Genomic DNA, 115,343 nt, shown 5'->3' on the forward strand with positions numbered 1-115,343 from the left:
TTCGCAATGCGGCATTAAAAGAGAATTGGATTGCCGGGAGTTCGTGTCTATTATCAACAAAGTCATGTGCTACCTGTGTTTCTCTGCAGAATCGCAGTATTTTCCCAATAAACCCTCTTGGGATGAGGATTTCATTTTCCGTTTCTTCAATTAATTTAAAAAATCTTGGCGTGTCGAAAGTGCTTCTCCCTGACTTTTTCTTGATGATAAAGGCTGAATTAGCAAAATTAAGTTGCTCCTTCAAAAAATTGATGAGTACAAATGGTATAGCGTGACTATTTATACGGATCGAATTGCTCAGGGCGATTTTAAGTTTTCCATCAACAACGGGTACATAGCTTTCTTTACTTCCTCTTGTTTGATTGAACAGCTCCTCTAGGTAATCCAAACTCACTCTTTTAATTTCTTTTAAATATGCAATTTGATCAGGAAATGGATCTATCGTTTTGGGATCGATAAAGGAACTGTTGCCATTCTGTACAGCAGGTGAAAATAAGGGCATTGCAATTAGATTTCCTAAACCTTTGCCAGACAGGTAATCTTGATTTGGAAACAAACGGTCAAAGCTGGAGCTTTTATCAAATGGCGAGAATGCACCGCATCCTTCTAAGATATGTATAAATAACTTACGACTTTTGGCTGCTGGATAAGGGCTTTCAAAGAAAATCCAGACATGTGCGCCATTGCCGGAACGGGACCGTTCAAGATAAGCAGGGATATTTTTAGCGGTACATGATTCGAGAAATTTCAAAGCCTGTTGTTGCCAATCGGATTTATCGAAATCAGCTACTAAAAACCAAGAAGTGTTATCTTGCAACAGTGGGTAAATTCCGATCTGCTGAAGGCCGTTAAGATGTTTCGTAATTTCTATTTCTGACAATGGCAGGTAGCTTTTGTGGGCATAGCTTTGAAAAGTACCGCCATTAGCTTTATGTAGTCGATAATGGTATGGGTCATAGCTATAGGCCGGCATGTACCCGCCTTTACTTCCCTTCTCCCAGCGTAAAGCAAATACGTCTTCGCGACCTCTAAAAAGGTTGAGAAGATAGATTATGTCCTCGTTAGTGAATTCCACTTGTTTTTATTTTGGTATTAAGATAAGTGAATTAGAATATACATCTTAAAAATATTAATAATCTGGAACACTTTCGTTTATTCAAAGTGACTATTGAGATTTGATATCAAGCGTTGTTTTTTGAATAATTGTTACTTATCTTTACCAATCGTGTTACGATAAGACCCATTTTTTAGGTCTTATCGTAACACAAAAGGTAATATGGCAGACAGCGTTTATATATCAGAACATCTTACGAAGCCCCAACTTGGGTTCTTAAAGTTGCTGGATGACTATGAAGTACAGTTGTTCAAATTCTCAGAAATTGAACAGTTGCTAGAACAAAAGTTTGACAACTTAAGTGAAATCTTAGAGAATCTAGTCGACAAGGAACTACTTGTGCGAATGGAAAAAGGTAAATTTTGCAAACAAGGTTTTCGGGACGAATATGTCATCGGTACTTTCGTCGCTGAAAATAGTGCTGTCGCGTATTGGTCTGCATTAAATTTGCACGGATTGACCGAACAATTTTCTAATACCGTTTTTATTCAGACGACTAATCAGAAAAACGACAAGTCAATCTTAGGTACTTCTTATAAATTCGTTAGGATAGCACCTAATAAAAAAACAGGAATAATAGACAATGGTTACGGTAACCTTCATTATCCGATAACCGATGTAGAGAAAACAATAGTCGATTGCTTTGACCTACCTCAACATTCTGGTGGCTATGCGGAACTGATTCGAGCAGTTAGTCAAGCGCAAATGCAACCCACTAAATTAGTCGAGTATTGCAAGGCTGTGAATAATATAGCGGTTACCAAACGAATTGGCTATTTGGTTGAACTTCTACAAATTACAGGCATGGATCCTTTTATAGATTTTGCCAAGATGCAGGTAAAAAATAAATATAATTTGTTTGATCCCCAGGGATTGGAAGAAGGTGAATTTGTCGCAGAATGGCGATTGCGATTGAATATCAGCCGGGAGGAATTGTTAGACATATCCAATAAACAATACTAGATGATACTGAAAAAGGAAATAGCAGAAAAAGCTTTGGAAAATGAAGTGTCCAGAGGTACCATCGAAAAGTTACTGAATCAGAAAGAGCTATTGACTAAGGAGTCAATTTCATAAAGGCATTATGGCAGAATCTCAAAATATTGAATACAAGCAGAGCTGGAGGGATGAATATCTCAAATGGATATGTGGCTTCGCAAATGCAAATGGTGGTACTATTTTCATTGGTAAGGATGATGGCGGCAAGACTGTTGGTGTAGCTGATGCTAAGAAATTGTTGGAGGATATTCCGAACAAGGTGCGTGATGTATTGGGTATTTTGGTTGATGTAAATCTGCATGAGACTGTTGAAGGGGATTTCTTAGAGATTATTGTGGAGCCTTATCCTAATGCTGTAAATTATAAAGGTCAATATCACTATCGAAGCGGTAGCACAAAACAGGAAATGAAAGGTGCTACGTTGGATAAGTTTTTATTACAAAAGAAAGGTGTTCGTTGGGATGGAGCTGCTGTTCCTCGAGTATCCGTTGATGATCTAAAGAAAGAAACGTTTGTTTTTTTTCGTCAACGTGGTTTTAAGAATAAGCGTTTGTCTGAAGACAGTTTGATTGACCGTGACGAGCATTTACTTGAAAACTTGAAGTTGATTGAGAATGGTTATTTGAAACGAGCTGCTATTTTGTTGTTTCATCCTGATCCGGAAAAGTATATGACGGGAGCTTATGTGAAGATTGGTTATTTTGAAGGGGAAACGGATTTGATATTTCAGGATGAGGTTCATGGGAACTTATTTGAACAGGTTGAAAGGACCATCGATCTTTTATTTACGAAGTATATCAAAGCGCTAATTAGCTATGATGGGATCCATCGTAATGAAACTTATGAATATCCTAAAGAAGCTGTACGTGAGGCTTTATTAAACGCCATCGCTCATAAAGATTATTCGGGATTAACTCCTATTCAGATTCGTGTATACCCTGATAAGCTTATGATCTGGAATGAGGGACATCTTCCGGAAAATTGGACCGTGAGTAACTTATTAAAGAGTCATTCTTCGAGGCCCTATAATCCTGATATAGCAAATGCATTTTTTCGTAGTGGCTATGTGGAATCCTGGGGCCGTGGCATTAGTAAGATGACAGAGCAGTGTTTGGCTGAAGGATTGCCTGAGCCAAGTTACTTGGTTGAGGGATCAGATTTCTGGGTTGTATTTAAGAAGGATATTTATAATACGGAGTATCTTGAATCGCTTGGTTTGAATAGCCGACAGGTGAAGGCTGTTTTATTTACAAAGAACAAAGGAAAGATTACGAATAGTGATTATCAGAAATTGGCAGGTGTTTCTAGAGAAACATCTACTCGAGATATCAAGGAGTTGATTGATAAAAAATTATTTAAATCTAGTGGAATTAAAGGTGCAGGAGCTTATTATACCTTAAATTGAATTGCGTCATGAATTGCGTCAATTGCGTCAAACTGGGGCTTTTGAGAATAGTAAAGTAAAAGCAATATAGAGAAAATTTTCACTAGTTTGTACCAGCATTACTGTTGAACCCATGGTTTGCCGATAAAACAATAGTGTAATGATTGCACCTAAAACCTCAGAAAATGTTAGATGTCCGCTACGGCTACGCTTCGCAGTTTAAACAAGAACGCGGAATCAAATCCGGATCTAAAAGATTGGAGAAAAAGACTAAAAGCTTACTATCAAAGAGTTAATCTTTCTTCCTAACATCAAATACTATCTTCGCTCGTTCAGGATCTTCATGTGGATTGGAAATCTCGATCTTGCCCATATCTGCCAATTCTTTCAATCGATAAAAGAGAAAAAGATCGCCTACGGAACTATCATAGAATTCATCCCATATATCACAAAGTGTATAGCCAACAATCAATGCCGACCTTTGAGGTGTCTCGTTGCACCTTTTCAAAAGATATGCATCAAAAAATGTCTCATCGCCAGCTAAATGTTTCCCTGAATCATCAAATAGATTAACTACTGCATCATTCGAACGAATATGCGACCAAAGTGATGAATAGGATTGAATATCATCTTCACTTAACTTTTCAAAGTGTTTAGCAGCCTCCACAATATTGTCTTCTCGCATCACCTGTAAGGAACGGAGATTTAGCTTTTCTCCTTTCTCGTTCCTAAAATTCATATGATGGAAATTGAGTTTATGAATAGGTGTCGAAGATTCTTTCAAGTGGGAGAGTAAACGTGCTATAATGATCTTTTCGTTGGCATCGTCACCAAGCCATAAGTAAATATGGCGATACCGATCGGAAGAAGAGATTACCTTTTTCAAAAGCGCTAGATTGTCATCTACAAAATTATTGCTCCCCTCAGACTGGATAGAACCAAAAACGTTAGTCCACCATGCCTTCCTGCTCTCAATAGCTTCCGCATCGCCCAAATCACATAGAGGTCCGAGACTAAGTGCTTCGGTAAAACCTAAAATTTCACCTTTCTCTACATCGATTAATTTGCTCTGAATGAGTGTAGCATTTCCGGAGAAACCAAAAGTGATGTGCAGATCCTTTTTAGACATGAATACCTACTTATCCTTCAACAACCTCTCCAAATACTCCACCTTAGATTTTTCGGCTTCCAAAAGGCGCTCGTAAAGCTTTTTGTTTTCCTCGTAAGCTTCGATCAGTTTGTCAGCAGGGTTAAAGGTAAATGTTGGACTGGTGCTATATGCGCCAGCACCACTATTATCATGGAAATTATTGAAATAGTTGAACACAGCCTCTTCACTAAAATTCTCAATAGCTTGTGGAGTAACCCCTAATGCTTCAGCAACTTGAATCAATAGATTTGCTTCAATCTCGGCATTGCGCTCCATATTTGATACAGCTTGTTGGCTTATACCCAATTCGAATGCTAAAGCTTCCTGCTTCATACCACGCAGTTCACGAATGCGGCTGATTTTTCTTCCTATATGGTTTGTCGTGTTGGTTGTACTCATAAATCCAAAGTTAACAAATTATTCATCGTTCAAGATACGAAATATCTTCATATGGTACAAAACAAGGATAGCGTTGTACGATACAAGGGCTATTGGTTTTATACAAGCTGTTTTGGTTCGGTACGTGGATGATGCTGTGTTCATTTGTGTAAACCCAAATAAATTGATGAAGAAGAAAAAGAATCCCAAGGTTGTAACCGTGGACATGTATCACAAGTATGCTGAAATCGATGAAATGTATTCCAGTAAAGTCAGAGAGATAAAATTGGATATTCCATCAAATCTCAGAATGTTGTGTGCCATACTGGATGTCAAGGTCGAGAAACTGTTAACCGATTTTATGTGGATGTTAAGTTATTCCCATCATAATTCAGCTACACCTAAACAACGAAAAGCAGCAAATAAGTTCTTTATCAACTGCAAGTATGGCCAGCCTCTGTATGCTAAAAATCAGGTCAAGCAGATGTTTGATGAATTAAAGGCTGAACGAGAAATTTATGAAACCATAGACGGGATGGATCACGAGGATAAGAAGCTATTTTGGAAAAATAATCATATGTATAAGCAGCACTGGTTTAAACGCTGGTTTGAAAAGAATAGACACACGGGTGATATTTCTGTACTTCAAGAATACTAACTAAAAAATCATGAATGATTTTAACGCCTTAATTATACAAACCCGTTGTAAGGTTATACTTGCACATGGCGAACAACCATCTTTCTCTATCAACGAAAGCGGAGAAAAGGCGAATTGGGTAAATACAGCTATCCTCAACGATCAATTAGTCGTATACACAAAGCCTGAATATTACGGTTACCTGCTGCTACATGATTATTATCCGCAGATAACAATTACCTATAAAACATTGACAGGATTGCAGATGCTGGATAGGTGTTTTGTAGAGTCTGATGGAACGCTCAAATTACAGAAGTTAGGCATGATCGTCAGAGAAGGGTGCATAAATATATCTGTAGATGCTTTTTTAATCGACTGTACCGTGATAAAAAATGGGTATGCAAAAATCTCCGGCGAAACAATCATCTCGTATGTTTTGGTGCATCAAATAAGTGTCTATGATGGATCAGAACTGGAAGCTTCGGGAGGAAATGTGCATGCCCACGACGCGGCCAACGTATCGATATGGTTTGAAGATGAGCTTGAATTTGGACTGTACGGACAAAGCAGTATGGAGTACAGGGGTAATCCGAGAATGAAAATATTGCAGTTAGATGAAGGCTGTGCATTAAGACAAATCAATGTCGGTGATAAAATAAAAATTAAAAATTGTCGGTTATGAATAATGCTTATATAAAAATCCGGAAGATGAGTGGGACATTCGATGGTATCTAATTGAAGGAGGAATACTTGAATCCATTCAATATGGCACTTATGAATCTTTCAAGAAAAAGCTATGGGACATCCTTGTTATTCTCACATCTCAAAACAATACAGAAGAAACAAAAAAAGAATATATAATTGATCGTTTAGATAACATCGTCTTAATGGTTAAGGGATGTCATTATTTTTTGCATCATAAAAAGCGATTAAAGTATGAAGAGGATTGGATAGATATCCAATAGCTACCAAATCCTTATCGCTGTTTAGAAAAATATCGACCTCGCGAAGACGAAAAGCTCAATCATCATGTAGCGCATTTCGATTATAATTTCACTCAGCTAACACGAGAAGAGATTCAAAATTTTGTGATCGCATTTGAGAATTTTTTCTCCGAAATGGATCTGTCTTCTTGGCTGAACTTATTAGATGATTGGAAAAGATGTATAAATGAGAAGGAATCCATCTTCGAAAGTTGTGGCGAATACGCATCTTTAAAAACTTACGAACAACTCTTAAAACTACGTGAAGCTTGTTATGTCGCTTACCACTGGGCAGCGATTAGTTATCCACCACCAAACAAACACTTAATAGTTGATTATTTAGGATCGGATTATATAAATGGCTATCAAAGTGCAAACCCTTTCGAAATGACTGGTGAGGTTTTCTATGAACAAAGTTACAGTAACATTAGACAAAGTATTTTGTATTTATATCCCACATGTTCTTGTGAAAGAGGTGCCATAGTATTGACTTCTCGTGACCTGCGATATGTTTTAAGGTGGTTGCTCCAAGCCGGATGGATGTTTTTACAAACAGATTATTTTCCTGAAAACTGGCTTGACCCTGACAAAATAGTCGTTCCTTAACAAAACCCACTATTTAATTTATTTTTAAAAACAGGATTAGAAAACAGCATAATTTGTATCTTATAAAATAAGAAAATAATTTTCTGTTTCAGTAGTTCCATCATTTTCTTCATGTTCCAAGCGGTTGCAGCTAGTAATGCATTGATTTGTGGTCCCGTTTCTCCCATGAAGTAATTTTTTGCCAGCCTAAAATCGGTTTTTAAATGTCCGATGATAGGTTCTATTGCCGCTCTGGTTCTAAATTTTTTTGCGCTTTGTCTGCTTTTGATAAGCAGTGTCTTTTTTTCTTGGAGTGCTTGGGATGGAGATTTTCACGCCCTTTATTTCTGATTTTCCTCTGCCACCTCTATCGTAAAGGAGTTCTTTTGGGAGCTTTTGACCACCGGTTTCCATCTGTTCCAAAAGTGGTTCTATGGTGTGACCATCGTAAGGAGTTTGCAAAAATGCTTTAATCCCGAGAATGATTTTCTTGCCTTTGTTGGCGGTGGTTATCAAACCTACCTTATTCCCAAATTCATACTGGCTATGCGCTTTTCCTTTGGCAATACATCGGGTAAAAGGCTTGTGAATGCTGTAAATTTTATCGGCATCGTTTCTTTTTTGTGTGACAACCTTGGTGTACAATGTCATTAAATCTTTATAAAATTCTTGCTGTTCTGCATTAAAATTCCGTTGCAATTCACGAATCAGTCTCATGGCGATGGTTTTGAGCTGTCTTTGAGATTTCCTTGCCGCTTTTGCCCGCTTGGGATGTTTTCCGTTGTAGGTGTTGCGCACCATTTGTTTGCTGACTTTTGTGTAGCGTTGTCTTTGTTTTATGCCTTCATTTCCGGCTATTTTGTTGCAATAATCGATCACTTTTTTGCACAATTTTGCATCGGTAGGAAAAGAGGTATTATTCTCCTGAACGGTAGTATCGGACAAAACAAAATTTGAGGTGTTCGTCTTGGCATCGTGCATTCTTACGCTGTAGGCAAAGATTTTTTCGATACCTTTTTCGCCAATTCTTTTTCGGAAATGAACAAAATTACTCGGGTCACAAGGAAATTCGTGTTCAAAGAAAACCCTGCCACAAAAATGCTGCATATAAGGATTCATGATCCAGGCTTTTTCCAACGTCTCATCGCCCAAATTATACAAATGTTTCAGTAGCAAACAACCCACCATAAACCGAATCGGATGGCTCGGATTGCCCACTTTGGAATACAAGGGCGAAAATTCTTTCTCAAAATAATTCCAATCTATTTTTTCTGAAAGTAGAACAAGTTCATGCTCGTGGTCAATAAAATCCACCAACATTGGGCGGAATAATTCTGGCTTCTTTTCTGGATTTTTCCCCAACATATTTGCAAGGTTTTAAAGCTCGAAGATACAAATTCTTGCAATAAAAAACAAGCTATTTTAAACCCAAAATACTAATAATCAGTAAATTATAGGTGGTTTAAGGAGAGACAAAATAGACTTTTTGCGCTGTCCTATTCCAGAAGCCGATATAGCAACTTGGAAGCCGAAGAGCTTAAGCAAGAAAGGAAAAAGAAACATTCCAAAGACTTTGTCGAAATTATTTTATGGCGTTGATGTACGTGACGAAATATACAGGGTTGAATGTAGGATGATGACTTATCTAGAGGATAAATATTCCGAAAAATATACAGATTTGAACAAAGAGCAAATTATCACAAGAGAACGGCTACTGAAAGTTTTGGATGTGCTAACCCTCATCGTTTTGGATCTGCGAAAACGTAGAACCAAGAAGGAAGGTATATGCAATCCGCCAATATTCGATCATGACAAGTAGACAGAATTACTAAAAGTTGAAAATGAAACCGAACCTTTATAAGTTATGGGAATTACAAATAAAAATGATCAGACTGATTTAAATAGCATCATTCTGATTCTAGCGAGCAAATACAATATCGATCGGATATTCCTGAACACTTACTATGCGGTTGATGTTCCTTTCTACGAGTTGGTTATTCTATTATCTAACAAGGAGCATAAATCTGTCGGCGAACTAGATCCACAGATTAGAATGTCCTTAAAGGATTTCCCGAAGTTTCATCATGTCACTTTGATAGCGTTTCAGGTAAAAAGTAAGCTTATTGATGGGAACTTATATTTACATATGACCTGTCACCCAGACAAACTTATTTATCAAAATCCATCGTCAAGATTCGAGCTATACCCTGAAGGGCATTCCATCGAAAATACTCTGGAGTCGGTAAACGAATTATTTGCGCGTGAAAATCATAAAATTAATGAGTTTAAAGAAGGATACTATTATTTCAAGGAACGAGATTCGCTGTCGCATGCAGGATTTATGCTGCATCAGGTATTTGAGTTGCGGTATAGATGCATGGAGATTATGGTCATGGGAAAGGAGCGCGCAACGCACTCCATCAGGTCTCACCATCGTTATCTTGTTAGAATAGCACCGTCACTAGCCACTATATTTAAAGAAGGCAAGCCAGAAGATGAAATTATGCTTCAATTTTTAGAGGGGGTATATCGGGCGGCACGCTATGAAGATGATTTTGACGTGGATCTTGATATTCTACTGAAGCTGGAAGAACGGATGGAAAACTTCATGCAGATCACAGACACGATGTTTGAGGATTCCGTGACGAATTTTAAAAACTACTCTTTTGAGGTCGATAATCCGAAAGAGAAATTAGAAGATCGTGTTGAAAGTCAAGAAAAGTCGCTACGAAGCATTTCTAATAACGATACTATGATGCCAGAATATGATGTCTACAAAAGCGCTGCTGATAAGAAGTTGGAATTGATTATTACTTGTTTGAAGAATACAATTGACATACAAGGCATTTATCTAGTTGGTCAGCGAACTAGATCATTTGTCATCAATGGCATTAATAAACCTTCAAATACTGACATTTATGATTACTACTTCGATTTGTTAATTGTTAGCGAAAACGATATTCGTGAAACAATAGGTAATATTCAAGCATCGATAAATAAAGAATTGGAAGTTTCCGTTTTATTCCTTTCTTTCACTCGAGATCAAATACAGAAACAGTTGGACAAAAATAGTCCATTCTTTCATCGGTCTTTGCAATATGTGGATCCGCTTTATGGTATGGAGATCAATTTATTGAAGTGGGAATTTCATGAACACAATGGAAAGCGTACTCAAGACGAAATGAAAGAGGCGAAGACAAAATGGTACCAAAGAGAAAATAACGCAAGTGGTTTCTACAATGGAGGTAAAGCGATAGATCAATCCGAAGAGGTTGAAATTAAAGTGCTTCTTTATAATCAAGCTATTGAACAAGCATGTCTGGGGCTACTAGAATATTTTTATGACTATACGCCATACCAATACAATCTAAAACATTTGTTCAGTTTGTGTGCTAGTTTATGGCAATTTCCAAACGATATCTTTCCTCGTAATACCGAAGAAGAAAAATCGCTATTCGATGAATTTGCGCAAACTGTAAAAGATACGCGATATCAGGGTTGGTCCATGGTCGGTAGGGATGAAGCTTATCGTTACGACGAACGATGTGAGCGGTTTCTTAAAGAATGTATAAAGCTTGTTCGAAGTCTTTTGTTTCTCGCTTTCTTTCTGTTTTTTAACATTATATCCTTGTAAACCCGCTGTTAAACAGTTAAATTGCTTGAAATTTATTGTCAATTAGAATATAAACATAAATAATATGAACAGAAAAGCGGCATTTCTTTTAGGAATTTTGGCCTCTTGTGCATTACCGCAAGTAACCTTTGCTAAACATTCAATCGGAGAATCCATCCATTATCAACAAGACGTAGAAGGCAAAGAGCTGATTGGTCGATGGGACATCGAAGTTGATATTAATGGTACCCCTGCACCATCTTGGTTGGAGGTAAAATTGTCGGGCTATAGAACTTTAGTCGGTCATTATGTGAGTACTTCCGGAAGTGCTCGGCCAGTTTCGCAGGTGTTTTATGAGAAAGGAAAGTTTAGATTTGCTATCCCACCTCAATGGGAAGGCGGAAAGATGAATCTAAGTGTTGAAGGCGAGGTTGTAAACGGTGTATTGCAAGGGACAATAACAGAGCCTGATGGGAAAACATATCGCTTTAAAGGTGTTCGTGCTCCGGAGCTGAAGCGAACAGCTGCAGTAAAATGGGGGAAGCCCAATCAGCTGTTCAACGGCAAGGATCTGTCAGGATGGAAAGCTACCGGTAAAACGAATCAGTGGGTGGTGAAAAACGGAATTTTGACTAGCCCGCAATCTGGTTCTAATTTGGTCTCTGAGCAAAAATTTGAAGATTTTAAATTACATGTTGAATTTAAAATTCCAGCAGGAAGTAATAGTGGTGTCTATTTAAGAGGCCGTTATGAGGTTCAGATAGAAGATAGTCCAAAAGACGCACATCCTAATGCCGTACTTTTTGCGGGCGTCTATGGTTTCCTTGCAGCAAATGAGATGGTGAACAAAGGGGCCGGAGAATGGCAGACCTATGATATTACATTGGTAGGGCGTCTAGTGACGGTTGTGGCAAACGGAAAGACTGTTATCAGTAACCAAGAAATCCCTGGTATAACGGGCGGTGCTTTGGATAGTAAAGAGGCAGAGCCGGGACCAATTTATTTCCAAGGGGATCATGGTCCCGTGGAATTCCGAAAAGTGATTATTACTCCAGCTATTAAATAGCATAACATGATACAAAGGCTATCTGAAAAGGTAGCCTTTTTAAATCCCTATGACAACGACTACAATATCTTCATTCTGGTAGGAGGTGTAATAGCGCTCAATGGAGCCATGAGCCTTGTACTCTTGCAACTCTTCAAAAACCATTTTTTTTAACATTCCTTTTCCCTTGCCATGAATAAATTTTATTTCGTTCATTTCCCAATAAATAGCTGCGTCTAGATTAGATCGCATAAAATCCATGGATTCTTGTAAGAGCTCCTCTGGCGAATAATCTTCCCAATCTTCAAGGAAAGTATCGGTGTGTAAGTCTACGATAGCTGGTGGTTTGCGCATTTCTCAATATTTTACAATGCTGCAAAAGTATAATAAAACGGCGACTTAATAGGTTAAGTCACCAACAAAATCAATCGCTTGGGCAAATTTTTCATACCATTTTTTGATAATAGCTGCAATTTCATACTCTTCCTCATCGGCATGGTTGAGCATGAGTAACTCGATCGATTGGAGTAGCTGTTTGAGATCTAGAAAATAACCGTCGAAATCCCGGAACGCAGACACAGTATCCCGAATTAGCAGCATGGAATCATGTCGAAGTGTAATCATATCATGACGTGAAGATATTCGGTCCAGCAACCATTCCTTTTGGAAATTGGAGTCAATATGTCTGTTGCAAGCCTGATTAAAAAGCAATTCAAATTCAACAATTTGATGTTTCAGGTCATATATAGCTTTTTGGAGCTCTTCAAAAGTACTGATGATCTTTTCTTGGGTCTCCATGTTTTTTGATATAATTGCCATGATATTTTACTTAAAAATGTATGCGCTTGGTTTTTAGTTATTTAAATAAAAGCATGTAAGGTATATACAAATAGTTCAGCCGAATGTTTTACATTTCTAAAATTCGGTTATGATTTTTGTATATAAAAGAAGAGACTGAGCTTAAAACGGAACTGAGTTTTTTTGGTTTTTGGTCCCGTTTTCAAATCGTAGATTTTTTTTGAAACCTAATTTATTTAATACTATTTAATTTTAAGTATATTTAATATGCTGTATTGCAGCCAATGCAGTGTAAATGTATTAACTATGTTAGCATCTAGTTTTGTTGATTTCTTTAAGAAGAGGATGTCCTATGTCCTTTTTTTAGCATTGCTATTGGTATGCAGCTTGCCCATGTGTCATGGCCAATATAAGCTGAAAGATTCTACAAAATTTATAAACGATCAGTTGCCCAGGTATCTCGGAAGAATGGGGAAGATTAAGTCTATAAATTATCCCCTAGGTGGTCGTGAAGCAATCTTGCGAATATTACTGAAAGACTATTACGTGTATAGATTGGTGTCAGGAGAGGATAGTATGGATAGGGAACGTTATCCTGCTTTATGGAATTCTCTTTCGATACAAACATTTAAAACGCTAAATACGCGTGATATGTTTAGTTACTGTATGCTTGCACCTGAGTTTGAGATGCAAAATTGTGGTTCCTTGGGGCGCTTGAAAGGTCAATACATATTTGGAGTCTATTATCGAGGGGACATACCGCTGGAATATTGGAGCAATAGACAGTTGGTTGCTTTGCATGGAAGTAGAGATTCTGTTGTACGATATATGGACCAGATGTGGCCTACACTCGATTTCATTGGTGAGAATACCAAAGATTTAGCGGTTGAATTGATGATGTGGGAGTTGATACCAAAGGTGTTGGATAAGTTGGTTCTGGCGCCAACGGACAATGATCTGTATGCTCTATTGGTACAAATAATGATGCGTCTGAAATTCAAACCTTTTGAAGATTCTGCTATTTATGAGCAATTGTATGGTCCGACATCTTATATAGGAAGTCGAATTGAAAGCAATGCAGAAAATCGGAATGACATCATGAAACTCGCGCGGGAATGTTTTGAAACGCTAAATACATCGCCTGGCTTCCAATTGCCAACTTATATTAAACGGGAGCGTTTCTTAGACCCTCCTTCTTCAAGGGAGCTGTCAGGTGGCATGAGTACCTCAAAAGGACCAGATTGGAAGTGGAAAAAAGTAGAGTTACATCATTATAAGCTAAAGTTGTAGATCTTTGTCTAGAAGCAAAATTTACCATGAAGGTAAAGTATCTTTTTAACTGTAGTCTTTTCTAAAGCTTATACTAGTTTGACCATAAGTAGGGGAGTAGGTTATTTCCTTTTTTTTTACGTTATTCGCGTAAACGAAAATAGCTTAAGATATAATATAATGAAGGAAAAGGCAATTGGAAATTACCAACTAGAAATCTGTTCAAATTCCGTAGCATCTGCAATTGAAGCCGAACAAGGAGGTGCGAGCAGGGTAGAGTTTTGTCAAAATTTGGAAAACGGAGGGACTACACCTTCGTTTGGTCAGTTGCAATTAGTGCGGAAACTGGTAAATATTGGTATTCATGTGCTTATCAGGCCACGTGGAGGTGATTTTCTTTATACAGAGACCGAGATCTTAGAAATGATAGCAGATATTCAGTTGTGCAAGGAATTGGGGATAGATGGTGTTGTAATAGGTATGCTGAACGCAGATGGTACGGTGGATAAAGTGAATACTTTGCGATTGGTGGAAGCAGCGCGTCCGATGCATGTTACCTTTCATCGTGCTTTTGATCGCGTGGAAGATCCTTTTCAGGCATTGGAAGATGTCATTGAACTGGGGATAGATCGTATTTTGACATCTGGTCTGCAAAATTCTGCTTTAGCTGGAGCTCCATTACTCAAACAGTTGGTTCAACAAGCAATGGCCGTGTTGTAATTATGCCTGGTGCAGGTGTCGATGCAGCTAATATAGTTCATATTTTAGAGCAAACTGGTGCAGTTGCAATACATAGCTCAGCGAAAGAATTGCATGTGTCGAAGATGAGGTTTAACCAGAGTCAGGTCAATGGAATGGATGAGGCCACAGTGGATTAGCTCAAAAGAAAAAGTCCACCAAATGGTGGACCTATTAAAAAGCCTTTAAAGTAGTACTTTAAAGGCTATTAAATTCTTCTTACTACTTAGCTTCTGAAGCTAATTGATTTAAGATAGCATCGTTTTTAACGATTTGGTTGCTAGCTTTCATTTTTGATCTAGAACCTAACTCTACGTTAGTTCCTAATTTCAAAAACTGAACTTCAACACGTGAAACAGTTTTATTTCTTCTATCTTTTCTTTTTAAACGTGTAACTCCCATTTTGATAATATTTTTATTGTTTAAAATAAAACGAGGTCGGAAGCGGATTCGAACCGCTGTAGGAGGTTTTGCAGACCTCAGCCTAGCCACTCGGCCATCCGACCCTATTTTTTTTCCTTTTGAAGGTCTGCAAAAATAAAACTTATAATTGGAATTAAAAAATCTTTATGATAAAACTTTTATGTTTTTAAGCATTGGTCTGAAAACCAAGCTGGTATTTTGCTGTGTGATCCTTTGAGCGATAGTCAGCAGCAACATACCGGAGGGTTTTCAGCTTGGGATAACCAAGACGTTTTTGATAAAGCACTTTCCTCGGTAAAATCAAACACCGAATCCCTTGCAGCTCGCCATCAGATTGAAATAATACGCCAATCACTGTATCTTTTAAAGGACAATGCTAAATCGTGAAAAGATACTTTTTTGTGATGTTTTACTTTGTAAATTAAAGGCTTATGGATTTTGGAATAGATATTGCAAATGGGAATGTAATAAATCTCATACAGGAAATTATGAGATTAAGTGATAAAAGAAGAAAGTAAATTAAATTAGGAAACATGAAAAAACTATTATTATCTGCAGCAATTTTATTTGGTTCATTAGGAGCCTTTGCACAAGGTGGATTGGGATATGGACTACGTGCGGGGGTAAATATTCCTAAATATTCATTTGAAAATGGAAGTTCTGAATCTAACACGGGTTTTTTTGTAACGGGTTATTTAGATGCACCTATTTCTCCAAACTTTTCCATCCAACCGGGGTTGTCTTTGCAAAATAAAGGTGGTAAATATACAGCAACTTCTGATAACGCTACAGGTGAGTTAAAACAAAGTATAATGTCTTTGGATATCCCTGTAAATGCGGTTGCTAAATTTCCTACGGGAGGATCTGGTAATTTCTTTATTGGAGCTGGCCCTTACGTGGGATTTGCACTTAGTGGTAAAAATAAATTTGAGGCAAGTTCAAATAATGCTAGTGTAAAAAGAGAATGGGATGTAAAATTTGGTAGTGGAGATGGTGATGAATTAAAACGTACCGATTTCGGTATAAACTTCTTGGCAGGCTATCAATTATCAAACGGTTTTCAGATTAATGCTGGTTACGGACTTGGTTTAACTAATTTATCTCCAGTATCTAACCTTTCAACGAAAAACCGTGTTTGGTCTGTGGGTATCGGTTTCGGACTATAAGAAATATAAGTACTTAAACTTATTATGAGGAAAGAGTCCCTGCATTTGTGGGGACTTTTTTATTGGATTAAACTTAAGTCAACCGAAATTGTTATTTTTATTCAAAAGATTGCTGCATGAAAAGATTTCTTCCTTTACCCTTTTATGTTAAACTTGTCAGTGTATTGATCAGTATACTTTTATTGGGATATTTGGCAAAGATCGGAGATACCATACTTATTCCCATGATTTTGGGCTTGTTGTTTTCGCTGCTGCTGATTCCGTTAAGTAATTTTTTGGAGCGAAAGCTGCGGTTCCCAAGGACATTGGCTGGCATATTGAGCGTTATTTTATTTTTCGGTGTGTTAGGTTACGGACTTTTTCTATTAGCTTCTCAGCTTACACTCCTTAAAGAAGATTTCCCGGCTTTTAAGCAACAGATTATGGATGGTGTGGGCAATTTACAGACTTGGGTGAGCCAGCAGTTTGGAATACAGCATAAAGATCAGATTGATTTTATTAATAAAACAGCATCAAAATCCGTTGATTCGGGAACTTTATTTTTAGGTACTGCATTGGTTTCCCTGTCGTCGATGTTTATTCTGTTTGTCTTTACCTTTCTTTACACATTCTTCTTACTGATATATAGGGGACATATTGTCAAGTTTCTTTTATTTGTCAACCGTATAGAGGACCGACCTATTGTCCTGGACGTCGTTCAACAGGTTCAGTATGTCGTCAAAAAATATCTTATTGGCCTACTGATCCAAATGAGCTTGGTTTCCCTTTTGGTCTTTATTGTCCTTTCTTTAATTGGGGTAAAATACAGTCTGCTTTTGGCATTGATTACTGGCGTATTCAATGTGTTGCCTTATGTTGGTATTTTCTCCTCAATGCTCATCATTGCCATTCTGACGTTTGCAACATCTTCTTTTACCCATGTCGTCCTGGTCATCATCGCCCTCATTATTATACATATGATCGACAGCAACTTTATTGTCCCTAAGATTGTGGGTTCTAAGGTGAAAGTTAATTCGCTGTTTGCTATGCTCTCCATTATTATTGGCGAAATGGTATGGGGTATTTCCGGTATGTTTTTGGCGATTCCTATTTTGGCGATTGTCAAAATTATAATGGACCGCATTAAGGAGTTAAAACCTTGGGGATTTCTTTTAGGGGAAGAAGATAGTAAGGATGACGTTTACAATGATATGTACGCGACCTTGCACCATGAACTTCCCCCTTCGACTGAAATTGATAAAGAAGCCGAATAGTTTTTTTATTACTTTTGCCCGCTATCTCAAGCATAGCGAATAAAAGTAATTATATGAAGAGAATATTATTAACCACATTTGCCATTGTGGGAATGACAACCGGGCTTCAGGCTCAAATGTCTTTCGGCCTTCGTACGGCAGCCAATTTTGCAAAGGAAGTGAGATATTCAAGCTATGGAAGCTCGGCCTATCCTGCCATTACAAGATTACATGTAGAAGCATATGTAGAGCTTGCATTGCGTAATAATTTTGCTTTGCAACCTGGTGTGGCTCTTCAACAGACAGGATCCAAAATGAGTACAGGTTCGCAAAATGGTGAAATTTTGATGGATGGCTGGCGTAAGGTACAATATCTTGAAGTCCCTTTAAACTTAATGTATTACTTTCCTCAAAATAATTTTGGACAATTTTTTCTAGCTGGGGGACCATATACAAGTGTTGCAATCTCTGGGAAAGAGAAATTTTCTAGGACTGTAGAAGAAATTCAGTTTGGGACTAGAAAAATAGCAATGAGATGAAGAAATATGATGCTGGATTAAATTTTTTAGCGGGATTTAAATTAACAAATGGCTTTTCGGTGCATGGCGGATATGGGTTAGGTCTTTTAGATATCAAGCTAGATGATAAGATTAGTACCTATAATCGTGTATTTTCAATCGGACTTGGTTATCAGCTATAATTTTAATTGGTCGAAAAATGTCTTTCACCTCATGTTTTGGATTTATTAGTTTCATGAGGAATATTTGCGCAAACAAAACCTTCATGATTCCGCGGACAGCAACAGCAATGGAAGCCGACTGAAGGTTTCTTTCTGGCTAATAATATCAGACACATTCACAAAAAAAGGGCTTTTCTTGCGAAAGGCCCCTTCTTTTTTTCAGTGATTGAAATCTATCACACTTTGATTTCTACTTCAACACCTGAAGGTAATTCAAGTTTCATCAATGCGTCAACAGTTTTAGCGTTTGAAGAATAGATATCCAACAATCTTTTGTAAGCACATAATTGGAATTGCTCACGTGCTTTTTTGTTAACGTGTGGTGAACGTAATACCGTGTAGATTTTTTTCTCAGTAGGCAATGGAATAGGACCACTAACAACTGCACCTGTAGGTTTTACTGTTTTTACGATTTTTTCAGCTGATTTGTCAACCAAATTGTAATCGTAAGATTTCAATTTAATTCTGATTCTTTGGCTCATAGTATATGATATTATTTAAAAATGACCGCTGATTAGAGCTATTAACAACCAGCGGTCGGTTTATTTTTGAGTTCTATATTATTCTACAGAACCTTTGATTTTACCTTTTGATTTTGCAATCACCTCATCAGCAACGTTACGAGGAGCTTCTTCGAAGTGATCAAATTCCATCGTAGATGTTGCACGACCTGAAGTGATTGTACGTAATTGCGTTACGTAACCGAACATCTCAGAAAGTGGAACCAATGCTTTGATTACCTGTACACCGTTACGTGAATCCAAACCTTGCATTTGACCACGACGACGGTTTAAGTCACCCATTACATCACCCATGTTTTCTTCTGGTGTTAAAACCTCTATTTTCATAATTGGTTCCATTAACACTGGAGAACATTTAGGCAAGCCTTCACGGTATGCTTGACGAGCAGCTAATTCGAAAGACAATGAATCTGAATCGACAGCGTGGAATGAACCATCAATCAAACGAACTTTCATTCCTGATAATGGGAATCCTGCTAATACACCATTTTTCATTGAAGTTTCAAATCCTTTTTGAACTGAAGGGATAAATTCTTTAGGGATTTTACCACCAACGATTTCATTAACGAATTGAAGCGGTGATTTTGTTAAATCGAAATCTTCGTCCGCTGGAGAAATAACAACTTTGATATCCGCGAATTTACCACGACCACCGGATTGTTTTTTGAATACCTCACGGTGCTCAGTAGTACCGTTGATAGACTCTTTGTATGATACTTGAGGAGCACCTTGGTTAACCTCTACTTTAAATTCACGTTTCAAACGGTCGATCAAGATCTCTAAGTGAAGCTCACCCATACCAGAGATAACTGTTTGACCAGTTTCTTCGTCAGTTTTTACAACGAATGTAGGATCCTCTTCAGCCAATTTACCAAGACCAATACCTAATCTATCAACGTCAGCTTGAGTTTTAGGCTCGATCGCCAAACCAATTACTGGTTCAGGGAAAGTCATAGATTCAAGAACGATAGGTGCTTTTTCGTCACAAAGAGTGTCTCCAGTTTTGATGTCTTTGAAACCTACAACAGCACCGATATCACCAGCCTCGATGAAAGGGATCGGGTTTTGTTTGTTTGCGTGCATTTGGAAGATACGAGAGATACGCTCTTTGTTTCCTGAACGTGTGTTCAATACATAAGAACCTGCATCTAACTTACCAGAGTAAGCACGGATAAAACATAAACGACCTACGAATGGGTCAGTCGCAATTTTGAAACCTAAAGCTGCGAAAGGTTCGTTTACAGATGGTTTACGGAAAATCTCTTCACCTGTATCCGGGTTAGTACCTTTTACAGCTTCTACATCAAGCGGTGAAGGCAATAATTCCATGACCAAATCCAACATAGTTTGAACACCTTTGTTTTTGAAAGATGAACCACAAACCATAGGAACGATAGAGTTATCCAATACAGCTGCGCGTAATGCATTTAAGATCTCGCGCTCAGTCAATGAATCTGGATCTTCGAAGAATTTCTCCATCAAAGTCTCATCATAACCAGCTACTGCTTCCAATAATTTCTCACGGTATTCAGCAACTTCGTCCAACATATCATCAGGAATAGGAACTTCAGTGAAAGTCATTCCTTTGTCGTGTTCGTTCCAAACGATACCACGGTTGTTGATCAAGTCAACTACACCTTTAAAACTATCTTCAGCACCGATAGGCAATTGCAAAGCAACTGCATCAGAACCTAACATATCTTTAACTTGTTTTACAACTTTCAAGAAGTCAGCTCCTGAACGGTCCATTTTGTTAACGAAACCGATACGAGGTACTTTATACCCATCAGCTAAACGCCAGTTTGTTTCAGATTGAGGCTCAACACCATCAACAGCTGAAAACAAGAATACTAATCCGTCTAGTACACGTAATGAACGGTTTACCTCAACCGTGAAATCCACGTGTCCAGGAGTATCGATTACGTTTACTTGGTATTTGTTGTTACGGTAGTTCCAGAATACTGTTGTAGCAGCAGAAGTAATCGTGATACCACGCTCAGCTTCTTGCTCCATCCAGTCCATTGTAGAAGCACCTTCGTGAACTTCACCAATTTTGTGGTTTACACCTGAGTAGTAAAGGATACGCTCAGTTGTTGTAGTTTTACCAGCATCAATGTGGGCAGCGATACCGATATTTCTAGTGAATTTTAAATCTCTTGCCATAATATTTTTAAGCAGCGGACCTTAATGGTCTTATGTGTTTAAATGTAATGTTAAATAAGTACACCGACCTTGATAAAAGATTGTTTTTATCGGAGGTCGGTGTAATCATATTTTTTTGAATGTCTTCAAAATTAGAATCTGAAGTGTGAGAACGCTTTGTTAGCTTCCGCCATTTTGTGCGTATCTTCTTTCTTCTTAACAGCAGCACCTTCACCTTTAGAAGCTGAAATGATTTCTCCTGCTAATTTTCGAACATTGTTTTTTCACCACGTTTACGAGCGTATGAAATTAACCATTTCATACCCAAAGCGATTTTACGATCTGGACGAACTTCCATAGGAACTTGGAAGTTAGCACCACCAACACGGCGTGATTTAACTTCAACAGCAGGCATAACGTTGTTCAAAGCTTTTTTCCAAGCTTCTAAACCGCTTTCTTGTGTTTTTTGTTCTACTAATTCTACTGCATCGTAAAAAATAGAATAAGCGATAGATTTTTTACCATCCACCATCATATTGGTTTACGAAACGTGTTACCTGAACGTCATTAAACTTTGGATCAGGTAAAATGATTCTCTTTTTCGGTTTTGACTTTCTCATTTTTCTTTCCTCCGTTTAATTATTTCTTTTTACCTTTTGCTGGAGCTGCAGCTGCTTGTCCTGGTTTAGGACGCTTAGTTCCGTATTTAGAACGACGTTGGTTACGACCTGCTACACCTGAAGTATCTAATGCACCACGGATGATGTGGTAACGTACACCTGGTAAATCCTTAACACGACCACCACGAATCAATACGATCGAGTGCTCTTGTAAGTTGTGACCTTCTCCAGGGATGTAAGCGTTGACCTCTTTTCCGTTTGTTAAACGTACACGAGCTACTTTACGCATTGCTGAGTTTGGTTTTTTTAGGGGTAGTAGTATATACACGTGTACATACACCTCTTCGCTGTGGACATGAGTCCAACGCTGGTGACTTACTCTTATCAACCAGAGCTACTCTACCTTTTCTAACTAATTGTTGAATAGTAGGCATTTACCTGTTTTTGTTTATAAATTTTGTACCTTAAATATTTTAAGTTCGCAAAGATACTGATTCTCTTTTGAATATGAAATAGTTAGTGTATAAAATTTAGATTATTTTTTGAATTGGCGCTGCTCTTTTCTGGAATATACCCATGCCCTTCTTTATTACCTCTTCATGCTTCTTTATTATCTCACTATCCTAATGACCTGGTCGCCCTCTCCGGGATGTTTAGCCTGTAGTCCAACATCTTCATCATTTGTACGCTTCCACTATCAAACTAATTTGTCAGCCACTTATGCTGTCATATGTTGCCAAAATCGAAGAGATAACTCCTTATGCTTGGTTGTACAAAAATATAGACGATTTTAGGGGGGGCGAATAGCCACTCAATGGGGTGAATAGGTTTTTTCTTATATCTGCCGTAAGCTGTTCTTTCTCTGTGGAATATTCTTTAAAAACAGCCTTTTTTCAAAATTTCTCTTCTACTGGTTTCTGAGTATATTGCCTGCTTTGCCTGTTTTTGCGTTCTGTTGGCAAAGCGTTTGATAAAAACGTATAAATATTTAGTAGAAACAAATTAATGTATTCAAGTTATGAAAATCAAAATGAAATTAATGTATGCAGTGGTATTGGCCTTGGTCACTTTCGCTTTTGTTGGATGTTCAAAGGACAAAGATGAACCTATCCAAACAGGTGGTAGCATCGATGCAGCTGTAGGTACGTATAAAGGTAAATTGGATCTATCAAACACAACTGGTCCTATGTTTGATAAAATCGTGACGGTTACAAAAGTATCTGACAACACACTCAAAGTTGAGATCGGGGACAAAAGCATTAAAAATACCAACGAAAGAATTTAAGTTATTATAATAGAATGTATCGATTCAAACAGCAGGTGTTTCTCCCGAAGGAACATTCTTGTTTGATGTAAAAATAAGACCCTTCTTTGCCAGGGAGAGAAAACAAGTGCAACAGAAGTCTTTTATACTTTCGAAGGAAACGAAACAATAACTTTTTGTTTCTTATTCCAATGAAAAAGCGGTATTGACTAAATTCAATACCGCTTTTTCATGTCTTAAATCCGATTGGGTACGTTTAATAAGCTCGTTGGACCAGTTATGGTGGTTTTATATTAAGACAATAACGTAAAATCAATCTGCCGTTTATCCAGATCTACTTTCTTTACCCGGATTTGCACCTCATCACCCAACTGAATTTCTTTTTCTTCCGTTGACCAATAATGGCATAGTTCTTTTCATCAAGTACGTAAAAGTCATCGGTGATATCCCGCAGCCTGACCATACCCTCACATTTATTCTCTTCAATCTCCACATACATACCCCATTCTGTAACACCTGAGACAATACCTGTATATTCAGTGCCAATCTGATCCTGCAAGTATTCGGCCTGTTTGTATTTGATCGATGCACGTTCGGCTTCAGCTGCTTTTTTTCTCCATTTGGGAGAATGCTCGGCCATCTTCTCATAATGTTCCGCATTGATTTTGGTACCTCCCTCCAGATAGAATTGCAAAAGACGGTGTACCATCACATCGGGATAACGACGGATAGGGGAGGTGAAATGGGTATAATAATCGAATGCCAATCCATAGTGGCTTGTCTTCTTTGTCGTATAGATCGCCTTGGCCATCGAACGTACAGCAAGCGAAGTCAGCATATTTTGCTCTTTGCTGCCTTCTATTTTGGTCATCAAAGCATTTAAAGATTTTGCTGTTTCCTTATCGGTTTTGATGGTTAATTTATGGCCAAAACGCGCTGCAAATTGAGAGAACGTCGTCAGCGTCTCCGGATTAGGTACATCGTGAAACCGGTATACAAACGTTAGCTTGTTTTTTCCGCGCCCTTGTTTACCGATAAACTCGGCAACTTTACGATTCGCCAATAGCATAAAATCTTCAATCAGCTTGTGTGCATCCTTACGGACCTTGGTATATACCCCGGTAGGTTTGCCATTTTCATCCAAGGTGAATTTTACTTCTTCACTTTCAAAGGCTATTGCACCATTTTTAAACTTACGTTCCCGAAGAATATAGGCCAGTTCATTTAATTTCAGAATCTCTTCACTGAAATCGCCCGATTTCGTTTCAATCACCTCCTGTGCTTCTTCATAACTGAAACGGCGGTCCGAATGAATGATGGTGCGGCCGAACCATTGATGGTGTACATTGGCTTTTTCGTCTAATTCGAAAACAGCCGAAAAGCATAACTTATCTTCATGTGGGCGTAAGGAACAAACGCCATTAGAAAGACGCTCCGGAAGCATCGGGATAACACGGTCCACCAAATAGACCGATGTACCACGGTTAAATGCTTCTTTGTCCAATTCTGTATCGGGTATCACAAAATGCGAAACATCCGCAATGTGAACACCGATTTCATAGTTGCCATTCTCTAATTTTTGAAAAGAGATGGCATCATCGAAATCTTTTGCATCCGCGGGATCAATGGTAAAGGTTGTAATGTTTCTAAAATCACGCCGCTTGGCAATTTCCTCCTTGCTTATTTCTTCTGGAATTTTATTCGCTTCATCCTCTACTTTTTTAGGGAACTCCAATGGGAAACCATAGTCGGCCAAAATAGCGTTCATCTCGGTGTTATTTTCCCCTTTGGTGCCCAAGACATGTTTAACCGTTCCAACAGGATTCTTGCTCCCGCTTGGCCAGTCGATAATCGACACGACCACTTTTTCTTTGTCCTTGGCTCCATTCAGATTGTCCAAAGGAATAAAAATGTCGTGTAGCATCTTGCGGTCATCCGCAATAAAAAAAGCAAAATTGTTGGAGATGCTGATTGTTCCCGTGAAATCAGTCTTGGCCCTTTGCAGAATTTCAACGACTTCACCCTCTTTTTTGCGGCCACCTTTTCTTTTTTCGAAGGTATGGACCTTGACAATATCGCCATGGAGTGCCTGTCTAAGTTTCCGTGGAGCGATATAAATATCATTTTCAAATTCGTCATCCGGAATTACATAGGCAGAACCATCGGCGGTCATATCTACTTTCCCTGTGACATACACTTTGAGTTGCTTCAAATTAAATTTGCCTCGATCCACCTCAATAAAAAGCCCATTCCTTACATTGTCATGTAAAATATCGGCGATAGCGACTTTCGAGTCGTTATCGTTGAGGTTCAATTTTGACGAAACTTGTTTATAGTTGAGGGGCTTATTACCCGATTTTTCGAAAATATCGATAATCAGTTGTGTTAACACCTCTTTATATGGATTTTCTTTTCTTGTTTTCATTCACTTATTATTTATTATTATTCATTTACATTGGTCTTTTACAGCCCAATGGATCCTTTGACTGGCTACGATAATGGATTTCAAAAAAACAGCCTTTACCACAGATTACGAGCGCTGTACATCAAGATCGATGCCAATACAATATACGAAAAAAACTGCATTTGACAGGACAATAAGGAGCTAAACGGAGCACCTTCCGATAGCCAATGTAAAGACAGTTCAGCAGAAAAATAGTTTTGGATTGGTACAGCCTGATTTACTTTTTGCAATGATTACACACTCCAAGTGCATTTACTGCGATCGCTTCAAGACTAAAACCTGCTGGGATCGACACCTTTGGTAAGGTCATATCTTCCAGACAGTATACAGAATTGCATACCCGGCAAATAAAATGCACGTGTTGATCATGATGATCATGTTCTGAACAGTTTGTCGAACACATGGCATAAGTCGCTGTACCATGTAGATCAAAGATTTTATGGATAATCCCTTTCTCTTCAAAACTGGCCAATACCCGGTATAATGTGACACGGTCAATATCCTTGCCCAGTAATTTCTCTAGCTCTGGCTGCGAAATTGCCGAGTCTTTCCTCGAAATAATTTCAAGTACCTTCAACCGGGGTTGGGTAACTTTTAAACTATTTCGTTTGAGAATTTCTGGATATACAGTGTTGGAATCTTCCATGGATTTCTTCGTTAAGCCTTAGATCAAATACAAACTAAGAGAAATTTAAACTTATTTGCAAGTTTAAAAACTATCCGACGGATTTATTCATCGTATTTTTTCCCTTTAAATAGATCTGTAAGAAACAGAAACTGAATGTTTCATTTCTCAGAGATCATTTTTACAGTACAAAAATACGGAATCTCTTAAAAATAAGAAAACCGATAAGTTTAAGATTAGTGTCATCTTACCTATCGGTTTTCGTTATTATATGAAATATAGGAATCTTATTTGCCTGCAGCTTTCGCGTGATCAGCTAAGAATGTCGCTAGACCGCTATCTGTCAATGGGTGTTTTAATAAAGCTACAATCGCTGATAATGGACCTGTCATGACATCAGCACCGATTTTAGCACAGCCTAAAATGTGTGCGCTGTGACGTACAGAAGCTGCTAAAATTTGTGTAGGGTAGTTGTAGTTATCATAGATTAAACGAATATCTTCGATCAACGCTAATCCATCTGTAGAGATATCATCCAAACGACCGATAAAAGGAGATACATAAGTTGCCCCAGCTTTAGCAGCCAATAGTGCTTGACCAGCTGTAAATACCAATGTACAATTTGTTTTAATACCTTTTTTGCTGAAATATTTAATTGCTTTTACGCCATCTTTGATCATAGGGACTTTTACAACAATCTTGCTGTCAAGAGCTGCTAAAGCTTCTCCTTCTTTGATCATTTCTTCATAAGTTGTAGAAATAACTTCAGCACTGACATCGCCATCAACGATTGCACAGATCGCTTTATAATGGTTGATTACGTTTTCATCACCGCTAATACCCTCTTTAGCCATTAAACTTGGATTGGTTGTTACCCCGTCTAATACGCCTAAGTCTTGGGCTTCTTTGATTTGCTCTAGGTTCGCTGTGTCAATAAAAAATTTCATTGTATATGTTATTGAATGATAATTGTTTGATTATTCTAATGTTCAAAATAATGACGCAAAGTTATTGATTATATTCCAGTATTGAAGCATTGATTTTCACCTATTGTATCTTTATTTTAGCAAAAAGGAATCTCTTCTCCTAATTTTTTGTTATACTTTTAATATACTATTATCTTTACGTATGCAGGTTTTTCGTTCTCTCCATTATAGAAATTTCCGTTTACATGTTATAGGACAAGCAATTTCCCTTATGGGGACCTGGATGCAGCGAATAGCCATCAGTTGGTTGGTCTATGAATTGACAGGATCAGTGTTTTGGCTTGGTTTTGTTCAGTTTATCTCCCTATTGCCCTCTTTGGTCCTGTCTCCATTTATCGGCAGTTTTGTCGATAAGCACAAAAAGTATAAATTGGTTCTGATGACCCAAATTGGTTTGATGATACAGGCTGGAATCTTGACCTTGGTCGTTTATCTGAAATGGGAGAGTGTCTTATGGCTTTCCATCTTGGGTCTTATACAAGGGGTTATTAATTCCTTCGATGTTTTGGGTCGTCAATCGCTGATGATGTATCTGGTTGGTGACCGTAAAGATCTGCCGAATGCCATTGCCCTGAATTCAACAATTTTCAATGGTGCCCGAATGTTGGGACCTGCAATAGGAGGTATTTTACTGAGTACATACGGTGAACTCGTCTGTTTTGCCCTAAATTTTATCAGTTTTGTTCCGGTCATTATTACATTGTTGATGATGCAGGTCGATGAAACCCATGTTCAACTGAGCAAGGGAAGCAATTGGGAAGGCTTGGTCGAAGGCTTTCGTTACCTCAAACGCTCACCGCATATTGCTTCACTGATTATTATCATGACATTCTCCAGCTTGATCGTTATTCCGTATACCTCGTTGCTACCTGCCATAGCGAAAGAAATGTTTCATGGCGATGAGCGTACGTTTTCCTGGTTTGAAAGTGCCGCCGGCTTGGGTGCAATGATTGGTGCATTTAATATGGCCCGTTTAAAATCGGGCACCAATTTGCGCTATCAGGTGATGGGTGCTGCTGCACTTATGGGAATTGCGTTATTGTTTTTGGCGCATTCAAGTATGCTGCAGATGGCACTCGTCTATGTGATGTTGGTGTCCTTTGCCATGATGATGCAAAACTCAAGTATCAATACCTATATTCAGACGCATGCCATACCAATCTATCGCGCCCGGGCAATCTCGTATTACGTTATGGCTTTTCAGGGAATATTTCCCATTGGGACGTTGATGATCGGTTCCTTAGCGAGTTACAGTGGGCTTCGAATGACATTATACGTCATGGGTGGATTGGGGATATTGATCGCAATCGTATACTATGGCTATCTCCGGCTCCATATCCACAAACGCCTATTTAAGTTTTAATTTCCGGTTTCTTAATTTTAAGCTGCGTTTGGCATAATCAATGACAGCGCCATAGTCTGCAAAAATATCTCCACCCAATACGCCGATCACGGGTTCCAGATCCATCTGCTGATAGGCATAGTTGATCGAGCTTAAATCCAATACCGCCGTATTTAAGTTTTTTATCCGCCATTCACCTATGGTCAGACTCGGAATTTTCATGTTGAAACTCTCCATCGAATTGGTGCCAAGTCCTGTTGATAATGTTTCTGAAGGCTCAAGCTGTAATTGGTCTTCCAAAAGATGGACTAACTGTGTTTTGTCAAATACAGTTTTAGAGGCACCTGTATCAATCACCATCTTGAATGAACGGCTATATAATTCCACATCGACTAAAATATGTGTGCCCTGGCCCTGCAGATCCAGTAATTGAAATGGTACTGTTGTCATATAACCAAACATACCCAAAAAATCCCTTAAAAAAGAAATTTAAGGCCTCTAGCGTATGTTTAAAATGCCCTGAAAACGTTTATGCGTTAAGCCGATCATAAAAAAAGCTGTTATTTGAAGAATAACAGCCTTTCACCTTTTTATAGTTTATGCGCTACAGCGCTTTTATTTCTTTTAATACATCATTCATTGTACGCACTGCTTCTGCACTTTTACTGAATTTTTCTTTGTCCTCTTCATCCAGCTGAAGGGGGACAATCCGATCCCATCCTTTTTTATTAATGATAACCGGTACGCCAAGATTAATATCTTCTTGGCCAAATTCACCTTCGAGGTAAACGGATGCAGTAAATAACTTGTTTTGATCACGCACGATACTTTCGACCACTGCGGCTGTTGCGGCTCCTGGAGCATACCAGGCTGAGGTCCCGATTAGACTGGTTAGGGTTGCGCCACCAACCATCGTTTTGTGTACAATTTCGTCCTGCTCTTCCGGGGTAAGGAAATCAGTGACTGGAATACTGTTCCACGTGGAGTGCTTGATAAGTGGAATCATCGTTGTATCTCCGTGGCCGCCAATGACAATGGCATTGAGATCGGCCGCAGAAGCATTCAGTTTTTCGCTCAGTTGATATTTGAATCGGGCTGAATCCAATGTGCCCCCCATTCCAATGATTCTATTTTTTGGTAATCCACTTGATTTAAGTGCCAGGTAAGTCATGGTGTCCATGGGATTGGAAACGATGACAATGATAATATCCGGAGAATATTTTACCAGGTTCTCCACCACAGACTTGACAATATTCGCATTTGTGCCAATTAGTTCTTCGCGCGTCATTCCGGGTTTACGTGGAATTCCCGACGTAATGACGGCAACGGTAGAACCTGCAGTGGACAGATAGTCATTGGTTACTCCCTTGATTTTTGATTCAAAACCCAACAAGGCGGCAGTTTGTGCCATATCTTGCGCTTTACCTTCCGCAAATCCTTCTTTAATATCCAATAATACAATCTCTTCGGCGACATTTCGACGGATTAAATTGTCCGCTGTAGTTGCTCCTACAGCACCGGCACCAACAATAGTTACTTTCATATGTAAATTATTTGTTTATTCATGAGCTAATTTCCGCTTAAGAATTCATGCTGCCTTCGGCGGTTTTCTATGCCGTATAAAATATCCAGTCTCTCTTCACGAATGCGCGTATTCTTTACATGGATATTTCATGTGCATTGATGTGGATTAATAAATAATTCTTGAATTTAATCAATTATTGTTAGTAAATCAATGTATTTCGTGGGAATAACTTGTTTTTTGACATAATCGATAAGAAGGCAAATGCCATTGAACGAATAATGCATAATGATAGTGTCCAAAGGGTATGATTCTGATGGAATACGGTTCTTCGTCAATTTTGGTGAATTATGCTGATTTTGCAAGTATCATTTTCCTCAATAGCTGAAATCCTGCCCTTCCGTACATTTTTCTTTTTATATTTTTTATTCGATTCACTTGTCCCTCAACCTGGCCGTTACTTACTGTTCTTACTACTGCATTATTCACTGCTTCATAGTCCCTTAAAAGGTTTTTAGCGAAATTTTTAAGCCCGCACTCTGATGTTGATGCCTCCTGAATCCATTTTTGTAACATTCCTTCTTTCTTGATAAGAAACAATTGTTTAAAGTCCTTTATCAACTGCTCCAGTTGTTTTATTTGAGGAAGCTTTTCAAATAATAATTCTAAAAATTCTTTATCATCTTCCTTAAGGTGTTTTGACTCCCTATAGAGCATTAAGGATAATTTGGTTGGCGACCAAGTTTTTGCTACCACCACCTGCGCCTTATATTTCATTCTACTAAGCCCCGGCATATTATAAACTTCATTCATCTTGTGGCAAAACTGGGTATACTTACCATTGAATCCCATCTGAACAATAGTGTTATGTAGTTCTCTATATGTTTTTCCGTGGTTCTCTTCGCTCAAAAGATAATTAATGAAGGATTCCAGGTTGGTGGAGTTTCTGGACTGTCTTTTCTCAAGTTTTTCCACGGATACATACCTTGCGACTGTTTTTCGATCCAGGTTTGTAATTCTGGCAATTTGTCTCAGCGTAATACCATTGGCATATAGCTCTTTAACCTTGTCGAATAGATATTGTTTATGTGCACCAATGTTTGCTGTAGAAATCGTTGCTAGAACTTCTAAATTTGCTTCAACAGGCCCGGTAACTTCCGTTAATGTAGGTTCTTTTCTTTTGGGATCATTATAAAGCTTAAATATTTCCTTCAATTCTTTTGCTTTTGATTGTAAGACTTTTTTAGCTGCTTCCCCTAAGTTCATAATTAGGTGAAAGCGGTCGGCTACCTGAATGGCATCAGGGGCCCCTGTTTTTATACCCAAAGCATATGGGCCATAGCGATCTCTGGATACTACTTTTATTTCTGGATGATTCTTCAGCCACTCTGCCAGCGTATCCGATTCACGATCCGGAAGTAAATCTATCACTTCTTTCCGTTCTAAATCCACAATAACGGTTCCGTAGGTACTTCCTTTTTTGAATGCCCAATCATCTACGCCAATTACCCCAGATGTCAAAGCCTTAGGTTGTATATCTACTCCCTGAATCACTCTTAACATAGTGGAGGAGCTAACCGGCAGTCCAACATAGCGACTAATTGCTGAACCTCTATTTCCTCCCAATTCAAGCCCCATTTTAAAAAGAAGTTCATTTGAACGAATCATTCTTCTATAATATGGCCTGATTTCACAATCGAAGCGTTCAGTAAAAACCTTTCGATGACAGACTGAATTATCACAAAAATACTTCCTAGCCCTGAGCTTGATTTTTACTAAATATCCGGAAACAGGAAGGTCTAAAAGAGTTCGGAAATATCTACTATGAACCCTATCACTCGTAATGCCACAAATAGGGCATGTTGAGTGTTTTTGATAAGCGTACGTACTAATATAAAGCTCTCCTAGAGAGGTGTACGTTGTTTCAGCTTTTAACTGTAAATTGGGAGGAAGTACAAATTCTGGAATCATAACTAAAAGTATAATATTAAATTACACATAATAATTTATATATTTGTTGTTTAGAAAAAATAAATTACAGTGGGAAAATCAGTCTTACAAATTCAGCGATCAGACGCAACAGAGATAAAGAAATTATTAAATACAAATGATGCTTATACCGTTGGTATAAGGCTATACATGGTATATCTTGTTGCATTAGGCTATTCGAGCAGACGGTTGTCTGAACTACATAATATCAGCTTCAAGCAGATAACAAATTGGGTTCATAGATTTGAAAAAGAAGGTATTGAAGGATTAAAAGATAAGAAAGGGCGCGGTAGACGGAGCAATTTATCAAACGAACAACTCGAAAGAATCAAAAACTTGGTCATAAACGAAAAACCCTCGGATCATGGATATCAATCAGTAAAGTGGACAGGCCCTCTTTTGGCTCAATGGATTGATAAAGAATATGGCTTAGCATATCAAAAGGCACAAGTCTATAACTTGCTCGAAAAGGTTGGAATTGTGTTTGAAAAGAAAAAAGGTTTAGTTTATAAAGTGTAATTATTTAACGTACTTTCACCAAAATTGACGAAGAACCTGGAATACCCCCCAAGAAAACAGGCCTGAAATTCGTTCAAGCCTGTTTTTTTTATCGTGTAAATCAAATTTTAAATCCTAGAATGGATAACCGATGGCTAAATTAAACATCAAATTATCCTTTCTCCATCTTGAACTTCCAAAGTCGATATCCTTAAATACCCAACGTTCTCCTTTGGGAAGATACGGGATGCGGAAAGGTATTGACATATCCGTACGTATGATCAGAAAAGTAAAGTCGAAGCGTAATCCAGCGCCACCGCCAACAGCTAATTCATTCAAAAAGTTCTTGCTGAATTTACCGCCGGGCTTGTTGACGTCATCCCGTTGCAACCACACATTCCCCGCATCAATGAACGCTGCCCAATGAACAAAGCCCGCTAATTTGGCTCTATATTCGGTATTCAGCTCTAATTTGATGTCACCGGTTTGGTCTGCATAGAAAAGCCCATTGCTTAATTTTTCAGGGGCAACTGTTCCGGGACCAATTGCACGAGCACCAAAAGCACGGATACTGTTAGGTCCACCCACATAATATTGTTTTAAATAGGGGAGTGACCGCGAGTTGCCATACGAATAACTTAAGCCCAGACTGACCCGCGAGGCAAGCTGCGAATTCTCCGACAATTTGAGATAATGTCTTCCATCGCCACTGATCTTGATGTATTGGGAAAAATACGCATCGAACAATTTGAAGGTTTTCCCTTTATTGAAATCTGCTCCCTTTATTAATCCGAGTATATTCCCCGAGAGGTCCAAGTTGCCTTTGAAATAAAAGGTATTTTTCAAATGCTGCTTCATCGTATTTTGAAACGTAAAGTTGTAATTTGGGCCAATCGTAAATTGTGGATCTATTGCATGCCTTAACGCCGGAATGGTATCCATTTGTTTTTGATAGTTTTCTGAGATCCCTTTAGGCTGGACATAGGTAATCTCCATTAAAGCAAGATCGTGCTGCTTCTCCTCAGACTCCTGCCAGATATAACCGTAATCCAATGCGATGGAATTTAAGGTATATGCTTTGCGGCGATTTAAAAATTCATACCGTCCTTTGACGTAAGTCTTCGGGATAAAACGCCGTGTCGGTGAAATCCGTCCAAAAGGGGACAATATCCGTGGAAAAGTCAGTGTAGCCTCCATCCCGTAACGGTAATAACTCGAATTGAGGTCAGCCGACCCACCGGTCTGGGTTTCATAACCACCGAATACATTAAAACTCAACTGCTCCGCGCCTTTAAATGCGTTGCGTAAAGTCCAGTTGACATTGACCTCGGTACCATTGTATACTGAGGCCATTTTTCCTAAAAGTTCCACACGGAGTGATTTCTTGGGCAATGGAGTTAAGTAGTAGTAGACGTCCAGTGCGTTGGGGACTTCTTTGCTGTCGACAAAGTTATTTTTGACAAACTTCCAGCTATTGAGATTCACCAGGTGGCTGATGGTTTGATTGTGGGCATTACGGTTATAGACGTCGCCTGGATGGAAGAAGATATGATTCGCGATCACAGGCTTTCTATACAGATGCTGGCGGTCTATAAAATAGTAACTGCTATCATATAGTTCCGCATTGCGGGTGGATCGCTGATAACCGGAGCTTGTTTCCGTGTAGTTCGGGAAAATGTAGATTTTATTGATCTTGGACGGTACCCTTGCCTGTGCCGGTGTCTCCTTTTTCACCGTAACATACATATCGACTTTGTTGTTCCGATGCGAACTGTCTACCTGAACTAGGATGTAATCGGGACTGAAATAATAATACCCTCTATTTTTGAGGTCATTGTCGATGCGGTCGCGCTCATTGAGGATAACATCTAAACTGTAATTCTTACCCACTTGCAAGAGGCTTTTATCCGAGCTCGAACGGATATCTTTACCCAACTGTGTTGTGCTGTCGATGTCGAATTGAACAGATCTGATTCGGTAGATCAGATTAGGCTTGGCTGTATAATTAATGGTTGCTTTTTTGTCTTCAACTAAGGTGTCCGATTTCACTTCCGCATTGAAGAATCCAAAATTCTCCAGACGATTGCGCAATAGGTTTTCATTATATTCGCGATTGACGTCGCTCAATAGTACTGGTTCTTCACCGATCTTCTTGAGGAATTTTTTAATGATGTTATTCCCCGCAGAGTCCCCGGCCATATTGTTGAAATAGAGCTTGAATGGCACGCCGGCCAAACGTTTGTTGGGCTTTGGCATCAGTGCAGCTTCTAAATGAGTCGCAATCTTTTCCTTATTTTCTTTGGATATCGTGTCCGAATCGACTATTACATTGCCCTTGACATATAAGCTTTCCCCTTCTTTTAGATTCTTGGTGGAAGAGCAGGATGCTATGAATGCAGCGCATGAAACTATTCCCACAATATACTTCAGTTTAGTTTGCATGTAATTCCTTTCCTCATCTCATTTTTTATAGCTGTCGTTCTGATGGTATCTATAGTTGATTTTGGACTATCGCTTTCGGCGTACGTTTCGTTGAGTCCAGCTGTTGCTTACGTCTCTCTTTTTCTCTTTCCTCCATACGCTTTCTGTATTCAGGACTATGGGTCATCAAACTATCTCGGATAACGGTGCGTACACTGTCGCGATAGACTGAATCGGTTTCCATACGTTCTACATCGAAACGTTTTCTGAAACCCTTGCTATTGGTGTCGTAATACTCTTTGAGTTTTTTCGAACTCATCCAGATCTCCTTAAATCGGTTGTAATCCATATTGATGATAAATCGATACCCGTTTCTACATATTGACCTTGGAGTGTAACCTGATATTGATTTTTACGATATACCCGCGCAAAATAGCGGCCATCTTGCGAAAGTTGGTAATCCAATTGGATATCTCCAGCAATGTTGTTGGCTGTTTCTCCCGGACGTGTATTTCCTTCAACTTCAAAATTAGAGCCAACGGTAATTTTTAAACGGTCATTTAAAAGCATTTTAGACACGCCGAATTCAGATCTGTTCGGGTCTGGCCAGCTCCAGTAGCGTAATCTTCTTCCGAAGTTAGGTTGAAGTCCAGCTCTACTCCGGTGATAAGCTCGGAGGCAAGGCGGTTCAATTGACCGCTCAGGAACGAACTGATGCTATTTCTGACAATGGCTTCCGTACCGCCGCCACCGGATAAACTCTCAAATGGATTGGTCGACATAAAGCGCCCCAAAACAATCAGTGGAAAAGACCTGTTTGTTCAGCTCAGACGGATTTTCACGTAAGGTGGTCAAAGCATTATTAACCTTGCTAATCACATCTTGCGAAACAACCGAGTTGTTTTCGTCCAAGTCGATATCAAAATTTAGTTGCGGTTGGAACAGTTTGTCTGTAATCTTCAGTAAGACATTGAAAGGAATCCGCTGCTTGTACAAATTAGCGTTTTCCGACCCCAGCTGCGTCGCTACAAGTTCGAGGGTTGGTGCTTTGGTTGTGTATGCTGCCGTGATATTTAGCTGCGCATCCAAGGGATCTCCATTCCAAGTGATGGTACTTCCTTTTCGGAATGTAAAATCCTTTTTCACGGGGCCAAAACTGAAGGAATAACTTCCTTTGTCTACTGTAAATGTACCTGACAAGGTAATTTTGCTACTTGCATCAATACCGGCGTTCAGTTCCGCTTCACCCTGGATATTCAGTGCATCCTGTGAACCAGCATCCAAGAGGATCTTAAATTTGGCGTCCTTATCGGTTTGAAGATTTAGATCTACGTCGATTCCCGTCAATCGGGTAACAGTCATAGAATCTAATTTTGCAAATACATTGGCTCTTGTTGTATCACTCTTATCAACAAATTCGACAACACCTTTACGATCGGCCATCCCAGGATCCTCGTTTGGCATAACAAAGGTAAAGTCCGTATCATCTAACACCTTGATTGTCCCATCAACGATAGGCTTATCCAGATTCCCCCGAATGCGCAGGTTCGACATAAGGTACATTTTACCATAAAACATGTCGTTGTCGCTTTGTGTTGAATTGAGTACCTCAAAATTGTCGGTATTGACATTGAGATTGAAATCAAAATCAGTATATGTTTTGGTTTCTATGGATCCCGTTACCTTGGCAATATTTCCTTTTTTGTCTTCCAATGCAAATTTTGGGAAAGTAATGCCTCTTTCATCCAAATGAATGGTTTCATCTTTCGCTTTGAATAGTGCATTCAACATAGCAATATTGAACTGAGCATCTTTAAACTTAACATCGCCGTTAATGCGGGGTTTGGATGGCGATCCTGTTATTTTTAACTGGCCTTCCAAGTTTCCCTTCGAGTCTTTTAGATAGCCCAGACTAAATGCCTGAACCGTCTGCATAGAAAGCGGTGCAATATCTAAAGTGAAATCCAGGCTTGCCTCTCCCTGGGGAGGACTGATAAAATCACCACTTAATACGACATTATTGCCATTTTCACTGATACTGATATTCGCATTATAGGTGTTTTCTTTTTGATTATTCACTTTTATATTGACATTACCAACGGTATCTTTTCCAATATAAAATTTATCGATCACAAGATCAGAAACAAATACAGGGCTGCTTTCTAGGCGTGATATCGTTGCCTGGCCATTAATGCCGCCGCCAAGATCGACTGTTTCACTTTCAAGCATTTTACTTAATGTCTCAATGCGGAAATTCTTAAATGCAATGTTAAGCGGCGAATTGAGCACACTATCCTGCGATGATATGCTCAGCTCCTGTCCTTTATTACTTAAGATAAAATCATTGGCCTGAATACCTGTGCTTCCAAATTTGAGTACATTGTTTGGATTTATCGTCCACTTGTCGTAGTTCAGCATAAGGCCGTCCTGAAGTAGGCTAAAAACGAATGCGCCATTATCAACGCGCATATTGGCACCCAAATGATACTGCTCTTTCTCTTTCTTGTCTTTTATCCAGAGACCGAAATCCAAATTGTTTTGGATGACTTTACCACTGAATACGGTATTCACCAGTTCAATATTGCTTACCTTGATTTTATTGATCAATGCCGAGTAATACAGTGTACTGTCGAGGGTATTGATATCCAAAGTAACGTTATTGATTTCAGTGCCATTATAGATTATTTTCGGTGCATCCAACTTGGCGAGAATCGTTTTTTGATTGGACTGTTAAACATACCATCCAATGTGATATCCGACATCTCTGTCAGTTCTGGCAAGAAATCTTTGATAAACTTAGTTCGCGTCAATTGGGCCGAAAACTCGATGTTCTGTGGTTCGTATTTGGGCACTTTAACAGCTTTGCCTGGTTGGTAATATACCTGTAAGATGTCTTGAACGGCATTCTGCAATTCTAGAATTTTGTATTTTCCGACCAAATGGGCGTTTAAAAAGTCCGATTTTAAAAGTAGCAAGTTGCGGCTAGTATCCGCTTTTGCAATTAGTGATATACTGTCTAGCGAGTAATAAGCATCATTGTAAACAATGGATGAATTGGTAATGTGTGCTTCTCCGTTCAAAAAATTTGGATCGGCTGAACTGAAATTTCCAACGAGTTTACCATGGTATTTGAACTCGTCATCCATCAATTTTAACTTTTTAAGATTGATAGTGTCTACCATAAGCTCAAAATCCACCTGTGGATACTTGGATTTCATATTGGCTGTCGCATTTAACTTCAATTGGATATTTGGATCAGGGCTGACGACAGCGGCTTTTATGTCCCCTTTGTCTGCTGTAAGATTCATATCGATATTCTGGTAGCGATAGCCCATGGCATCCATCCGATTTACTTTGCCATCAAAGTTGGCGACAAGCTTCTTGGGATCTGTTCCATGACCCTTAATTTTCCCTTCAAAGGAAAGTATGCCTAACGTACTGTCCATTTTCATGATCTTACCAATGTCAAAATCACGAATACTGACGAAAGCATCATAGGTTGTATCGCGGCCTATCATGCCTACTTTACCATTAAATTTGGCCGTCCCTTTCTCTGTTACCAACGAAAGATTGGTGTTAAACGCATTCATTCCGCCTTTAAAAGTTCCGGTAAGTCCGATTGTATTGGGTAATTCTATTCCGCTCGGCAACATTTTCTTTGAAACCAGCTTTTCGATATCCGAACGTCCTGTAGTCAATTTTTTTAAATTAAGATCCATGGACATTTTATCGACATTGGGTAGCCCCTTTAAATGTAGACTTGCAATGACACGTGTGTTGGACAGGGTTTGAAAATCAATTGCCGGAATATTGAGGTCATTTAACTTCCCGACAACGCGACCATCAATATTAAATTTTTTGTCCATCAACGGTTTCATCACCTGCATGGTGTCCAAAAAAGGAGCGAAATAGTAGATATCGCGCATATCGACACGGCTCTTTTTGATGGTTGCATTGACGTAGATCAGTTCTGGTTTTTTAGCGATAACATCCAAAGAAGGATAAGTTATTTTTAAGTAATCACGCAGCAGAGTGCGTGGCGTCTCTGCATATAGATTTTTGATCTCCGCACCGGTATTTGTATACTTAAAATCCCCCTTCAATTGCTTGATCACAAACCCCGATTGATCGGAGGCTACAAGTTCTTTGAGTGATCCACTGATGGAATCGGCACTGTAGTAAAGATCATTTAAACTGGTTTTCATCCCAGGGATCTTAATGTTGAAGTAATCAAAGCCTTTCATACGAGCCTGATTATCGTCTCTATAAGCTAAGCTTGTTTTATTGATCTGGATTTCTTTGGCAGAAACAACCCAGTTTATTTTGGTTGTATCCGCGGTGTTTTTCGCTGCTGCGTTTACTTTTTTCTGGATCTTTCCAAAGAGCACAGTATTGTCTGAACCGTCAAGATTGATCGTCTGAATATCGACAAGTTCTTTGTTAAGGTCGATCTTGTTAATGTCCGCATGGAGGTTCTTAATATAAAATTTGGTGTTCAACAGGCTAGACTGATCCTCGTAGCGTACTAAGATATTCGTCAGGTATGCGATCTGTATACCGACATCGGGAAGCAAGGCGGTTGTTTGTGCGGTTTTATCCGTAATGCCAAAGTCTTCGACCGAGGGAGCTGTACCGTCCTTAATCGGCCGCCATTGTTTCACTGTGGCGCTCAGACCATCTATTTTCACTTTTGGAAGATTGAAGGCCATGTTTTTTGTGAGGTCGAACTTTTTGATATTGGTATTTAGGCTGTTCAGGTAAACATCGGCACTTGTTCCAATGACGTCATCGGCATAAACAATATGAAATTTGTCAAATTTGACTTTATCGAGGTTAAATAGGAGGGCTGAACTGCTGTCTGCAGTTGCTGTGCTTTCTTTTTGGGAAGCGAAAGCTTTAACAATATAATCAAAGTTGAACGAACTGTCCGGCAATGTACGTCGAATTTTTGCAGTGATTCCTTCTGCTTCGAGACGCTGTATTTCAACTGTGTTTTTCAACAGCTTGAGCATATTGATATCAACAGCAATGCTTTTTCCTGCTACTAAGGTATCTTTACTTTGGTCGGCTAAATAGATATCCTCCAATACCAGTTTTTTAGGAAAATCAATATTAATGTAGCCAATTTTAACAGGGGTACCAATTTTGCCTTCTACATATTGCGTTACTTTTCCGGCAATATAATTCTGAACGGCAGGTATTCTGATTAAAAATACAATAAGAATAGCCAGCGCAATGATGACTCCAATAATCCACAATATTGTTTTAAAAGCAATTCGGGTAAATCTGTTCAACGTATTATTTGATTAAGTATCTATTAATAAAAATTAAAACGGAAAAAAGTTTGCTAAGTTTACAGATATTAACATATATCGCCACTATTTCAGCAAACTAAGATAAATTTGCCTGTAAATGCAAGTTTAATTTCTGTGTTATACCTGCTAGCAGATATTAGACAGTTTCTAATTTCCCTTATATAAAGTCATTATATCTTCGGGGCTGTTCTAAAAACACATCAAATAATTGACCAAACCATTCTAGCCGTACAAAGTTTTTTGTTTTTTAATTTTATGTTAATAAAAGCATTAAATACCTATTAATTTGTCAAAAAAATAGGTAATTAATACATGTAGTATTCTGTCGAATAGTTGTTTTGGGGAAGATAAGGCAATTATTCCATCAATTTTTTATACTTGCCCCAGTTTTCAAATACCACCCATAGCCATATAATGAAAAGTACGGCCCAAATAATTAATCCCAGTTGGCTGTAAAAAATCATATTGTGGGTAAAAATGCCAATGAGTATTGGAAAGATGACTAATGCACCTAAAGTTCTTGTCTTTGGAAAAATAAACAGTAAACCACTCAGGAGTTCGATAATTCCGACTAGTGGCATTAACCATTTTATCGTAGCAAAAGCCTCAAATACCTTTTTCATGTCCATATCCATAGGTGGCGTAGGCATATAATGAAAAAGCTTATCTAGCCCCGCATTGATGAAAAGCAAGGCAAATAAAATGCAAAGTATATTTTTAAAAATCTTCATAACGGTCAATTTTAGTTCATTATTTTACTGTTATCGTTGTTGGCGGATCAGTATTGTTATCCTCGTCATTTTTTTCTTCCTTGTTTGTATTTCGTTCTACAGTGATGGTACATTCTGTAAGCAATGCTGCGACAGCACCAATTGCTGCAAAAACAGGTGCTAAGATCAAGCCTATTGCGCCGATAGTCACCGGAAAACTCATGATTTCTTTACCATGTTTGTCCGCAATGCTGATTTTGCTCACATTGCCCTCGGCAATGATTTCCTTGATTTTCTGTAAAAGGTTTTCACCGTTAATCTGAAATGTTTCTTTGAATCCCATAATGCTATAATTTAAGTTCGCTCTTATAAAGTTATTCATTTTTTTACAGGAATCCGTATAAAGTTAATTGCATTGTTTGTTGCTGAGCAATTATAAAGTGCACTGTTTAAACGGGAGAACTTCATGTTGCATTTTTACTTTACAAGTTTATATCGTGCATCCTTAACATATATATTACCTGTGAATGGCCAACCGAAATTCTCTTGAACCGCCTGTTTAGCATTTTGCAGAAACCGGATTTTCGGTGTGTAAAACCTAGGAACCGACTTCATCATTTACACGATTATTTAACGTAAATGATACGGATATAGGACGGAGCTTATTCGGTTGCGACCGAATAAGCTCCGAAGAAGTACCGAACAAGCACCGAAGAAGCACCGAAGGATCTTCGAATTTGATTATCTTGAAACATAAAAAAAGTCCCGCGCAGCGCACGGGACTTTTTACAAAATTTATTAGCTCTATTGCATAGGTCTTAGCCCAATGCTATTAAGCTTTCTTCAAGAATTTTAATCTTTGCTTCGGCATCTGCCTTTTTACTTTTTTCGTTTTCAACAATTTCAGGTTTAGCATTTTGCACAAACCGCTCATTGGAAAGCTTTTTGTCTACAGATACAAGGAAACCTTTTAGGTATTCCAATTCTTTGGCAATACGTTCACGTTCAGCATCCGCATCAATATTGTTCTCCAAAGTAACATAACATTCGTCTTTGCCAGCAAGGAAACTTGCGGCTCCGGCTACTTTCTCAGAAACAAAAGTTACGCCTTCCAAGTTTGCAATTTTGGTAATGATGTCAATATATTGTGCTAAATTGATATCTGATTGTTGATTGATAGCCAATGGCAATGCTACTTTAGGGGAGATACCTTTAGAATTGCGGATATTGCGAACTTCCGAAATAATTTGCTGAGCGACAGCGAAATCTTTGATAAGCTGCTCATCAAAATCAGTTGCTGTCGGATAAGCGGCGACGATAATGCAATCTTTCTCGTCTTTCACACCGAACAGTTCGTCGTGCCACAATTCTTCTGTCAAGAAAGGCATGAAAGGGTGTACTAAAGTGAGTATACGTTGGAAAAAAGATTTTACTGTCTCTAAGGTTTCACTAGAAATAGGGGAGCCATAAGCCGGTTTCACTAATTCAAGGTACCAAGCACAGAAGTCATCCCATACCAATTTGTAGGTTGTCATCAATGCATCTGATAAACGATAGTGTTTGAAGTTTTCTTCGATATCGACCAAGGCTTGATTTAACCTTGCCTCAAACCAAGATGCTGAAATCTTATCTGAATCTGAAGCCGGAGTAGCAGTAATTTCCCAACCTTTAACCAAGCGGAAGGCATTCCAGATTTTATTGGCAAAATTACGGCCCTGTACACAAAGTTCTACATCAAAAGGAAGGTCGTTACCTGCTGGAGCAGTCAATAACATGCCCATCCGCGTTGCATCTGCACCATATTCGTTCATCAAATCTATCGGATCGGGAGAGTTGCCCAGTGATTTAGACATTTTGCGGCCCAGTTTGTCCCGTACAATACCTGTGAAATAAACATTTTCAAAAGGCAATTGTCCACGGAATTCATAGCCCGAAACGATCATACGTGCTACCCAAAAGAAGATAATATCCGGAGCAGTGACTAAATCTTGCGTAGGGTAATAGTAATTAATTTCTGCATTTTCTGGTTCGTTGATGCCATTGAAAACTGAAATTGGCCATAGCCAAGCTGAAAACCAAGTATCAAGCACATCCTCATCTTGACGTAGATCGGTCAATTGAAGCGCTGTATTACCTGATTTTTCTTGCGCTAGAACAAGGGCCTCTTCAACCGTTTGTGCAACCACAAAGTCTTCGTTTCCGTCGCCATAGAAATACGCCGGTATCTGATGTCCCCACCACAATTGTCTTGAAATGTTCCAATCGGTAACATTCTCCATCCAGTTGCGGTAGATATTTTTGAATTTTGTCGGATGAAATTTAATGGTATCATTCATCACATTATCCAATGCCGGTTTTGCAAGATCTTCCATCTTTAGGAACCATTGATTGGAGATTTTTGGCTCTATAACAGCACCTGTTCGCTCTGAAGTTCCAACATTATTGGTATAGTTTTCAACTTGCTCCAATAACCCTTTTTCCTCAAGCTCTTTCTCGATTTCTTTACGTACTTTAAAACGATCCATACCTGCGTAATGCAGGCCATTGTCGTTTAGTTTTGCTTCGTCGGTAAAGATGTCGACAAATTCCAGGTTGTGCTTTTTACCTAGTGCATAGTCGTTCACATCGTGTGCTGGAGTAACTTTAAGGCATCCAGTACCAAACTCCAAATCGACATATTCATCTTCGATGATGTTCACCTTTCTGCCAACGATCGGCACAATGACTTGCTTTCCTTTTAACCAGGTATAGCGTTCATCATTGGGATTGATACACACGGCTGTGTCACCAAAGATGGTTTCAGGACGGGTAGTCGCCACAACAATGTATTGATCTGTTCCCTCAACCTGATATTTCAAGTGGTATAATTTGCCGTTTTTCTCTTTATAAATAACCTCTTCGTCTGAGATATTTGTTTTTGCTTCAGGATCCCAGTTGACCATGCGGTAACCACGATAGATTAATCCTTTATGATATAGATCGACGAATACACGGATAACAGATTGGTATAATTCTGGATCCATGGTAAAACGTGTACGATCCCAGTCACAGGAAGCGCCAAGTTTTTCGAGCTGTTTTAGAATAATACCACCGTATTTTTCCTTCCATTCCCAAGCATGTTTTAAGAAATCTTCACGAGATAAAGATCGTTTATCAATTCCTTGTTCTTTCAACATAGCGACGACCTTAGCTTCAGTGGCAATGGAGGCGTGATCGGTCCCCGGTACCCAACAAGCGTTTTTCCCCTGCATACGTGCCCGGCGAATCAAAACGTCTTGAATGGTATTATTCAGCATATGCCCCATGTGCAATACTCCCGTGACATTCGGAGGGGGCATCACAATCGTGTAAGGTTCACGTTCGTCCGGGGTGGAACGGAAAAATCCATTCGCTTTCCAATAGCTGTACCATTTTTCTTCAGCTTCTTTTGGATTGTAAGTTTTCGCTATGCTCATTTTAAATTTTTGTATTCAAACTTTTAAGGAACACAAAAGTAAGGAATTCTATGTTATTTTCCTTAGTAATCCATTGATCTTGTTCTCAAACAAAAAGAAGTTATGAATAATGGCTAAGCAATACGTTTAATGAGGATCCTCCTAAGCAGAAGAGGCGGTTATTGCAGTTAGGTAAAGCATAACGTAAGATTTATACTTTTTTAATCTTTTCTTCATATTACTAAGTAATTAGCCCGTATTTCATGTAAATTAATGTAAATTTGCCTGTTTTATTTTTACACGAAGGGATGCAACGATTTGCTAATGAGCTTAGAGCTTTAACACAGTATTTTCTGTTCTGGTTAATTATCTGTTTTATAGATAGATTGATTTTTGTTATTGCTTTTTTTGAGAAGATAGGTTTTTCTAATTTCACAGAAATTTTCAGGATTTATTACCATGGTCTGAATCTGGATTTTTCTGCAGTCTCCTATATCTGTGCATTACCATTTCTGGTGTATTGCCTATTAAGTTTCTTTCCAAAACTGAAACCCAAAAGACTGATCCTCGATATTTATACCATTATCGTCCTGGTATTGTTCTTTGTGACAAGTTTTATCAATGTCAATATTTATCGGGAGTGGGGCGACAAGATTTCTAAACGTGCCATAGATGCATTTTTTGCTTCGCCTTCGGGTGCCGTCGCTTCGGCTGAATCCACGCCGGTGTTTCTCCCCATCGTTGGGATGTTGATCGGTATATTCTGCGGTTATTTTCTGTACCGTTGGATGTTTAAAAAAGTCTCTTTTTCAATCTCAAGTCTCCTGTCAGTAATTTTCTCAAACTGGCGATCGGAGTTTTTGTACTTTTCACGTTTATCCGTGGTGGTTACGGAAGAGCGACGTTAAACCCCAGTAAGGCCTATTATTCCGAGGAAACATTTTACAACCATGCAGCAGTCAATACACAATGGTCTTTTTTACGGGATTTCTTTGCCGAAAGTACCAAACTGAAAAACCCCTATAATTATTACGCGGATCAGAAGGATATTCAGGACAAGCTACGACCCGCCTTTCAAAGCCAACCTGATTCTGCCGTTGAGGTATTGTCAACGACTCGTCCGAATGTCGTTATTATCATGCTGGAAAGCTTTGTTGGCGATCTCATTCAGTCTCTTGGCGGGGAAAAGGGAATTACGCCACACATGGAAGAATTGATTAAAGGCGGTATTTTGTTTGACCATATTTATTCTGCTGCTGATCGATCCGATAAGGGCATGGTAGCGGTGTTGAGCGGTTTTCCGGCACAAGGACCCGAGAGTATTATCAAGTATATCGACAAACATGAAAATATGCCTGCCATTGGACAGGAGTTCGATCATGCCGGCTATGAAACATCATTTTATCATGGTGGTCAGAGCGAGTTTTACAATTTTAAATCGTATATGCTGACGCATGGGATGTCTAGGGTGGTGGATAACGCCAATTTTGGATTGGATGCAGAACGTGCCTCATGGGGTGTCTATGACCATGTCGTCTTTAATCAGATGATCAAGGATTTTAAAAAAGAAAAACAACCTTTCTTTTCGACGATCTTTACCTTAATTAATCACGAACCATTTGAGTTAAAACACGGCTATAAATTTGGCAATGCTACCAATGCGGATAAATTCCGAAGTACGGCAAACTATACGGATTCAGCTGTTTTTGATTTTATCAATAAAGCCAAAAAGGAAGCTTGGTATAAAAATACCCTTTTCGTAATTGTGGCTGATCATGGACATCGCCTTCCTTCAGAAAAATGGGAGCTATTTCACCCCAATCGCTTTCATATTCCGCTGATCTTTTTCGGTGATGTGATCAAACCTGAATATCGTGGGAAAATATTCAATAGAATCGGCAATCAAACGGATTTGGCGACTACCTTATTGACACAACTGAAACTTCCTACAGATCGTTATCATTGGAGCCGGGATCTTTTTAATCCGACGACACCTCAAATAGCGTTCTATAATTCCAAAGATGCCTTTGGAGTGATCACACCTCAACAGGCTGTTTCTTTTGATAATGTAGGACGGATTATTAATTATAGGTCCAATAAGGAATATCCCGCTGGCAAAACAGACAGCTTATTGAATATCGGTAAAGCGTATTATCAAGACGTATATCGTGAATTTTTAAAATATTAGAGCTATGAAATTAAGAGGAGTATTTGCACCTTATTTTGCTGTCGCAATTCGTTTTATCTTTCTTTTGGTCATCTATGCGTTATTGCGATTGGGGTTTTATGGCGTCAATGCTTCCTTATTTCCCCATGTCGATGCCGGTAAGCTTCTGGTTATGTTTGCCGGTGGCGTACGCTTTGACATTGTGGCACTCCTCTATTTAAATATCCTGTATATTGTTATGCAGACTATTCCAGGACCGTTTAAATTAAATAAACACTATCAAAATGTTGCGAAATGGATCTTCATCGTGACCAATTCAATTGGCATAGCGTTAAATTTGATTGATTTTGCCTACTACCCATTTACCCTCAAAAGGACCACTGGAACGGTAATTGACCAGTTCTCCAATGAATCTAACTTGATCAAGCTGACCTTTGATTTCTGTTTGGATTATTGGTATCTCATTATACTATTGGTGCTGATTGTCTATGGGTTGATTAAATCCTATAAACTTATTCAGATTGAAAGGACGACGAGATATAGCTGGAAGTCATTTTTGATCCAATTGCCTTTGTTTTTACTGACAGCCTTCCTTTTTATTGGTGGAGTGCGTGGCGGTTGGGCGCATAGCACACGTCCCATAACATTGAGCAATGCGGGTGATTATGTGGAGACACCGGAAGAAATGAATATTGTGCTCAATACGCCATTCAGTATATTGAAAACATTAAAGGCCGTGAGCCTCAAACCCGTTCATTATTTTTCCGAAACAGAGCTTGAACAGTTATACAATCCCATTCATGTACCGCAATCAGACCTGCCCTTTACAAAGAAAAATGTCGTTGTTCTGATTTTGGAGAGTTTTGCAAAAGAACATTTTGGAGAATTGAATAAAGATATCCAAGGTGGAAAATACAAAGGTTATACGCCTTTTTTGGATTCCTTGATACGCAATGCTTACACCTTTACAGATACTTATGCCAATGGCCGTAAATCAATTGATGCGCTACCGTCAGTCATTACGGGCATTCCTTCGATAGGTGAGCCTTTTGTGCTTTCCATCTATTCTGGAAATGAAACCACCAGCTTAGCGAAGCTCTTAGGGAAAAAGGGATATGAGACTGCTTTTTTTCATGGCGCACCAAATGGGAGCATGGGCTTCTCTGCCTATATGAAATTGGCAGGTATCCAACATTATTTTGGCAAAAACGAGTATAACAATGATGCTGATTTCGACGGGATATGGGGAATCTGGGATGAACCATTTTTGCAATTTGTAGCAAACAAGATCAATACCTTTCATCAGCCATTTTTTGCTAGTTTCTTCTCTTTATCATCACATCATCCATTTAAGGTGCCTGAAAAGTATCAGGGGAAATTCCCTAAGGGACCTCTGCCCGTACAGGAGCCTATTGGATATACCGATAATGCCTTACGCGAATTTTTTGCCACAGCCTCTAAAATGTCCTGGTACAAGAATACCGTATTTGTTATCTGTGCCGACCATGCTACTGTAAGCTATCTGCCGGAATATCAAACCACTGCAGGAGCATTTGAAATCCCTATTATATTTTATGCACCTGGTGATAATCTGGTGGGCAAAGCGGATAAATTGGTGCAGCAAATAGATATCATGCCGACAGTGTTGAATTATCTGCACTATGACGAGCCTTATTTTGCCTTTGGTTCAGATGCCTTAAAACCGGGCAAGGATAATTTTGTGCTCAATAATAATTCAGGGAGCTACAACCTCTATTATAAAGATTATATGATGTCTTATGATGGACTGAAAGTGACCTCATTTTATGATCTTAAGAAGGACCGCTTGATGAAACAGGACCTGTTAAAACAGCATCCAGCGGTATTGGATACGATGGAAACCAAGATGAAAGCTTTTATCCAGCAATATAACAATCGTATGATTGAAAACAAGCTGACCTATAAAAAATAACAGCCGGTTTTCTACCTGCTTAATCTAGCGCGAATGCTTCTATCGATAATAAGTAAAACTAAATCATAGACGAGATAGATCAAGGGTAAGGTGAAGATGACCAACAGGATAAAACCACGGGATTTTTCGTCAAAGACTCCATTGACAAAATAGTTGGCCAGACTGGACCAAAACCAAATGAACAAGTAGAAAGAGCTTGGAATGACTAGATTCCCGATCAGGAGTGCATATCGGTATTTGCCAGTTTTGTATTTTAGATAAATATACCGGATATGTAGGTATAGCAAAAATAACGATCCGATCAGCGCAAGTACATCTGGACTTATCCAAAGAATTACTTTCGCCAACAAGGAGGTTTTTAAGACAACTTCAATATGAAAACGCTCTTTCTTTTCTACCTGATCAATTCTCCAGTGAACAATGGAATCTGTCTGTAATTTGGCGGTTCCCAGATCTTGTGTAAGTACCTCCATCTTCCCATCGAGGTGCAGATACAGTTCAATCGGGCCAAAGGACGACCAGTATCTGGAGGGGAATAAGAGATAATCAATTTTGTATCTGGTCCGAATATCCCGTCGGTCATAGCCCATATAAGCACGGTATTGAACCTGAATGCTGTTATCACCTTTGTGAAGCTTCGCGGTAAAATAAAAGGCATCATTCAGCGAAATACGCTTCCATTCATCGCTGTCGTAACTGAGCTCATAATAGCCATCCTTTAAACGTAAAAAGGGGAATTTTGAACCGGGTTGATCCATCTTTTTTCCTTCAATTTCGTTCTGATTGACAAGGAGGCGATCCAATCCGTTCATATTTAAAGCGAGAAATACCAGCGGCAATTCAATAGCCTCTTCTGCATGGATGTTATAAACAATGTTGAAGTGGCTTTGATAGTCCGCATGATCATCCGAAGTGTCCGTTAAAAGACGAATGTCAATACGTTCGCTGGTAACGCTCACTTTCCCTGCGGGAACGAGCTGACCTGTTATGCTATGGGGGCTCATTGGATTTGCCATGTTGGCAAACAAGGTCATTACAGCAAGTAATAGATATACAATTGTTATTAGAATTTTATACTTCATTTGCTTGTTATGTCTGCTTAATATCAAGTTCCATATTCGGATACCGACCTTTACATGATAGCGGTGTTTGCATATTAGGATATCCTTGATCTTTAACAAGATGAAAGTAAAAATTAAAAGGGAGAAATTAAAAAGGTGATTTATATTCGTCTATCTCCGATTCATATTCGTTAAGTATATTGCTTCATTCCGATGTAAATAAAACCTTCATAATTTCGCTGGTACCAACAGCAATGGAAACGAACTGAAGGTGCCTCCAGACCAAGGATAGGAGACACTTTGAGAAAGAAAAAGACCTATGCCGCAAAGCATAGGTCTTTTTATATTTCCAATTTTATTGCGGTTTAAACACCCAACAATAAACGAGCTGGATCTTCTAATAATTGTTTTACACGAACCAAGAAGCTTACTGATTCACGACCATCGATGATACGGTGATCATAAGAAAGCGCAATGTACATCATTGGACGGATCACCACTTGGCCATTTTCAGCAATAGGACGTTGGATGATGTTGTGCATACCCAAGATTGCAGATTGTGGCGCATTGATGATCGGCGTAGACATCATTGATCCGAATACACCACCGTTGGTAATCGTAAATGTACCACCAGTCATCTCGTCAATCGTTAATTTGTTGTCACGGGCTTTACCTGCCAATGTAGCAATTGCTTTTTCAATTTGTTCCAATGACATGGCATCAGCATTACGGATAACCGGAACAACCAAACCTTTAGGCGCAGAAACTGCGATTGAGACGTCTGCAAAATCAGAATATACAATCTCGTTATCTTCGATACGGGCATTTACGGCAGGCCATTCAGCCAATGCAGTTGTTACTGCTTTTGTAAAGAATGACATGAAGCCAAGACCGATACCAAATTTCTCTTTAAAGGTGTCTTTATATTTAGCACGAAGATCCATGATCGGCTGCATATTGACTTCATTGAATGTTGTCAACATAGCCGTTTCATTTTTAACGGCAACTAGGCGTTTCGCGATTGTTTTACGTAATGAAGATAATTTCTCACGACGTTCGTTTCTTGCACCCGCAACCGGAGCAACTGTCGCAGCAGGAGCAGCGGCAGGTTTTGCTGCTGGTGCAGCAGCTTTAGCAACAGGTTGAGCTTTTTCGGCATCTTCTTTTGTGATGCGACCTTCTTTTCCTGTTCCTTTTATTGTAGCAGGATCAATTCCTTTTTCTCTTAAGATTTTTGCAGCAGCAGGAGAAGCTGTACCAGCAGCATAGCTATCTGGATCTTCATCTTTTGCAGCGGCAGCCGCAACTGGAGCTGCATTTGACGCTTCTGCAGCAGGGGCAGCAGCTGGAGCTGAACCACCGGCAGGAGCAGCGCCTTCTTCAATTGTACAAACAACGGCACCGATTTCTAAAGTATCACCTTCTTGTGCAATGATTCTTAAGATACCCGCTTTCTCAGCTGGTAATTCAAACGTTGCTTTGTCTGATTCCAGTTCGGCGATGTTTTCATCCATCTCCACATAATCGCCATCTTGTTTCAACCATTGTGATAAGGTTACCTCCGTGATTGATTCACCTACGGTTGGTACTTTAATTTCTAAGCTCATATATAATGTTCTTTATTGACAATTGCGTCCTATAGCTAAGACGCAATTGATTTTAAATTGTTTTTATTCGAATGATTTATTTAAGATTTCTGCTTGCTGTGCAACGTGTTGTTTCATGTAACCCGTAGCCGTACTTCCACTTTCTTTACGGGCAACAAAACCTGTAAATGCAATCTCAGTACCCATTAGTTTACGGCAGTAATAAGACCATGCGCCCATGTTCTCATTTTCTTCCTGAACCCAAACAAATTCTTTTGCCTTGTTGTATTTTTTACGGATTGCTTTCAATTGCTCTGTAGGAATTGGGAATAACTGCTCCAATCTCACGATAGCGATATCTTTGCGTTTTTCCGACTCTTGTTTCTCTAATAGGTCGTAGTAAACTTTACCCGAGCAGAATAACACGCGTTTAACGTCTTTCGCCGCAACATTTGCATCATCAATTACCTCTTGGAAAGCAGCTTCTGTAAAATCTTTTAATGGTGATACCACTTTAGGGTGGCGCAACAATGATTTTGGCGTAAATACAACCAATGGTTTACGGAACTCACGTACCAGTTGACGACGTAACAGGTGGAAATAGTTAGCTGGAGTAGTACAGTTTGCTAAGATCATATTCTCATCTGCACATAACTCTAAGAATCTTTCGATACGCGCTGAAGAGTGTTCAGGACCTTGACCTTCCATACCATGAGGAAGCATCATCACTAAACCGTTAGAACGTTTCCATTTTGTCTCTGCACTCGATAAATATTGATCGACGATGATTTGAGCACCGTTGTAGAAATCGCCAAATTGAGCTTCCCAGATTGTCAACGAATTTGGATTAGAAGATGCATAACCATATTCAAATCCCAAAACAGCATATTCGGAAAGTAATGAATTGTAGATAGAGAATTTATCACCACCTTTAATATTCGCTAAAGGAACGTATTTCTCTTCCGAATCTTCAAGTGTCAATACCGCATGACGGTGCGAGAATGTACCACGTTGTACATCTTGACCCGAGATACGTACACGGTTACCTTGATCCAATAAAGTCGCGTAAGCCATCAATTCGCCCATTGCCCAATCGTATGAATCAGCAGTGATCATTTTGGCACGATCTTCAAATAAACGTGTGATCTTACGGAAGAATTTTTTATCCGAAGGTAAGGTCGTGATTTCTTTCGCTAATTTTAAGAATAAATCCTTTGCAACTTTCGTTTTATCCGAGGTTGTTAATACTTCACCTTTTTTAGCGGGACGCAATCCTTCCCATGCTCCTTTAAACATCGGAATTTCTTCAGTCAATACCTCAACTGTTTTAGCTTCCTCAAATTTAGTTTGCAATTCAGCCTTAAATTCCTTCTCGATATTTTTTGAATACGCCTCGTCAATACTTCCTTCAGTAATTAATTTTTTAGCGTAAACTTCTTTCGGGTTTGGATGTTTTTCGATGATTTTATACAACAATGGTTGCGTGAATTTCGGTTCATCTGCCTCGTTGTGTCCAAATCTTCTATAACATAATAGATCGATAAATACGTCTGTTTTATATTTTTGACGGTATTCAACAGCTAAATTAATCGCATAAACTACCGCTTCAGCATCATCACCGTTCACATGGAACACGGGTGAAGAAGTGATTTTTGCGACGTCTGTACAGTATGTTCCAGAACGCGCATCCTTATAGTTCGTTGTAAAACCGATTTGGTTGTTGATCACAATATGTACCGTACCACCAGTTTTGTAACCATCTAATTTCGACATTTGGGTTACTTCGTATACTACACCTTGTCCAGCAATCGCTGCGTCACCATGAATAATGATCGGTGCAATTTTAGACGAGTCACCTTCGTATTTAAAGTCAATCTTAGAACGAACCATGCCTTCAACGATTGGATCTACAGTTTCCAAATGCGAAGGGTTCGGTGCCAAACTTAAATGGACAGATTTGCCATCGTTTGTTTTAACCTCAGAAGAAAAGCCCAAGTGGTACTTTACGTCACCACCAAAGTTTACTTCAGGATCATCAGCGTAGGTCTTACCTTCAAATTCAGAGAATACTGATTTGTAAGATTTACCCATGATATTAGTCAAGACATTCAGACGGCCACGGTGAGCCATACCGATAACGAATTCCTGGATACCGATTTCTGCACCTTTTTCAATGACCGAATCTAATGCTGGTATTAAACTTTCTGCACCTTCCAACGAGAAACGTTTTTGACCTAAAAACTTAGTGCCTAAAAAGTTTTCGAATACAACGGCGTGGTTTAATTTGTTTAAAATTCTCTTTTTGGTATCCAACGAAAATTTTGGCATGTTGCGATCCGCTTCCATGCGGTCCTGTAACCATTTAATTTTTTCTGGATTACGGATATATTTGAATTCTGCACCAATAGAACGGCAGTAAGTATCCTCCACCAATTGACGGATGTCTTTCAATGTTGCTGGACCTAAACCGACTTCAACACCAGCATTAAAAACGGTGTTCATGTCTGCTTCTGCAAGACCAAACGTTTCCAATTCCTTTCCAGGATAGTATTTACGTCTCTCACGAACAGGGTTAGTGTGTGTGAATAGGTGGCCACGGTCGCGGTAGCCATTGATCATGTTCAGCACATTGATTTCTTTCAATACGTGCTCGGGAGTAGCCTCGCCTACTGAACTTGTTGTTCCGCCAGCATTTTGACCGAAATCAAAACCTTCAAAGAATTTTTGCCATCCGAAATCTACCGATTGGGGATCTTGCTTGTACGATTGATATAAGCCATCGACATAAGCCGAATCAGCATTACTCAAATATGTCAGATTGTCCATTTACAATTAAAACTATGAAATTTGTCAAAGTTATGAATAAAAAAAGAGTTTCTAATACTGAAATTGAATAATTTAATCAATAAACCTATCCAATTCTTAACATTTTTAGCATGATTTAAAAAGGGCTTCCAGCGTCCTACAAATTTATTTTCTATTGGAATTATTTATTTCTGCCGAAGATTTATTTAACAAGTATTTCGTCCAATTTTGGAAGTCCATTTGGGAAATGAGTTTTGATCAATTTTTGCCAGTCCAGCGCTTTATTGTCTTTTTCGCTTGTCCCAACTCCGGCAATATGAGACCACTGTCCGTAAACAGTTGCCGGAGAATAGTCTAATAGGTGCTCCTCGTACCAGGAAGCGCCACGAAGCCAGTTGACCTGGTACTCATGAACTAAATAGCTGGCTGCGATTAAGCGTGCTTGATAAGGGATATAGCCGGTCTTCTGTAACTGGATCATCACACTGTTTATAAAATCATGTTCCGTGTGGCCCGATTTCCATTTTTCAAATAATTCTTCATTCCCGTCTAAGGCCGGATGATCCTGAGGGGAGCTGTTTTTAGTGCCTTGTGGCTTAAAGAATATATTCGGATATTTTTTAAGCATAAACCTAAAATAATCGCGCCAGAGCAGAATGTCGACAATCTTTTCAAATCGTTTGTCTTTCTTACCTTCACCAAGTTTTTTGATATTGTTATAGAGTAAAATAGGCGACAAGGCCCCTGACGCTATAAAAGGCCCTAGAATCAAAGGGTCCTGTTCTGTCTCCGGAAAGGTTGACAATAGCGCATGCATAATACTAAGCGCAGTGTCTTCGCCACCGAGAATATAGATGTCATCAACAGATTTGATCTCCTCTTCTGAATAGCCCAAATCTTTCAATGAAGGAATTTTGGTGTCCTCAAGATGGGGCGGCGTAAGGAAATTGGTCGGAAATGGGATGGGTTGCCTCACCAGACTTTCCCGCTCTACTTTTTTCTTGAAAATGGAAAAACCATTGGGTATGTCTTTAATAGGGAAAGGAAGATCTTCCTTATGGTAGAGGGTGTGACCGATGAAATGGCGCAAATTTATTTTGCTGCTCCAAAGCTCACTTTCTACTTTTTCCGAAATAGAAGTTTCCCGAAGTGCCACCTCGCGGTGATGATAAACTTCGTTGACTTGGTATTTTTGTGCTATTCTTGGGATAATATCTTCAGGCTTGCCAATATAAGTCAACAAGTCGCTACCATGACTCTTTAATTTTTCTTTTAAAGCGGTCACGGCTTCAATGACAAAGGCCGCTCGCAGAACACCTGTGTTTAAAGTGCCAAATTGATTGCGGTCGAAATATCGGGGGTCAAAACAGTATACCGGGATGATGAATGAACTTTTTTCAGAAGCTTGATAAAATACTTCATTGTCATGAAGTCTTAAATCATTTCGAAACCAGATCATTGTAGCCCTTTTGTCCATAGAGGTGAAGATAAATACTTTTTAGTGCAGCCTATTTTCAGAAGATTTACAAATATATAAGGATATTGTGTTCTTGAAAGTATTTATGCGCGAATTGACAAAAAAAGGACAATGGCGGTACTTGTTTGGATGGTTTACGCTATTTTGGTTAGGAAAAAATAAAAATAGTGTTAAACTTATTTGATGTTTCTCTGTTCTAAAATCAGGGAATTATGATATTTGTAAGTTATTTCCGTTACTCTTGAAACAATCCGAGTAACATACTAAAAGCGTAAGAAAAACATGGAAAAGATTGCTGCATCATCAATGGAACCGTCCTAGGGATTTTATTCGTTTTAGCGAATAAAAGGGTAATATATAAAATCAGCGTACTAGGAAGGAACGATCCTATTTAATGGCTCACGATCGTGAGAACGAATCATTAAATCGTGGTAGTTTCAAAGCCAAAAATATAGAGAATTCGAATGAAAAAGGTTTTAATCAGCGGGCTAAATACCTATTTGGGACGACGGGCATCCTGTTATTTGCAATCCAAAGATTTTGATGTGACTGGATTAGTGCGCAACTTATCTCTTTTTAATAAAATAGTAAAGGAAAAGGTGACGGCAAAGCTTTTTGAATTGGACCTGTTGCGAAAAGGGGAAGCTTTTGAGAATTTTCAGATTGCTGAACTCAATTTTGGAATTTATTTTACGCAGGTTCCCTCACTTGACAATGATATACAGCTTCAGCTTGAATTGCTTGGTCTGCGCAATTTCGTGGAAATTTGTAGACGTGCCGGAAATAACCGCGTCATTTATGTCGCGAGGCTAATGGATGAACATTTTTTGGAGCCTGTGCGCGATCTGCTGGAAAATTTACGCGTCCAATATACCATTGTGATTAAAAGTAGCGTCATCGGGAAGGAGAGTGTCTTGAACCGCATATTTGCGAAACTTGCCAAACGGCAGACCATATTTTATTGGAACTGGGTGGCTTCCCTGAAGTTTCGCCCCCTGCCTTTGCTCGATGTTTACCGCTGGCTACGAGAAATGCCTTGGGAAAATAATTTTATATCAGAAGTTATTTACCTCGGTGGCAATGAGGAAATGACATTTAGAGGCTTATTTTACCATTTCCTGAAGTGCACTTCCGAAGACCAAAAGAGAGAAATAGGCGTCAATAAATTCTTTGCTAAGCTCTTGTTGACAAGGTTGAATGATATCAATAAAGAAGATATTGATGAATTTAGGCGAGTACTTTATTATGAGAAAAATGTAGATAATTCAACTTGGCAGCGCGTACAGGCATTTGAATTTACGCCCTTGAAATCCTATGTCTGCATGGATACCTAGGTAATGGTTGAGGTTGTTATACTGATGATAAGGGAGCGGGATCCAAGATCGCTAAAGGTTTTTTCTTTATATCCTGTTTAATAAATTATTCTGTTAAATTTGTGGATTAACATGTTGAAGCAGATTTAATATATGGGATACAATAGTTTAGAAGCATGTGTTGCGGATCTTGAAAAACATGGTCATTTAATCCGGATCAAAGAAGAGGTCGATCCCTATTTGGAAATGGCCGCCATCCATATGCGGGTGTTTGATGTTGAAGGGCCCGCCTTATTTTTTGAAAATATCAAAGGTTCGGAATTTCCGGCTGTATCTAATTTGTTTGGAACGCTGGAACGCTCGAAGTTTATGTTCCGGGATTCGTTAGACCACCTGAAGAAATTGGTGGATGTTAAGATGAATCCTGCTGCAGTACTTAAAAATCCTTTTCAATATATTGGTTCCTCGATGACAGCCCTTGGGGCTTTACCCTGGAAAAAAAAATCGGGGGCTCCCATACTTCATGGTAAAACATCAATTAGTAAACTTCCGCAGATCGTCAACTGGCCAATGGACGGCGGTGCTTTTGTGACGATGCCGCAGGTATATACAGAAGATGTTGCCAAACCCGGTATTATGCAGGCCAATCTGGGGATGTATCGGATTCAGCTTTCTGGGAATGATTATCTGCCTGATCAGGAGATTGGTTTACATTATCAGTTGCATCGTGGTATCGGAATCCATCAAACTAAGGCAAATGCGCTCGGTAAACCTTTAAAGGTGAGTATTTTTGTCGGCGGACCGCCAGCACATCCCTTGTCTGCTGTAATGCCGCTACCGGAAGGACTCTCTGAGATGATCTTTGCCGGGGCATTGGGAAATAGAAGGTTCCGTTATTTTTATGATGATGAAGGTTTTTGTATCTCGGCAGATGCAGACTTTGTGATTACCGGTACTGTTTATCCCAACGAAAATAAACCGGAAGGTCCTTTTGGTGACCATATCGGATACTATAGTTTAACTCACCCGTTTCCCTTGATGAAGGTGCATAATGTGTACCATAAGAAAAATCCAATTTGGTCTTTTACCGTTGTGGGGCGGCCGCCGCAGGAAGACACCAGTTTTGGTGCCTTAATCCACGAAATTACGGGGGCGGCCATTCCAAAGGAGATTTCAGGTCTCCATGCAGTTAATGCTGTTGATGCCGCTGGTGTACATCCCTTACTTTTTGCAATAGGGTCTGAACGGTATACGCCTTATCGGCGTGTGGATCGACCGCAAGAAATTTTAACGATAGCCAATCAGATACTGGGTAAAAATCAGCTCAGCCTTGCTAAATATTTGTTTATTTCAGCAAATGAAGATAATCCGCAATTGGATATTTATGATATTCCGGCTTTTTTGGGTCATATCCTTGAACGCATAGACCTTACTCGAGATGTTCATTTTCAGACTAATACGACTATCGATACCTTGGATTATTCTGGCGATGGATTAAATACCGGTTCCAAGGTGGTTTTTGCTGCCGCTGGTACAAAGAAAAGAGAATTGGGCCGTGAATTGCCGGCTGGTTTTGAACTACCCCGACCTTTCAATCAGGCAAAATTTGTTATGCCCGGTATTATTGCCATTGATGGTCAGGCATTCTCTACTTACGAGCATGAGCCGAAAATAATGGCCGAATGGTGCCGCGCTGCCGCAGGACTCGCCTGGGAAGGTTTCCCGTTGATCGTCTTATGTGATGATGCTCACTTCACCGCTGCTACCGTCAATAATTTTGTTTGGACAACGTTTACCAGAAGTAACCCTGCGTTTGATATTTATGGAATACATAGTTTTACAACATTTAAACATTGGGGTTGTAAAGGACCGCTAATTATTGATGCGCGGACAAAACCCCATCATGCGCCGGCGTTGATTAAAGACGAAGCGGTGGAAAGGCGTGTGGATCAACTTGCTGCAAAGGGAGGGTCACTACACGGAATTATTTAAGAGCGCTAATTCCTGTTCATTCAGGTTTATGGTTGAAAAATTAATTTAGAATAGATTTTAAAAGGTTTAATATCAAGATGACTACAACAGAATTATTGAATAAATCAAAAGGAAGCGAATTACAGTTTCAGGAAGTATTGGCGCATATTGCCGATCAGTACAGCTATAGTCCCAGTGCATTTCAAAATGGGACGCTGAAAAATTCGAAAGAAGAAAATCAAGGTAGTGCAAAAGTTTTCTATTTTGCACAGTTAAATAATCTTTCGCAGGAGGATACATTGCGCCTTTTTGCCGAACATTATCAAAATGTACTCGATAATCCAGACGGAGATGGCCATCAGAACATTCGTCAATTTAGGACAAATGGTTGGGATGGGATCCTGTTTGAGGAAGAAGTACTGGTGAAAAAATAATAAATTTAACCTGGTAGCGGTAAAAACCTGAGATGCACAGGAAAACATCTTGTTGTGGCAGTTTTGAAAAGACAAAATTGAAATGGCCATTCCACAGGGTAGCATAGGTGCTACACGATAACGAAACCACGGGAATAGAGAGGGCAGTAACAATAGATTACTGCCCTCTCTTTTTCAACTATTTTGTCGGCTAAGCGGTTGGCTTAAGCATTACTTTCGCAATCCTGGTCTTTGTTCCCACCAAAATAAACCATCCAGCAGATACCGAATTGATCCTGAAAAGCGCTGTATAGTTCGGCAAAAAATGTTTCGCCAAGTGGCATTTCAACGACCTTTGCATTGATGCTCAGTGCATCGTACAAAGCTTTCGCTTCGGTGGTGCTTTCGCACATCAGCATGACATAGCTGTTGTTTCCTTGGATATATTGTTGTCCAAAAGCAGGAACAACATCAGCTCCCATCAGCATACTATCGCCGTTGATCGAAATTGCTGTATGACAGATTTTGTTTTTTGCTTCGTCTGGAACAGGTGGCATCTGTGGGTCGGCAGGGATATCTCCATAACGCATGAAGCCAGGATTTTTTGTATTGAAGACTTTTTCATAAAAGTTGAATGCTTCTTCACAGTTTCCGTCGAAATTTAGATAAGCGTGTAATTTTGCCATGATTTCTAATTTTTGAATATAATGATTACTTCTTTTAACTCTTTTCTCAATTTTTCCTTCCTATAAGACTATAAATAAATAGCTTGGAAGCACATTGGTAAAATTAAGCTGAAGTTTTCTTAAAAATCTTGCCTTAAGGCAAGATTTAAAAAAGTAGTCCTTTGGGCGTTACCACGGTTTAATTTCCGTGGACAATTTCTTTCCGGATGCGGCTTAGGGAAGTGTCGGTGATGCCCAGGTAGGAAGCAATATGCTTGAGTGGTGCCTGCTGTATCAATATTGGTTTTTCTTTTATCAAGCGCAAATAGCGGGTAGTAGCAGGCTCGGTAATCATGGCAATAGCCCTATTTTTACTGTGAACAAGTTCCTTGGCCATCCAAGAACGCCCCCATTCCCTAAATTCAGGAATCTGATGAAAAAGTTCCTGAAAATCTTCAAACTTTATTTTCCAGAGACGGGTTTCCATGAGTGCCTGGATATTTTCCACCGTTGGATGGCGTTGAAAAAAAGAGGCGACTTCAATGACAACATCATTGTCCGTACAGAAGCTTATGGTAACTTCATTGCCTTCATAATCGTGTAAAAAGGAGCGTGTAAGTCCATACTCAATTAAGTAATAAGCATTTGAAACCTGTCCTTTGGTCAATATAAAATCGCCCTTTTTGACGGTTATGGCTTCATGTTTTTCTGTAATTGCAGTTAATTCCTGTGGAGTCAGTGCAAGCTCACTATAGAAGGTTCTAATTAGATCCATGTCCTGGTTATTTGATTACGAAGTTAATTTAACGATTAATCTGCAGATCAATTGTTAATAGATTGTGTGATTATTGTAAACAAATAAGTGTTTCATTGATAATTTTGTTTGTTTTGAAAAGTATTTTTGATAAAAATATAATAAATATTAAAAATTATTATGAATTTAGTTTTTAATTGTTTTACTTTGTATCAATAACATAATGTAAAAACGAAATATTTAAAATTTTCATAATATGTGTGGAATTATTGGCGCTTTTGAATTAAAGCAACCTGCAAGCTCATTGAGATCTCAAGTATTAGAAATGTCAAAACGTATTCGCCACCGTGGTCCGGATTGGTCGGGTATATTCACCGGTGAGAAAGCTTTATTGGCACACGAGCGGTTAGCTATTGTTGACCCTAAATCTGGAAGTCAACCATTGTACAGTCCGGACGGTAAAGTTGTACTAGCAGTTAATGGCGAGATCTATAACCACCATGAATTAAGAAATAGCCTTCCTGATTATGAGTTCTCGACACAAAGTGACTCCGAAGTTGTGTTGGCTTTATATTTAGCGAAAGGTCCCTCATTTGTGGATGAATTAAATGGTATTTTTGGTTTTGCACTCTATGATTCACGTGATGATTCCTTTTTTGTCGCACGTGACCATATGGGAATTATCCCTCTATATTATGGTGAAGATGAGGAGGGGCAATTGTTCGTTGCATCCGAATTAAAATCACTGGAAGGTTTCTGTACGACGATTGAACAATTTCCTCCGGGGCATTACTTGTATAGCAAAATGGGGAAAGCTCCGCAGCGCTGGTATCAACGTGATTGGGAAAGTTACGATGTTGTAAAAGACAACGAGACCGATATCGCTGTTTTGCGCAAAGGTTTGGAAGATGCGGTGCATCGTCAATTGATGTCAGATGTACCTTACGGTGTACTGCTGTCTGGTGGATTGGATTCATCGGTTATTGCTGCGGTAACGAAGAAGTTTGCATCCAAACGTATCGAAAGTGACGACAAAGAAGATGCCTGGTATCCTCAACTGCATTCATTTGCGGTGGGATTGAAGGGAGCACCGGATTTAATTGCGGCACAGAAAGCAGCAGATCATATCGGAACAATACACCACGAGATCAACTTTACCATCCAAGAAGGATTGGATGCGATCCGTGACGTGATCTACCACTTGGAGACTTATGACGTCACGACGGTACGCGCTTCTACACCGATGTATTTATTAGCTCGTGTAATCAAATCAATGGGCATTAAAATGGTATTGTCGGGTGAAGGGTCAGACGAACTCTTTGGTGGGTATCTTTATTTTCATAAAGCGCCAAATGCACAGGAATTTCACGAGGAAACTGTACGTAAGCTGAAAAAGCTTTACCTGTACGACTGTCTGCGGGCAAATAAATCACTTGCAGCATGGGGTGTTGAAGGGCGTGTACCTTTCCTAGATAAAGAATTTATGGACATTGCGATGCGTATCAATCCTTCCGATAAAATGATTCGCGAAGGAAGGATGGAGAAATGGGTTGTACGTAAGGCATTTGAAGACTATCTGCCAGAAAGCATCGCATGGCGCCAGAAAGAGCAATTTTCTGACGGTGTAGGCTATAGCTGGATCGATACCTTGAAAGAGCAGGCTGAAAGTAAAGTTTCTGATCAGGAGTTTGCCGAGGCTTCAACGCGCTTCCCGATAAACACACCGAAAAACAAAGAAGAGTTTTTATATCGGACAATTTTCGAATCACATTTTCCTTCAACAGCGGCAGCACAAACTGTTCCATCGGTAAAATCTGTCGCATGCAGTACGCCGGAAGCCTTAGCTTGGGATGCTTCTTTCCAGAATCTGAATGATCCATCGGGTCGGGCTGTGGCCTCGGTTCACCAAGAGAGCTACGAAAAATCCAAAGTGGAAGCCGTGTAACTAATCAACCCTCATATCTATATTTGGTAAAGAAGCTGTCTCAAATTTATTGAGGCAGCTTTTTTATTAAATATGGCTATGCGATAGATTTGTGAGTTGTTTGTTGATTATTTCACAGAACTGTTCATTTGGGAAGAAAAAGAACAAAAAGTAGCTATTTAAGCTGCTTTTTTCCTTAGATTTTGCGCTATAGCCAATAAACCCCATTCTATGGACACTTTTTCCTTACCGCGGAGCATAAATCTTCGGAACCCGTGGTTCTGTTTTATGTTTCCAAAGACTGGTTCGACATCGTGACATCGCTGTTTTCTTTTGGCTATACCAACATCGCTGTTAAGCAATCCGTATGCTCTATCTTTATAAGCCTCAAGCTGTTCATTTATCTGGATGATTCTATTGCCCTGTGATTTGTGGCAAGCACCGTTCAATGGGCAGTTTGTGCAGTTTTTTGCCTGATATCTTTTTATTTTTTGCTCGAAACCTGTGGAGGTCTTTTGTGTAAATAGACCTATGCAGTTCATTTCCTGTCCCATTGGACAGATATAGCAATCTTTTGCAGGGTTATAATGTAGTTTATCAACGGAGAATGGCTTCTTGCCCGAATAACTCTTTTTCTGCTCCTTGTCAAACATACCATATTTCACATAGGCCCCAATGTTTTTCCCTTCTAGTAACGCATAGTTCTCCTGGCTGCCATAGCCAGCATCTGCGGTAATGGTTTTCAGTATTTCCCCAAAGCTCGCCTCATGTTGTGCCAGATGACCGGGTAGCGTTGTGGTATCTGTGGGGTTGGGATGTATGGTGTAATTGACGATGTATTGATTGGAAGTAGATATCTGAATGTTATAACCTGGTTTGAGCTGGCCATTTTTCATATGATCCTCTTTCATGCGCATAAAAGTAGCATCGGGATCTGTCTTGCTATAACTATTTCTATCTCCAAGCGTTACTTCCTGCTCTTCATATTGAACAATCTTGGCCGGGTAGTTTTTAGTCGCATAGCGCAACTTTGCCCTCATCTTCTTGCTTACCGAAGGTTTATCGGACAAGACCCGGTTCAGGTTATCGACCGTAGCCTGAACTTTTTCGCGGTCAATTGTTGTCAGATCGGGAGGTTCCGGAAGGTTGTCCTCTGCTTTGGCGATACTTTGGGCGTATTCCCAAATATCTTTTAAGGCAGCTTTCATCTTCTCCTTATTGGTCTGGATAGCTTTTTTCCAGACAAAGGTGTATTTGTTAGCATTGGCTTCAATCTTGGTGCCATCGGTGTAAACATCTTCTATACTCAGCAGACCTTCTTCGGATAGGAGTTTGACAACTTCTTCAAATACACTACCAAGTGCTTCTTTCAAACGAACGCCTCGAAATCTGTTGATGGTATTGTGGTCGGGATAGCTCATGCCGCTCAGCCACATGAAATTGATGTTCTCCCGGCACGCCGTTTCCAATTTGCGACTGCTGTAGACATTGCTTACGTAGCCAAACACCAAAACTTTCAACAACATCTGCGGATGATAACTGGAGCAGCCTTTTATCTTATAAGCGTCCAATAGGGACTGAATGTTGATCCGGTTGATTACATCGTTAACGATACGTACCGGATGACCTTTGGACACCAGTTCGTCCAAAGTTGGAGGAATGGCCATGATCTGGTCCTGATAGTAAGGCTTAAAAGTAGCTCTTTGAGATGGCATATATCCTTTTTGTTTACACTATAAATATATGAAAATCAAACCGTTAAAACAAATAATAAACCTTAGATAATGCAAAAAAAGAGACTGCCTTTTTGAGACAGCCTCTTTTTATGTTTTTTTTCAACTAAATAAGGGTATATCATTTAATTGATTAAAAATGAATGTGTGTTTTTAAATATTGTTTAGTAATTTTCGGAAAAACCAATCACAGGAAACTTTGGGTTTCTAAATTAACTAAGGTTGACCGGAGCACTGTCTTTTTCTGGAGCTTCTTTGAGAGCTAGTGGAATATAGTAACATGTAGTTTGCGCTCGTAGCGTTAGCGTATTAACGGAGAATTATACAATAAATAAAGATATATACATGAAGGTAGATTTAATGAAACAGCGTGGAATGAAATCTTTAGGGCTGGCACTTCTATTGCTGAGCACTCCAGCTATTTTTGCTCAAAATAAAGAAGCGATGGTTTCGTCAATTGTGCAGGAGGCAAATGCAAATTCACAATTGGAGAAGTATGCGTTTGAGCTTGTCGATATGATTGGCCCCCGTCTTGTCGGGAGTCCACAAATGCAACAGGCGCATGATTGGGTTGTCAAAAATTATAATGCGCTTGGCGCACAAGCCCGCAATGAGCCCTATGGTGAATGGCGTTCGTGGGAACGAGGAACTTCTCAGGTGACGATGACCTATCCCCGCATAAAATCTTTGGAAGGTACACAGTTGGCGTTCAGTCCCGTGACCAAGGAGAAAGGGGTTGAAGCCGAGGTTGTGGTAATGCCTTTATTTAGTTCCCCGTCTGATTTTCAGTCTTGGCTTAAGACAGTCAAAGGCAAGATCGTATTGATTGGAATGAATCCGCTTTCAGGACGGTCAGATGCCAACTGGAAGGAGTCAGCTTCCCCGAAAGGTTATGAAAAATATCAAGCCTTAAAAAATGATCAGTTGAAAAAATGGGAGAGTAGTATGTCCTATACGGGAAGCACGCGTCGGACATTGCCCTTGGCTTTGGAGAATGCTGGCGCCGTTGGTGCCATTGATTCCTATTGGACAGAGTTGCCTGGTATTACACGGATTTTTGATGCGAAGTCCAAACAGATTCCGGTATTTAACGTAGGGCTGGAAGATTACGGTCTGTTATACCGCATGGCAGAACATGGGGTCAAACCTCGGGTTTCGCTGCAGGGAAATTCAAAAGAGCTTGGAATATCAAAGACCTATAATAGTATCGCAGAGATCAAGGGAAAGGAAAAACCGGGCGAGTATGTTGTGCTTTCGGCACATCTAGATTCGTGGGACGGCGCTTCGGGAGCGACAGACAATGCGACAGGAGTAATTACCATGATGGAGGCTGTCCGCATTTTAAGGAAGGTTTACCCGGATAATAAAAGAACGATTTTGGTCGGTAACTGGGGAAGTGAGGAGCAGGGGCTGAATGGCTCTTCAGCTTTTGTCGAAGATCATCCCGAGATCGCTAAAAATATACAGGTGGTATGGAATCAGGATAACGGCACAGGGCGAATTGTCCGGATAGGGGGCAGTGGTTTTGAAAAATCTTACGAATATATAAGCCGCTGGGTGCAATATTTGCCTGAAGAGTTCCGTAATGAAATCCAAACCAGTTTTCCAGGTATGCCGGGGACGGGGGGAAGTGATCATTCTTCTTTCGTTCAAAAAGGAATTCCGGCCTTTGGGCTCTCTTCCACATCCTGGGACTATGGTAAGGTGACCTGGCACACCAATCGGGATACCTATGATAAGATTGTGTTTGATGAAGTAAAACAAAACGCCATTATCGTTGCGATTTTGACTTACCTTGCCTGTGAAGAGCCTGCTTTGGTCTCCCGCGATAAGATCACATTGCCAATTGATAAAGATGGCAAGCCGACGGTATGGCCAACTAATCTACAGTCTAAAAGAACGAGTGGCAACTGATGATGAAACAGCTCATTTTTGTTGGTCTATTTTTGGTGTGCGCCCTACTCTCTAATGGACAGGTTTCATTTGCCAATTTAGAAAACTACAGAACCGAGTGGTTGATCCTCCGTGAAAATAATAATTCTCTGGTGGGGATCCGTAGTTTCACGACAAATACTGTAAAATATTATTTGACGGTAGATCCTACTACACTGCAAACGCGTATAGTAGGAGATCGATCGGTCAGCGTTCTGTACAACGATGCGGCTCAGGTTACAAAAAGTCTAAGTGGTTCGGTATACGAAAGCTGCTTCTCTTTAGTCAGAAAAACTGAAAACAACTTACAGGATGCGGGGCTGAATTTTAGGCTTCCCAAAGAGGCTGGTATTAATTTGACGATTGATCTATGTCCTTCACATAAACCTTTGGACAGGGCTATTTTTGAAGATCTTCTCGCTGCATTTAAGGGGATAGATCGCAGCCTGCCACTGGCCGTTTCTGTTTCGGGTAAATGGATGCTAAATCACGCCGCAGATCTAGCATGGCTAAAGTCATTGGATGCAAAGGGAGTAAAGATTACCTGGGTCAATCATACGTATGACCATGTTTTTACTAGTAATCCTTTAACATCCAATTTTTTGCTTTCCAAAAATACGAATCTAGGTTATGAAGTGTTGGAGAATGAAAAATTGATGCTGAAAAACGGTCTTCTGCCTTCGGTATTTTTTCGTTGTCCGGGCTTAGTTTCCGATCGGCGTATCATTGAGCAACTATTGTCCTATGGTCTTATTGCGGTAGGCTCGGATGCCTGGTTGGCAAAAGGGCAGCAGGCCAAAAACGGAAGTATTGTCCTGATTCATGGTAATGGGAATGAGGAGGTTGGGGTGCAGGATTTTATCCGATTGCTTCGGACAAAATCTCAGGCCATAAAAACAAAACACTGGACATTGTATAGTTTATCCGAAGGCCTGGATCAGGAGTCACATTAACCTGTACTAAATTGCATAAAAAAGGGCAGTCCAAATCTTTTTGGATAGCCCTTTTTGTGTTGTCTTGTTTTCCTGAGTTTATGACGGATTTTTGAGGTGCTGATTGAAGTAGTCCGCAATTTTTTCGTACATATGAATACGGTCTTTTCCCATTACATTGTGCTCATGAGTCGGGTATAGAAAATAATCTACTTGCTTTCCGGCTTTAATACAGGCTTCTAAAAACTCCATGCTGTTTTGTTGTACAACGACAGGGTCTTGTGCGCCGTGAATAATCAATAGTCTTCCTTTCAGTTGATCGGCTTTATTGAGGAGCGATGTCAATTTATAACCTTCCGGATTTTCTTGCGGCGTGTCCATGTAGCGTTCGCCGTACATCACCTCATAAAATTTCCAGTCGATTACAGGACCTCCAGCTACTGCAGCCTTGAAGATATCGTTATGATGGAGCATGAAGGAAGTTGTCATAAAACCACCGAAACTCCACCCGAAAATACCCATGCGCTGTTGGTCAACAAAAGATTTTGATTTAAGGAACTCTATTCCTTTCATCTGGTCGGCCATTTCGTTTTGACCGAGGTTGCGATGCGTAGCTGTATAGAAATCACGGCCTCTGTAATTCGTGCCGCGATTATCCATCGTGAAGACGATATAGCCCTGTTGCGCCATATACATATCAAAATATCCAGCGCCTCCTAGCCATTTGTTGGAAACAAGCTGCGAATGTGATCCGCCGTATAAATAATACATGACCGGATATTTCTTAGCTGGATCAAAGTCGTTGGGATAAATGATACGTCCTGTCAATGGGTATTTCCCATCTGCAGATGTCAACTGTACAAATTCGATTTTAGGATCATTTATTTTTCCGGAAAAAGGGTTTTCTGCATTGACTAAGGTAGTTTCTTTAGCAGATTTAACTTCTTTGACCTGAACTTTATTTGGTGTTTTTAAATTACTATATTGATCGTAGATATACTTGCCATCGCTACTTAGTGCAGCATGATGCGTACCCGATTCATTTGTTAATTGAACCGTTTTCCCAGATTTTAGGTCGACCTCAAATAATTGGCGATCTAAACCGTTGTTGGTGACTCCTGTATAGCTAACTTTGCTGCCATCAGCCGAAAAGTCGAGCAATGCCTCCATAACGATGTCTTTATAGCCGAGTTTTTTGATCAGATTACCTTCCGTGTTGTAGAGGTAAAGTTGATTATAGCCATCTCTATCGGATTGATAAAGGAATTGATCCGGTTTGTTTGGTAAGAATGTCAATGGGTTTTCAGGTTCAACCCAGGTTGTCGCAGTTTCTTCAAACAGGGTTTTGACCAAAGAACCGTTTTCTGCATTATATTTGTTGACTTTAAGATCATTTTGCCCACGGTTAAGTACTCCGACGTAGATGTATTTACCCGAAGGATCCCAGGTAACCATGGTCAAATACTGCTCTGAATGCTCACCGGTTTGAAGGGTTACCTTTTGTCCCGTAGTGGTGTTGTAAACGATCAACGAAACTTCTTCCGATTTTTGGCCTGTCATTGGATATTTAATCCATTTGATATTCGTAATTTTGGAACTCCATTGCGGTAATGGATAATTGGCGACCATCGTTTCGTCTTTGTGATAGTACAGCAGTTTGTCATTTTGATTGTTCCACCACATTCCTTTCTTGATGCCAAATTCCTGGCGATGGGTGTAATCACTACCATTGACAATTCCTTTGTCGTTATCGTTGGTGACGGAAGTAATTTTGCCGTCTTTGTCAACAATTGCGATGTTATTGTCTACTAAGTAGGCGATTTTTGAAAAATCCGAACTTACCTCGCGATTAGTTCCCTTGTTGTCATTGCCGATAAAGCTTTCAATATTTTTTGATTTGATATTGTAAGCCACCGTGTAAGTTTTATCTTTTCCATCGACTTGGAGTAATAGCGCGTTTCCATCACGCCATTTATAGTCGTAAGGAAACATCCGCAGATTGAATGTTTCGCCCGGAATAGCCGTTTTTAGTGCTTTTTCGAGGTCTGTTTTAGAGACCAGATTTGTTTCGCTCCAGTTGCTGGAAGCGCTTTTTGATAATAGATTCTGATACGATTTATCGAGATAGGAGAGGTTGTTTGATTTTGGGATCCACGATGCTCCGGCTATTGATGTTGGGGCGTAAGTTCGGGGTCCAAATACTGTTTCTTCTAAATTGAGGTTGCGTTGTGCATAGCTGCTGATGGAGCTTGCCAACAAGAAGAATAGCGCAATTCTTTTCATTAAACTGTAATATTGTGTGAATGTTTATACACAACGGCATACGTGAGCCCATTCCAGTGGTTATTTTGCGCTTCATTAGTCCAATAATCACATGAGGCTTCTAAACCTGTTGCGATAGGAAATTAAAGGCACAAGTAGCTCATTACATTCCGTTTGTTTTTAAATTTTATAGGGCTAAATTAGGGAAATAGCCCTATAAAACCTAGTACAGAATTGTTGCTTTTCTAACTTAAATTGTTTGTTGTAAACCGCTACGTCTTGCTGCTAAGTTATAGTTTACGTAGCCAGATGTTTCTGAACTGGACCAGATCACCATGATCCTGCAATACAATTGGACCTGGGCCGTGGCTTATTTGCTTTGGTAGTCCGATATATTCGGTTGTGCCATCGATTTGGGTATTGTTTTGTACAACGACGCCATTATGGAGGACCGTTACTGTTCCTTTAGCGGTCAAGATTCCATCCTTATTGAACTGAGGGGCTTTATAAATAATATCGTACACATGCCATTTTTCCGGAGCAATTACCTGCGCCAGGGGTGGGCGTTGTTTGTAAATACTGCCCGCTCCGCCATTGACATAGGTTGGGTTGTTATTGTTGTCCAATACCTGAATTTCATAAAGCCCTTGTAGGAAAATTCCGCTATTACCTCTTCCTTGGCCCTCGCCTTTGATTACTTCGGGGCTTTTCCATTCAATATGCAATTGAAAATCGCTAAAGTGTTCGTTGGTCTCAATGGCTCCAGCCCCCGGTTTTACTTCAAGTACGTTGTTGGCTACCGTCCAATTGGCTTTGCCTTTTTCACTTTTCCATTGACTAAGATCCTTGCCGTCAAAAAGGACAATGGCATCGCTTGGTATACCCTGATTGATTGTAACTGTCGGTGGTACCGGACTATAATATTCGGTGTCGCTGGGTTTCATATTTGTTTGGGCCTGTAATGCAGTGGCGCCAAATAAGAGTGTTGTTGCTATCGCTGAGGATAAAGAAAAGTTCATCTGTTGGGTTTTTGGTATGGTTAAATATACAAATAATCCCACTTGTTTGGAACAATTTCAGTAGGTTTGTGCATGGCAACCATTTTACAGACAGTATCGCTGAAAGAAGCTCGGTTCTATGCACCAATAGGTTACTATGAAGAAGAACAGGTGCTAGGCAATGAATTTTTTGTTTCTATTGACGTATGTTTTCCCTTTTTGAATGCCGAGACAGAGGACTTAAACAATACGCTCAACTACGAAGAACTTTACCAGATTACAGCCGGTGTCATGCTACCTAAACGCAAACTACTGGAATCTGCGGCTTCAGAAATACTTGAACAGATTCGGGAAAGAGTATCCCATGCTCTGACGATCGAAGTGGTGATACGCAAATCGAACCCTCCCTTTGGAGGGGACCTTTCTTGCTCCCAAGTTAGTCTTAAATATTTTAAGGATTAAAACGAAACTGGATCAGCGATATACCAACTGAAAGATTTAGTTTTGCCAATCGTTATCTGATAGTCTTAAATTAATAGTATGAATATTTACGATCTTGTCATAGCCGATAAGGAAAGGATTGCTTTGGAGGATGTTTTCTTGGAAAAGGACAGCCGTCAAAAGCTGCATCAGCTGATTAAAGAGCATCGTTATATTAAAGAGCTTTCGCAATATGGTCTGCCGGTGAGCAATAAGATTTTACTGCACGGTTATTCGGGTTGCGGAAAAACAACAACGGCGAAAGCGCTGGCTACAGCGCTTGAAAAACCAATTTATGTGTTGAATTTGAGCAACCTCATTTCTTCTCGTATTGGCGAAACCTCGCAGCACATCAAACAGGTCTTTGATAAAGCAGGGCGTGAAAAAGCAGTTCTGTTTTTAGATGAATTCGATCAGATCGGAAAGGCGCGGATTAGTGAAGAAAAGGATGTGGGTGAAATGCGCCGTCTCGTGAACACCATTATACAGCTGATCGATTATTTTCCTGCTGAAGCGGTATTGATTGCAGCAACGAATCATCCTGAAATATTGGATACAGCCATTATCCGGCGGTTTCAGCTTCGTTTGGCTTTTGAGTTGCCGACCATAGTACAACTGGATGCCTATTATGATAAATTATTTACGCCATTTCCACATTATGCTGATGTCGTACAGCGACGCTATGGGATCTCCTATGCAGAGGCTAAGGACTATATTTACGATGCTGTCAAATTCTTATTGATTGCTTCGCTGGAACAAAATCAACCTTAATGGTTTTTTGAACGTTACGTTTCGGATGCCTAATAAAATACCAACTTCTGATAACATCTTTTTCTCTTATATGATACACTACTATTCGAACGCTCTGTTTGAGGTGCTCAGTAAAAATAACAACGTTTCATAAAAGATTTTTCTCTTATACGGTACGCTGCTAATTGAGCGCTCTGTTTAAGACTCTTAATAGAAAATGACAATTTCTGATAAACTGTTTTATCTCCTATACGTTAGTCTGTGTATAGGGACAATTTGGGATAGGGGGCAGGGAGCCCGCTAATGACCTATTGATCGCTAGGTAGTTGGAAACAGTTGTTTTTAAGACAAAATGACATTATTTTTTATTTTTAAATGACATTTTGTCTTTTAAAACCTGCTGGTACGCAAATTGAATAGCTCTCTTCAAATAGGTAGAACAAAAAAAGCTTAACAATAAAATAAAAAATTAGGAGGACAAAAAAATGGCATTAATTAAATTCCCTACAAAAAGTTTAAACACGGATGCAGTAAATCCATTTGTGAACACTGTATTCGACAACTTATTCAATGATAACTTCATCTCCGATCGTTTGGTGTCCCGTGTACCTGCGGTCAATATATCAGAAACTGAAAAATCCTTTAAAATTGAAATGGCAGCGCCTGGATTGGATAAATCTGATTTTAAGATCAATGTCGATAAAAATCTAATTACCATTTCAGCTGAGAAAAAAGAGGAAAGTGTGAGTGAAGAAAAATTATACAGCAAAAAAGAATTCAATTATTCTTCGTTCTCAAGATCATTTACCTTGCCAGAGACCGTAGATTACAGCAATATCGAGGCTGCCTATGAAGGTGGTATATTAATTTTGACTGTTGGCAAAAAAGAAGATGCAATCATTGCAAAACGTTTGATTGAAGTTAAATAATCCAGCAGCATACAAGAAATAGTTCATTTTGGGAATGACCAAAGGTGAGCAAAAGACAATAGTTTTTAGGTTTAGTTTATGTTTTAATCCCTCGGAATTCCGTTTGCGTTCCGAGGGATTTTTTTTATCAGGATGGTCCTGACATGATGAAAAGACTATTCAGTTTCCGCATAGTTTTCAGATCGGGGAATTTTGGCGAGATAAGGCTCCATCTCTTCTGGTAACTTCGTTAATTTCCGCTTATGAAGGTCGAGCCAGGCTCCATCGACGTTGACGGTACAGCACAAAACTCCGTCATTACGAAAAACTTGGTGTATAAATGAGAAACGACTATTTGTTTTGTTGTATTTCGTCAGTTCTACTTTTACCTGTACATATTCATCTAAATGCACTTCTTTAAAATAGATGAGTTCTTCCCGAAATAAAATTGGACCGATATGAAATTCGGCAAATTTATCCAGTGAAAAGCCCATTTTGTTCAACATGTTACTGCGGGCCTGTGCGCAGATATCAGCGTAAGCAGAATGCCGCATATGTCTATTTGCATCGATCTGCGCCCATATAATCTGACCTTGATAAAATATATTCTCCATAATCTTCAACGATTAGCCTCTTTTTTCATAACAATTTACATATTTTTAAATAAAGCTGTAACACTTTGTTTGTTTGCTATACTTATTACCTAAATATATTTAAAGAAAAATCGCTAGGTGAACCCATCAGAAATAGAATTTCTTCGACTGATTGACGAGAATAAAGGTATTCTCGTTAAGGTGAGCCGTATGTATATGGATGATCATGAAGGGCGACAAGATCTGTATCAGGAGATCGTCTATCAGCTGTGGAAATCCTATGCAACATTTAAGCAACAGAGTAAATTTTCAACGTGGATGTACCGTGTTGCCCTCAATACCGCAATGGTATTCTTAAAAAAAGAAAAGAAACATCAGATTTATGATACGTTAGAGGAACGACATGATTTTGCAGAAGAAGCTTACGATACCGATAAAGATGAGCAACTGAACGTTTTTTATCAGGCCGTTCAAGAGCTCAACGCCATTGAAAAAGCCCTGATATTTTTGTTTTTGGAAGGTCAGAGTCATCGCGAGATTGCAGAAAATCTGGGTATATCGGAAGTCAATGCCCGCGTAAAATTAAACCGCACGAAGGAGCGAATTCAACAAATCATTAAAAAATACAAGTATGAATTTTGATGAGTTAAAAAAATCTTGGCAGCAACAGCCTACAGACGAGGATTTACAGAATCCAAATCTCAAATACTATAAGGAAGTCGGCAATATCATGGGTAAGCTGCGCAAGAATATCAAACGTGAGTTTATCTCTTGGGCCGTGTGTATGGGCTTTCTGTTTTTGGTGCCCATCTTACCGATATATAAGATTGAAGGTTATGCTGCATTTGCCTATTACTTTTTTATCGTACAGATATCCTTATCTAGTCTTTTATATTATCGGAGGTTCTTTTATTTGGTAAAGAGTACGAAAAAGATCGAGTTGTTGGCTTCTAAAGAACACTTGCTCAAATTGTATTACGATTTGAAGTATGCCGTAGAGACCTATCGGATCGCGGCCTACGTGATGATACCGCAAGCTCTATTTCTTTATCTTATTATGATCGCACAGAATCGGACTACCGTCTGGTTTGATCGATTATACCATTTCAAGGAAACTTTCCAACAGGATCCAAACTTTATTGTGTGGATGATCCTTTCCGCAATTGCTTCCATTATTCTTGTTGTTGGTCTGACAGAATTTATGATTCGTGCTTATTATAGCAATTATATTACACAGATAAAGGAAAAGCTAGATCAAATGGAAGCCGAATAGTTTACAACGTCCTTGTATTTATTTTATGCTGTTGAAGACTTGATTTTCCGTTCAAAATGGCTCGAACTAAAATAGGTAAGGTTTTTGTTTCATCTCCTTCTGATTAGTTTTTTTAGTCCATATGGAATATCCGCTTCATTTTATGCTTGTTTGCTTTTTGGGGCATGGATATTTCGTATATTGTCATTGAAAACCATTGTCCGTTATGTTTAATCCGACAAAGAAGTTACAGCGCAGTTCCCAGATCTTAAGTATATTGGCCAAATATGGTTTTAAAGATGCGATCGCTCGATTGCCGTGGAAGGGACCCCGATCTGCTGTAGAACATGCTATTGACGTCGATAATATCAGTGTTTATGCCCGTATTCGCATGGCTCTTGAGGAGCTCGGTCCGGCTTTTATCAAGCTTGGACAATCAGCTTCGACGCGGGAGGGGTTGTTGCCCAAAGATCTCGTAGATGAACTTAAGCGCCTTGAGGATAATGTTCCCCCTTTTGAAGTGGATATTAAATCTTATCTCAAAGAAGAACTTGAGCTGGATATTGATGGGCATTTCCAGGAGATTACTGCCGAACCTTTTGCTGCGGCCTCTATCGCACAGGTATATCGCGCAATCTTAAAAGATGGAACCCAAGTCGTTTTAAAAGTCCGCCGTCCTGGCATCGATGAGGTTATGCGCTGTGATCTGGCACTTATGCGTGATATTGCCAAAATCCTAACCATGTACAATGATGTACTGGAAAACCTTAACCTTCTGCTGATTGTTGAATCTTTCGCTACGACCATGCAGGAAGAGATGTCCCTGGTGATTGAGCGGCATAACATCGAACGCTTCACAAAGAACTTTAAAGGAAATAAACTGATCATGGTACCCCGTGTTTATCCTGAACTCTCGTCGGACCATGTTCTTTGCATGGAATATCTCGATGGTTTCAAGGTAAATGATGCCGATGAAATTAAGCGTCGGGGAATGGATGTCCAAACGCTGGTAAAAAATGGGATCAATTTATACCTTGAGCAAGTGATTATCCATGGTTTCTTTCATGGCGATCCGCATCCCGGCAATATGATGGTGATGCCGGATGGGCGGATTGCTTTTTTGGATTTCGGAAATATGGGTAAATTATTGGGGATAGACCGTAGGCAGCTTGAAGAGTTTATTCAATCGGCTATTTCCGAAGATGCTGTCCGGCTTGCTGACGTAATTGAAGACGTTGCCGTGGTGAGCCATATTCCGGATCGTAACCGGTTTGAAAGATCCCTATATGAGATTTTCGATATGATTGATAATGTATCTCTCGGGGATCTTAGCTTAGATTTATTGTTCAATAAATTGTGGAACATCATTGGTGACAACCGCTTGTATTTTCCGGAATATATTTATCAGTTGATGCGGGGCATTTCGTTGATGGAAGGTATTGGACGCCAGTTATATCCCGATCTTAATATTATGGAGAGTATCAAGCCCTTTGCACGTAGGATTATGATGGAGCGGCTCTCTCCAGAGGCAATCTTCAAAAAAGGAAAACATAAAGTTGAATCTTTTGCGCGCGATGTCGAAAAACTTCCTGAAGATATGCGCGCCCTTGTGCGCTTATTTCGAACAGGAAATTTTACACTCAACCACCGTCTGATCAGTGCGCGATCTTTTAATGCTATTTTACGCAAGGGGGTCAATCGTATTGTCATCGGAATTATGTTTATGTCACTCAATTTACTAGGTGGGATGATTATTGTCGCACGCGTAGAACCACAGTGGTGGGGAATTCCCATTTTTGCTTGGATATGCCTTGGCTCAGCATGGGTCTTTGCCATATATTTATTTGTTGCTATGATCCGAGCAAAGGACAACGATTAACCGGGGTTAGAACGCATTTTCAGCCATGATGATTGGCTATGCATACATACACGCTATAAAATAAAAAATAAAAAGATATGGAAATCAATCTAAATGGGAAAAAAGCCCTGATCGGAGCGAGCTCTGCTGGTATAGGTGCAGGTATTGCCCAAGTGCTTGCCTCATGTGGCGTATCTGTAACATTGGCTTCCCGACAGGAGGAAAAGCTACAACGTACCTGTGAAGGTCTTGATACCTCCAAAGGACAGGTACACCAATATATCGTGGTGGACTACAATGATCACGAAGCATACAAAAAGCAGATAACACATTATTTTGAGTCGAATAAGGTTGATATTTTAATCAACAATTCGAATGGGCCGCAAGCAGGAACCATAGACCAAAAAAATTTGGCGGATTACCAGCATGCTTTTGAACTCTTATTTCAAAATCACTGTTACACGACCTCATGTGCGCTGCCTTATATGTTGGCAAATCGATACGGACGTATTATTAATGTGTCTTCTTCAACTGTGAAAGAACCGGTATCTAATTTAGTGTTGTCTAATACGATCCGTACAGCATTGCTTAGCTGGAGTAAATCGCTGGCAACGGATGTCGCTAAAGAAGGGGTGACGGTCAATAGCATCTTGACAGGCCTTTTTGATACGGACCGTATCCAGTCGCTAACCAACCTTGACGCTCAACGTATGGGTATATCCTACGAGGAAGCGCTACAATTGCGGTTGAAACAGGTTCCTGCGCAGCGTCTGGGTAAATCTGAAGAATACGGTTATCTCGTCGCTTTCCTTTGCTCCGAATATGCAAGTTATCTGACTGGAGCCAATATTCCTCTGGACGGCGGGATGTTAAAAGGCTTATAAAAAATGAGCTGCTCAATTACGTCAGGTCAAAGCCCTTGATTTGAGCATTCCATAGCTGATTGCTGTAGCCAGAACTCGGTGTAAAATTGCATAAAAAGGGGTGTCCAATCCGTTTGGACACCCCTTAATGTTAGTGTGATTTATTATTTTCAATTAGTTCAACACCAATTCGGTGTTGACAATGATGTCGACATCAGAAGCATCCGCTTCTACACCTGAAGGTAATTTATCATTGTATTTCATGCCGAAATCCTGACGGTTAATTTTTGTTTTAGCTGTAAATCCAGCACGTGTTTTTCCCCAAGGATCCGTAATGATTCCACCGTTTTGTATTACCTCGAAAGTTACTTTTTTCGTTACATCACGGATCGTCAGATCCGCTATCATCACATATTTTCCTTTTACTTTCGCATTTTTAAAACTGATAGACTTTAATGTCATTTTAGGGAATTTTTCCGCAGCAAAAAAATCATCGGTCTTCAAGTGGTTGTCACGTGCAGCAATGCGCGTATCGATACTGTTGACGTCGATAGAGAAATTAACTTTGGCATTATTGAAACTTGTTCCTGTTGGGGTTTCAACTGTTCCTTCTACCTTAGTAAATTCACCATCAACAAAGCTGATACCAAGGTGTTTTACATCAAATCTTGCGTTGGTATGTGCAGGGTCTGCAGACCATTTTACTTGTGCCACAGCAACATTAACCATTAATACTGCTACTGCCAGAATTTGGAAAAATTTATTCATCTTATTTTCTTTTTTTATTTATCTAACCTTCAAAAGTTTAAATTGTTTGTTTGAACAAGCTTCTGCAAAGGTGGGATAAACAGACAAAGAAAAAATTGATGTAGGTCAAGAATTTCGATTCGGCTTTAAGATCTGCCTTTTTAGGCGGCTAAGAAACTCCTGCGTAACACCAAGATAGGAGGCTAATTGCATATTGGAGATCCTCGGATAGATTTTAGGGTACCTTTTGATGAAATCCAGATAGCGTTCCTGTGCAGTGAAACCTATGCTCGAGATAATACGGTGCTGCGATGCGATTTGCGCACGTTGTGCCATAATCCTGGAGAGTTTCTCGAAGATGGGATGATCTTCGTAAAGTTTGTCCTTAGCCTTTTTTGAAAGGGTCAGGACGACGGAGTTTTCCAGGGCCTGAATGTTTTGGAGGGCCGGCTCCTGATAATTGAAGCTGGCAATATCACCGATCCACCAATCTTCAATTGCAAACTGTAGGATATGTTCAATCCCATCGGCGGTGACATAGAATGATTTAAATAAACCGCTGATTACGTATGCTTCATGGTGGCATACCTCGCCTGCCCGGAGAAAGTATTCTTTTTTCTTTATTTTCCGTACCTGATAACGTGAGACGATGTCATTTAGTTCTTCCTCAGTGACATCAATACGCTGTTTTACAAATTCCCTGAATTGTTCCATTTGGCTGTAAAATACGAATTTTTTGCCATGCTAATTGAATAAGTTGTCCAATTCCTATCAATTCTAAGGTAAAATAATTCAGTTGCAGGGGATTTCTTGCATTCAATTTTGTCAACACGGTGATAAAATCTACATCTTGGTGTAATATTTGACCGGATATTCGCAAAATTCAGATAGTTTGATCAATAATTGGTATCTTTTGTCAGATTTAAAATCTTTGAATTGCTATAACTATAAAAGTGTCTCATGAAGTTTGTCGCCCCCAACACCCTTGAAAATGATAAGGTCGTATTACGCATCATCGAACCAACGGATTTTGATACGCTGTATCAGGTTGCCAAAGATCCCCTGATCTGGGAACAGCATCCCAATAAGGATCGCTGGAAGGAAGAGGTTTTTCAGGGATTTTTTGAAGGGGCCTTGGAAAGTAAGGCTGCTTATTTGATCCTGGATAAGGAAAGTGGAGCCTGCATTGGGAGCACCCGGTACTATGGACTTGATGAGGCGGAAAAATCTATTTTTGTTGGATATACGTTTTATGCCCGTGCGTATTGGGGGGCAGGAATTAATCCCTTGGTCAAAGAGATGATGTTTGACTTTGCCTTCAACTTTGTGGATCGAATCTATCTGCATGTGGGGGCAGAAAACTATCGTTCTCAGAAGGCCGTGGAACGTTTGGGCGCTATTAAAGTGGCCGAAAAGATGGTCAGCTATGTAAATGAGCCAGAACGTAAAAATTTTGAATACGCATTGGAAAAATCCGCTTGGCGGCGGATCAAGAGATAAAGCCTTATTATCCCTTGATGCCGCTAAGTATACTGCCGATAATGACGGTTAATACAATCAATGTAATGATGATATAAAGCCTGTCCTTTTCGATTACAAAACCAAACAGTGAACCAATCACCCGTACGATAGGTGTACAAATCAATAAAAGAACACCCAGCTGTATAACTTGGGGAATATTTCGGCTAAATGCCCCCGAAATAATTCCAGTAATTGTTGTATTGGAATTCCCTTCACCGACAAAATCTCGATAATTCGGTACGGTGTCCTGTCCATGAACAATCAGGTAGAAGATACCGCCGAGAATAAGAATAGAGGAAGCCAATATAACGCCTATTCTTAAAATTTGTCCTACCAACAGTGAGATGTCTTTGTCTCCCCAATAGTGTTTCGAAAATACTTGTTTCATTTTGAGTAATTAGGTCCTTCATTGTCTAGCGGAAGGACGTTACAAACTTAAAATCCTAAATCGGGTAAGCTACCGTTTTTAGAATTTATGCTGGAATCCGTTGAAGATCATTTCCAAGGCCACCAAAGTAATAGCGACGGCAAAAATGATACGTAAAGTCTTTGGGTTCATGCGCTTTAAGAGTTTGGATCCTGTAATGGCACCGCATAATACACCCAGGATAACCGGAAAAGCAATACCTGGATCCATATATCCTCTTTGTAAATAGACCACTGCAGAAGCAGCTGCGGTGACACCGATCATAAAGTTGCTCGTTGTCGTACTGACTTTAAATGGAATTTTCATCATGCTGTCCATCGCGAGTACTTTAAGGGAGCCCGAGCCAATGCCTAATAATCCGGAAAGTATTCCTGCAACCCCCATCAAAGAGAAGCCGCCGACGACGTTGGTCAGCTTATACGGGATCAATTTTCCATCAGCAGGGTAGGTGCTATTCAGTTTCAATTTTTCAGCCAAAGCAGAACCGCCGGATAGCGCATGTTCGTTTTTCTTCCGTATAGTCATAGCTGCGGAGAAGATCAGTACAATACCAAAAATGATTGCAATGGTATTCGTCGGCATGTAAATGGCGATGACAGCCCCGATAACAGCACCAATCGTGGTCGCTATTTCTAAAAACATGCCAAGCCGGATGTTGGTGATGCCTTCTTTGACATAGGCTGTGGCTGCACCGGATGATGTCGCTATGGAAGCCAACAAGGCCGCTCCAATGGCATAACGGATATCGACATGAAACAGAAGAGTCAATAAAGGGATGACAACGACCCCTCCGCCTAAGCCTGTCAGGGATCCTAAGAGCCCTGCTACAAAAGCACCCAGGAGAAGGATGATTGTAAAGGTGAGAATAGTCATAAATATGTGTTTGTTTGTGTGATCCAAAAAACAGCAGCTGTTTAATGGAAGGTAATTTGTTGTAAACTTAAGGGCTTTTTATTGCTTTTGAAACTTTAAACCTGGAATAGATACAAATGTTACATCAAAAGTATTATCAAAAAATGGTACTGCCTGTCGCTTCACAGCCTGAGGCAGTACCGATGACCTTTATTGGTCTAAGTATATAGTATATAAAATATGGACAATATTATTCAGCTATTGTTTGTTGTACCTTTTCTTTTCTGTTGAAGATATCGTAGATGATTGGGAATACCAACAATGTCAATATCGTCGCTGAGATTAATCCGCCAATGATGACGATCGCCAAAGGTTTCTGTGATTCCGAACCTATACCGGTCGATAATGCAGCCGGCAACAGCCCGATGGAAGCCATGAGTGCCGTCATGACCACAGGTCGTGTTCGCGATTTTACACCTTTATAAATAGATTGGTCATTGGGTAGGCCTTCCTTCTTATTCTGATGGAATTCTGAGATCAGGATAACACCATTCTGGATACAGATCCCGAATAATGCGATCATACCTACCCCTGCCGAGATTCCAAAATTCATACCCGTCACGTGCAAGGCGATAATTCCACCGATCAGTGCAAAAGGAACGTTGGCCAACACGAGCAGCGAATCCTTGATATTTCCGAATAGAATAAACAATAGAAAGAAGATGACGATCAAACTGATCGGTACAACCTGTGCTAGGCGGTGTGTCGCACGCTGCTGATTTTCAAATTGTCCAGTCCAGCCAATAGAATATCCTTCCGGAAGCTTAATTTTACTTACTTTTTGTTGTGCTTCAGCTATGGTGCTTCCTAAGTCACGGTCACGGATGGAAAATTTGATGCCGATATAACGTTTGATGTTGTCGCGATAGATAAAAGCAGCACCATTATCTTTTTCAATGGTCGCGATACTTTTCAACGGAATTAATGTGCCATCACCACATGGAACCATCAGCTGTGCAATATCCTTTTCTGTTTTCCGATATTCGGGCGCATAACGCAGTCGAATGTTGAATTTGCGCTCACCATCGTATAAAATGGAAGCGGTCTTTCCGCCAAAGGCCATTTCCAGTACCGCCTGTGCATCTGCTGGCAGGACATTGAATGCCGCCATACGGGTCCGATCCAATACCACACTAACTTCAGGTTGGCCGATATTTAAGATGATACCAGGTTCTTTAATACCTTGAATACCTTTGACCTGTGCATAAACTTCTTTCGCCAGGCGGTCTAAGGTCGCGAGGTTATCGCCAAAGATCTTGATGCCGTTTTCGGCCTTGAAACCAGCAACGGCTTCAGCAACATTATCCGAATAGGCTGCGAATAGTTATAGGTGATCCCCTGGAATTGTTTGAGTTTATGGTCCATCTCTTCAATCAGCTGATCCATGGTGATTTTACGTGTCCATTCCTCTTTAGGTTTTAGGGCCACAGCAAACTGAACAAAGCCAAACCCATTGGGGTCGGTACCGTCGTTGCTTCGTCCAGTTTGGGAAAGTACGCCGGTGACCTCAGGAAAAGTTTCTAAAGTACCCTTTAACAGTTTGGTTGTTTTAACCGATTCACGTAATGAAGTGCTCATGGGCATCTCGGCAGTAACCCAAAGGGAACCTTCATTTAATGTCGGTAAAAACTCTGTCCCTAAAAATTTTGCAGAAAATAAGATTGCAGCTAGTAAAGTAATTGCAACGATCATACTCAGACGCTTGTTTCGGAATGTAAATCCAAAACCTTTGGCGACAATTCTATTCCAGAATTCAACAAATGGATTGTGGCGTTCTTTTACATTTTTATTGAGCAGAATATGCGATAAAGCCGGAACGAGTGTCAAGGTAAACAGTAATGCACCCAGCAAAGCAAAACCCAGGGTAAAGGCTAGTGGCGAAAACATCTTTCCTTCTACTTTTTGGAAGGAGAATATGGGCATCAAGGAGGTGATGATAATCAGCTTGGAGAAAAAGATTGCTTTTCCCAAACCTGTTCCTGTCTGTTTGATCCAGCCGGCTTTGGCCATTTTGTTGAATTTCTCCATACCCAGCTTATGAGCCTGGTGATCCAACATGACAAATATCCCTTCCACCATGACCACGGCACCGTCGATGATAATACCAAAGTCTACTGCACCCAAAGACAACAGGTTGGCGCTCATGCCAGCTAGTTTAAGACATTAGAAAAGCAAAAAGTAAGGCGAGGGGTATAATGATAGAAACGATGACCGTCGTGCGCCAGTCTGCCATAAAGAGCAATACCATCAAGGTGACGAGGACAATACCTTCAATCAAGTTGTGCATAACGGTATGGGTCGTGAAATCCATGAGATTGTCACGGTCATAGAAGGTTTGCATTTTGACATCTTTGGGAAAGGATTTTGTTGTTGAGCTCGTCTATTTTCGCTTTTACAGCGGTCAGGACCTCTCTTGGATTTTCGCCTTTCCGCATCACGATGGTTCCTGCTACCACATCATCATTCTTACCAAAACCAGCTTGGCCCACCCGAGGCATTGCGCTTTCTCTGACCTCGGCTACATTTTTAACAAAGACCGGATTTCCCTTTTGGTTGATTACCGTGATGTTTTCGATATCATTGATCGAGTTGACCAAACCAATACCGCGTACGACGTAGGACTGGCCACTTTTTTCGATGACATCTCCACCGACGTTCAGGTTACTTTTGCTGACAGCATCAAATACCTGTAACAGGGTCAGATTAAATTTGTCGAGTTTGATGGGGTCGGTAACTTATTTCGTAAACCAAATCCTGTCCACCAAAAACGTTGATATCGGCTACACCAGGGACACCACGCAAAGCGCGGTCAATGACCCAGGTCTGCAAAGTAAGGAGGTCGCGCGAATTGCGTTGATCGCTATGCAATGTATAACGGAAGATTTCGCCTGTAGGGCCGTAGGGGGGCTGTACTTCAGGGTCTACATTGTCTGGCAGGCTCACAGACCGCATGAGGTTGTTGACCTGATTGCGGGCAAAAGTGTCGTCGACACCATCATCAAAGATGATTTTAACAATAGAAAGGCCAAACATGGTGGTGCTCCGTATGCTAGTTCTCTTTTGGACTGGACTCATGCCCAGTTCGATTGGTGTCGTTACGAAGCGTTCGACTTCCTCCGCACTCCTTCCGTTCCACTGGGTAATGATGGTTATTTGTGTATTGGTCACATCGGGAAATGCCTCAATGGGCATGCTTTTAAAGCTAATGAAACCAGCAATAGCCAAAATACCGACCCAAATAAAGGTAAACGCTTTATTTTTAATGGAAAAGGCGATGATATTTTTAATGAATTTGTTCATTCGTGTAAATGCTAAGACCGATTAATTATTCAATGCTCTATAGATCAAAAGTTTATTGTTGACAACAACTTTTTCACCTTCCTGTAGCCCCGTAGCCATGTAAGTTGTTCCTTCGTTTTGTTTGATCGGCAATATTTCGCGAATCTTAATATCATTTTGGGATTTATAGATCAATACGAAATATTTGTTTTGATCGAAAATGACCGCATCAGAAGGAACTGCAAGCGCTTCCGTATTGGAGCGATGCAACACTTTAATGGTCGCTTTACTATCCGGAATAAGTAAACCATCCTTATTGTCTAGCACCACGCGTGCCTGCATTGAATTCGTTTGGGGATCGATGATCTTAAAGATTTTATCAATACTGCCCTGGAATTTTTTGTCCGGGTAGCTCAGGGTAGACACAATAGCCGGCATGCCCATACTAATCTTGTCGATATCCGTTTCGTTGACGTTAAGAATTGCCCATACATCTTTTGTATTGGCCACATCAAAGATGTTGTCGCTGCGGTCACTACGCAACTGCATGTCCTTATTGATGTTCTTTTGGACGATGTAGCCATCGATTGGAGATACGACCGAATAAATATTACCTGTACGCACATTGTAGATCTGACTGACGGCCTCTGAACGACGTAGTTGCTCTTTGGCTTTGGTTAATTGCCCCTTTGCTTCCATCATGTCTTTGTCTGTACTCAGTTTACCATTATACATGTCTTCGGCCACACGGTAGTTTTTCTCGGCGAGTAACACATCGGTTCTGGCATCGGAAAGATCCTTTTGTATACCGGCAACTTCCGTACTTCTGATTGTTGCCAATACCTGACCTTTATGGACATAATCACCCAGAGAAACATTAACGGAGACCACATTCCCCCCAACGAGCGGGAAAATATCAATGTAATTGTTTTGATCGGCCGATATCTTTCCAAAGAAGTTGAGTTCTTCGGTCACATTTTCTTTTTTTACCGTAGCAAAACTTGTCGATTTAAGCATCGTCTCACTAATTTCGAAACCTTTGACAATGGCTGCATTATCTGTTTCTTTATGATTTTGGCAAGAGTAAAGTAGTACTACTGCCACAGCGGCTATAAGAAGTTTTTTAGTTGACATGAGTTGAATTAAATATAGAAGTTTGAGCCAGGTAGTTTAATTGTTCGGCGTTGAGAATGATTTCCTTTTTCATATCGTATAGCTTAAGAATGGATATGCGATAGCTGTCCATAAAATCCGTGAACTCAACTAGAGAAATATTCCCTTTTTTAAAATTATTGAATATGCCATCATAGACCACAGCGATGTTATGCAGGTCGTCTGGTGTGATAGTAAAATATTGGGTATATTGATTTTCCCAGGACTGATAGTTGGAACGGATCTGTGATTCCAGCAGCTGCCGTTGGACTTCAATATTTTTCTTTGCCTCTTCTTCGGCGTATTTCGCTTTGATCACATTTCCTTTATTTTGTTTCCACAACGGGATCGGAATGGCGGCTGTGAAATTGAGCTCATTGCGGAATACACCTCCATTTTGGCTGTAGGAAAGGCCAAGGTTGATATCCGGTGTGTTTAAAGACTGTTGCCATCTGGTAAATAACTGTGCGCTTTCCGAGGTCTTCAAGGCAAATTGATAATCAGCATTGTTTTCCAAGGCCAATTGGTAGATGTTTTCCAAAGGCATTGTTGGCTTTACGGCAAGTTCCTGATCTGCTTCTTGATCTGTTAACTTTGGTAATACATCTTCCTGACTGGAAATAAGCACACGTAATTGCTGCTGTAGATTGATACTATTATTAATTGCTGTCGTTTTTTCGTTGTTGAGATCAATGGCCATTGTTTGAAGGCGAACCTGATCTTTTAAAGAAACGTTTCCTTTTTTCCCTTGCTCTTTATAAGCGGCGAGCAGATTATTGAGGTAATCCAGCTGAATTTTAATATCGGCCAACTTATGTTGCTCAAAGTAAAGGGAGTAGAAAGTTGTACGCAGCTGGGCGCGAAGGCTTGCCAGCAATTGGCTAAATTGTAGCTTAGCAAGTTCAACATTTGATTTGGCAAATTCAACTTCATTCTTCTTTTTTCCACCGAGATAAATCAATTGGGATACGCTTGCTTCCTTGGATTGACCAATATGAAATGTTTTTTTGTTCTGTGGGTCGTAGGCATTGGCAGACAGTTCCAACTGTGGCAGATCCCATATTTTGGCTTGTATGACGTCTGCCTCGGCTTGACTGATGTCATATTGTTGCGCGAGTAGGGAGAGATTACTTTTAATAAAAGCCTCTTCGCATTCTTGAAGCGTCATCTTTTTTCCCGAGATCTCACTTTGCTTTATTCCAAATGTACTTTCATGAATGCTCAAGTAATCTGCCTGTGGTGGTTTTTGTTGAGCAAAAGCCATGCTATTGCAAAGCAATAAAAATATAAGGGGTGTCTTTGTCATGTGTTTCAAAACTTATGTAACAAAATAACTGGTCGAAGATTAAAGACCCCTTAATAAATGCTTAAAAAAAGCTTAAAAAAGCATGTTTTTCAGATCGGCGGATAGCTATGGATAGGTATAATAATATATGCGTTTATTGCTCATAGACTTGACATTGTCTACCGCACTTAAGCAACTATACTTCCCGGTTCGGAAACAATTTAAATAGTAATACAAAAGTATGCGTAGATTGTTTTAGATCGGCCTGATATGCTATTGTTGCTTGATGCGATTGCATGATACGCTGAACGATACGTAACCCTAGGCCCGATCCTGTTGTTTCACTTGCGTTTTCACCGCGGCTGAATGCATCAAAAATTCGTTTTTGGTCGATTGTACTCAAGGCCGGGCCAGTATTGCTGACAAGCACTTTAAGTTCCCACGTTGATTCTACAATCATTACTTTTACCTCCTTGGTATCGGAATAAAGCGCGGCATTTTTAAATAAATTCACAAAAGCGATTTCAATCAATTGAGCAGAACAGAAAATACTCAGTTTGGGATCTTCGATTCCGCCAATTGAAAAATCCAGTTGTAGGTCGGGGAATACCTTGGCTACCTTTTCATAAGCCGTAAAGATAATTTCATCAATTCTTTCCTCCGCATAAGTCATTTTCAAACGCTCGGAGTCGAATTTTGAAAGTAACATCAACGAATCGGTTACCTCCGAAAGATGTAAGGTTTCTTTGGATATATTACGCAATACCTGCCTTACTTCTTCGCTCAACTGATTCTGATGATAAAGGTTCTCCAGCTGGAAGGACATTCGGGCAAGCGGCGTTCGCAATTCATGAGAGGCGCTGGAATTAAATTCTTTCTGCGATTCGAAAGCAGCCGAAAGCCGTAGCAGCATGGTGTTAAATGCTCGGGTTAGTACAGCAATCTCATCTGTTTTACCGGTATACTCGACAGGTTTGGTCAGTTTGCTGGCATTGATCTGGGTGATATTATCTTTTAATTTATCGAGTGGGATCAATAAACGTTGGATAAGGTTATAACTGAATATCCAGACCAGCACAGCGCTCAGTACAAATAATATGGTTAGGACGAGCGCCAGATGATCCATTTTTTCATTCCCGGAGTAATCCTGTGCTTTTACGATAATATAATAAGGTAAACCGTTGATGCGGTAATATTTGGCCAAGGTTTCGTATTGATCCTGATAGTAGAAAATCTGTTTTTCCTGATTTAGCCGATTGACAATCGAGGCATTCCAGGTAATGGTCTGATCCTTTACGGTGCTGAAGACCAGTTGTTTGTTTTTGTCAAGGATGATCACATCTTCATAGAAGAGGCCATCTTCGTCATCGTGGAAATAGTTTTTGTAAGACTGACGGTTGAAATAAGGATTACTGGCGATGTAATGGGAGATATTATCCAATTTATCAATCAGTCGCTGGCGAAATTGATCTTTCCGAAAATCGAAACTAGCATAGTAGATAATCAACATCGCTATACCGAAAAGGACGGAGAATGCAATGCTAAAGCTAATCGCTATCTTCTTTTTTAAATTCATTTTTCTGCCGATAGGTAATAACCAAATCCAGGTCTTGTATGGATTAGTTTATTTTCAAAGTTTTTATCAATTTTCTTTCGTAAAAAGTTGATGTAAACTTCAATTGTATTCTGTGTTGTTTGAAATTGGTTTTGCCATACTTCCTCCGAAATATGTTGCTTGGATAAGGTGCGGCCCTTTGCCTGCGCTAAGATAAGCAGCAGTTGAAATTCTTTTTGAGTAAGATTAATTTCTTCATTTGCACGTAGTACACGAGCCTCATCAGGATAAATGATCAGATCATCGACTACCCATGTTTTTGTTTCATTGCTTTCGCTATGTTGTTGTCGACGCAGCAATGAATAGATCCGCATCAGTAACTCATCTAAAACAAAAGGTTTGACCAAATAGTCATCCGCGGCCCGGAGAAATGCCTCCTTTTTATCATCTATATCGTCGTATGCTGAGAGAATAATAATTGGGGTAAAGGCGTCATGGCTTCTTATCTTTTTACAGATCTCCAGTCCATTGATTTTGGGCACGTTGATATCCAATAGATAAAAACCATATTTTTTCTGGTGCGTTTTGGCCAAAAACTCAATACCGTCAAAGGCTTGATCACAGGTAAAACCCTGGCTTAACAGAAAAGATCGGATCTCCTTAGAGAGTACCTTGTCGTCTTCGAGCAGCAAAATGTCCACCATATGTATATCTGTTGTGTTTTCGTAAAAATAAACAAATTTTTGTCATCCTATCATGGAGATATTTTCTTAGCGCTTAATTTGGTAACATAAGATTTACATGAAGAAATATGAAACAAAAAGAAATCTAAGTAGATTCAAATCGAAATTATAAATAAGTATTATGGAAAGCAGAAGAGAATTCCTCCGAAAGACCCTACTATTTTCGGGAGCAGCAGGTATTGCCAGCTTTATGCCCGCATCGATCCAGAAAGCCTTTGCGATAGACCCTGCCCCAGGAAGCAGTTTTTTAGATGCCGAGCATATTGTCATCCTGATGCAGGAGAACCGCTCCTTTGACCATACGCTAGGTAGTCTTTCGGGAGTTCGGGGGTTTAATGATCCCCGTTCGATACGTTTACCAAACGGTTTACCCGTCTGGTATCAAACGGATAAAGCGGGAAAAACTTATGCTCCTTTTCGATTAAATCTGAAAGAAAGTAAAGTGACCTGGATGGGTTCGCTTCCACATAGTCGAGCAAGCCAGGTGGATGCCTTTAACCGAGGACGTTACGATCATTGGCTGTTATCGAAGCAATCAGGGAATAAACAATATGCGGCGATGCCACTGACATTGGGATACTTTACACGGGAAGATCTACCTTTTCATTATGCCTTAGCGGATGCTTTTACAGTATGTGACCAGAATTTTTGCTCGGGCATGACAAGCACGACGCCTAACCGTTCCTTTTTCTGGACGGGTAAGATTACAGAGATGAAAGATGGTCTGCAAAAAGTGAATATTCGGAACGATGACTTTGGCTATGGTAAAATGACCTGGGCAACTTTTCCGGAATTGCTTGAAAAGAACGGCATTAACTGGCGTTTCTATCAAAATGAGACCAGCTGTGGCGGAGGTTTTTCTGGACAGGAAAGAGCATGGTTATCCAATTTTGGGTGTAATCTACTGGAGTTTTTTCAGGCTTATCAAGTTAAATTTAAGGAGAACTATATCAGAAGCCTGGAAACACAGGTTCGGGATTTGCCCATGCAGATTTCTAAGTTGGAAGAGAAGTCACCTTCTTCCGAGGAACAAGCAGAAAAGATACGCGCTGATATTCGCAAAAAAAGTGAAGCACTGGAGCGAGCTGAGACCGAACTAAAGGAATTCAATGCAAACAATTATAACAAGCTAAGTGATTTTACGAAATCATTAAATGAGCGGGCGTTTACGGTAAACAAGGGGGATAAAAATTACAGATCGCTTGATACCTTACGTTTTAAGACACAGGGAAAAAAAAGCACGCTGGAAGTCCCTAAAGGAGATATTCTTTATCAATTCCGTAAAGACGTTGATACCGGGAAACTGCCTGCCGTATCCTGGTTGGCCGGTCCGCAGAATTTTTCGGACCACCCGAGTGCGCCCTGGTATGGAGCTTGGTATGTATCTGAAGTCTTAGATATCTTAACGAAGAACCCCGAAGTTTGGAAAAAAACAATTTTTATCATTACCTATGATGAAAACGATGGTTACTACGACCATGTTAAACCTTTTCTGGTGCCAGATTTAAAGAAGAAAGATACAGGTGCATGTTCTCCAGGGATCGATACGGAGGTGGAGATGGTTCGTTTAGAAAATGAGCTAAAACAGGGGATTCCTAAAAAACAGGCACGCGAAGGGGCTGTGGGCCTAGGTTTTCGTGTTCCCATGTATATTGCGTCGCCTTGGTCGCGCGGTGGTAAGGTCTGCTCTCAGGTATTTGATCATACCTCTACTTTGCAATTTTTGGAATCTTTCTTTAATAAAAAGCTGAACAAGAATCTGCATTTGGAAAACATCAGTGCATGGCGTAGAACAATCTGTGGTGATTTAACAAGCGCCTTTACACCTTTTACGCAGCAAAAGGAACAACTTCCTTTTCTTGATCGGAATCAATATATCGAAACGATATACAATGCGCAGTTCAAAGATGATCCACAAGGCTTTGTTGAGGTCAAAGATCCTGATCTAGCAACTAAAAACGGATGGATTCCGGGATTTGACCGAATACAGGAGCGGGGGATTCGTAAATCCCTGCAATTGCCTTATGCGCATGATGCGGTGGGCTATGTGAAAGATGGACAGTTTCATCTGGCGATGACTGTAGACAACAAGTTTTTCGGAAAAAAGACTTCCGGTACAGCTTTCAACGTGTATAGTCCGTTGGAATATCGTGATGAACAGGGGCAAAGTGAAACCTACCGCAATTGGAATTTTGCGGTGAAGGCCGGTGATCGTTTGACATATCAGTGGGACCTGGCACGATTTGCAGGAGACCGCTATGCTTTTGAATTACATGGTCCAAATGGTTTTTATCGAAAATTTTCTGGACAGAAAGGAGCTGTGGCGCTAGCGGCAACCGTTTCTCCGGAGCTCAAAGCGCTGACTCAGGCGGCAACAGGAAAATTGCAATTGAAACTCGGGAACAATAGCGACCAGCGGGTAACCGTAGTTGTCGAGAGCCTTAGCTATGGAAAATATGCCGTAACGAAAGAAATCGCTCCCGCTGAAGAAGTTCCGTTGATCCTGGACGTTGAAAGTCAAGGAAATTGGTATGATATTGCTGTACGACTCAAGGAAGACAGCAGCTTCCTCATTCAGCTTGCAGGGCGATTGGAAACAGGGGTTGAGTGTACAACTGATCCATTATTAGCATAATCTGGACTATTTCAGCAGGGACAGCGGCCAATTCTTTTTGACTGGTCTACCTGCTGTTGCTCTATCAGTCTAACAATCGTATCCGGTTGACCTTATTTACAAGCGGACAAATAAGGCCTCCGGATGGTGTTTTTCTATATAACGACGAAGATATAACTCCGTATCAGAACTTATGGTGCGGTCTTTATGAACGGGGAACGTATTGTAAACCAGGGTGTGTAGGTTGATCTTGCGCTTGGCAATCGCTTCCAGACTTAATAAGGTATGATTGATACTCCCTAATTTCCCCGATGTGACAAAAATAAGGGGATACTGCATTTCTTGGATGTAATCAATAATCAGATAATCCTCTCTTAACGGAACCATCAATCCACCTGCGCCCTCAATAAGCACAGCATCGTAGCGATGGCTTAATGTCAAGCTTGCCTGTCTGATCTTGGTAAAGTCAATTTCACGATTATCTAGGCGCGCTGCCAGATGCGGGGAGGCCGGGTAGCTGAAAATCTCCGGCATGGTGATTTTCTGATGATCTTCCACCGTTAATGGGATTTCCATGAGTTGGCGATGCAGGACGATATCTTCGGAAATAGCTGTATTTCCAGTTTGTACCAGCTTTTGAGTAATGGTGCGTATACCACTTGTATTCCATTGTTTCGCGAGGAGGCCAGTAGCATAACTTTTTCCGATCCCGGTGTCTATGCCGGAAACAAAATAGATATTTTCATTCATTGCTATGTTTCTTTTGTTGGTTGTCAGATTGTTGGTGATTGGCGTGTTCAGCTGATGTTTTTTTTTGCAATAATATAGATGGGATGGTAGGTTAGCGATACGCCTTTTTCTGTCCCGTAACGAGCAGTATACTGGTCGCAGAAAGCCCGGAGCGTGCCTTTTGTCCACCGGTGATTTTTTATTCCCGTCACTCCCGTTTGCTTCAGGTGGAGCAGAACTTGTAAAGGGCTTTCAAAGTATAGTTGTAAATGTTCTTCTCGTGCAGCGAGGATCGTATAATTCAATGTTAAAAGTTCGGCAATAAGTTCGGATTTAGATCGATAGCTTAGTCCAACATCTGCAGTAGCATTGATCTCGTGCATATTGTCATGACCAAAAGTACTGAAGGCAAGGATACCCGAGTTCGGTAGCGATACATAACAGTTCTCAAAGAAAGCGCGGGGATTGTTGAACCACTGAATCGTAGAGCAGGAAGCGATTAGATTGATATCTTTGGGAAAAGCATAGGTTTCTGCATCAGCACAGCAGAACGTGTGCGGCGAGGTCAAAATATCCATTACTTCGGGCATCATTGCTGGACAGATATCATTTAAAACCATTTTTTGAGGTTTGAGATGCTGTAGCATCAACCGCGAAAAAAGTCCCGTGCCGCAGCCAATTTCCAATACTTTTTGCGGTCTGAGCGGTATGTACTCCTGCATTAAGCTGATCATTTTTTTTGCTATTTCGTACTGAGCAGTCGCTGCCGACTGATAGTTCCGCGCAGCTTTAGAAAAACGGGATATAATCCTTTGTTTGTCCATCATGATGATCATTTTAAAAGGTGCTTAAATAATTGTTCGGGATAATGCGTAGCGTCAATTATCGTATATGCGGTATCGGACCAGGCACGTTTTTGATTTTCTACGTGGAAGATTCGGTCTTCTTTACCGATATATGCCTGATGCCATTGAAATGCTGTTGCTGATTTTGTACTTGCGGTTTTTTCAATGGCGATGAGCTCTGTGCGAAGGTCTTCGATGTCCCGTTGGGGCGCTCTCTCAAGAAAGCAGTTAAAAAGGTCCTTAGAGCCACACATGCGGAATCTGAATTTTTCCAGTGTTTTATCGCTCAGTGTATCCAATGTTCCTTTGAATAACTGGGCTGGAATTCCTTTTTCGTCATCTATTGGAAATGGTGTTCCATTGATTGCGGTACACGTACTGATGGGGTAATTGCTGTTTTGGAGCTCGGGCAGTACCGTTGCTGCTGCCCATACCCCCATAGACCAGGCGAAAACCTCAATTTCCCGGTATCCTGCGAGCAGACGTTCGTCCAACAGTAAATCCGTATAGCTATAGGCAACAATAAGATCTTTGCCCACAGGAGAGTAGTGCAAAAAAGGCTGTTCATCCATGCCCCAGCCTGCAAAAAATAAAAGCAGTTTTTCGTTGGATTTTGGGTGAAGATACTGCCTTGGGAAATTATCGGCTGAAGTGACCCGTTTAGGGGAGATTCTTTTAAGTATCATAAGCTTGCTGCAAGTTGTTTGATCATGGCCGAGGTCATTGTTGCTGTTAATGAAAGCCGGATTCTTGAAGTTCCTTCTGGTACTGTCGGCGGACGTATGGGAAGTACGTAAAATCCCTTTCGCTGCAGGTCTTCTGCTTTCAGTATCGTTTCCTTATTATCACCGATAATGACTGGTAGAATATGGCTCTCTGACGGACAATTAAAGCCTTTGGCAATTATTTGCTGTTTAAGCAATAGGCTATTTTTGTGCAGCTGTTGGCGCCGGTCAGTGAAGTCGCTTAAGCGTTCCAGAATAAACGCGGTCCATAAAAGGTTGATCGGTGGTAGCGCGGTTGTAAAAACTAGCGTACGAGCCTTATTGATCAAATAATTCTGGATGGGTTCTTTACAGAGCAGGTAGCCACCAAGCGATGCTAGCGCTTTTCCGAAGGTGCCTGTCAGGAAATCAATGTCGGTAATGCAGTGCTGTTCTTCTGCGCAGCCAAGCCCCCGTATTCCGCGTACCCCTACGGCGTGCGCTTCATCGACATAGAGTAAGGTGTTGGGGTAACGCTGTTTTAGACTGACCAGATAGTGGAGGTCAGTGCAATCACCATCCATACTAAAAATACTTTCTGTGACGATGATGATGCGTGTGAAGCGATGGGCATATTTTGCCAATAATTGCGTTAAGTGGGTGTAATCGGAATGGCGGTACCTGTAGCAGGCCGCATTGGACAGTCGGATGCCATCAATTAGGCTTGCGTGGATACCCTTATCGGCGAGAATTAGTGTCTGTGTATCACACACTGCAGGAAGTATGCCTATATTCATATGATAGCCACTGTTAAAGACCAATGCACTCTCCGTGCCAAACATACGGCACAGCGTTGTTTCCAATTGCGTATAGCCTGCATGGTTTCCTGTGAGTAGACGTGAAGAGGAAGCACTGAATACAGCATTATCCTTTGTCACTGAGTTTAGAAATTCTTGACGAAGTATCTGATCTGTTGCTAGGCCAAGATAATCGTTAGAAGAGAGGTTGTGATGCGCGTTAACATACTCCTGTTCTGCTTTACCCTGCTGTGTGATAAGGGGGAGTTTTCGTATATTCCCTTGCTTTTCAAGGGTAAATAATTCGTCTTCAATGCGCTGGATTAAACTGTTTTCACTCATTGGATTGTGCTGATTACGGCTAGTAATGCCTGTGTTAACTTGTGTAGCTCGCCTTCGTTTATGATAAAAGGGGGCATGATATAAATCAGTTTTCCGAATGGCCTAACCCAAATTCCTTCTTCGATAAACCGCTGTTGTATGCGGGATAGATCGACGGAGTTTTTCATCTCGATAACTGCAATTGCACCTAAAATTCTGAGCTCCTCAACTTGGGGCAGCATTGTAGCAGCGCTAAGTTCCCGTCTCAATTGTTGCTCGATTAACGTTACTTTCGCTTTCCAGTCCGTTGCCAACAGTAATTTGATAGAAGCGTGGGCTACAGCGCAAGCCAAGGGGTTGGCCATAAAAGTTGGCCCGTGCATAAACGTACCCGGTTTACCGTTGGAGATTGTAGTTGCAACATGATCTGAAGTAATCACGGCGGAAAGTGTCATATAACCACCGGTCAAGGCCTTGCCGATGCACATGATGTCGGGCACTATTCCGGCATGCTCCCAGGCAAAGAGCTTTCCCGTGCGTCCAAATCCGGTAGCAATTTCATCAAAGATTAATAGCAGCTGATTTTCTTTGCAAAGATGTGCTGCCTGACGCAAGTACTCCGGATGATAAAAACGCATACCACCGGCTCCCTGAACGATAGGTTCGAGGATGAGAGCGGCCAGTTCGTCCTTATGCGAGCAGATCAGGTCTGCTAAGGGTTGAATGTCATTGGCATCCCATTTTTGGTTAAACCCTATTTTTGGGGCAGGGGCAAAATAGCGTTTGGGTAAAGCATGGTCAAAGATGCGGTGCATGCCAGTAATGGGATCACAGACCGACATCGCGTTCCAGGTATCGCCATGGTATCCCGAACGAATCGTGACAAAGTTTGTTTTATTGGTCTTTTTTTGTGATACCCAGTATTGAGTAGCCATTTTAAGCGCAACTTCCACTGCAACAGAACCCGAATCGGCATAAAATATTTTGTTGAGTGAAGCAGGGGTGATATCAAGCAGTATTTTACCGAGGGCAATTGCTGGTTCGTGTGTAAGTCCGCCAAACATCATGTGTGACATGCTGCTGAGCTGTGCTGTGACCGCAGCGTTCAGGACGGGGTGATTGTAGCCATGGATGGCGCACCACCAAGAGGACATACCATCGATAAGTTGCTGCCCATTTTCCAACTCGATTATACAGCCATCTGCCCGTTTAACCTTGTAGGCAGGTAAGGGATTAGTCATGGTTGTATACGGATGCCATAAATGCGCTCTGTCAAAATCATCGATAAGGTCGTGTTGGTTGATTTCTTTTCCTTCCATTATGGTTTGCTGCATAGGGTTTGTTATTTGTCTTGCTGTTTAGCGATGTTACGCTGGATTTTATGTTCTGGTCTTGACCATCTTGGTCTTTCATCAAGATCATGGTAATGCGCCATCTCCGTTGCGATGGTTTCGGGTTGATTTTTTTTCTCGAAAGGCTGCTGTGCCACTAACCCCAGTGTTTTAAACATATCCATATCTTCGTTGATAGCGGGATTGGGCGTGGTGAGGAGTTTGTCGCCCGAGAAAATCGAATTGGCTCCTGCGAAAAAGCATAAAGCTTGTCCCTCTGTACTCATGTTGGTACGCCCTGCAGAAAGGCGAACCTGTGTGGTGGGTAATATAATTCGGGCTGTAGCGACCATGCGTACCATTTCCCATATCGAAACTGCTTCCATGACCTCCATTGGAGTACCGGGTACAGGAACGAGTGCATTGATCGGTACCGATTCGGGTTGTGGAATGAGCGAAGCAAGCGTGACCAACATCGCTGCACGGTCGGCGATACTTTCTCCCATCCCAATAATACCACCGCTACATACCGTTATGTTGGTTTTACGTACATTTTCGATCGTTTGCAGGCGATCATCATAGCTTCTGGTCGAGATAATTTCCTTATAGTAGTCGGCAGAGGAGTCGAGGTTATGGTTGTAGGCGTATAGTCCGGCTTCTGAAAGACGATGTGCCTGGTTTTCGGTCAGCATACCTAGTGTGCAGCAGACTTCCATGTCAAGTCTATTCAATGTGCGGACCATCTCCAGTACATGATCAAACTCAGGGCCATCTTTAACATTACGCCAGGCGGCCCCCATACAGATTCGTGAGCTACCGCCAGCTTTGGCCGCCAGTGCCTGCTCCTTTACCTGCTCTAGGCTCATTAGGCCTTCCGCTTTTACATTCGTATGGTAACGTGCGGCCTGTGGACAATAGGCACAGTCTTCGGGACAGCCACCTGTTTTTATTGAGATCAATGTGGACACTTGTACTTTGTTGGGGTCGTGATATTTCCGATGTATCGATGCCGCTTCATAAAGAAGATCCATTATTGGTTTGTTGTATAAAGCAACAACTTCTTCCTGCGTCCACTGTGGTTTTGTTTCCATATTATTGCTAATTTTTATGCTAAAGTCAGGTCTATTTTGCTTAATGACCATTGGGATTGAGTAATTCAACGCGATTATTTTTTCTTGATAATTGCAAAGATTATAGTTTAAATGATAACTTTGGTAGTCCGAAATAAACATAATGAGTAGTCCGGTTAGTATAGGTTTTCATTCCATTATTAAGATAGATCGCCGTAAGGAAGATGCCATCTATCTGCAGATTGTTTATCAATTTATCAATGCCGTCAAACGCAATCTATTGGAAGATGGAGATCTGTTGCCCGGAAGTCGGAAGATTGCTGATGAACTAAATGTGCACCGAAAAACCATTGTAGCTGCTTTAGCGGAATTGCAGGACCAGGGCTGGGTGAAAATTTTACCTAATCGCGGAACTTTTGTGAAAAATCCCGAGCGTATCGGCACCTCCAGGTCTGCAGTTAAGGCATTTAGACAGCCGCCTGATTTTGCACCTTACTTTTTTAGAAAGGAACTCATCTTAGATATGCCTATTTCAGAGGTTCCCGAAAGGTACTATTTTACGGATGGAACACCGGATTATAATGTCATTGGAACGGAGGAACTGGTGCGTTTTTATGCATCCATGGTGAAACGGAAAAAGAAAAGTGATGATTTTCCGACGACGACTGAAGGGAATTTGTTTTTTAGGGACCAGTTAAGCTATTATCTGAATTTAACAAGAGGGTTTCATCTTTCCCGGAATTTCTTGTTGCCTATTGCCAGCCGCGAGCAGATTTTTTCAATTTTATCCAGATTATTGATCCGACCAGGTGATATTGTGCTGGTGGAAAATTTAAGTTATTTTTTACCTAACATGATCTTTAGTCAAGCTGGGGCCAAGCTAAAAACCATTCCGGTAGATGCGGAGGGGATGAATGTAGATAAAATCGGAGATCAATTTAAACCCGGAGAAATCAGATGTGTTTACCTCAATACCAGATGTCAGTATCCAACGACGGTTAACCTTTCCGAGCGGAGGAAAATTCAATTATTAGCGTTGGCCGAGCAGTATAACTTTATCATTATTGAGGATGATGTGGATTTTGAGTCTTCTTTTTTTAAGGAGAAAGGCGAATCACTTTTTCGGAAAAATGGCGGTAACCGCGTGATTTATACAGGTGCTTTCGGTAGTTTCTTTGATCCTGGTTTCCAAATGAACTTTTTGATCGCACCACAGGATCTGTTGGATGAAGGTAAAAAGTATTTGAATATCTTCGGAAAACCGAATTTTATGATCGAGAAAACCTTGGGTGAAATTATCCATCAGGGTGATATCTTTCGGTATCAGCGTAAATTTCAGAAAACAATTGCTGAGCGAAAAGAATTGTTTGCCCAATTGCTGTTACGGCATTTTGAAGATCAGATCCGGTTTGAAATCCCGTCCTCGGGACTGGCTTTTTGGATACAGTTTAATCGGGTTGTTTCGCTGACAGCCTTGCAAGAAAAAGTGCGGTTGCTAGGACTCTTGTTGCCGAGTAATTGCCTTTATCAAAATAAAACCGTTACAGCATTGCGGTTGGGGTTTGCCCATCTTGACGAACAAAGTATGGTGACGGCAATTTCTTTGTTGCGTGCTGCTTATGCCGATTTGGTCGGAAATATCGACTAGTTGCTTTGCAGTATATGGGTCAATTTGTTTTTGGCTTCTTGAGGAGACCCACAGCAATCCACAAAGTATGTGTGCTGCCATTGTTTGCTTTTGGTAGCCTGTTTGTTCGTTGGGATGCTCCAATCTGGATAAATTCGGAATCCGCGTTTACCCTCTTGACAACCTGCTGTGAGGATTTCATGTTCAATGAGCGCCTGTTTTGGAAAAACAAATAAGCCGCAATGCTGGTCTTGCTCAACTAAAATAAGGTAATAATCGAAAGGATCATCTGCAGTATAGGGGATGGTTTGACCACCGCTGTCACGTTTCCAAAGAGCAACGAATAACCCCACTTTTCTTGGTGTTATCTTAGCCTTCCTAAATTTGAAGTTTTTGTTGCCCAGTTGAAAATTAAAACCATAATAGGCTCTACCTGGTTGATCTTCCGATAGGAGCGAGCAATGGGGCATAAATATACTTTCGAGCTGATCTAGTACTTTCCTAATCATCTGGTCAGCGATCTGTGGGGCTGCCTGATGGTTAAGATTCATGTTGAGGGATATAGATTAACTGAACAACACCCGATTTGAATGTGACGCTTTGGACAAGTTTTAGGGATAGTCGTTCAGGTAAGTTTTCGAATAAAGGCTTGCCACTTCCCAGGGCAATGGGGTGAACGGAAATGCGATAGACGTCAACAAGGTTGGCTTGGATGAATGTTGTGATTAGACGTGCTCCCCCATATAGCCAAATATCTTTTCCGGGCTGCGCTTTTATTTCCTGAACATGTTCAGTGATATCAGTTTGGATGAAAGTAGCGTTTTCATCTTGTCTTGCTTGACTGGAAAAAACATATTTTTTCTTCGCATGGACATTTTTCCAAAGATTTATTTCCGTTTCATCGGCCGTAGCACCCGGTTGGAAATTACCCCAGGCATCATAGCTCACCCGGCCATAAAAGATGGTATCGACCGAAGCCAAAAAGCCATCGAAATCCATGTCATCATCCATAATGCACCAGTCAACCTCTCCCTGTGAGCCTTCAATAAAGCCATCTAGGGTCATGGCCAGATCCAATATTATTTTTCTCATGTGTGTTATTTGCTTTAAACCTGTTACTTGCGTTCCCGTAATAATAGAAGCTGGGTTAGCTCAACGGCGGATTGTCAGGATAACATAAAGATAGAGAAATAATAAGGTTTGGCCAAATTGCCGAACAACGGAGCAAAGAAAAAGCCCAGCAAAGAATGTCTGGGCTTTGAGATTATATAAGGGGAATAATACTTGCTAAAAAAGTGAAGACCTAGTCTTCATCGGTGATAATATCATCACCATCTAATTCGAAACCTTCACCAAGGAAGGTATTCTCTAGTTCGAATAAATCTGAATCTTTAATCATTTTACTATTTTTTGATATTCAAAGTTATCACCCTTATTTAAGCTAATCGTCAATATAAAATGAAGTTTGTGTTAAGTGATATCGTTATATTTTTTTGAGTACAACATCTAATTTTTCTGCCTGGATGATCCGACTGAAAAACTCTTTTAAATCAAAATACTCTTCCGGCATAAACAAGGGTTTGTTTAATTGTGTTGCAGATTCGATGATCAGAACATCCGGTGTTGTATTATTGATTTTGAAAATATATCGGGCCGCACGTTCAGGAAGAGCCATACTGATGTTTTTTAACTTTCCTTCCGTTGGATATGCATAGCCTTTTGGCAGTTTGATTTCAATGTAGCACTCTTCTTGGACTAAAGAACCAAAGTCGATCGGATAATTCCGCTCCGTAAGGTTGAAGGGATTCTTGGACATTTTTGTGTCAATATAAGGATTGAATAGAAGTTGTTCATTTTGCAGGGTTGCAAAATTCTTAATCTCAATTTCAAACTCCTCCGTTAGCGGTTTATCAAGGGATTCCCGATTCGATACTTTAAAACTATTGATTTTGATGCGATTGTTTTCTTCATCTATTTTTTCGTAGAATTCTTCTTCAGAATTACTTCCTTGAAGGCGCTCACGCATTTTGGAAGCACCATAACCGTTACGTGAGGTAATCCATTTTCCTTTTAATGCACCATCTTCCGACAGTTCACCGTAGAAGAAGTTACTGTAAGTAGATGCAAGATTTGCCTCGAGCTTTACCCAGTCAGATTCGCCTTCCAGGGGAATTGATCTTCCCTGAAAGTTGACACATTTCATTGGAATATTTCCAAACATCTCATAGGGAGAGGTCGCATCCAGCAGGTAGTAGTTTTCACCTATTTTTACCTGGGCAATGACATGGTTGAACTCTGATATCGCTGGTGCATAGAGCCCTGCATAGCCATTCTCACGTGTCGATAAAATAACAGGGATGGCATCTAGTTTCGCATAACGTAAGGCATTGACCAGTCCAAGGTTAATATCGGCGCTATTGCCTGTTCTTTTTTCGATGGCTTCTTTGATATTTTTTGCGTAGATCGAATGGCGGTTATTCCATTTTATTTGTTTCTGGAAGTAGGTATACAGTCGTACCGCTTTCTCCAGGTCATCTTTTGAATCCTGCAATACCGGTTCAATGAACTCTTTCAATGCCGTTTTTCGCTTTACCTGTCCACCAAAACTTTCGTCCTGTACAAGTTTATCTCTGACATTTTCCCACGTGAGCGAAAAGTCTTTTGTCGGTCCCATTGGAATGCTATACCGACCAAGCTCAAAGAAAATGATTGACCTAAAATTTTTGGAAGAGGTCATGTAATCTTCGGTATGGAAAGCCGGAATATTTTCCATGGTATAGGTGGTTTTATTGCCTAAGACTTCTCCAACTTGAGAATCCAGGCCTGTGTTGTAATTTTCTACCTTCCGGTCACTGACGGCTAATCCCCCCTTTAAATTGGCTTTGTAATGAAAAACTTCGGGAATACGCGTGACGTATTGGCTATAAATTTTTGGGAGATCTTCCTGAAATTCCCAGGCATTTAAGTTAAAAATAAATGGCGATTCTGTGCGGTAGCGGTATTCAATAATTGTACCTTCTTGGACCTGCGGAATGGCCGCTTTCGTTACCGCATAGTTTTCTGAGGCGTTTTCGTTAAAAATATTCGCTTTCGTCATCTCTGTTTCTACAACCTTATCTCCGACGAGGTGATAGGACGCTCCCTTGATGTCCATAAGGACTTCCCGGTCGTTGCCGCTTTTATATAAAGGGATACTGAAATTAGCGTAATTATAAGCTTCCTTATTTAATATTTTAATGCGGACGTGTCTGAAAAATTGAACAACCGGACCTTTGTTTTTATCATAACTTACTTCGGCTGATCCATATTCGCGTAAGACAAAGGCATTTGCTGCTGTATCTATTTTGTCAACATAATGGCAAAATCTTCCTTTTTTATTTTACCGAACGAAAAATCTTGCGCTTGTAGGTATACACCACTAAGCAGGAGAGGCCAGTGAAAAAACTTTTCATAAAAAATGACTGTATGGTTAAGAATTATAACACTAAAGTATGAAATAATTTTAAATCCAAACCCTTATAAATTAAATTGGTTGAAAAGACAAATGGATCGATCAATTGCGATTGCTTATTTGTCCGATAGCGAGATAAACTTGTGTTGTAATTAGATAGGATTGCTCAGATCGCATCCTTACAAGGTGAATTCGAAGCTTAACGTGACATAGCGGTAGTCTTCCCCTTTCCATTTTGGTCCCGAAAGTAGAATCTCTTGGCTTTGGCATCGAGGTAATCATTTGCACTTTGGAGAACGCTGATATTTGTTGGGAGTCCATCTTTATCGATATAGAAGCTTAAACGGACAGTGCCTCATAACGGCTTTTAGCTGTTTTTTTCTTGATATAATTGTTGAACGATCTCCAGCCCCAGATAGGTTCGGCACTTTTTGATTTGCGTGAAGACATCGTTGTAACGACGACTTCATCAAGTGAGGCGCCGGAAGGTTGCATTTTGATCGTCGTATTTTTGCTGCGACGCATATTCAATGCGACAGAATTGTAGCCCAGAGCCATGATGTCGACGAGTGAATCCATTGTGCTGGTTGGATGGTAGCTTGGCCCTGTGCGTCGGTATTCGTCGCAAACTTGCTATTGGGTTGAATGATTGTCACTCCCGAAATAGGTAAGCCTGTCTCTTTGTCCCGAATTGTAGTTGTAGCGGGTACTTGTTGTTGTGGCATCGCAATACCCGGAGCTCTGCCTGCAAGGTATTGTTTAAACTTGAGGTTCCCCGAATCATAATGGTTTGGGAAGCATCTTTTTTCTTTGCCATTGGTGCATAACCGATAACAATTGTACTGTCTGCAGGTCTTAATCCAAATACAGGGCGATCATTATTGAGACCTTCCTTCATTTCTTCCAATGATTTTACACGCAGGGATGGTTCCCGGGATAAAACGGTTACCTCTTCGAGTGGATGCTGTTCATGAAGCCGCGTTCGGCTATTATCGGCTAATTGTGGCAAATGATCTTGAGATCCTATTTTTGATGCAATATCATCTGAAGGAATGATAGAATCTGCTGCTGTAACCTTTGTTTTGGGTTTTTCCTGCGTAATACTTACTTCGGCGGTACGCCTCGCTTCGGAGGAATTTTTGTCCTGTTGACGGTAAAGGAGGAGACCAATCCCCAATACGATCACTGCCGCTGCGGCGATGGCAAGTCTCTTCCAATCAAAGACCTTTATTTTAGCGGTATTATCTTTCTGAACACGTTGTGCAATTTGGTTGTTGATTGTTGTAAGTACGGTTTTATTCTGATCCATTTCCATACCCATAAGAATATCGGCCAGCATGGGGTCACGCTGTGCCTCACGTTCAAGCGCGTACATCTCCGTAGGAGATAATTCGCCGTTGACGTATTTCTTTAAGTATGCTATGTCGTAATTACTGTTGCTCATTCCAAGCCTCCATGCAATTTTTTAAATTCCGCTTCCCATTCTGTATATAGCTCTTTACTTCGTTCAAGCTATAACCGGTAGATTCGCTAATCTCTTTGTAACATTTTTCCTCTAAGAAGAAGAGTCTGACCGACTGCTGCTGTTTGTCTGGCAACTTTTCCAGACAGCCTTCCATGGCTGTTAGCTGTTCTTCTTTTTCATCATATTGTTCATACTGATGCACGTCTCCAGGAAATTTCACAAATTCATCCAAAGAAATTTGAGATTTGTTTTTTTGAGACCTTAAATACATCAAACAATGGTTCTTGCTTAGTACATAAAGCCATCTTGGGAAGTCCTTGATTTCTTGCTTGTTGACCTTATATATTAATTCTTCAAAGATATTCATGACAGCATCTTTGCTCAATTCGGAATCTTGGAGATACCGTAAACAAACATAGTATACCATCTCGGTATGTCGCTGGTATAGATCCCCCAATACCTGGAGCTCCATGGACTCCTGGTAGTGCAGCAAGAGCTCGTGGTCTTGTGCTGTATCTATTTTTGACGACTTGAATGCGAACATTTTATTGGCTAAAAATATTTTTTTTTTCTGGTTTATGGAAATTTAATATTTGTGGCATCCCTTGGCAAAAATGTAAAGATATGAGAGCAATACTTTTTGTAATAGGCTTGTTGCTATCCTTAGGTGGACATGCCAAGCAGGGATATGAGGTCAGCGGTAAGGTTGTCGATGCGAATACAAGGACTGCCCTTGCGGGCGTACAGGTGAGCAATGTTGCTACAAAAGCGCTGGTGCGGACCGACGATAAGGGAAACTATCGTATTCAAGTTCTTGACGGTAAAAATACCTTGATTTTTAGTTATATCGGATATCTTGAGCAACGGATAGCGGTAAACCATCGGTCAACGATTGATGTGGGCTTGGTGCAACAAAACACCACACTGGATGAAGTTATGGTGACGGGATCTGAGCGCAGGGCGAAGCGTCAGACGGCGTCGGTGATGAATGTTAATGCAGCTTTGTCAGGGCAAGTATCGGGTCTGTATATTAGAGGGACGGGTTATGTGCCTAATCAGAACCAAGAATCTTATCAAAAAATAAAGGAAAACAAGTTTATCAATCCACGAAAAGAACCCTTATCAACGTTTGCGGCCGATGTTGATGCTGCTTCCTATAGTAACGTACGTCGTTTTATCAATTCAGGAACACTACCTGAAAAAGATGCGGTACGTGTTGAAGAGATGATCAATTACTTTCAGTATCAAGTGGCCGGTCCTAAGAATGGCGAACCTGTAAATATCGTCACCGAATTGACCAAGGCACCCTGGAATACTACACATCAGCTCATGCGCGTAACATTAAAGGCGAAAGATATACCGACGGCGAATCTTAAAGCTTCCAATCTGGTGTTTTTGATCGATGTGTCGGGATCAATGATGGGACCGGGGCGTCTGCCTTTGGTGAAAGCTTCGCTGAAGATGTTGGTTGATCAACTACGTGCTGTAGACCATGTTGCCATTGTGACCTATGCTGGATCGGCAGGGGTAAAACTGGAGAGTACGCCCGGTGATGAAAAGATGAAAATTAAATCGGCTATTGAGGAGCTGGAAGCCGGTGGAAGTACGGCTGGAGCTGCAGGAATTAAGAAGGCTTACGAAATTGCGAAGCAACAATTTATCAAAGGTGGAAACAACCGGATTATTTTGGCTAGTGACGGCGATTTCAATGTTGGGGAAAGCAGTGACGAATCGATGGAAGAGCTGATTGCCAAAGAAAGTAAATCGGGGGTTTTCCTCACAGTATTGGGGTATGGCATGGGGAATCTGAAGGACATTAAGATGGAAATCCTTGCAGACAAAGGGCATGGGAATTATGCGTATATCGACAACATTTCTGAAGCACGAAAAGCGATGGTGACCGAATTCGGGGGAACCTTGTTTACCGTTGCGAAAGATGTCAAGATCCAGGTCGAATTTAATCCCAGTTATGTGCAGGCATACCGTTTAGTGGGGTACGAAAACCGCTTGTTGGAAGCTGAAGATTTCAATGACGATCAAAAGATGGGTGGTGATATGGGGGTAGGTCATGTGGTGACAGCCCTATATGAAATTGTACCGGTCGGTGTGGAGTCTGGGATGGTCGGAACGGTAGATCCCTTAAAATATCAACAACAAGCGGATCAGGTAGCTGAGCGGAGAAATGCTGAACTGGCAACCGTGAAATTTCGGTATAAGGAGCCCGAAGGGGAGAAAAGCAAGTTGCAACAAAAGGTGATAGGAACTACTGTTACGGAATTGAATCGCGTGAGTGAAGATTTACAGTTCGCCACTGCGGTAGCGGAACTTGGTCTATTACTTCGTGATTCTGATTTTAAGCAAAAGGCCAATTTTGATCAGCTCATCACGCGCGCAAAAGCTTCCAAAGGCAAAGATGAGGAAGGTTATCGTGCTGGATTTATCCGTATGGCAGAGAATGCACGGGATTTATCGAGATCGAAAGAATAACTAAAAATGGCTAAAGATGAATTTTTCAGTAGCAGCAATCGAAATGCGGCTACTGGAAATAAGTTTAGTTTGTGGGGCAATAGGTAAAAAAGTAAATAAAATCTATATTTTTAGTTCATCAATAAAAGGAACGTATTTTGCTTCTGCTGATTTGCGCTATGTGATATTTGGTGAGTAAGTGCAATCTGAGCGATGTGTTGTTATAGTATATGGAAATAAAAAATGTTAGATAAATGAAGAATTTTTTCTTGTGCTTTCTTTTGGCTATTGGTATTACAGTGCCATCAGTAGCCCAAAATGCGAGCTTGAATAAACAACAGACCATGGCTTATATTAATAAGCTATATAAGGTAGCTTACCGTTATAAGGATACGAAAATTGACACGGTAACGGTAGATGGGAAGGTGTTAACAGTCTTTCTTTCCAGTGGCCAACATTTTAGAAGTGATATTGCCAAATCAGATGTACTTGTCATTGCAAGAGTAAAATCCGGTTATCAAATTCGATTTAAGTCTTCGCCAAGCACGGATGAAATTTTATGGGCGATCCAAACAGAAGAAGATGCCAAACGTCTGAAAAATGCATTGGAGCATTTGGTTAAAATCGTAAAGACCGAAAAAAAGACAGAGCCTTTTGGAAGTTAAATCGTAATCGGGGATCCGTTGGGTAATAGAATGTTCGGCAAGATATGAGCTTGCCGAACTGAATAGAGAAAGTAGTAGGACTTGCACATGGATATGTGTTGAGGATTGCTGAGGGGGTAACCAAATGCCTACTAGATATAAAGACGATTGGCTTCATGGCCGAAATTGATGTGGCTGTTGAAACCATCGATTGTAAATCATATCGCTTATACGAAGTAAGCATATTAACATGAATTCGGTGTTAAAATGTTGTTATCTTATTGTGATTAAGTGTGTTGTGTGTTTGTTTTTGAATTATTTTATTTCTCCTGTTGATGAATTTAATTCCCGGAAGGAACTTAATCCTCTTTCTAGGTTTATATTTCCGAGATAGCTGCTATTCATGCTCCGATTAGTTCCGTCAGCTGCAACAAAACCTAGATATAGATGATATGTATCACTTTGGGTTAGTTTCGGTATTTGAATAGATACTCGCAAATCCATAATGTAATTTTGAAGTAAAACACCTTGTGAAGCGTTTATTGGATTTTCAGGAATGAGGAGTACCAAGGTTCGGAAATCTGTCAGATCCTCGTACAAGAGTTTTTCGGTGTTTTTTAGTTCCCAAGTGATATGGATAGTTTCGTTCAACAATTGAAATGTTGCCCCTGTAATCTCTTCGTCCAAACCTCGGCTTATGGCAATCTTTTCATAATCGATATGAAAACCTTCATCGTCTTGTTGCATGGCATGGTGAAGATTATAGGACATCGCTGCATTAAATGCTGTCATATTTTTAGCGGAGGTTGAGAAGCCGAGCCGTATGACTTTCGTGTAAGGACTTAAGAATTGTTGCATAAGTCCAAATTTGTTTCGGTTGTTCACTTCCTTTTCAGAAAGTGCTCTTTTTTTATTCACCCTCGGAAGAGACCTGACATAATTGATCTCTTTCCATTTACAAAAAACAACTGCCCCCACTTTGCCCGAGGGAGGACCATTTATACCCTGTGTTACATTTGCCATAGTCTTAAATTAAATGTGTAGGGGTACTAACACACAACGAATAGATAAGTTTAGTTTAATCTATTAAATAATTGTAAATAAGGTGTTACGTAATAGGGAATTAATAGGTAGTTAAGACGGCTTCATCCGAATGAGGTCCCTATAAGGTCCCTATAAAGTCCCTATCAAATCCCTTTAAGTGCATTATTTTTTTGGGATGAGATCGCTTGTTGCTTACTTAATGGTTTGCACAAAAAAAGCAGATCCGAGGAGTGATCTGCTTTGACTGATATATATTAGAAGTTGGCTGCTACGTTAACCTAGTAGTAAGGTAAATAGTGGGATCAGGGCAACTATAGAAACCATCATTGTAATACGTTTTTGAAGATATAAACTAATAGACAAGATCAATTCGCTATGTTCAAAGCTTTCTATTTTCCCTCCATTTTTGAGCGAAGAAGGTTTGATTTCGACAACTTCCCCTTGCTCGTTCTCAATTTGCCAGGAGGTCATCCACATATTTTTTGATCTCCACGTGTATTTTTTATCGATTAGGCTAATAGTGGCTTTAGTTGTCCAGGTATCATATTCAATATCGCCGATCAGTTCATTGTTTTGATTGCGAATCTCCGTGTATGGGTTGAAAAATCCCCTATTTTTGAAACGGAACTGATCGTTGTGGATAGAAACATGAGCGTCCAGATTCCAATTGATAGATTCTAAACTTCCTATAACTGCTTCATTGCGGTAGAGGGTTGATTTAGTTCCGAACAAATTATTCTTCCAGTTGTAAATTGATTTCTTTTCCATACCTGTTTATGTTTATAAGTTTATTTTAATTCATTAGTATTAGCCCCGTTCGTTTTGTTACAGTTTTTGGAAATATTTTTTAGAGCCTATTATGGTTATTAGTAGGTGGGGGCATTCTACCTAACATGTTAGATGTCTGCGAAAAAATCCTTATTTTTACCGATAAAATCACATCGAATTGACACACCAGGAAAAGTCGAGCCAGATTAGGAGGGAAATAAATCTTTCCTACCAGCAGCTTAAAGGAATGTACCCCACCTTAAAAAGTCAGAACAGTATCGGAATGGCTCTATTCGCACTGGCGATCCTGGCAATTGTCGTTGTATCGATAGCTTGGTTTCGCGCTGTGGTTCCAACTTGGCTTATGATTGTTAGTAATGCGTTTTTTATGGGCGTGTTGCATGAAATAGAGCATGATCTGATTCATTGGCTTTATTTTAAAAGACAAAAGGCAATTCATCATTTTATGCTTTTTAGTGTATGGATATTACGTCCATTGACGGTAAATCCTTGGATACGCAGGACCTTGCATCATCATCATCATAAGTTTTCGGGTACATTACATGATGTTGAGGAACGCAGTGTTACGAATGGCGAGCAGTGGTCGATCAAACGTCTGTTAACAACTCCCGATGTTGTGTTGGGTGGGCTCTTTCGACTGCATCGCATGTTTAACGATATGGATAACGAGGTGAAAAATGGAAATCTAAAGTTGGAGACTTCTTCAAAACTAAAACGGATTATGTTTTTGAGCATTGTTCCAGTGACGATTTTTGCACATGTGATTTTATATTTCTTTTTTGCAGACCTGTTATTTGGTTGGTTAAGTGAGGTTTTTGAGTTAGATTTGAGTTTTCCACACTATGTTAATAACATGTTGATAAGTCTGCATGGGATCATTTATGTTATTCTATTGCCAAACTTATTACGTCAGTTTTGTTTGCATTTTATTACATCAAACATGCATTATTTTGGTGATGTTGAAGCTGGAAATGTTATTGAGCAGACGCAAGTATTGACAGTTTGGTGGACTTTTCCGATGCAATTGTTTTGTTTCTTTTTCGGTTGGACACATAGCATCCATCATTTTGTCGTCAATGAGACATTTTACGTACGTCATATTGGGCGCAAGAAGGCACAAGAAATTTTGCGCAAGTATGGGGTTCGTTTTAATGATTTGGGAACGTTTAGAAGGGCAAACCGTTTTCGTGAACTGTCCAACAAAGAAGTTTAGTCCTTTTTATTTACCTTTTTTTACGATAGGTTTTATAGTTACCATGCTGCTGATAGACGAGGGCTCCCTCTTCACAATAGTTGGTTAGATAAACAGAGAATTTGTTGCTTTGGCTCTTGTCAATACCCAATTGGACCAACACTTCCGAAACACGTCGTGCTGCGTGGAAAAAATCCGAATGATAGACGAGGTCATCCAGTTTTTTGCTTAGCGTGATTCTTTCCTGCGCATCAGGAGGTAGGGAATAGGGCGAATTAAAAACAATATCATGCTGAAAAAATACCGTCGGTTGGATTTCCAGGCTGCGGCATAAAGTTAAAAAGTTTGTGAGCGTTAAGTCTTTTCCCTTTTCTATACCATTGAGTGTTCCTGTTGAAATGCCTGTTAGATGGGATAGATCCCGTAGTGAATAATAAAGATCATTTCGTTTCGCGCGAAAGCGTAAACCAATTGTTTCCAGTAATGCTTTGTCTTCATCCGTCATACAACGAATTGAATGACAATTTGCGCAAAATATAGTTCATTATTTTGTTTAAAAATTTGTATTTATTATTTTTTCTTTTATATTTGTTATAACAGATGATTTAATCGGTACTGAGATTTGTTTAGTAAATAGACCCTACGTCACCGTCCTGTGTAAACCAATATAAAAAGTTATTATCTAGTAGCACACAGGCGAATGAAAAACGAAATTATTTAAGTAGATATCGTCGATTTACCTGGCTTCGGTTTCCAAGAATCCGTCAAGTTCCACCGGAGCCGTGGTAAATTGTCGAGTACGTCGGCACAATGACCGAAATTTTGGTCAGATTCTACCAGATTGTGTATGACGACACAAGTCGACTTGCCCGGCTTCGGTTTCCAAGAATCCGTCAAGTTCCGCCGGAGCTGTGGTGAGTTGCATGGTTGCGGCTATTCGCCTGTTATTGTCCACTCATAAAATAATAAATCAAATAAAACACAATCAACACACATACTGCAATAATAAGTGTACGTTTGAGATTTCGACCGGCAGGTTCATCATCTTTTTCCTCAACGGCAACATCAGGTAATTTCTCTTCCTGTTTTTGATCGCTATGTTCGGGGGTTTCATATTTATTTTCCATCACTCAACTTGTTTGTTATTGTAAATAGAACAGTTGCAAATTGTAAATCGTTGAGTTGGGTATATTTTTATTCCTATAAAAAAGTATGTTATGGAGCGCTGAGCACGCGACGTGAATAAATAAAACGGTAAAGCATTGTGTTTTTTCGAGTATTTGCATACATTGCGGCTATAATTAACGCGACAAACCTAAACAACCTGTAAACCTGCGTTTACAAATAATTTTGCGTTAAACGAAGTCTGTAATAAATAATTGAGCACTAAATGAAAAGAAGAACTCTTATCGGAACATTGGTAGCTGGATGTATGATGTTGGCTGTTAGTCCAACATTTGCACAACAGAAAGCTGCAAAAAAGGAAATTGGTCTACAGTTATATTCTGTACGTGAAGAAATCGGTAAAAACGCCAATTTCGACCAGATTCTGCAAAAGATCTCAGCATTGGGTTATACAGGAGTGGAAGCTGCTGGATACAAAGATGGTAAATTATATAACTTGAGCCCACAAGAGTTTAAGGCAAAAGTTGAAAAAGCTGGAATGAAGGTGATTTCATCACATGCAACGAAAACGCTATCAGAGAAAGAGTTAAGCTCTGGAGATTTTACAGAATCCCTAAAATGGTGGGACGAATGTATTGCTACGCACAAAGCAGCGGGAATGAAATACATCGTCACGCCTTGGATGGATGTACCTAAAACACTTAAGGATCTGGAAACGCAATGTCGCTACCTGGATGCTGTGGGTGCGAAATGCCGTCAGCAAGGAATCATTTACGGATACCACAACCACTCGCATGAGTTTAGAAAAGTGGAAGATAAAGTGATGTACGATTATATGTTAGAGCATACAAATCCTGAACATGTATTCTTCGAGATGGACGTCTATTGGGCGGTCATGGGGCAAGTTAGTCCGGTTGATTACTTCAATAAATATGCGGGCAGATTCAAGGCTTTGCACATTAAGGACCACCGCGAAATTGGCCAAAGTGGTATGGTCGGTTTCGATGCAATTTTTAACAATTCAAAAGTTGCTGGCCTGCAATATATTTTTGTTGAGCTGGAAGAAACACGTAACGATATTTATACCGGTTTACAACAAAGTATCGATTATCTGAAAAAAGCATCTTTTGTAAAGGCTAGCTACTTAAAATAGCCAAAAATCGGGAGAAAATTGACCCAGTTGAGACAATTCTCCGTTTGATAGATTTATTATTTTTCGTTAACTTGAATGTAATAAAAAGGGATTTTTTATTGAATTAAATTAGACCATATGAAACGGATTATTGTTGCCACAGACTATGCTGAAGAGGCCGAACATGCCTTAAAGTTTATTATGGAAGTTTTTGCAGGAAAAGAATACGAGCTCGTTTTATTTTCTCTTCAAAATCCTTCCATTCATGCAATGAACGCTCGACTTTCTCCCGATTCTATGTTCAAGATTTTTGAACATCAAAGTAAGGTTTTACGACGTAAAGCCGAGGCGATTACGGCCGAAAGTGGTGTTTTGACTATTCCTTATCTTGCGGCAGGTTTGTTTTATGACCAGATTACAAAATGCATCCAGGAGACGAATGCGGATTTGTTGGTGATGGGAATGGCCAAACGTTCCTTTGATCAGGACATGCTGGGGAATACCACCACGGCAGCAATCAGTAAGTTAAAAATACCTATCCTTTCCGTTCCGCTGGGCGCAAAATTTACGGGTCTGGAGCATATTCTTTTTGCCTGTGATATTGTTCGTGGTGTACAAAAGGAAATTCTTGAAAAAGTCAAGGATTTTGCCGCTGAATTTGGTGCGGTACTGGAGGTTCTCAATATTCGAAAAACTGTTGAGCAGCTGAATGAGGAAAAAGGAAAAGAAACACGTGAAACCATCAACGATGTGATGGGAATCGTAAGTTATTACTACAAAAATGTAACCTCCAATGAGGTTGTAAAAGCGATCCGGGACGAAGTAAAAGAGAGCAGTACGGATCTGCTGGTCATGATCCCCTATAAGTACGGTTTTTGGAGCTCATTGACCCACCGAAGTAAAACACGGATGATGGCATCGGGTCTGGATGTTCCTTTACTGACCATCTCGATCTAATTTTTTTTATTATAAAAGCCCAGGTGAACTGAGATCAGCTGGGCTTTATCTTGATTGTACTTATTGAAATAGGGGGAGTATCCTATCCCAAATTTGCTGGTAGGCTTTATTGTCCCGGACGATCCCCTTATCTTCATCATAATAATTAGGTGCATCAAAGCTCCCGCCTTTACGCCTCTCTACTGAAAATATATTTAAAACTATTTTTGCTCTTTTAGCTTGTAAAGGGCTGATCAGGAAGTTGAAAATTAATTTTTCTCCTTCTTTATTGCTTAGGAGATTATTGTTTTCGAGATACGTACTAGTTTGAATAAATCCCGAAGGCCGATCGAGCTGTGCAATAAAATAACCGCCATCCTGAAGCACTTGAATTATCTTGCTGTATGCTGAATCACTTGTGATCGGGATAGTTTTGGTGCGCTCTGGATTTTGTGCCAACAGGGGGCTGGAAAAGAAGAATACATAAGCAATCAGCATCAAGGAGAATTGGATAAAATGTTTCATATTGCCGAATTAAAGATCTTATCTAATGAATACTGTAATTTAACAATTTTATTTTTGATGACGGGTAATTAGATTGTCACGCTGTTATTTAATTCGTATACCTAATATTTTTAGACTACGTTCTTCCTGATCCAAGGTTGCTATATTGGGTAAGTTGGCCCATTCCTTAAAACCCATCTTTTCAAATAATGCGATACTAGGCAAGTTGTGTGCAAAGATAAATCCCAATAAGGTATGTACGCCTAAACCTGGGGCTTTATCAATGCAGTACTGGAGAATCTGTTTACCCAGGCCCCGGCCGCGTTGCTGTTCGTCCAAATAGATACTAATTTCTACTGTTGCATCATAAGCTGGACGACCATAGAAAGATTGAAAACTTACCCAGCCAATTACCTGGTTATTTACATCTTCTATCATCCACAGGGGTCTTTTTGAAGGGTTGTGTTCGTCAAACCATTTTTGTCTACTGGCAACAGATACTGGGGCAGTGTCTGCAGTAACCATGCGAGAGGCTATTGTAGAATTGTATATTTCTACGATGCGTGGTAAATCTTGTTGCGTGGCGTCACGAAATTTTAATTGATTCATGGTTTGTACTATTTATTTGTTTTGTTTGATTCTAATGTCCAAGCTAAAAAGCCATTCATAACCTCGTTCCAATGGGGCTTGTTGTAGTCGGGCCGACCATCGTTCTGAACCTCAAAATAATTGTGTTCCTGATTATAATAGCGTTTTATGGTCAGATTGCTTTTCTGATTTCTTATAAAATAAATTTTCAGTAAAAATACACTAAAGATTAATAACAGGCAAAACGATTGTAAATAAAGGCTTTACAATCGTTTTTTGATTTTTCCGGACTGTTGGCATCTTTATAAAACGCATAGGTTTGTTCAATTTTTTGAGCGGCTTGTTGCCAAGTAATTTTTCCTTTTTGCACATCGCGTTTTGCCTGCCGTATATCTTGATCTATTCGTCCGAATATATTAGTTCCTGATAGGCCCAGTTTGCTTATTTTTTTATACCTATTTGCTAGTTTGGCCGCTACATGCCCACCTTGGGAATGTCCAAATACGACTAATTGTGAATTATCGACCCCAGGTTGTCGGCTAAGATAATCCAAAACGGTAGCGGAACGGTTTACATAGTTATCTAGATAGTCTGCTTTTTGATAAGCTATACTCGGGGTATTTTTATCTTTTGAGTCACCATAATACCAATAAGAGTCATTAAGCTGAGATTCATCGACGATAACAGGAGTTTCTGGCATGGAAATAACGACGAGATGGTACGACTTAATAATATCCTGGTAGTTGAAGTTGGTTAATCCTCCCCCAAAAAGGCTTAAACCTTCTTTTTATAATTAAAGTATAGCGGTAAGGGTAACGATCCCTGACAAAACAGAAATAAGGGTTTCTTACAATGTGGGTCAGGATCAATGACTAAAAAATCAATTTTGCCGTTTGGGTTTTCAAGTTCAAAAAGGGTGGATTCATTATTGACGACGCTGATATTCTGTCCGAAGATAGCTTGTGTTGCGAAGAACAAGCAGATAAAAAGAATGAATTTCATGTAGATCGGCTGTATAGTAAATTTGTTTTTGTCAAACTTAGATAAATTGCTTTTTATATGCAATACAATACAGATCATAAAGGTAACAATTCGAGCATGTAAGACATTTCTTTTGTGCGGTGACTGGCTTATACGTTGTCGTTTATAAGGGCCACTGCGGTAAATTGCACGATTTCTGTGTTTTGTGAATAAAATTTACACTAATTTGAACAAATATTTCACTATATAGTGTTATTTTTTTCTCATCTTAGATTATTCAAAGATTTCTCATTAGTGTTATTATTTTAACTGATAATAGCTTGATTTATACCATTTGATTGGTCTGTTATTGTTTATTAATAACTATAGTGTTATTTTAGATCATAGTATTTTAACAATTATGAGCCACCATCCGGTCAAAGAAGTCACTCCATTAAGAGAAACAGAATGCTTCACTGTGTTTCATCGCATTAAAGATAAATTTGATTTTCCATATCATTACCATGAGGAGTACGAATTAAATATGATTTTGAATGCTTCCGGTGCTCAGCGAGTTGTCGGAGACAGGATTGAAGAAATTGGAGATTGTGAGCTCGTTTTGACAGGCCCTAAT

107 protein-coding genes, 1 tRNA gene and 5 pseudogenes (2 of these 113 running past the window's edge) are annotated in these 115,343 nt (G+C 40.1%); 43 read left to right on the forward strand and 70 right to left on the reverse strand.

Translation table 11 applies throughout. The features are described 5' to 3' along the window. A protein-coding gene (locus DTA23_RS17420) for a DEAD/DEAH box helicase (RefSeq protein WP_070563020.1) crosses the window boundary here: on the reverse strand, positions 1-1,075 show its 5' portion. Its footprint begins 1,895 nt before the window's first position; the window shows 1,075 of its 2,970 coding nt (coding positions 1-1,075); the start codon lies at positions 1,073-1,075; its stop codon lies beyond the left edge, outside the window. A gap of 201 nt (positions 1,076-1,276) precedes the next feature. Between DTA23_RS17420 and DTA23_RS17425 the strand changes: the two genes are divergently transcribed. Together DTA23_RS17425 and DTA23_RS17430 are read left to right on the forward strand one after the other, a co-directional pair. Next, complete coding sequence (locus tag DTA23_RS17425; protein WP_070563017.1) at positions 1,277-2,077, forward strand: type IV toxin-antitoxin system AbiEi family antitoxin domain-containing protein; 801 nt, start codon at positions 1,277-1,279, stop codon at positions 2,075-2,077. Between the two features lie 121 nt (positions 2,078-2,198). Continuing rightward, on the forward strand, positions 2,199-3,518 hold the full coding sequence (locus tag DTA23_RS17430) for an ATP-binding protein (RefSeq protein WP_070563014.1): 1,320 nt from the start codon (positions 2,199-2,201) through the stop codon (positions 3,516-3,518). Between the two features lie 271 nt (positions 3,519-3,789). On the opposite strand, the gene DTA23_RS17435 is transcribed toward DTA23_RS17430, so the two are convergent. Together DTA23_RS17435 and DTA23_RS17440 are read right to left on the reverse strand one after the other, a co-directional pair. Continuing rightward, entirely contained in the window at positions 3,790-4,626 is an 837-nt protein-coding gene (locus tag DTA23_RS17435; RefSeq protein ID WP_070563009.1) for a DUF1835 domain-containing protein, read from the reverse strand. A 6-nt stretch (positions 4,627-4,632) separates the two neighbouring features. After that, positions 4,633-5,046 carry a helix-turn-helix domain-containing protein gene (locus DTA23_RS17440; RefSeq protein WP_070563006.1) on the reverse strand — a complete coding sequence of 138 codons (414 nt, stop codon included), beginning with the start codon at positions 5,044-5,046 and terminating at the stop codon, positions 4,633-4,635. Between the two features lie 166 nt (positions 5,047-5,212). Here DTA23_RS17440 and DTA23_RS17445 point away from each other — a divergent pair, with 166 nt between their 5' ends. From DTA23_RS17445 to DTA23_RS17455, 3 genes are all read left to right on the forward strand, one after another. Then, positions 5,213-5,683: a hypothetical protein gene (locus DTA23_RS17445; RefSeq protein WP_139144921.1), complete on the forward strand. Its 471-nt coding sequence runs from the start codon at positions 5,213-5,215 to the stop codon at positions 5,681-5,683. A 10-nt stretch (positions 5,684-5,693) separates the two neighbouring features. Beyond that, positions 5,694-6,344: a GIN domain-containing protein gene (locus DTA23_RS17450; RefSeq protein WP_070563002.1), complete on the forward strand. Its 651-nt coding sequence runs from the start codon at positions 5,694-5,696 to the stop codon at positions 6,342-6,344. A 406-nt stretch (positions 6,345-6,750) separates the two neighbouring features. Beyond that, positions 6,751-7,251, forward strand: a complete 501-nt coding sequence (locus DTA23_RS17455) for a hypothetical protein (protein ID WP_146753108.1) — start codon at positions 6,751-6,753, stop codon at positions 7,249-7,251. Here the strand turns inward: DTA23_RS17455 and DTA23_RS30485 are convergent. After that, positions 7,248-7,526 (reverse strand): transposase, encoded by a 279-nt coding sequence (locus DTA23_RS30485; RefSeq protein WP_370445156.1) that lies wholly within the window; start codon positions 7,524-7,526, stop codon positions 7,248-7,250. The genes DTA23_RS17455 and DTA23_RS30485 overlap by 4 nt on opposite strands. Next, on the reverse strand, positions 7,489-8,595 hold the full coding sequence (locus DTA23_RS17460; protein ID WP_218565404.1) for an IS5 family transposase: 1,107 nt from the start codon (positions 8,593-8,595) through the stop codon (positions 7,489-7,491). The genes DTA23_RS30485 and DTA23_RS17460 overlap by 38 nt, the downstream gene beginning before the upstream one ends. A gap of 121 nt (positions 8,596-8,716) precedes the next feature. Between DTA23_RS17460 and DTA23_RS17465 the strand changes: the two genes are divergently transcribed. The 3 genes from DTA23_RS17465 (at position 8,717) to DTA23_RS17475 (ending at position 11,909) form a co-directional block, all read left to right on the forward strand. Beyond that, on the forward strand, positions 8,717-9,049 hold the full coding sequence (locus tag DTA23_RS17465) for a hypothetical protein (RefSeq protein WP_112375513.1): 333 nt from the start codon (positions 8,717-8,719) through the stop codon (positions 9,047-9,049). Positions 9,050-9,094: 45 nt separating this feature from the next. Continuing rightward, complete coding sequence (locus tag DTA23_RS17470; RefSeq protein ID WP_070562996.1) at positions 9,095-10,864, forward strand: hypothetical protein; 1,770 nt, start codon at positions 9,095-9,097, stop codon at positions 10,862-10,864. A gap of 64 nt (positions 10,865-10,928) precedes the next feature. After that, the gene (locus DTA23_RS17475; protein ID WP_070562993.1) at positions 10,929-11,909 is read left to right on the forward strand and encodes a 3-keto-disaccharide hydrolase; all 981 of its coding nucleotides are present in this window, start codon (positions 10,929-10,931) and stop codon (positions 11,907-11,909) included. A gap of 39 nt (positions 11,910-11,948) precedes the next feature. Here the strand turns inward: DTA23_RS17475 and DTA23_RS17480 are convergent, their stop codons facing one another. Beyond that, positions 11,949-12,242, reverse strand: coding sequence for a Smr/MutS family protein (locus DTA23_RS17480; protein WP_070562992.1), 294 nt, complete (start codon positions 12,240-12,242; stop codon positions 11,949-11,951). 45 nt (positions 12,243-12,287) lie between these two features. Further along, a complete protein-coding gene (locus tag DTA23_RS17485) occupies positions 12,288-12,707 on the reverse strand; it encodes a hypothetical protein (protein ID WP_070562989.1) in 420 nt (139 codons plus the stop codon). Between the two features lie 285 nt (positions 12,708-12,992). Between DTA23_RS17485 and DTA23_RS17490 the strand changes: the two genes are divergently transcribed. Both DTA23_RS17490 and DTA23_RS17495 read left to right on the forward strand, forming a co-directional pair. Beyond that, positions 12,993-13,976 (forward strand): hypothetical protein, encoded by a 984-nt coding sequence (locus DTA23_RS17490; RefSeq protein ID WP_146753109.1) that lies wholly within the window; start codon positions 12,993-12,995, stop codon positions 13,974-13,976. A 159-nt stretch (positions 13,977-14,135) separates the two neighbouring features. Then, positions 14,136-14,833, forward strand: a pseudogene (locus DTA23_RS17495) (copper homeostasis protein CutC). An 82-nt stretch (positions 14,834-14,915) separates the two neighbouring features. Here the strand turns inward: DTA23_RS17495 and DTA23_RS17505 are convergent. Together DTA23_RS17505 and DTA23_RS17510 are read right to left on the reverse strand one after the other, a co-directional pair. Beyond that, positions 14,916-15,095: a hypothetical protein gene (locus DTA23_RS17505; RefSeq protein WP_046671880.1), complete on the reverse strand. Its 180-nt coding sequence runs from the start codon at positions 15,093-15,095 to the stop codon at positions 14,916-14,918. A 33-nt stretch (positions 15,096-15,128) separates the two neighbouring features. Then, a tRNA-Cys gene (locus DTA23_RS17510) sits at positions 15,129-15,199 on the reverse strand. Between the two features lie 450 nt (positions 15,200-15,649). Between DTA23_RS17510 and DTA23_RS17520 the strand changes: the two genes are divergently transcribed. The 4 genes from DTA23_RS17520 to DTA23_RS27190 all read left to right on the forward strand — a co-directional run bounded on the left by DTA23_RS17520 (position 15,650) and on the right by DTA23_RS27190 (position 18,214). After that, complete coding sequence (locus DTA23_RS17520) at positions 15,650-16,282, forward strand: porin family protein (protein WP_070562978.1); 633 nt, start codon at positions 15,650-15,652, stop codon at positions 16,280-16,282. A gap of 116 nt (positions 16,283-16,398) precedes the next feature. After that, on the forward strand, positions 16,399-17,535 hold the full coding sequence (locus DTA23_RS17525) for an AI-2E family transporter (RefSeq protein ID WP_083295825.1): 1,137 nt from the start codon (positions 16,399-16,401) through the stop codon (positions 17,533-17,535). A 53-nt stretch (positions 17,536-17,588) separates the two neighbouring features. Next, positions 17,589-18,053: an outer membrane beta-barrel protein gene (locus tag DTA23_RS17530; protein ID WP_112375517.1), complete on the forward strand. Its 465-nt coding sequence runs from the start codon at positions 17,589-17,591 to the stop codon at positions 18,051-18,053. Beyond that, positions 18,050-18,214, forward strand: coding sequence for a hypothetical protein (locus DTA23_RS27190; RefSeq protein ID WP_172462448.1), 165 nt, complete (start codon positions 18,050-18,052; stop codon positions 18,212-18,214). Before DTA23_RS17530 ends, DTA23_RS27190 begins: the two co-directional genes overlap by 4 nt. Before the next feature lie 215 nt (positions 18,215-18,429). Here the strand turns inward: DTA23_RS27190 and rpsJ are convergent, their stop codons facing one another. The 4 genes and pseudogenes from rpsJ to rpsL form a co-directional block, all read right to left on the reverse strand. Then, entirely contained in the window at positions 18,430-18,735 is a 306-nt protein-coding gene (gene rpsJ / locus DTA23_RS17535; protein WP_028070501.1) for a 30S ribosomal protein S10, read from the reverse strand. A gap of 78 nt (positions 18,736-18,813) precedes the next feature. After that, a complete protein-coding gene (gene fusA / locus DTA23_RS17540) occupies positions 18,814-20,937 on the reverse strand; it encodes an elongation factor G (protein WP_046671862.1) in 2,124 nt (707 codons plus the stop codon). Between the two features lie 131 nt (positions 20,938-21,068). Further along, positions 21,069-21,451: pseudogene (rpsG, locus tag DTA23_RS17545) on the reverse strand (30S ribosomal protein S7). Between the two features lie 104 nt (positions 21,452-21,555). After that, positions 21,556-21,970: pseudogene (rpsL, locus tag DTA23_RS17550) on the reverse strand (30S ribosomal protein S12). 584 nt (positions 21,971-22,554) lie between these two features. Here rpsL and DTA23_RS17555 point away from each other — a divergent pair. Continuing rightward, the gene (locus tag DTA23_RS17555) at positions 22,555-22,821 is read left to right on the forward strand and encodes a hypothetical protein (RefSeq protein ID WP_112375518.1); all 267 of its coding nucleotides are present in this window, start codon (positions 22,555-22,557) and stop codon (positions 22,819-22,821) included. A gap of 272 nt (positions 22,822-23,093) precedes the next feature. Here DTA23_RS17555 and rnr read toward each other — a convergent pair. The 3 genes and pseudogenes from rnr to fsa form a co-directional block, all read right to left on the reverse strand. Continuing rightward, positions 23,094-25,225: pseudogene (rnr, locus tag DTA23_RS17560) on the reverse strand (ribonuclease R). 256 nt (positions 25,226-25,481) lie between these two features. After that, complete coding sequence (locus DTA23_RS17565) at positions 25,482-25,910, reverse strand: Fur family transcriptional regulator (RefSeq protein ID WP_046671865.1); 429 nt, start codon at positions 25,908-25,910, stop codon at positions 25,482-25,484. A 266-nt stretch (positions 25,911-26,176) separates the two neighbouring features. After that, positions 26,177-26,836, reverse strand: a complete 660-nt coding sequence (gene fsa / locus DTA23_RS17570) for a fructose-6-phosphate aldolase (RefSeq protein WP_070562966.1) — start codon at positions 26,834-26,836, stop codon at positions 26,177-26,179. A gap of 181 nt (positions 26,837-27,017) precedes the next feature. Between fsa and DTA23_RS17575 the strand changes: the two genes are divergently transcribed. Further along, positions 27,018-28,238 carry an MFS transporter gene (locus DTA23_RS17575; RefSeq protein WP_112375519.1) on the forward strand — a complete coding sequence of 407 codons (1,221 nt, stop codon included), beginning with the start codon at positions 27,018-27,020 and terminating at the stop codon, positions 28,236-28,238. Here DTA23_RS17575 and DTA23_RS17580 read toward each other — a convergent pair. The 3 genes from DTA23_RS17580 to DTA23_RS17590 form a co-directional block, all read right to left on the reverse strand. Further along, entirely contained in the window at positions 28,224-28,667 is a 444-nt protein-coding gene (locus DTA23_RS17580; RefSeq protein ID WP_112376512.1) for a retropepsin-like aspartic protease, read from the reverse strand. The two genes, DTA23_RS17575 and DTA23_RS17580, sit on opposite strands and share 15 nt — an antisense overlap. A 154-nt stretch (positions 28,668-28,821) precedes the next feature. Beyond that, on the reverse strand, positions 28,822-29,760 hold the full coding sequence (locus DTA23_RS17585) for a malate dehydrogenase (protein ID WP_070562960.1): 939 nt from the start codon (positions 29,758-29,760) through the stop codon (positions 28,822-28,824). A gap of 327 nt (positions 29,761-30,087) precedes the next feature. Beyond that, positions 30,088-31,710 (reverse strand): ISL3 family transposase, encoded by a 1,623-nt coding sequence (locus DTA23_RS17590; protein ID WP_083296114.1) that lies wholly within the window; start codon positions 31,708-31,710, stop codon positions 30,088-30,090. Positions 31,711-31,779: 69 nt separating this feature from the next. Here DTA23_RS17590 and DTA23_RS17595 point away from each other — a divergent pair, with 69 nt between their 5' ends. Then, a complete protein-coding gene (locus tag DTA23_RS17595; protein ID WP_070569990.1) occupies positions 31,780-32,247 on the forward strand; it encodes a helix-turn-helix domain-containing protein in 468 nt (155 codons plus the stop codon). A gap of 114 nt (positions 32,248-32,361) precedes the next feature. Here the strand turns inward: DTA23_RS17595 and tamL are convergent, their stop codons facing one another. The 9 genes from tamL to DTA23_RS17620 all read right to left on the reverse strand — a co-directional run bounded on the left by tamL (position 32,362) and on the right by DTA23_RS17620 (position 44,127). Then, positions 32,362-34,668: a translocation and assembly module lipoprotein TamL gene (tamL, locus tag DTA23_RS17600; RefSeq protein WP_112375520.1), complete on the reverse strand. Its 2,307-nt coding sequence runs from the start codon at positions 34,666-34,668 to the stop codon at positions 32,362-32,364. Between the two features lie 49 nt (positions 34,669-34,717). After that, entirely contained in the window at positions 34,718-34,966 is a 249-nt protein-coding gene (locus tag DTA23_RS29335; RefSeq protein WP_256604175.1) for a hypothetical protein, read from the reverse strand. Next, entirely contained in the window at positions 34,963-35,217 is a 255-nt protein-coding gene (locus DTA23_RS29340; protein WP_256604177.1) for a hypothetical protein, read from the reverse strand. The genes DTA23_RS29335 and DTA23_RS29340 overlap by 4 nt, the downstream gene beginning before the upstream one ends. Beyond that, complete coding sequence (locus DTA23_RS29345; RefSeq protein WP_256604179.1) at positions 35,208-35,429, reverse strand: hypothetical protein; 222 nt, start codon at positions 35,427-35,429, stop codon at positions 35,208-35,210. Before DTA23_RS29345 ends, DTA23_RS29340 begins: the two co-directional genes overlap by 10 nt. Next, entirely contained in the window at positions 35,410-37,347 is a 1,938-nt protein-coding gene (locus DTA23_RS29350) for a translocation/assembly module TamB domain-containing protein (RefSeq protein WP_256604180.1), read from the reverse strand. Before DTA23_RS29350 ends, DTA23_RS29345 begins: the two co-directional genes overlap by 20 nt. Continuing rightward, positions 37,329-39,941 carry a DUF748 domain-containing protein gene (locus DTA23_RS29355; protein WP_256604182.1) on the reverse strand — a complete coding sequence of 871 codons (2,613 nt, stop codon included), beginning with the start codon at positions 39,939-39,941 and terminating at the stop codon, positions 37,329-37,331. The genes DTA23_RS29350 and DTA23_RS29355 overlap by 19 nt, the downstream gene beginning before the upstream one ends. Positions 39,942-40,318: 377 nt before the next feature. Continuing rightward, a complete protein-coding gene (locus DTA23_RS17610; protein ID WP_070562952.1) occupies positions 40,319-40,693 on the reverse strand; it encodes a MauE/DoxX family redox-associated membrane protein in 375 nt (124 codons plus the stop codon). A 19-nt stretch (positions 40,694-40,712) separates the two neighbouring features. Beyond that, positions 40,713-41,015, reverse strand: coding sequence for a DUF4342 domain-containing protein (locus DTA23_RS17615; RefSeq protein ID WP_112375521.1), 303 nt, complete (start codon positions 41,013-41,015; stop codon positions 40,713-40,715). 475 nt (positions 41,016-41,490) lie between these two features. Further along, on the reverse strand, positions 41,491-44,127 hold the full coding sequence (locus tag DTA23_RS17620) for a valine--tRNA ligase (RefSeq protein WP_112375522.1): 2,637 nt from the start codon (positions 44,125-44,127) through the stop codon (positions 41,491-41,493). A gap of 287 nt (positions 44,128-44,414) precedes the next feature. Between DTA23_RS17620 and DTA23_RS29360 the strand changes: the two genes are divergently transcribed. From DTA23_RS29360 to DTA23_RS17630, 3 genes are all read left to right on the forward strand, one after another. Next, entirely contained in the window at positions 44,415-45,014 is a 600-nt protein-coding gene (locus DTA23_RS29360) for an LTA synthase family protein (protein ID WP_256604187.1), read from the forward strand. A 197-nt stretch (positions 45,015-45,211) separates the two neighbouring features. Then, positions 45,212-46,294 (forward strand): LTA synthase family protein, encoded by a 1,083-nt coding sequence (locus tag DTA23_RS29365; RefSeq protein ID WP_256604189.1) that lies wholly within the window; start codon positions 45,212-45,214, stop codon positions 46,292-46,294. Positions 46,295-46,298: 4 nt separating this feature from the next. Next, complete coding sequence (locus DTA23_RS17630) at positions 46,299-48,224, forward strand: LTA synthase family protein (RefSeq protein WP_112375523.1); 1,926 nt, start codon at positions 46,299-46,301, stop codon at positions 48,222-48,224. Between the two features lie 11 nt (positions 48,225-48,235). Here DTA23_RS17630 and DTA23_RS17635 read toward each other — a convergent pair whose 3' ends face one another. The 4 genes from DTA23_RS17635 to DTA23_RS17650 all read right to left on the reverse strand — a co-directional run bounded on the left by DTA23_RS17635 (position 48,236) and on the right by DTA23_RS17650 (position 55,135). Continuing rightward, a complete protein-coding gene (locus DTA23_RS17635) occupies positions 48,236-49,306 on the reverse strand; it encodes a hypothetical protein (protein ID WP_146753110.1) in 1,071 nt (356 codons plus the stop codon). A gap of 344 nt (positions 49,307-49,650) precedes the next feature. Beyond that, the gene (odhB, locus tag DTA23_RS17640) at positions 49,651-50,892 is read right to left on the reverse strand and encodes a 2-oxoglutarate dehydrogenase complex dihydrolipoyllysine-residue succinyltransferase (protein ID WP_112375525.1); all 1,242 of its coding nucleotides are present in this window, start codon (positions 50,890-50,892) and stop codon (positions 49,651-49,653) included. Between the two features lie 63 nt (positions 50,893-50,955). Then, positions 50,956-53,697, reverse strand: coding sequence for a 2-oxoglutarate dehydrogenase E1 component (locus tag DTA23_RS17645; protein WP_112375526.1), 2,742 nt, complete (start codon positions 53,695-53,697; stop codon positions 50,956-50,958). A 181-nt stretch (positions 53,698-53,878) separates the two neighbouring features. Then, complete coding sequence (locus DTA23_RS17650; RefSeq protein ID WP_236560275.1) at positions 53,879-55,135, reverse strand: deoxyribodipyrimidine photo-lyase; 1,257 nt, start codon at positions 55,133-55,135, stop codon at positions 53,879-53,881. Between the two features lie 482 nt (positions 55,136-55,617). Between DTA23_RS17650 and DTA23_RS17655 the strand changes: the two genes are divergently transcribed. The 3 genes from DTA23_RS17655 to DTA23_RS17665 all read left to right on the forward strand — a co-directional run bounded on the left by DTA23_RS17655 (position 55,618) and on the right by DTA23_RS17665 (position 58,871). Continuing rightward, on the forward strand, positions 55,618-56,487 hold the full coding sequence (locus tag DTA23_RS17655) for an NAD-dependent epimerase/dehydratase family protein (RefSeq protein ID WP_112375528.1): 870 nt from the start codon (positions 55,618-55,620) through the stop codon (positions 56,485-56,487). A gap of 132 nt (positions 56,488-56,619) precedes the next feature. Next, on the forward strand, positions 56,620-58,458 hold the full coding sequence (locus tag DTA23_RS17660; protein ID WP_112375529.1) for a UbiD family decarboxylase: 1,839 nt from the start codon (positions 56,620-56,622) through the stop codon (positions 58,456-58,458). 77 nt (positions 58,459-58,535) lie between these two features. Then, a complete protein-coding gene (locus DTA23_RS17665) occupies positions 58,536-58,871 on the forward strand; it encodes a HopJ type III effector protein (RefSeq protein ID WP_112375530.1) in 336 nt (111 codons plus the stop codon). Between the two features lie 203 nt (positions 58,872-59,074). Here the strand turns inward: DTA23_RS17665 and DTA23_RS17670 are convergent, their stop codons facing one another. Continuing rightward, the gene (locus DTA23_RS17670) at positions 59,075-59,536 is read right to left on the reverse strand and encodes a VOC family protein (protein ID WP_112375531.1); all 462 of its coding nucleotides are present in this window, start codon (positions 59,534-59,536) and stop codon (positions 59,075-59,077) included. 178 nt (positions 59,537-59,714) lie between these two features. Next, positions 59,715-60,290 carry a Crp/Fnr family transcriptional regulator gene (locus DTA23_RS17675; RefSeq protein ID WP_070562917.1) on the reverse strand — a complete coding sequence of 192 codons (576 nt, stop codon included), beginning with the start codon at positions 60,288-60,290 and terminating at the stop codon, positions 59,715-59,717. 235 nt (positions 60,291-60,525) lie between these two features. On the opposite strand from DTA23_RS17675, the gene asnB reads away from it, so the two are divergent. Then, complete coding sequence (asnB, locus tag DTA23_RS17680; protein WP_070562914.1) at positions 60,526-62,214, forward strand: asparagine synthase B; 1,689 nt, start codon at positions 60,526-60,528, stop codon at positions 62,212-62,214. Positions 62,215-62,372: 158 nt separating this feature from the next. On the opposite strand, the gene DTA23_RS17685 is transcribed toward asnB, so the two are convergent. Beyond that, positions 62,373-63,908 carry an IS1182 family transposase gene (locus DTA23_RS17685; protein WP_112375532.1) on the reverse strand — a complete coding sequence of 512 codons (1,536 nt, stop codon included), beginning with the start codon at positions 63,906-63,908 and terminating at the stop codon, positions 62,373-62,375. A gap of 363 nt (positions 63,909-64,271) precedes the next feature. Here DTA23_RS17685 and DTA23_RS17690 point away from each other — a divergent pair, with 363 nt between their 5' ends. Both DTA23_RS17690 and DTA23_RS17695 read left to right on the forward strand, forming a co-directional pair. Next, positions 64,272-65,840 carry a M20/M25/M40 family metallo-hydrolase gene (locus DTA23_RS17690; protein WP_112375533.1) on the forward strand — a complete coding sequence of 523 codons (1,569 nt, stop codon included), beginning with the start codon at positions 64,272-64,274 and terminating at the stop codon, positions 65,838-65,840. Beyond that, positions 65,840-66,811: a polysaccharide deacetylase family protein gene (locus DTA23_RS17695; RefSeq protein ID WP_070562908.1), complete on the forward strand. Its 972-nt coding sequence runs from the start codon at positions 65,840-65,842 to the stop codon at positions 66,809-66,811. Before DTA23_RS17690 ends, DTA23_RS17695 begins: the two co-directional genes overlap by 1 nt. Before the next feature lie 78 nt (positions 66,812-66,889). Here DTA23_RS17695 and DTA23_RS17700 read toward each other — a convergent pair whose 3' ends face one another. Further along, positions 66,890-69,073: a S9 family peptidase gene (locus DTA23_RS17700; protein WP_112375534.1), complete on the reverse strand. Its 2,184-nt coding sequence runs from the start codon at positions 69,071-69,073 to the stop codon at positions 66,890-66,892. A 269-nt stretch (positions 69,074-69,342) separates the two neighbouring features. Continuing rightward, positions 69,343-70,071 (reverse strand): 3-keto-disaccharide hydrolase, encoded by a 729-nt coding sequence (locus DTA23_RS17705; RefSeq protein WP_070562903.1) that lies wholly within the window; start codon positions 70,069-70,071, stop codon positions 69,343-69,345. A gap of 72 nt (positions 70,072-70,143) precedes the next feature. Here DTA23_RS17705 and DTA23_RS17710 point away from each other — a divergent pair, with 72 nt between their 5' ends. The 3 genes from DTA23_RS17710 to DTA23_RS17720 all read left to right on the forward strand — a co-directional run bounded on the left by DTA23_RS17710 (position 70,144) and on the right by DTA23_RS17720 (position 72,209). Then, positions 70,144-70,512 carry a dihydroneopterin aldolase gene (locus DTA23_RS17710; protein WP_046672427.1) on the forward strand — a complete coding sequence of 123 codons (369 nt, stop codon included), beginning with the start codon at positions 70,144-70,146 and terminating at the stop codon, positions 70,510-70,512. Between the two features lie 78 nt (positions 70,513-70,590). Further along, complete coding sequence (locus DTA23_RS17715; protein ID WP_070562900.1) at positions 70,591-71,301, forward strand: AAA family ATPase; 711 nt, start codon at positions 70,591-70,593, stop codon at positions 71,299-71,301. Between the two features lie 464 nt (positions 71,302-71,765). Beyond that, positions 71,766-72,209, forward strand: a complete 444-nt coding sequence (locus DTA23_RS17720; protein ID WP_112375535.1) for an Hsp20/alpha crystallin family protein — start codon at positions 71,766-71,768, stop codon at positions 72,207-72,209. A 155-nt stretch (positions 72,210-72,364) separates the two neighbouring features. Here DTA23_RS17720 and DTA23_RS17725 read toward each other — a convergent pair whose 3' ends face one another. Continuing rightward, positions 72,365-72,802: an acyl-CoA thioesterase gene (locus DTA23_RS17725; protein WP_070562894.1), complete on the reverse strand. Its 438-nt coding sequence runs from the start codon at positions 72,800-72,802 to the stop codon at positions 72,365-72,367. 117 nt (positions 72,803-72,919) lie between these two features. Between DTA23_RS17725 and DTA23_RS17730 the strand changes: the two genes are divergently transcribed. From DTA23_RS17730 to DTA23_RS17745, 4 genes are all read left to right on the forward strand, one after another. Continuing rightward, entirely contained in the window at positions 72,920-73,423 is a 504-nt protein-coding gene (locus tag DTA23_RS17730; RefSeq protein WP_112375536.1) for an RNA polymerase sigma factor, read from the forward strand. Continuing rightward, positions 73,413-74,054 (forward strand): hypothetical protein, encoded by a 642-nt coding sequence (locus DTA23_RS17735; RefSeq protein ID WP_070562889.1) that lies wholly within the window; start codon positions 73,413-73,415, stop codon positions 74,052-74,054. Before DTA23_RS17730 ends, DTA23_RS17735 begins: the two co-directional genes overlap by 11 nt. 205 nt (positions 74,055-74,259) lie before the next feature. After that, entirely contained in the window at positions 74,260-75,912 is a 1,653-nt protein-coding gene (locus tag DTA23_RS17740; protein WP_112375537.1) for an ABC1 kinase family protein, read from the forward strand. Between the two features lie 77 nt (positions 75,913-75,989). Beyond that, on the forward strand, positions 75,990-76,775 hold the full coding sequence (locus DTA23_RS17745; protein ID WP_112375538.1) for an SDR family oxidoreductase: 786 nt from the start codon (positions 75,990-75,992) through the stop codon (positions 76,773-76,775). Positions 76,776-76,928: 153 nt separating this feature from the next. On the opposite strand, the gene DTA23_RS17750 is transcribed toward DTA23_RS17745, so the two are convergent. Together DTA23_RS17750 and DTA23_RS17755 are read right to left on the reverse strand one after the other, a co-directional pair. Further along, entirely contained in the window at positions 76,929-77,522 is a 594-nt protein-coding gene (locus DTA23_RS17750; protein ID WP_112375539.1) for a YceI family protein, read from the reverse strand. A 105-nt stretch (positions 77,523-77,627) separates the two neighbouring features. After that, positions 77,628-78,215: a Crp/Fnr family transcriptional regulator gene (locus tag DTA23_RS17755; RefSeq protein ID WP_070562877.1), complete on the reverse strand. Its 588-nt coding sequence runs from the start codon at positions 78,213-78,215 to the stop codon at positions 77,628-77,630. A gap of 246 nt (positions 78,216-78,461) precedes the next feature. Here DTA23_RS17755 and DTA23_RS17760 point away from each other — a divergent pair, with 246 nt between their 5' ends. Continuing rightward, a complete protein-coding gene (locus DTA23_RS17760) occupies positions 78,462-79,001 on the forward strand; it encodes a GNAT family N-acetyltransferase (protein ID WP_046672418.1) in 540 nt (179 codons plus the stop codon). Positions 79,002-79,008: 7 nt separating this feature from the next. Here DTA23_RS17760 and DTA23_RS17765 read toward each other — a convergent pair whose 3' ends face one another. The 10 genes and pseudogenes from DTA23_RS17765 to DTA23_RS17795 all read right to left on the reverse strand — a co-directional run bounded on the left by DTA23_RS17765 (position 79,009) and on the right by DTA23_RS17795 (position 88,336). Beyond that, on the reverse strand, positions 79,009-79,410 hold the full coding sequence (locus DTA23_RS17765; protein ID WP_070562870.1) for a DUF1634 domain-containing protein: 402 nt from the start codon (positions 79,408-79,410) through the stop codon (positions 79,009-79,011). Positions 79,411-79,488: 78 nt separating this feature from the next. Further along, positions 79,489-80,322, reverse strand: coding sequence for a sulfite exporter TauE/SafE family protein (locus DTA23_RS17770; RefSeq protein ID WP_070562867.1), 834 nt, complete (start codon positions 80,320-80,322; stop codon positions 79,489-79,491). A 229-nt stretch (positions 80,323-80,551) separates the two neighbouring features. Continuing rightward, positions 80,552-82,506, reverse strand: a pseudogene (locus DTA23_RS30490) (efflux RND transporter permease subunit). A 10-nt stretch (positions 82,507-82,516) separates the two neighbouring features. Beyond that, entirely contained in the window at positions 82,517-82,702 is a 186-nt protein-coding gene (locus DTA23_RS30495; protein WP_370445115.1) for an efflux RND transporter permease subunit, read from the reverse strand. Further along, positions 82,686-83,084, reverse strand: coding sequence for an efflux RND transporter permease subunit (locus tag DTA23_RS30500; RefSeq protein WP_370445157.1), 399 nt, complete (start codon positions 83,082-83,084; stop codon positions 82,686-82,688). The genes DTA23_RS30495 and DTA23_RS30500 overlap by 17 nt, the downstream gene beginning before the upstream one ends. Then, positions 83,065-83,661: an efflux RND transporter permease subunit gene (locus DTA23_RS30505; RefSeq protein WP_370445116.1), complete on the reverse strand. Its 597-nt coding sequence runs from the start codon at positions 83,659-83,661 to the stop codon at positions 83,065-83,067. The genes DTA23_RS30500 and DTA23_RS30505 overlap by 20 nt, the downstream gene beginning before the upstream one ends. A gap of 21 nt (positions 83,662-83,682) precedes the next feature. Next, a complete protein-coding gene (locus DTA23_RS17780; protein ID WP_201638577.1) occupies positions 83,683-84,744 on the reverse strand; it encodes an efflux RND transporter periplasmic adaptor subunit in 1,062 nt (353 codons plus the stop codon). Positions 84,745-84,763: 19 nt separating this feature from the next. After that, complete coding sequence (locus tag DTA23_RS17785; protein WP_201638578.1) at positions 84,764-86,098, reverse strand: TolC family protein; 1,335 nt, start codon at positions 86,096-86,098, stop codon at positions 84,764-84,766. Between the two features lie 175 nt (positions 86,099-86,273). Beyond that, positions 86,274-87,653, reverse strand: a complete 1,380-nt coding sequence (locus DTA23_RS17790; protein ID WP_112375540.1) for a HAMP domain-containing sensor histidine kinase — start codon at positions 87,651-87,653, stop codon at positions 86,274-86,276. Continuing rightward, positions 87,650-88,336, reverse strand: a complete 687-nt coding sequence (locus tag DTA23_RS17795) for a response regulator transcription factor (protein WP_204990845.1) — start codon at positions 88,334-88,336, stop codon at positions 87,650-87,652. The genes DTA23_RS17790 and DTA23_RS17795 overlap by 4 nt, the downstream gene beginning before the upstream one ends. A gap of 160 nt (positions 88,337-88,496) precedes the next feature. Between DTA23_RS17795 and DTA23_RS17800 the strand changes: the two genes are divergently transcribed. After that, positions 88,497-91,010, forward strand: coding sequence for a phosphocholine-specific phospholipase C (locus DTA23_RS17800; protein ID WP_112375541.1), 2,514 nt, complete (start codon positions 88,497-88,499; stop codon positions 91,008-91,010). Between the two features lie 96 nt (positions 91,011-91,106). Here DTA23_RS17800 and bioD read toward each other — a convergent pair whose 3' ends face one another. Genes bioD through bioB form a run of 6 tightly spaced genes read right to left on the reverse strand, consistent with a single transcriptional unit; the run spans position 91,107 to position 96,807 of the window. Then, a complete protein-coding gene (gene bioD / locus DTA23_RS17805; protein ID WP_112375542.1) occupies positions 91,107-91,739 on the reverse strand; it encodes a dethiobiotin synthase in 633 nt (210 codons plus the stop codon). 47 nt (positions 91,740-91,786) lie between these two features. Then, positions 91,787-92,545: a malonyl-ACP O-methyltransferase BioC gene (gene bioC, locus DTA23_RS17810; RefSeq protein ID WP_218565405.1), complete on the reverse strand. Its 759-nt coding sequence runs from the start codon at positions 92,543-92,545 to the stop codon at positions 91,787-91,789. 5 nt (positions 92,546-92,550) lie between these two features. Continuing rightward, entirely contained in the window at positions 92,551-93,249 is a 699-nt protein-coding gene (locus DTA23_RS17815; protein ID WP_112375543.1) for a DUF452 family protein, read from the reverse strand. Next, positions 93,246-94,406 carry an 8-amino-7-oxononanoate synthase gene (locus tag DTA23_RS17820; protein ID WP_112375544.1) on the reverse strand — a complete coding sequence of 387 codons (1,161 nt, stop codon included), beginning with the start codon at positions 94,404-94,406 and terminating at the stop codon, positions 93,246-93,248. Before DTA23_RS17820 ends, DTA23_RS17815 begins: the two co-directional genes overlap by 4 nt. Next, a complete protein-coding gene (bioA, locus tag DTA23_RS17825) occupies positions 94,403-95,719 on the reverse strand; it encodes an adenosylmethionine--8-amino-7-oxononanoate transaminase (RefSeq protein ID WP_172462449.1) in 1,317 nt (438 codons plus the stop codon). The genes DTA23_RS17820 and bioA overlap by 4 nt, the downstream gene beginning before the upstream one ends. A gap of 8 nt (positions 95,720-95,727) precedes the next feature. Beyond that, complete coding sequence (gene bioB, locus DTA23_RS17830) at positions 95,728-96,807, reverse strand: biotin synthase BioB (protein WP_112375545.1); 1,080 nt, start codon at positions 96,805-96,807, stop codon at positions 95,728-95,730. A 142-nt stretch (positions 96,808-96,949) separates the two neighbouring features. Here bioB and DTA23_RS17835 point away from each other — a divergent pair, with 142 nt between their 5' ends. Next, positions 96,950-98,434, forward strand: coding sequence for an aminotransferase-like domain-containing protein (locus tag DTA23_RS17835; protein ID WP_112375546.1), 1,485 nt, complete (start codon positions 96,950-96,952; stop codon positions 98,432-98,434). Here DTA23_RS17835 and DTA23_RS17840 read toward each other — a convergent pair. The 7 genes from DTA23_RS17840 to DTA23_RS17865 all read right to left on the reverse strand — a co-directional run bounded on the left by DTA23_RS17840 (position 98,431) and on the right by DTA23_RS17865 (position 103,873). Then, positions 98,431-98,964, reverse strand: a complete 534-nt coding sequence (locus DTA23_RS17840; protein WP_112375547.1) for a MepB family protein — start codon at positions 98,962-98,964, stop codon at positions 98,431-98,433. The two genes, DTA23_RS17835 and DTA23_RS17840, sit on opposite strands and share 4 nt — an antisense overlap. Continuing rightward, a complete protein-coding gene (locus DTA23_RS17845) occupies positions 98,954-99,505 on the reverse strand; it encodes a dihydrofolate reductase family protein (RefSeq protein ID WP_112375548.1) in 552 nt (183 codons plus the stop codon). Before DTA23_RS17845 ends, DTA23_RS17840 begins: the two co-directional genes overlap by 11 nt. Positions 99,506-99,896: 391 nt before the next feature. Then, on the reverse strand, positions 99,897-101,567 hold the full coding sequence (locus DTA23_RS17850) for a DUF3858 domain-containing protein (protein WP_440591181.1): 1,671 nt from the start codon (positions 101,565-101,567) through the stop codon (positions 99,897-99,899). A gap of 496 nt (positions 101,568-102,063) precedes the next feature. After that, complete coding sequence (locus tag DTA23_RS30510; RefSeq protein ID WP_370445158.1) at positions 102,064-102,195, reverse strand: hypothetical protein; 132 nt, start codon at positions 102,193-102,195, stop codon at positions 102,064-102,066. A gap of 8 nt (positions 102,196-102,203) precedes the next feature. Beyond that, on the reverse strand, positions 102,204-102,443 hold the full coding sequence (locus DTA23_RS17855; protein ID WP_146753111.1) for a hypothetical protein: 240 nt from the start codon (positions 102,441-102,443) through the stop codon (positions 102,204-102,206). 73 nt (positions 102,444-102,516) lie between these two features. Further along, positions 102,517-103,308, reverse strand: coding sequence for a hypothetical protein (locus DTA23_RS17860; RefSeq protein ID WP_112375551.1), 792 nt, complete (start codon positions 103,306-103,308; stop codon positions 102,517-102,519). Continuing rightward, a complete protein-coding gene (locus DTA23_RS17865; RefSeq protein WP_070565798.1) occupies positions 103,295-103,873 on the reverse strand; it encodes an RNA polymerase sigma factor in 579 nt (192 codons plus the stop codon). Before DTA23_RS17865 ends, DTA23_RS17860 begins: the two co-directional genes overlap by 14 nt. An 80-nt stretch (positions 103,874-103,953) precedes the next feature. Between DTA23_RS17865 and DTA23_RS17870 the strand changes: the two genes are divergently transcribed. Genes DTA23_RS17870 through DTA23_RS17875 form a run of 3 tightly spaced genes read left to right on the forward strand, consistent with a single transcriptional unit; the run spans position 103,954 to position 106,460 of the window. Beyond that, positions 103,954-105,816 carry a vWA domain-containing protein gene (locus DTA23_RS17870; protein WP_112376517.1) on the forward strand — a complete coding sequence of 621 codons (1,863 nt, stop codon included), beginning with the start codon at positions 103,954-103,956 and terminating at the stop codon, positions 105,814-105,816. A 16-nt stretch (positions 105,817-105,832) separates the two neighbouring features. Beyond that, complete coding sequence (locus DTA23_RS27195) at positions 105,833-105,994, forward strand: hypothetical protein (RefSeq protein ID WP_172462450.1); 162 nt, start codon at positions 105,833-105,835, stop codon at positions 105,992-105,994. 55 nt (positions 105,995-106,049) lie between these two features. Beyond that, positions 106,050-106,460, forward strand: a complete 411-nt coding sequence (locus DTA23_RS17875) for a hypothetical protein (protein WP_112375552.1) — start codon at positions 106,050-106,052, stop codon at positions 106,458-106,460. A 294-nt stretch (positions 106,461-106,754) separates the two neighbouring features. On the opposite strand, the gene DTA23_RS17880 is transcribed toward DTA23_RS17875, so the two are convergent. Both DTA23_RS17880 and DTA23_RS17885 read right to left on the reverse strand, forming a co-directional pair. Next, on the reverse strand, positions 106,755-107,462 hold the full coding sequence (locus tag DTA23_RS17880; RefSeq protein WP_112375553.1) for a DUF6266 family protein: 708 nt from the start codon (positions 107,460-107,462) through the stop codon (positions 106,755-106,757). Positions 107,463-107,756: 294 nt separating this feature from the next. Then, positions 107,757-108,251: a hypothetical protein gene (locus DTA23_RS17885; protein WP_112375554.1), complete on the reverse strand. Its 495-nt coding sequence runs from the start codon at positions 108,249-108,251 to the stop codon at positions 107,757-107,759. A gap of 178 nt (positions 108,252-108,429) precedes the next feature. Here DTA23_RS17885 and DTA23_RS17890 point away from each other — a divergent pair, with 178 nt between their 5' ends. Next, positions 108,430-109,485 carry a fatty acid desaturase gene (locus tag DTA23_RS17890; protein ID WP_112375555.1) on the forward strand — a complete coding sequence of 352 codons (1,056 nt, stop codon included), beginning with the start codon at positions 108,430-108,432 and terminating at the stop codon, positions 109,483-109,485. A gap of 10 nt (positions 109,486-109,495) precedes the next feature. Here DTA23_RS17890 and DTA23_RS17895 read toward each other — a convergent pair whose 3' ends face one another. After that, positions 109,496-109,969 (reverse strand): helix-turn-helix domain-containing protein, encoded by a 474-nt coding sequence (locus DTA23_RS17895; RefSeq protein WP_112375556.1) that lies wholly within the window; start codon positions 109,967-109,969, stop codon positions 109,496-109,498. Between the two features lie 439 nt (positions 109,970-110,408). Continuing rightward, positions 110,409-110,591 (reverse strand): hypothetical protein, encoded by a 183-nt coding sequence (locus DTA23_RS17900; protein ID WP_070565808.1) that lies wholly within the window; start codon positions 110,589-110,591, stop codon positions 110,409-110,411. A gap of 263 nt (positions 110,592-110,854) precedes the next feature. On the opposite strand from DTA23_RS17900, the gene DTA23_RS17905 reads away from it, so the two are divergent. Then, positions 110,855-111,742: a sugar phosphate isomerase/epimerase family protein gene (locus DTA23_RS17905; protein WP_070565810.1), complete on the forward strand. Its 888-nt coding sequence runs from the start codon at positions 110,855-110,857 to the stop codon at positions 111,740-111,742. Positions 111,743-111,859: 117 nt separating this feature from the next. Continuing rightward, a complete protein-coding gene (locus DTA23_RS17910) occupies positions 111,860-112,678 on the forward strand; it encodes a universal stress protein (protein ID WP_112375557.1) in 819 nt (272 codons plus the stop codon). A gap of 60 nt (positions 112,679-112,738) precedes the next feature. On the opposite strand, the gene DTA23_RS17915 is transcribed toward DTA23_RS17910, so the two are convergent. The 3 genes from DTA23_RS17915 to DTA23_RS17925 all read right to left on the reverse strand — a co-directional run bounded on the left by DTA23_RS17915 (position 112,739) and on the right by DTA23_RS17925 (position 114,449). Then, positions 112,739-113,182 (reverse strand): hypothetical protein, encoded by a 444-nt coding sequence (locus DTA23_RS17915; RefSeq protein ID WP_112375558.1) that lies wholly within the window; start codon positions 113,180-113,182, stop codon positions 112,739-112,741. A gap of 84 nt (positions 113,183-113,266) precedes the next feature. Continuing rightward, entirely contained in the window at positions 113,267-113,770 is a 504-nt protein-coding gene (locus tag DTA23_RS17920) for a GNAT family N-acetyltransferase (RefSeq protein ID WP_112375559.1), read from the reverse strand. A gap of 208 nt (positions 113,771-113,978) precedes the next feature. Continuing rightward, positions 113,979-114,449, reverse strand: coding sequence for an acyl-CoA thioester hydrolase/BAAT C-terminal domain-containing protein (locus tag DTA23_RS17925; RefSeq protein ID WP_112375560.1), 471 nt, complete (start codon positions 114,447-114,449; stop codon positions 113,979-113,981). A gap of 630 nt (positions 114,450-115,079) precedes the next feature. On the opposite strand from DTA23_RS17925, the gene DTA23_RS17935 reads away from it, so the two are divergent. Beyond that, on the forward strand, positions 115,080-115,343 hold the beginning of the coding sequence (locus DTA23_RS17935) for an AraC family transcriptional regulator (RefSeq protein WP_256604227.1). It continues 666 nt past the right edge of the window; 264 of the gene's 930 nt are visible here — the first part of the coding sequence; its start codon is at positions 115,080-115,082; its stop codon lies beyond the right edge, outside the window.

Source organism: Sphingobacterium multivorum (assembly GCF_900457465.1).
Lineage (GTDB): Bacteria > Bacteroidota > Bacteroidia > Sphingobacteriales > Sphingobacteriaceae > Sphingobacterium > Sphingobacterium multivorum.

Excerpts from the sequence above, each read along its gene's own strand:
- DTA23_RS17650 (WP_236560275.1), bottom strand. The coding sequence starts at position 55,135 with ATGATCTGGTTTCGAAATGATTTAAGACTTCATGACAATGAAGTATTT.
- bioC (WP_218565405.1), bottom strand. The coding sequence starts at position 92,545 with ATGATGGACAAACAAAGGATTATATCCCGTTTTTCTAAAGCTGCGCGG.
- DTA23_RS17485 (WP_070562989.1), bottom strand. The coding sequence starts at position 12,707 with ATGGCAATTATATCAAAAAACATGGAGACCCAAGAAAAGATCATCAGT.
- DTA23_RS17470 (WP_070562996.1), top strand. The coding sequence starts at position 9,095 with ATGGGAATTACAAATAAAAATGATCAGACTGATTTAAATAGCATCATT.
- DTA23_RS17440 (WP_070563006.1), bottom strand. The coding sequence starts at position 5,046 with ATGAGTACAACCAACACGACAAACCATATAGGAAGAAAAATCAGCCGC.
- DTA23_RS17855 (WP_146753111.1), bottom strand. The coding sequence starts at position 102,443 with ATGGATTCACTCGTCGACATCATGGCTCTGGGCTACAATTCTGTCGCA.
- DTA23_RS17795 (WP_204990845.1), bottom strand. The coding sequence starts at position 88,336 with ATGGTGGACATTTTGCTGCTCGAAGACGACAAGGTACTCTCTAAGGAG.
- tamL (WP_112375520.1), bottom strand. The coding sequence starts at position 34,668 with ATGCAAACTAAACTGAAGTATATTGTGGGAATAGTTTCATGCGCTGCA.
- bioD (WP_112375542.1), bottom strand. The coding sequence starts at position 91,739 with ATGAATGAAAATATCTATTTTGTTTCCGGCATAGACACCGGGATCGGA.
- DTA23_RS17790 (WP_112375540.1), bottom strand. The coding sequence starts at position 87,653 with ATGAATTTAAAAAAGAAGATAGCGATTAGCTTTAGCATTGCATTCTCC.
- DTA23_RS17845 (WP_112375548.1), bottom strand. The coding sequence starts at position 99,505 with ATGAGAAAAATAATATTGGATCTGGCCATGACCCTAGATGGCTTTATT.
- DTA23_RS29345 (WP_256604179.1), bottom strand. The coding sequence starts at position 35,429 with ATGTCGACCAATCCATTTGAGAGTTTATCCGGTGGCGGCGGTACGGAA.
- DTA23_RS17655 (WP_112375528.1), top strand. The coding sequence starts at position 55,618 with ATGAAAAAGGTTTTAATCAGCGGGCTAAATACCTATTTGGGACGACGG.
- DTA23_RS17760 (WP_046672418.1), top strand. The coding sequence starts at position 78,462 with ATGAAGTTTGTCGCCCCCAACACCCTTGAAAATGATAAGGTCGTATTA.
- DTA23_RS17450 (WP_070563002.1), top strand. The coding sequence starts at position 5,694 with ATGAATGATTTTAACGCCTTAATTATACAAACCCGTTGTAAGGTTATA.
- DTA23_RS17435 (WP_070563009.1), bottom strand. The coding sequence starts at position 4,626 with ATGTCTAAAAAGGATCTGCACATCACTTTTGGTTTCTCCGGAAATGCT.
- asnB (WP_070562914.1), top strand. The coding sequence starts at position 60,526 with ATGTGTGGAATTATTGGCGCTTTTGAATTAAAGCAACCTGCAAGCTCA.
- DTA23_RS17860 (WP_112375551.1), bottom strand. The coding sequence starts at position 103,308 with ATGAGCAACAGTAATTACGACATAGCATACTTAAAGAAATACGTCAAC.
- DTA23_RS17670 (WP_112375531.1), bottom strand. The coding sequence starts at position 59,536 with ATGGCAAAATTACACGCTTATCTAAATTTCGACGGAAACTGTGAAGAA.
- fusA (WP_046671862.1), bottom strand. The coding sequence starts at position 20,937 with ATGGCAAGAGATTTAAAATTCACTAGAAATATCGGTATCGCTGCCCAC.
- DTA23_RS17705 (WP_070562903.1), bottom strand. The coding sequence starts at position 70,071 with ATGAACTTTTCTTTATCCTCAGCGATAGCAACAACACTCTTATTTGGC.
- DTA23_RS17530 (WP_112375517.1), top strand. The coding sequence starts at position 17,589 with ATGAAGAGAATATTATTAACCACATTTGCCATTGTGGGAATGACAACC.
- DTA23_RS29335 (WP_256604175.1), bottom strand. The coding sequence starts at position 34,966 with ATGAGTTCGAAAAAACTCAAAGAGTATTACGACACCAATAGCAAGGGT.
- DTA23_RS17715 (WP_070562900.1), top strand. The coding sequence starts at position 70,591 with ATGAATATTTACGATCTTGTCATAGCCGATAAGGAAAGGATTGCTTTG.
- DTA23_RS17885 (WP_112375554.1), bottom strand. The coding sequence starts at position 108,251 with ATGGAAAAGAAATCAATTTACAACTGGAAGAATAATTTGTTCGGAACT.
- DTA23_RS17850 (WP_440591181.1), bottom strand. The coding sequence starts at position 101,567 with ATGGACATCAAGGGAGCGTCCTATCACCTCGTCGGAGATAAGGTTGTA.
- DTA23_RS17580 (WP_112376512.1), bottom strand. The coding sequence starts at position 28,667 with ATGACAACAGTACCATTTCAATTACTGGATCTGCAGGGCCAGGGCACA.
- DTA23_RS17720 (WP_112375535.1), top strand. The coding sequence starts at position 71,766 with ATGGCATTAATTAAATTCCCTACAAAAAGTTTAAACACGGATGCAGTA.
- DTA23_RS17895 (WP_112375556.1), bottom strand. The coding sequence starts at position 109,969 with ATGACGGATGAAGACAAAGCATTACTGGAAACAATTGGTTTACGCTTT.
- DTA23_RS17430 (WP_070563014.1), top strand. The coding sequence starts at position 2,199 with ATGGCAGAATCTCAAAATATTGAATACAAGCAGAGCTGGAGGGATGAA.
- rpsJ (WP_028070501.1), bottom strand. The coding sequence starts at position 18,735 with ATGAGCCAAAGAATCAGAATTAAATTGAAATCTTACGATTACAATTTG.
- DTA23_RS17675 (WP_070562917.1), bottom strand. The coding sequence starts at position 60,290 with ATGGATCTAATTAGAACCTTCTATAGTGAGCTTGCACTGACTCCACAG.
- DTA23_RS17660 (WP_112375529.1), top strand. The coding sequence starts at position 56,620 with ATGGGATACAATAGTTTAGAAGCATGTGTTGCGGATCTTGAAAAACAT.
- DTA23_RS17645 (WP_112375526.1), bottom strand. The coding sequence starts at position 53,697 with ATGGACAATCTGACATATTTGAGTAATGCTGATTCGGCTTATGTCGAT.
- bioA (WP_172462449.1), bottom strand. The coding sequence starts at position 95,719 with ATGCAGCAAACCATAATGGAAGGAAAAGAAATCAACCAACACGACCTT.
- DTA23_RS29360 (WP_256604187.1), top strand. The coding sequence starts at position 44,415 with ATGCAACGATTTGCTAATGAGCTTAGAGCTTTAACACAGTATTTTCTG.
- DTA23_RS27195 (WP_172462450.1), top strand. The coding sequence starts at position 105,833 with ATGAATTTTTCAGTAGCAGCAATCGAAATGCGGCTACTGGAAATAAGT.
- DTA23_RS17750 (WP_112375539.1), bottom strand. The coding sequence starts at position 77,522 with ATGAATAAATTTTTCCAAATTCTGGCAGTAGCAGTATTAATGGTTAAT.
- DTA23_RS17745 (WP_112375538.1), top strand. The coding sequence starts at position 75,990 with ATGGAAATCAATCTAAATGGGAAAAAAGCCCTGATCGGAGCGAGCTCT.
- DTA23_RS17920 (WP_112375559.1), bottom strand. The coding sequence starts at position 113,770 with ATGAATCAATTAAAATTTCGTGACGCCACGCAACAAGATTTACCACGC.
- DTA23_RS17445 (WP_139144921.1), top strand. The coding sequence starts at position 5,213 with ATGAAGAAGAAAAAGAATCCCAAGGTTGTAACCGTGGACATGTATCAC.
- DTA23_RS17610 (WP_070562952.1), bottom strand. The coding sequence starts at position 40,693 with ATGAAGATTTTTAAAAATATACTTTGCATTTTATTTGCCTTGCTTTTC.
- DTA23_RS17820 (WP_112375544.1), bottom strand. The coding sequence starts at position 94,406 with ATGAGTGAAAACAGTTTAATCCAGCGCATTGAAGACGAATTATTTACC.
- DTA23_RS17880 (WP_112375553.1), bottom strand. The coding sequence starts at position 107,462 with ATGGCAAATGTAACACAGGGTATAAATGGTCCTCCCTCGGGCAAAGTG.
- DTA23_RS17755 (WP_070562877.1), bottom strand. The coding sequence starts at position 78,215 with ATGGAACAATTCAGGGAATTTGTAAAACAGCGTATTGATGTCACTGAG.
- DTA23_RS17915 (WP_112375558.1), bottom strand. The coding sequence starts at position 113,182 with ATGAAACATTTTATCCAATTCTCCTTGATGCTGATTGCTTATGTATTC.
- DTA23_RS17480 (WP_070562992.1), bottom strand. The coding sequence starts at position 12,242 with ATGCGCAAACCACCAGCTATCGTAGACTTACACACCGATACTTTCCTT.
- DTA23_RS17630 (WP_112375523.1), top strand. The coding sequence starts at position 46,299 with ATGAAATTAAGAGGAGTATTTGCACCTTATTTTGCTGTCGCAATTCGT.
- DTA23_RS17525 (WP_083295825.1), top strand. The coding sequence starts at position 16,399 with ATGAAAAGATTTCTTCCTTTACCCTTTTATGTTAAACTTGTCAGTGTA.
- DTA23_RS17875 (WP_112375552.1), top strand. The coding sequence starts at position 106,050 with ATGAAGAATTTTTTCTTGTGCTTTCTTTTGGCTATTGGTATTACAGTG.
- DTA23_RS17425 (WP_070563017.1), top strand. The coding sequence starts at position 1,277 with ATGGCAGACAGCGTTTATATATCAGAACATCTTACGAAGCCCCAACTT.
- DTA23_RS17695 (WP_070562908.1), top strand. The coding sequence starts at position 65,840 with ATGATGAAACAGCTCATTTTTGTTGGTCTATTTTTGGTGTGCGCCCTA.
- DTA23_RS17710 (WP_046672427.1), top strand. The coding sequence starts at position 70,144 with ATGGCAACCATTTTACAGACAGTATCGCTGAAAGAAGCTCGGTTCTAT.
- DTA23_RS17900 (WP_070565808.1), bottom strand. The coding sequence starts at position 110,591 with ATGGAAAATAAATATGAAACCCCCGAACATAGCGATCAAAAACAGGAA.
- DTA23_RS17685 (WP_112375532.1), bottom strand. The coding sequence starts at position 63,908 with ATGCCATCTCAAAGAGCTACTTTTAAGCCTTACTATCAGGACCAGATC.
- DTA23_RS17740 (WP_112375537.1), top strand. The coding sequence starts at position 74,260 with ATGTTTAATCCGACAAAGAAGTTACAGCGCAGTTCCCAGATCTTAAGT.
- DTA23_RS17910 (WP_112375557.1), top strand. The coding sequence starts at position 111,860 with ATGAAACGGATTATTGTTGCCACAGACTATGCTGAAGAGGCCGAACAT.
- DTA23_RS17770 (WP_070562867.1), bottom strand. The coding sequence starts at position 80,322 with ATGACTATTCTCACCTTTACAATCATCCTTCTCCTGGGTGCTTTTGTA.
- DTA23_RS17635 (WP_146753110.1), bottom strand. The coding sequence starts at position 49,306 with ATGAAGTATAAAATTCTAATAACAATTGTATATCTATTACTTGCTGTA.
- DTA23_RS17585 (WP_070562960.1), bottom strand. The coding sequence starts at position 29,760 with ATGAAAGTAACTATTGTTGGTGCCGGTGCTGTAGGAGCAACTACAGCG.
- DTA23_RS17615 (WP_112375521.1), bottom strand. The coding sequence starts at position 41,015 with ATGGGATTCAAAGAAACATTTCAGATTAACGGTGAAAACCTTTTACAG.
- DTA23_RS17620 (WP_112375522.1), bottom strand. The coding sequence starts at position 44,127 with ATGAGCATAGCGAAAACTTACAATCCAAAAGAAGCTGAAGAAAAATGG.
- DTA23_RS17785 (WP_201638578.1), bottom strand. The coding sequence starts at position 86,098 with ATGACAAAGACACCCCTTATATTTTTATTGCTTTGCAATAGCATGGCT.
- DTA23_RS17840 (WP_112375547.1), bottom strand. The coding sequence starts at position 98,964 with ATGAATCTTAACCATCAGGCAGCCCCACAGATCGCTGACCAGATGATT.
- odhB (WP_112375525.1), bottom strand. The coding sequence starts at position 50,892 with ATGAGCTTAGAAATTAAAGTACCAACCGTAGGTGAATCAATCACGGAG.
- DTA23_RS17490 (WP_146753109.1), top strand. The coding sequence starts at position 12,993 with ATGTTAGCATCTAGTTTTGTTGATTTCTTTAAGAAGAGGATGTCCTAT.
- DTA23_RS17765 (WP_070562870.1), bottom strand. The coding sequence starts at position 79,410 with ATGAAACAAGTATTTTCGAAACACTATTGGGGAGACAAAGACATCTCA.
- DTA23_RS17555 (WP_112375518.1), top strand. The coding sequence starts at position 22,555 with ATGAAAATCAAAATGAAATTAATGTATGCAGTGGTATTGGCCTTGGTC.
- DTA23_RS30505 (WP_370445116.1), bottom strand. The coding sequence starts at position 83,661 with ATGAACAAATTCATTAAAAATATCATCGCCTTTTCCATTAAAAATAAA.
- DTA23_RS17735 (WP_070562889.1), top strand. The coding sequence starts at position 73,413 with ATGAATTTTGATGAGTTAAAAAAATCTTGGCAGCAACAGCCTACAGAC.
- DTA23_RS17460 (WP_218565404.1), bottom strand. The coding sequence starts at position 8,595 with ATGTTGGGGAAAAATCCAGAAAAGAAGCCAGAATTATTCCGCCCAATG.
- DTA23_RS17475 (WP_070562993.1), top strand. The coding sequence starts at position 10,929 with ATGAACAGAAAAGCGGCATTTCTTTTAGGAATTTTGGCCTCTTGTGCA.
- DTA23_RS17700 (WP_112375534.1), bottom strand. The coding sequence starts at position 69,073 with ATGAAAAGAATTGCGCTATTCTTCTTGTTGGCAAGCTCCATCAGCAGC.
- DTA23_RS17865 (WP_070565798.1), bottom strand. The coding sequence starts at position 103,873 with ATGTTCGCATTCAAGTCGTCAAAAATAGATACAGCACAAGACCACGAG.
- DTA23_RS29340 (WP_256604177.1), bottom strand. The coding sequence starts at position 35,217 with ATGCTTTTAAATGACCGTTTAAAAATTACCGTTGGCTCTAATTTTGAA.
- DTA23_RS17565 (WP_046671865.1), bottom strand. The coding sequence starts at position 25,910 with ATGGAAGATTCCAACACTGTATATCCAGAAATTCTCAAACGAAATAGT.
- DTA23_RS17690 (WP_112375533.1), top strand. The coding sequence starts at position 64,272 with ATGAAGGTAGATTTAATGAAACAGCGTGGAATGAAATCTTTAGGGCTG.
- DTA23_RS17590 (WP_083296114.1), bottom strand. The coding sequence starts at position 31,710 with ATGATTCCAGAATTTGTACTTCCTCCCAATTTACAGTTAAAAGCTGAA.
- DTA23_RS17815 (WP_112375543.1), bottom strand. The coding sequence starts at position 93,249 with ATGATACTTAAAAGAATCTCCCCTAAACGGGTCACTTCAGCCGATAAT.
- bioB (WP_112375545.1), bottom strand. The coding sequence starts at position 96,807 with ATGGAAACAAAACCACAGTGGACGCAGGAAGAAGTTGTTGCTTTATAC.
- DTA23_RS17870 (WP_112376517.1), top strand. The coding sequence starts at position 103,954 with ATGAGAGCAATACTTTTTGTAATAGGCTTGTTGCTATCCTTAGGTGGA.
- DTA23_RS17835 (WP_112375546.1), top strand. The coding sequence starts at position 96,950 with ATGAGTAGTCCGGTTAGTATAGGTTTTCATTCCATTATTAAGATAGAT.
- DTA23_RS17665 (WP_112375530.1), top strand. The coding sequence starts at position 58,536 with ATGACTACAACAGAATTATTGAATAAATCAAAAGGAAGCGAATTACAG.
- DTA23_RS30495 (WP_370445115.1), bottom strand. The coding sequence starts at position 82,702 with ATGCAAACCTTCTATGACCGTGACAATCTCATGGATTTCACGACCCAT.
- DTA23_RS17905 (WP_070565810.1), top strand. The coding sequence starts at position 110,855 with ATGAAAAGAAGAACTCTTATCGGAACATTGGTAGCTGGATGTATGATG.
- DTA23_RS17520 (WP_070562978.1), top strand. The coding sequence starts at position 15,650 with ATGAAAAAACTATTATTATCTGCAGCAATTTTATTTGGTTCATTAGGA.
- DTA23_RS17575 (WP_112375519.1), top strand. The coding sequence starts at position 27,018 with ATGCAGGTTTTTCGTTCTCTCCATTATAGAAATTTCCGTTTACATGTT.
- DTA23_RS17925 (WP_112375560.1), bottom strand. The coding sequence starts at position 114,449 with ATGCCAGAAACTCCTGTTATCGTCGATGAATCTCAGCTTAATGACTCT.
- DTA23_RS17725 (WP_070562894.1), bottom strand. The coding sequence starts at position 72,802 with ATGGAGAATATATTTTATCAAGGTCAGATTATATGGGCGCAGATCGAT.
- DTA23_RS17505 (WP_046671880.1), bottom strand. The coding sequence starts at position 15,095 with ATGGGAGTTACACGTTTAAAAAGAAAAGATAGAAGAAATAAAACTGTT.
- fsa (WP_070562966.1), bottom strand. The coding sequence starts at position 26,836 with ATGAAATTTTTTATTGACACAGCGAACCTAGAGCAAATCAAAGAAGCC.
- DTA23_RS27190 (WP_172462448.1), top strand. The coding sequence starts at position 18,050 with ATGAAGAAATATGATGCTGGATTAAATTTTTTAGCGGGATTTAAATTA.
- DTA23_RS17800 (WP_112375541.1), top strand. The coding sequence starts at position 88,497 with ATGGAAAGCAGAAGAGAATTCCTCCGAAAGACCCTACTATTTTCGGGA.